Annotated in this window: 114 protein-coding genes, 1 tRNA gene, 1 pseudogene and 1 riboswitch (2 of these 117 running past the window's edge); of the genes and pseudogenes, 54 read left to right on the forward strand and 62 right to left on the reverse strand. The window is 71.6% G+C overall.

All coding sequences use genetic code 11. The features are described from left to right. Nucleotides 1-709 carry the 3' portion of a HelD family protein gene (locus BA175_RS12330; RefSeq protein WP_069171337.1) on the forward strand. Its footprint begins 1,358 nt before the window's first position, so only the last 709 of its 2,067 coding nucleotides appear in the window; its start codon lies off the left edge, out of view; its stop codon occupies nt 707-709. A 471-nt stretch (nt 710-1,180) separates the two neighbouring features. Here the strand turns inward: BA175_RS12330 and BA175_RS12335 are convergent, their stop codons facing one another. Then, nucleotides 1,181-1,870 carry a copper homeostasis protein CutC gene (locus tag BA175_RS12335; protein ID WP_069171338.1) on the reverse strand — a complete coding sequence of 230 codons (690 nt, stop codon included), beginning with the start codon at nt 1,868-1,870 and terminating at the stop codon, nt 1,181-1,183. A 204-nt stretch (nt 1,871-2,074) separates the two neighbouring features. Here BA175_RS12335 and BA175_RS12340 point away from each other — a divergent pair, with 204 nt between their 5' ends. Continuing rightward, nucleotides 2,075-2,719, forward strand: a complete 645-nt coding sequence (locus BA175_RS12340) for an HD domain-containing protein (RefSeq protein ID WP_069171339.1) — start codon at nt 2,075-2,077, stop codon at nt 2,717-2,719. Between the two features lie 391 nt (nt 2,720-3,110). Continuing rightward, entirely contained in the window at nt 3,111-4,343 is a 1,233-nt protein-coding gene (locus tag BA175_RS12345) for a Cmx/CmrA family chloramphenicol efflux MFS transporter (RefSeq protein ID WP_107407583.1), read from the forward strand. 41 nt (nt 4,344-4,384) lie between these two features. Here BA175_RS12345 and BA175_RS12350 read toward each other — a convergent pair whose 3' ends face one another. Together BA175_RS12350 and BA175_RS12355 are read right to left on the reverse strand one after the other, a co-directional pair. After that, the gene (locus BA175_RS12350) at nt 4,385-4,666 is read right to left on the reverse strand and encodes a DUF4031 domain-containing protein (RefSeq protein ID WP_069171341.1); all 282 of its coding nucleotides are present in this window, start codon (nt 4,664-4,666) and stop codon (nt 4,385-4,387) included. Then, on the reverse strand, nt 4,663-5,031 hold the full coding sequence (locus BA175_RS12355) for a hypothetical protein (RefSeq protein ID WP_069171342.1): 369 nt from the start codon (nt 5,029-5,031) through the stop codon (nt 4,663-4,665). The genes BA175_RS12350 and BA175_RS12355 overlap by 4 nt, the downstream gene beginning before the upstream one ends. A 180-nt stretch (nt 5,032-5,211) precedes the next feature. Here BA175_RS12355 and BA175_RS12360 point away from each other — a divergent pair, with 180 nt between their 5' ends. The 5 genes from BA175_RS12360 to BA175_RS12380 all read left to right on the forward strand — a co-directional run bounded on the left by BA175_RS12360 (nt 5,212) and on the right by BA175_RS12380 (nt 9,598). Next, entirely contained in the window at nt 5,212-6,129 is a 918-nt protein-coding gene (locus BA175_RS12360; protein WP_069171343.1) for a MurR/RpiR family transcriptional regulator, read from the forward strand. A gap of 126 nt (nt 6,130-6,255) precedes the next feature. Continuing rightward, entirely contained in the window at nt 6,256-7,227 is a 972-nt protein-coding gene (gene murQ / locus BA175_RS12365; protein WP_069171344.1) for an N-acetylmuramic acid 6-phosphate etherase, read from the forward strand. A gap of 36 nt (nt 7,228-7,263) precedes the next feature. Further along, nucleotides 7,264-8,769, forward strand: coding sequence for a PTS transporter subunit EIIC (locus BA175_RS12370; protein ID WP_069171345.1), 1,506 nt, complete (start codon nt 7,264-7,266; stop codon nt 8,767-8,769). A gap of 144 nt (nt 8,770-8,913) precedes the next feature. Continuing rightward, nucleotides 8,914-9,084: a hydrophobic protein gene (locus BA175_RS12375; RefSeq protein WP_069172072.1), complete on the forward strand. Its 171-nt coding sequence runs from the start codon at nt 8,914-8,916 to the stop codon at nt 9,082-9,084. Nucleotides 9,085-9,244: 160 nt separating this feature from the next. Then, nucleotides 9,245-9,598: a PRC-barrel domain-containing protein gene (locus BA175_RS12380; protein WP_069171346.1), complete on the forward strand. Its 354-nt coding sequence runs from the start codon at nt 9,245-9,247 to the stop codon at nt 9,596-9,598. A 244-nt stretch (nt 9,599-9,842) separates the two neighbouring features. Here the strand turns inward: BA175_RS12380 and BA175_RS31735 are convergent, their stop codons facing one another. Together BA175_RS31735 and BA175_RS12390 are read right to left on the reverse strand one after the other, a co-directional pair. Then, nucleotides 9,843-10,079, reverse strand: a complete 237-nt coding sequence (locus BA175_RS31735; protein ID WP_069171347.1) for a hypothetical protein — start codon at nt 10,077-10,079, stop codon at nt 9,843-9,845. Beyond that, entirely contained in the window at nt 10,069-10,323 is a 255-nt protein-coding gene (locus tag BA175_RS12390; RefSeq protein WP_438947328.1) for a hypothetical protein, read from the reverse strand. The genes BA175_RS31735 and BA175_RS12390 overlap by 11 nt, the downstream gene beginning before the upstream one ends. Before the next feature lie 491 nt (nt 10,324-10,814). On the opposite strand from BA175_RS12390, the gene BA175_RS12395 reads away from it, so the two are divergent. Both BA175_RS12395 and BA175_RS12400 read left to right on the forward strand, forming a co-directional pair. Beyond that, nucleotides 10,815-12,503, forward strand: coding sequence for a sensor histidine kinase (locus tag BA175_RS12395; RefSeq protein ID WP_069172074.1), 1,689 nt, complete (start codon nt 10,815-10,817; stop codon nt 12,501-12,503). Between the two features lie 128 nt (nt 12,504-12,631). Next, entirely contained in the window at nt 12,632-13,285 is a 654-nt protein-coding gene (locus BA175_RS12400; RefSeq protein WP_069171348.1) for a response regulator transcription factor, read from the forward strand. 11 nt (nt 13,286-13,296) lie between these two features. Here BA175_RS12400 and BA175_RS12405 read toward each other — a convergent pair whose 3' ends face one another. Continuing rightward, nucleotides 13,297-14,247 carry an NAD(P)-dependent alcohol dehydrogenase gene (locus BA175_RS12405; RefSeq protein ID WP_069172075.1) on the reverse strand — a complete coding sequence of 317 codons (951 nt, stop codon included), beginning with the start codon at nt 14,245-14,247 and terminating at the stop codon, nt 13,297-13,299. Nucleotides 14,248-14,306: 59 nt separating this feature from the next. On the opposite strand from BA175_RS12405, the gene BA175_RS12410 reads away from it, so the two are divergent. Both BA175_RS12410 and BA175_RS12415 read left to right on the forward strand, forming a co-directional pair. Beyond that, on the forward strand, nt 14,307-14,948 hold the full coding sequence (locus BA175_RS12410; RefSeq protein WP_069171349.1) for a TetR/AcrR family transcriptional regulator: 642 nt from the start codon (nt 14,307-14,309) through the stop codon (nt 14,946-14,948). Between the two features lie 330 nt (nt 14,949-15,278). Beyond that, nucleotides 15,279-16,181, forward strand: a complete 903-nt coding sequence (locus tag BA175_RS12415) for a hypothetical protein (protein WP_069171350.1) — start codon at nt 15,279-15,281, stop codon at nt 16,179-16,181. Nucleotides 16,182-16,719: 538 nt separating this feature from the next. On the opposite strand, the gene groL is transcribed toward BA175_RS12415, so the two are convergent. The 4 genes from groL to thrC all read right to left on the reverse strand — a co-directional run bounded on the left by groL (nt 16,720) and on the right by thrC (nt 21,090). Then, on the reverse strand, nt 16,720-18,342 hold the full coding sequence (groL, locus tag BA175_RS12420; RefSeq protein WP_069171351.1) for a chaperonin GroEL: 1,623 nt from the start codon (nt 18,340-18,342) through the stop codon (nt 16,720-16,722). Between the two features lie 503 nt (nt 18,343-18,845). Beyond that, entirely contained in the window at nt 18,846-19,052 is a 207-nt protein-coding gene (locus BA175_RS12425) for a cold-shock protein (RefSeq protein ID WP_003967346.1), read from the reverse strand. 435 nt (nt 19,053-19,487) lie between these two features. Then, entirely contained in the window at nt 19,488-19,763 is a 276-nt protein-coding gene (locus BA175_RS12430; protein WP_069171352.1) for a MoaD/ThiS family protein, read from the reverse strand. 28 nt (nt 19,764-19,791) lie between these two features. Beyond that, entirely contained in the window at nt 19,792-21,090 is a 1,299-nt protein-coding gene (gene thrC / locus BA175_RS12435) for a threonine synthase (protein WP_069171353.1), read from the reverse strand. 18 nt (nt 21,091-21,108) lie between these two features. Beyond that, nucleotides 21,109-21,236: riboswitch (SAM riboswitch) on the reverse strand. Nucleotides 21,237-21,388: 152 nt separating this feature from the next. On the opposite strand from thrC, the gene BA175_RS12440 reads away from it, so the two are divergent. Further along, entirely contained in the window at nt 21,389-22,339 is a 951-nt protein-coding gene (locus BA175_RS12440) for a glucosyl-3-phosphoglycerate synthase (protein WP_069172076.1), read from the forward strand. A gap of 43 nt (nt 22,340-22,382) precedes the next feature. After that, nucleotides 22,383-23,762 carry an alpha,alpha-trehalose-phosphate synthase (UDP-forming) gene (locus BA175_RS12445; RefSeq protein WP_069171354.1) on the forward strand — a complete coding sequence of 460 codons (1,380 nt, stop codon included), beginning with the start codon at nt 22,383-22,385 and terminating at the stop codon, nt 23,760-23,762. A gap of 58 nt (nt 23,763-23,820) precedes the next feature. Here the strand turns inward: BA175_RS12445 and otsB are convergent, their stop codons facing one another. The 3 genes from otsB to BA175_RS12460 all read right to left on the reverse strand — a co-directional run bounded on the left by otsB (nt 23,821) and on the right by BA175_RS12460 (nt 26,811). Continuing rightward, complete coding sequence (gene otsB, locus BA175_RS12450) at nt 23,821-24,678, reverse strand: trehalose-phosphatase (RefSeq protein ID WP_069171355.1); 858 nt, start codon at nt 24,676-24,678, stop codon at nt 23,821-23,823. Between the two features lie 662 nt (nt 24,679-25,340). Next, on the reverse strand, nt 25,341-25,583 hold the full coding sequence (locus BA175_RS12455) for a DUF3263 domain-containing protein (RefSeq protein WP_069171356.1): 243 nt from the start codon (nt 25,581-25,583) through the stop codon (nt 25,341-25,343). Between the two features lie 10 nt (nt 25,584-25,593). Beyond that, entirely contained in the window at nt 25,594-26,811 is a 1,218-nt protein-coding gene (locus tag BA175_RS12460) for an extracellular solute-binding protein (RefSeq protein ID WP_069172077.1), read from the reverse strand. A 245-nt stretch (nt 26,812-27,056) separates the two neighbouring features. Between BA175_RS12460 and BA175_RS12465 the strand changes: the two genes are divergently transcribed. The 3 genes from BA175_RS12465 (at nt 27,057) to BA175_RS12475 (ending at nt 30,249) form a co-directional block, all read left to right on the forward strand. Beyond that, nucleotides 27,057-27,989: an ROK family protein gene (locus BA175_RS12465; protein ID WP_069171357.1), complete on the forward strand. Its 933-nt coding sequence runs from the start codon at nt 27,057-27,059 to the stop codon at nt 27,987-27,989. After that, nucleotides 27,989-29,146 carry an N-acetylglucosamine-6-phosphate deacetylase gene (gene nagA / locus BA175_RS12470; RefSeq protein WP_069171358.1) on the forward strand — a complete coding sequence of 386 codons (1,158 nt, stop codon included), beginning with the start codon at nt 27,989-27,991 and terminating at the stop codon, nt 29,144-29,146. Before BA175_RS12465 ends, nagA begins: the two co-directional genes overlap by 1 nt. Before the next feature lie 155 nt (nt 29,147-29,301). Then, complete coding sequence (locus BA175_RS12475) at nt 29,302-30,249, forward strand: 1-phosphofructokinase family hexose kinase (RefSeq protein WP_069172078.1); 948 nt, start codon at nt 29,302-29,304, stop codon at nt 30,247-30,249. A gap of 109 nt (nt 30,250-30,358) precedes the next feature. On the opposite strand, the gene BA175_RS12480 is transcribed toward BA175_RS12475, so the two are convergent. Together BA175_RS12480 and cdgB are read right to left on the reverse strand one after the other, a co-directional pair. Next, nucleotides 30,359-31,345, reverse strand: coding sequence for a carbohydrate-binding protein (locus BA175_RS12480; protein ID WP_069171359.1), 987 nt, complete (start codon nt 31,343-31,345; stop codon nt 30,359-30,361). Nucleotides 31,346-31,477: 132 nt separating this feature from the next. Next, the gene (gene cdgB / locus BA175_RS12485; RefSeq protein WP_069171360.1) at nt 31,478-33,136 is read right to left on the reverse strand and encodes a diguanylate cyclase CdgB; all 1,659 of its coding nucleotides are present in this window, start codon (nt 33,134-33,136) and stop codon (nt 31,478-31,480) included. Nucleotides 33,137-33,489: 353 nt separating this feature from the next. On the opposite strand from cdgB, the gene BA175_RS12490 reads away from it, so the two are divergent. Then, nucleotides 33,490-33,996, forward strand: coding sequence for a flavin reductase family protein (locus tag BA175_RS12490; protein ID WP_069171361.1), 507 nt, complete (start codon nt 33,490-33,492; stop codon nt 33,994-33,996). A 397-nt stretch (nt 33,997-34,393) separates the two neighbouring features. Here the strand turns inward: BA175_RS12490 and arfB are convergent, their stop codons facing one another. Next, nucleotides 34,394-34,828: an alternative ribosome rescue aminoacyl-tRNA hydrolase ArfB gene (arfB, locus tag BA175_RS12495; protein ID WP_069171362.1), complete on the reverse strand. Its 435-nt coding sequence runs from the start codon at nt 34,826-34,828 to the stop codon at nt 34,394-34,396. Between the two features lie 172 nt (nt 34,829-35,000). Between arfB and BA175_RS12500 the strand changes: the two genes are divergently transcribed. Beyond that, the gene (locus BA175_RS12500; protein ID WP_069171363.1) at nt 35,001-35,576 is read left to right on the forward strand and encodes a TerD family protein; all 576 of its coding nucleotides are present in this window, start codon (nt 35,001-35,003) and stop codon (nt 35,574-35,576) included. A 253-nt stretch (nt 35,577-35,829) separates the two neighbouring features. Then, nucleotides 35,830-36,327 carry a hypothetical protein gene (locus BA175_RS12505; protein ID WP_069171364.1) on the forward strand — a complete coding sequence of 166 codons (498 nt, stop codon included), beginning with the start codon at nt 35,830-35,832 and terminating at the stop codon, nt 36,325-36,327. A gap of 36 nt (nt 36,328-36,363) precedes the next feature. Here the strand turns inward: BA175_RS12505 and BA175_RS12510 are convergent, their stop codons facing one another. Next, entirely contained in the window at nt 36,364-37,068 is a 705-nt protein-coding gene (locus tag BA175_RS12510) for a pentapeptide repeat-containing protein (RefSeq protein WP_069172079.1), read from the reverse strand. Between the two features lie 108 nt (nt 37,069-37,176). Here BA175_RS12510 and BA175_RS12515 point away from each other — a divergent pair, with 108 nt between their 5' ends. Together BA175_RS12515 and BA175_RS12520 are read left to right on the forward strand one after the other, a co-directional pair. Then, nucleotides 37,177-38,367 (forward strand): NAD(P)-binding protein, encoded by a 1,191-nt coding sequence (locus tag BA175_RS12515; RefSeq protein WP_069171365.1) that lies wholly within the window; start codon nt 37,177-37,179, stop codon nt 38,365-38,367. A gap of 46 nt (nt 38,368-38,413) precedes the next feature. Further along, nucleotides 38,414-39,412 (forward strand): zinc-binding dehydrogenase, encoded by a 999-nt coding sequence (locus BA175_RS12520; RefSeq protein ID WP_069171366.1) that lies wholly within the window; start codon nt 38,414-38,416, stop codon nt 39,410-39,412. A 7-nt stretch (nt 39,413-39,419) separates the two neighbouring features. Here BA175_RS12520 and BA175_RS12525 read toward each other — a convergent pair whose 3' ends face one another. Next, nucleotides 39,420-39,896, reverse strand: coding sequence for a GNAT family N-acetyltransferase (locus BA175_RS12525; RefSeq protein WP_069171367.1), 477 nt, complete (start codon nt 39,894-39,896; stop codon nt 39,420-39,422). Between the two features lie 33 nt (nt 39,897-39,929). Next, a complete protein-coding gene (locus BA175_RS12530) occupies nt 39,930-40,841 on the reverse strand; it encodes an aminoglycoside phosphotransferase family protein (protein WP_079159629.1) in 912 nt (303 codons plus the stop codon). Between the two features lie 93 nt (nt 40,842-40,934). On the opposite strand from BA175_RS12530, the gene BA175_RS12535 reads away from it, so the two are divergent. Beyond that, nucleotides 40,935-42,344: an NAD(P)/FAD-dependent oxidoreductase gene (locus tag BA175_RS12535; RefSeq protein ID WP_069171368.1), complete on the forward strand. Its 1,410-nt coding sequence runs from the start codon at nt 40,935-40,937 to the stop codon at nt 42,342-42,344. Between the two features lie 762 nt (nt 42,345-43,106). On the opposite strand, the gene BA175_RS12540 is transcribed toward BA175_RS12535, so the two are convergent. Then, nucleotides 43,107-43,310 (reverse strand): hypothetical protein, encoded by a 204-nt coding sequence (locus BA175_RS12540; protein WP_069171369.1) that lies wholly within the window; start codon nt 43,308-43,310, stop codon nt 43,107-43,109. A gap of 112 nt (nt 43,311-43,422) precedes the next feature. Between BA175_RS12540 and BA175_RS29525 the strand changes: the two genes are divergently transcribed. Then, the gene (locus BA175_RS29525) at nt 43,423-44,346 is read left to right on the forward strand and encodes an Eco29kI family restriction endonuclease (RefSeq protein WP_079159510.1); all 924 of its coding nucleotides are present in this window, start codon (nt 43,423-43,425) and stop codon (nt 44,344-44,346) included. A 276-nt stretch (nt 44,347-44,622) separates the two neighbouring features. Here the strand turns inward: BA175_RS29525 and BA175_RS12555 are convergent, their stop codons facing one another. Beyond that, nucleotides 44,623-45,282: an Eco29kI family restriction endonuclease gene (locus BA175_RS12555; RefSeq protein ID WP_139131386.1), complete on the reverse strand. Its 660-nt coding sequence runs from the start codon at nt 45,280-45,282 to the stop codon at nt 44,623-44,625. 98 nt (nt 45,283-45,380) lie between these two features. Beyond that, complete coding sequence (locus BA175_RS12560) at nt 45,381-46,220, reverse strand: GIY-YIG nuclease family protein (protein ID WP_069171372.1); 840 nt, start codon at nt 46,218-46,220, stop codon at nt 45,381-45,383. Between the two features lie 116 nt (nt 46,221-46,336). Here BA175_RS12560 and BA175_RS12565 point away from each other — a divergent pair, with 116 nt between their 5' ends. From BA175_RS12565 to BA175_RS12575, 3 genes are all read left to right on the forward strand, one after another. Continuing rightward, nucleotides 46,337-47,653 (forward strand): DNA cytosine methyltransferase, encoded by a 1,317-nt coding sequence (locus BA175_RS12565; RefSeq protein ID WP_069171373.1) that lies wholly within the window; start codon nt 46,337-46,339, stop codon nt 47,651-47,653. Then, nucleotides 47,650-48,438 carry a very short patch repair endonuclease gene (locus BA175_RS31740; protein ID WP_069171374.1) on the forward strand — a complete coding sequence of 263 codons (789 nt, stop codon included), beginning with the start codon at nt 47,650-47,652 and terminating at the stop codon, nt 48,436-48,438. Before BA175_RS12565 ends, BA175_RS31740 begins: the two co-directional genes overlap by 4 nt. Before the next feature lie 67 nt (nt 48,439-48,505). Continuing rightward, nucleotides 48,506-49,069: an HD domain-containing protein gene (locus BA175_RS12575; protein WP_069171375.1), complete on the forward strand. Its 564-nt coding sequence runs from the start codon at nt 48,506-48,508 to the stop codon at nt 49,067-49,069. On the opposite strand, the gene BA175_RS12580 is transcribed toward BA175_RS12575, so the two are convergent. Then, nucleotides 49,057-49,524 (reverse strand): NUDIX hydrolase, encoded by a 468-nt coding sequence (locus BA175_RS12580; protein ID WP_069171376.1) that lies wholly within the window; start codon nt 49,522-49,524, stop codon nt 49,057-49,059. The two genes, BA175_RS12575 and BA175_RS12580, sit on opposite strands and share 13 nt — an antisense overlap. Further along, nucleotides 49,511-50,284 (reverse strand): XRE family transcriptional regulator, encoded by a 774-nt coding sequence (locus tag BA175_RS12585; RefSeq protein WP_079159631.1) that lies wholly within the window; start codon nt 50,282-50,284, stop codon nt 49,511-49,513. The genes BA175_RS12580 and BA175_RS12585 overlap by 14 nt, the downstream gene beginning before the upstream one ends. 97 nt (nt 50,285-50,381) lie before the next feature. Between BA175_RS12585 and BA175_RS12590 the strand changes: the two genes are divergently transcribed. From BA175_RS12590 to BA175_RS29535, 6 genes are all read left to right on the forward strand, one after another. Next, on the forward strand, nt 50,382-51,074 hold the full coding sequence (locus tag BA175_RS12590; protein WP_069171378.1) for an HAD family hydrolase: 693 nt from the start codon (nt 50,382-50,384) through the stop codon (nt 51,072-51,074). Nucleotides 51,075-51,181: 107 nt separating this feature from the next. Beyond that, complete coding sequence (locus BA175_RS12595; protein ID WP_069171379.1) at nt 51,182-52,084, forward strand: radical SAM protein; 903 nt, start codon at nt 51,182-51,184, stop codon at nt 52,082-52,084. Then, nucleotides 52,077-52,718, forward strand: a complete 642-nt coding sequence (locus BA175_RS12600) for a hypothetical protein (protein ID WP_175420810.1) — start codon at nt 52,077-52,079, stop codon at nt 52,716-52,718. Before BA175_RS12595 ends, BA175_RS12600 begins: the two co-directional genes overlap by 8 nt. Next, nucleotides 52,636-53,283, forward strand: a complete 648-nt coding sequence (locus BA175_RS12605) for an SAM-dependent methyltransferase (RefSeq protein ID WP_069171380.1) — start codon at nt 52,636-52,638, stop codon at nt 53,281-53,283. The genes BA175_RS12600 and BA175_RS12605 overlap by 83 nt, the downstream gene beginning before the upstream one ends. Nucleotides 53,284-53,299: 16 nt before the next feature. After that, entirely contained in the window at nt 53,300-53,887 is a 588-nt protein-coding gene (locus BA175_RS12610; protein ID WP_069171381.1) for a class IV adenylate cyclase, read from the forward strand. A 16-nt stretch (nt 53,888-53,903) separates the two neighbouring features. Further along, on the forward strand, nt 53,904-54,275 hold the full coding sequence (locus BA175_RS29535; protein ID WP_107407554.1) for a hypothetical protein: 372 nt from the start codon (nt 53,904-53,906) through the stop codon (nt 54,273-54,275). Between the two features lie 188 nt (nt 54,276-54,463). On the opposite strand, the gene BA175_RS12615 is transcribed toward BA175_RS29535, so the two are convergent. Further along, nucleotides 54,464-54,538 (reverse strand) — tRNA-Thr (locus BA175_RS12615). Nucleotides 54,539-54,714: 176 nt separating this feature from the next. Here BA175_RS12615 and BA175_RS12620 point away from each other — a divergent pair. From BA175_RS12620 to BA175_RS12630, 3 genes are all read left to right on the forward strand, one after another. After that, nucleotides 54,715-55,851 carry an ABC transporter ATP-binding protein gene (locus BA175_RS12620; protein WP_069171382.1) on the forward strand — a complete coding sequence of 379 codons (1,137 nt, stop codon included), beginning with the start codon at nt 54,715-54,717 and terminating at the stop codon, nt 55,849-55,851. Between the two features lie 366 nt (nt 55,852-56,217). Further along, entirely contained in the window at nt 56,218-56,631 is a 414-nt protein-coding gene (locus tag BA175_RS12625; RefSeq protein WP_069171383.1) for a hypothetical protein, read from the forward strand. A gap of 36 nt (nt 56,632-56,667) precedes the next feature. Next, entirely contained in the window at nt 56,668-57,387 is a 720-nt protein-coding gene (locus tag BA175_RS12630; RefSeq protein WP_069171384.1) for a nucleotidyltransferase family protein, read from the forward strand. Between the two features lie 199 nt (nt 57,388-57,586). Here the strand turns inward: BA175_RS12630 and BA175_RS12635 are convergent, their stop codons facing one another. From BA175_RS12635 to BA175_RS12675, 9 genes are all read right to left on the reverse strand, one after another. Continuing rightward, on the reverse strand, nt 57,587-59,254 hold the full coding sequence (locus BA175_RS12635) for a DoxX family membrane protein (RefSeq protein ID WP_079159512.1): 1,668 nt from the start codon (nt 59,252-59,254) through the stop codon (nt 57,587-57,589). 297 nt (nt 59,255-59,551) lie between these two features. Then, nucleotides 59,552-60,508 carry a 23S rRNA (guanosine(2251)-2'-O)-methyltransferase RlmB gene (gene rlmB, locus BA175_RS12640; RefSeq protein ID WP_069171386.1) on the reverse strand — a complete coding sequence of 319 codons (957 nt, stop codon included), beginning with the start codon at nt 60,506-60,508 and terminating at the stop codon, nt 59,552-59,554. 109 nt (nt 60,509-60,617) lie between these two features. Further along, nucleotides 60,618-62,018 (reverse strand): cysteine--tRNA ligase, encoded by a 1,401-nt coding sequence (cysS, locus tag BA175_RS12645; RefSeq protein WP_069171387.1) that lies wholly within the window; start codon nt 62,016-62,018, stop codon nt 60,618-60,620. Between the two features lie 192 nt (nt 62,019-62,210). Beyond that, nucleotides 62,211-64,037 carry an ABC transporter permease subunit gene (locus BA175_RS12650; protein WP_079159513.1) on the reverse strand — a complete coding sequence of 609 codons (1,827 nt, stop codon included), beginning with the start codon at nt 64,035-64,037 and terminating at the stop codon, nt 62,211-62,213. A 4-nt stretch (nt 64,038-64,041) separates the two neighbouring features. Next, entirely contained in the window at nt 64,042-65,559 is a 1,518-nt protein-coding gene (locus tag BA175_RS12655) for an ABC transporter substrate-binding protein (protein WP_069171388.1), read from the reverse strand. A gap of 38 nt (nt 65,560-65,597) precedes the next feature. Then, complete coding sequence (locus tag BA175_RS12660) at nt 65,598-66,194, reverse strand: GNAT family N-acetyltransferase (protein ID WP_069171389.1); 597 nt, start codon at nt 66,192-66,194, stop codon at nt 65,598-65,600. Nucleotides 66,195-66,300: 106 nt separating this feature from the next. Beyond that, nucleotides 66,301-66,813, reverse strand: a complete 513-nt coding sequence (gene ispF, locus BA175_RS12665; RefSeq protein WP_069171390.1) for a 2-C-methyl-D-erythritol 2,4-cyclodiphosphate synthase — start codon at nt 66,811-66,813, stop codon at nt 66,301-66,303. Continuing rightward, complete coding sequence (ispD, locus tag BA175_RS12670) at nt 66,803-67,567, reverse strand: 2-C-methyl-D-erythritol 4-phosphate cytidylyltransferase (protein WP_069171391.1); 765 nt, start codon at nt 67,565-67,567, stop codon at nt 66,803-66,805. Before ispD ends, ispF begins: the two co-directional genes overlap by 11 nt. 493 nt (nt 67,568-68,060) lie before the next feature. After that, complete coding sequence (locus tag BA175_RS12675; protein ID WP_006380568.1) at nt 68,061-68,543, reverse strand: CarD family transcriptional regulator; 483 nt, start codon at nt 68,541-68,543, stop codon at nt 68,061-68,063. A gap of 809 nt (nt 68,544-69,352) precedes the next feature. Here BA175_RS12675 and BA175_RS12680 point away from each other — a divergent pair. Next, nucleotides 69,353-70,012, forward strand: a complete 660-nt coding sequence (locus BA175_RS12680) for a DUF461 domain-containing protein (protein ID WP_069171392.1) — start codon at nt 69,353-69,355, stop codon at nt 70,010-70,012. Nucleotides 70,013-70,080: 68 nt separating this feature from the next. Here the strand turns inward: BA175_RS12680 and BA175_RS12685 are convergent, their stop codons facing one another. Together BA175_RS12685 and BA175_RS12690 are read right to left on the reverse strand one after the other, a co-directional pair. Next, nucleotides 70,081-70,761: a response regulator transcription factor gene (locus BA175_RS12685; protein ID WP_069171393.1), complete on the reverse strand. Its 681-nt coding sequence runs from the start codon at nt 70,759-70,761 to the stop codon at nt 70,081-70,083. Beyond that, a complete protein-coding gene (locus tag BA175_RS12690; protein ID WP_069171394.1) occupies nt 70,758-72,029 on the reverse strand; it encodes a sensor histidine kinase in 1,272 nt (423 codons plus the stop codon). Before BA175_RS12690 ends, BA175_RS12685 begins: the two co-directional genes overlap by 4 nt. 199 nt (nt 72,030-72,228) lie before the next feature. Between BA175_RS12690 and phoU the strand changes: the two genes are divergently transcribed. Continuing rightward, the gene (phoU, locus tag BA175_RS12695; protein WP_069171395.1) at nt 72,229-72,909 is read left to right on the forward strand and encodes a phosphate signaling complex protein PhoU; all 681 of its coding nucleotides are present in this window, start codon (nt 72,229-72,231) and stop codon (nt 72,907-72,909) included. A gap of 164 nt (nt 72,910-73,073) precedes the next feature. Beyond that, complete coding sequence (locus tag BA175_RS31125; protein WP_175420812.1) at nt 73,074-73,223, forward strand: hypothetical protein; 150 nt, start codon at nt 73,074-73,076, stop codon at nt 73,221-73,223. Between the two features lie 292 nt (nt 73,224-73,515). Here the strand turns inward: BA175_RS31125 and BA175_RS12700 are convergent, their stop codons facing one another. Continuing rightward, a complete protein-coding gene (locus BA175_RS12700) occupies nt 73,516-74,952 on the reverse strand; it encodes an MDR family MFS transporter (RefSeq protein ID WP_079159515.1) in 1,437 nt (478 codons plus the stop codon). Between the two features lie 197 nt (nt 74,953-75,149). Between BA175_RS12700 and BA175_RS12705 the strand changes: the two genes are divergently transcribed. Next, nucleotides 75,150-75,911, forward strand: a complete 762-nt coding sequence (locus BA175_RS12705; protein WP_069171396.1) for a phosphoglyceromutase — start codon at nt 75,150-75,152, stop codon at nt 75,909-75,911. Between the two features lie 232 nt (nt 75,912-76,143). Here the strand turns inward: BA175_RS12705 and BA175_RS12710 are convergent, their stop codons facing one another. Together BA175_RS12710 and BA175_RS12715 are read right to left on the reverse strand one after the other, a co-directional pair. After that, nucleotides 76,144-77,799 carry a carboxylesterase/lipase family protein gene (locus BA175_RS12710; protein WP_175420813.1) on the reverse strand — a complete coding sequence of 552 codons (1,656 nt, stop codon included), beginning with the start codon at nt 77,797-77,799 and terminating at the stop codon, nt 76,144-76,146. Between the two features lie 311 nt (nt 77,800-78,110). Continuing rightward, on the reverse strand, nt 78,111-78,455 hold the full coding sequence (locus BA175_RS12715; RefSeq protein ID WP_139131387.1) for a hypothetical protein: 345 nt from the start codon (nt 78,453-78,455) through the stop codon (nt 78,111-78,113). A gap of 477 nt (nt 78,456-78,932) precedes the next feature. Between BA175_RS12715 and BA175_RS12720 the strand changes: the two genes are divergently transcribed. From BA175_RS12720 to BA175_RS12730, 3 genes are all read left to right on the forward strand, one after another. Next, nucleotides 78,933-79,451, forward strand: coding sequence for a DUF3592 domain-containing protein (locus BA175_RS12720; protein WP_254667858.1), 519 nt, complete (start codon nt 78,933-78,935; stop codon nt 79,449-79,451). Nucleotides 79,452-80,062: 611 nt separating this feature from the next. Then, nucleotides 80,063-80,311 carry a hypothetical protein gene (locus tag BA175_RS12725; protein WP_069171399.1) on the forward strand — a complete coding sequence of 83 codons (249 nt, stop codon included), beginning with the start codon at nt 80,063-80,065 and terminating at the stop codon, nt 80,309-80,311. Then, nucleotides 80,308-80,550: a hypothetical protein gene (locus BA175_RS12730; protein ID WP_069171400.1), complete on the forward strand. Its 243-nt coding sequence runs from the start codon at nt 80,308-80,310 to the stop codon at nt 80,548-80,550. Before BA175_RS12725 ends, BA175_RS12730 begins: the two co-directional genes overlap by 4 nt. Before the next feature lie 363 nt (nt 80,551-80,913). Here BA175_RS12730 and BA175_RS12735 read toward each other — a convergent pair whose 3' ends face one another. The 3 genes from BA175_RS12735 to mshA all read right to left on the reverse strand — a co-directional run bounded on the left by BA175_RS12735 (nt 80,914) and on the right by mshA (nt 84,113). Beyond that, the gene (locus BA175_RS12735; protein ID WP_069171401.1) at nt 80,914-81,693 is read right to left on the reverse strand and encodes a hypothetical protein; all 780 of its coding nucleotides are present in this window, start codon (nt 81,691-81,693) and stop codon (nt 80,914-80,916) included. A gap of 445 nt (nt 81,694-82,138) precedes the next feature. Continuing rightward, on the reverse strand, nt 82,139-82,648 hold the full coding sequence (locus BA175_RS12740; protein ID WP_069171402.1) for a YbjN domain-containing protein: 510 nt from the start codon (nt 82,646-82,648) through the stop codon (nt 82,139-82,141). Nucleotides 82,649-82,721: 73 nt separating this feature from the next. Beyond that, nucleotides 82,722-84,113 carry a D-inositol-3-phosphate glycosyltransferase gene (gene mshA, locus BA175_RS12745; RefSeq protein WP_069171403.1) on the reverse strand — a complete coding sequence of 464 codons (1,392 nt, stop codon included), beginning with the start codon at nt 84,111-84,113 and terminating at the stop codon, nt 82,722-82,724. Between the two features lie 226 nt (nt 84,114-84,339). On the opposite strand from mshA, the gene BA175_RS12750 reads away from it, so the two are divergent. The 3 genes from BA175_RS12750 (at nt 84,340) to BA175_RS12760 (ending at nt 88,286) form a co-directional block, all read left to right on the forward strand. Continuing rightward, entirely contained in the window at nt 84,340-85,128 is a 789-nt protein-coding gene (locus BA175_RS12750; protein ID WP_069171404.1) for a class I SAM-dependent methyltransferase, read from the forward strand. 214 nt (nt 85,129-85,342) lie between these two features. Next, entirely contained in the window at nt 85,343-86,416 is a 1,074-nt protein-coding gene (locus tag BA175_RS12755) for a C40 family peptidase (protein WP_069172084.1), read from the forward strand. A gap of 529 nt (nt 86,417-86,945) precedes the next feature. After that, the gene (locus BA175_RS12760) at nt 86,946-88,286 is read left to right on the forward strand and encodes a PP2C family protein-serine/threonine phosphatase (RefSeq protein WP_069171405.1); all 1,341 of its coding nucleotides are present in this window, start codon (nt 86,946-86,948) and stop codon (nt 88,284-88,286) included. Here the strand turns inward: BA175_RS12760 and BA175_RS12765 are convergent. The 3 genes from BA175_RS12765 to BA175_RS12775 all read right to left on the reverse strand — a co-directional run bounded on the left by BA175_RS12765 (nt 88,268) and on the right by BA175_RS12775 (nt 89,914). Continuing rightward, nucleotides 88,268-88,600, reverse strand: coding sequence for a DUF2516 family protein (locus BA175_RS12765; RefSeq protein WP_069172085.1), 333 nt, complete (start codon nt 88,598-88,600; stop codon nt 88,268-88,270). The genes BA175_RS12760 and BA175_RS12765 overlap by 19 nt on opposite strands. 113 nt (nt 88,601-88,713) lie before the next feature. After that, nucleotides 88,714-89,367 (reverse strand): hypothetical protein, encoded by a 654-nt coding sequence (locus BA175_RS12770; RefSeq protein WP_069171406.1) that lies wholly within the window; start codon nt 89,365-89,367, stop codon nt 88,714-88,716. A 28-nt stretch (nt 89,368-89,395) separates the two neighbouring features. After that, entirely contained in the window at nt 89,396-89,914 is a 519-nt protein-coding gene (locus BA175_RS12775) for a helix-turn-helix domain-containing protein (RefSeq protein ID WP_069171407.1), read from the reverse strand. Nucleotides 89,915-90,177: 263 nt separating this feature from the next. On the opposite strand from BA175_RS12775, the gene BA175_RS12780 reads away from it, so the two are divergent. Further along, nucleotides 90,178-91,032 (forward strand): alpha/beta fold hydrolase, encoded by an 855-nt coding sequence (locus BA175_RS12780; protein WP_069171408.1) that lies wholly within the window; start codon nt 90,178-90,180, stop codon nt 91,030-91,032. Nucleotides 91,033-91,224: 192 nt separating this feature from the next. Here the strand turns inward: BA175_RS12780 and BA175_RS12785 are convergent, their stop codons facing one another. The 4 genes from BA175_RS12785 to BA175_RS31130 form a co-directional block, all read right to left on the reverse strand. After that, complete coding sequence (locus BA175_RS12785; protein WP_175420814.1) at nt 91,225-91,887, reverse strand: TetR/AcrR family transcriptional regulator; 663 nt, start codon at nt 91,885-91,887, stop codon at nt 91,225-91,227. Between the two features lie 755 nt (nt 91,888-92,642). Then, nucleotides 92,643-93,896, reverse strand: a complete 1,254-nt coding sequence (locus BA175_RS12795) for a GNAT family N-acetyltransferase (RefSeq protein ID WP_069171411.1) — start codon at nt 93,894-93,896, stop codon at nt 92,643-92,645. A 61-nt stretch (nt 93,897-93,957) separates the two neighbouring features. Continuing rightward, nucleotides 93,958-94,926: an asparaginase gene (locus tag BA175_RS12800; protein WP_069171412.1), complete on the reverse strand. Its 969-nt coding sequence runs from the start codon at nt 94,924-94,926 to the stop codon at nt 93,958-93,960. A gap of 54 nt (nt 94,927-94,980) precedes the next feature. After that, the gene (locus BA175_RS31130; RefSeq protein ID WP_079159517.1) at nt 94,981-95,676 is read right to left on the reverse strand and encodes an RsiG family protein; all 696 of its coding nucleotides are present in this window, start codon (nt 95,674-95,676) and stop codon (nt 94,981-94,983) included. A gap of 115 nt (nt 95,677-95,791) precedes the next feature. On the opposite strand from BA175_RS31130, the gene dtd reads away from it, so the two are divergent. Beyond that, nucleotides 95,792-96,241: a D-aminoacyl-tRNA deacylase gene (dtd, locus tag BA175_RS12810; protein ID WP_079159518.1), complete on the forward strand. Its 450-nt coding sequence runs from the start codon at nt 95,792-95,794 to the stop codon at nt 96,239-96,241. Between the two features lie 194 nt (nt 96,242-96,435). Here the strand turns inward: dtd and ygfZ are convergent, their stop codons facing one another. The 3 genes from ygfZ to BA175_RS12825 are packed head-to-tail and all read right to left on the reverse strand — an operon-like array spanning nt 96,436 to nt 98,556. After that, complete coding sequence (ygfZ, locus tag BA175_RS12815) at nt 96,436-97,401, reverse strand: CAF17-like 4Fe-4S cluster assembly/insertion protein YgfZ (protein WP_069171414.1); 966 nt, start codon at nt 97,399-97,401, stop codon at nt 96,436-96,438. Between the two features lie 22 nt (nt 97,402-97,423). Then, entirely contained in the window at nt 97,424-97,930 is a 507-nt protein-coding gene (locus BA175_RS12820; protein ID WP_069171415.1) for a Fur family transcriptional regulator, read from the reverse strand. Between the two features lie 53 nt (nt 97,931-97,983). Continuing rightward, nucleotides 97,984-98,556, reverse strand: a complete 573-nt coding sequence (locus BA175_RS12825) for an FABP family protein (RefSeq protein ID WP_014047436.1) — start codon at nt 98,554-98,556, stop codon at nt 97,984-97,986. A 360-nt stretch (nt 98,557-98,916) separates the two neighbouring features. On the opposite strand from BA175_RS12825, the gene BA175_RS12830 reads away from it, so the two are divergent. Next, nucleotides 98,917-99,279: a DsrE family protein gene (locus tag BA175_RS12830; RefSeq protein ID WP_069171416.1), complete on the forward strand. Its 363-nt coding sequence runs from the start codon at nt 98,917-98,919 to the stop codon at nt 99,277-99,279. Nucleotides 99,280-99,431: 152 nt separating this feature from the next. Here BA175_RS12830 and BA175_RS12835 read toward each other — a convergent pair. The 9 genes and pseudogenes from BA175_RS12835 to BA175_RS12870 all read right to left on the reverse strand — a co-directional run. Further along, nucleotides 99,432-99,533, reverse strand: a pseudogene (locus BA175_RS12835) (transcriptional regulator); the annotation flags it as partial. A 61-nt stretch (nt 99,534-99,594) separates the two neighbouring features. After that, the gene (locus BA175_RS12840) at nt 99,595-99,984 is read right to left on the reverse strand and encodes a DUF3099 domain-containing protein (RefSeq protein ID WP_069171417.1); all 390 of its coding nucleotides are present in this window, start codon (nt 99,982-99,984) and stop codon (nt 99,595-99,597) included. Between the two features lie 96 nt (nt 99,985-100,080). Further along, a complete protein-coding gene (locus BA175_RS12845; RefSeq protein ID WP_014154938.1) occupies nt 100,081-100,368 on the reverse strand; it encodes a DUF1416 domain-containing protein in 288 nt (95 codons plus the stop codon). A gap of 62 nt (nt 100,369-100,430) precedes the next feature. Beyond that, a complete protein-coding gene (locus BA175_RS12850) occupies nt 100,431-101,270 on the reverse strand; it encodes a sulfurtransferase (protein WP_069171418.1) in 840 nt (279 codons plus the stop codon). Nucleotides 101,271-101,418: 148 nt separating this feature from the next. Continuing rightward, nucleotides 101,419-101,499: a putative leader peptide gene (locus tag BA175_RS32215; protein WP_361019091.1), complete on the reverse strand. Its 81-nt coding sequence runs from the start codon at nt 101,497-101,499 to the stop codon at nt 101,419-101,421. Between the two features lie 284 nt (nt 101,500-101,783). Continuing rightward, nucleotides 101,784-102,479, reverse strand: coding sequence for an LmeA family phospholipid-binding protein (locus tag BA175_RS12855; protein WP_069171419.1), 696 nt, complete (start codon nt 102,477-102,479; stop codon nt 101,784-101,786). A 193-nt stretch (nt 102,480-102,672) separates the two neighbouring features. After that, entirely contained in the window at nt 102,673-104,082 is a 1,410-nt protein-coding gene (locus BA175_RS12860; protein ID WP_069171420.1) for a hypothetical protein, read from the reverse strand. 10 nt (nt 104,083-104,092) lie between these two features. Beyond that, entirely contained in the window at nt 104,093-104,347 is a 255-nt protein-coding gene (locus tag BA175_RS12865; protein WP_069171421.1) for a MoaD/ThiS family protein, read from the reverse strand. 41 nt (nt 104,348-104,388) lie between these two features. Beyond that, complete coding sequence (locus tag BA175_RS12870) at nt 104,389-105,294, reverse strand: alpha/beta hydrolase (protein ID WP_079159519.1); 906 nt, start codon at nt 105,292-105,294, stop codon at nt 104,389-104,391. Between the two features lie 301 nt (nt 105,295-105,595). On the opposite strand from BA175_RS12870, the gene BA175_RS12875 reads away from it, so the two are divergent. The 5 genes from BA175_RS12875 (at nt 105,596) to BA175_RS12895 (ending at nt 111,195) form a co-directional block, all read left to right on the forward strand. Next, a complete protein-coding gene (locus BA175_RS12875; RefSeq protein WP_069171423.1) occupies nt 105,596-106,399 on the forward strand; it encodes a response regulator transcription factor in 804 nt (267 codons plus the stop codon). A 24-nt stretch (nt 106,400-106,423) separates the two neighbouring features. Continuing rightward, the gene (locus BA175_RS12880) at nt 106,424-107,467 is read left to right on the forward strand and encodes a LacI family DNA-binding transcriptional regulator (protein WP_069171424.1); all 1,044 of its coding nucleotides are present in this window, start codon (nt 106,424-106,426) and stop codon (nt 107,465-107,467) included. Nucleotides 107,468-107,759: 292 nt separating this feature from the next. Further along, nucleotides 107,760-108,812 carry a S1C family serine protease gene (locus BA175_RS12885; RefSeq protein WP_069171425.1) on the forward strand — a complete coding sequence of 351 codons (1,053 nt, stop codon included), beginning with the start codon at nt 107,760-107,762 and terminating at the stop codon, nt 108,810-108,812. Between the two features lie 245 nt (nt 108,813-109,057). Then, entirely contained in the window at nt 109,058-109,789 is a 732-nt protein-coding gene (locus BA175_RS12890; RefSeq protein ID WP_069171426.1) for a response regulator transcription factor, read from the forward strand. Continuing rightward, entirely contained in the window at nt 109,786-111,195 is a 1,410-nt protein-coding gene (locus BA175_RS12895; protein WP_069171427.1) for a sensor histidine kinase, read from the forward strand. The genes BA175_RS12890 and BA175_RS12895 overlap by 4 nt, the downstream gene beginning before the upstream one ends. A gap of 10 nt (nt 111,196-111,205) precedes the next feature. On the opposite strand, the gene BA175_RS12900 is transcribed toward BA175_RS12895, so the two are convergent. Then, nucleotides 111,206-111,555 carry the 3' portion of a PIN domain-containing protein gene (locus BA175_RS12900; protein WP_069171428.1) on the reverse strand. The gene runs 193 nt beyond the window's last position, so only the last 350 of its 543 coding nucleotides appear in the window; its start codon lies beyond the right edge, outside the window — the gene reads right to left on this strand; the stop codon is at nt 111,206-111,208.

A 111,555-nucleotide genomic window follows, 5' to 3' on the forward strand; every position in this document is an offset into this window, starting at 1 on the left:
GCGTACGCACTCGCTGGGCCACGTCGTGATCGACGAGGCCCAGGACCTGTCACCGATGCAGTACCGCGCGGTGGGCCGCCGCTGCTCGACCGGCTCGGCGACCGTCCTCGGCGACCTGGCACAGGGGACGACCCCGTGGTCGACGGAGAGCTGGGAGCGGGCGCTGTTCCACCTGGGCAAGGCGGACGCGGTGGTGGAGGAGCTCACCGCCGGGTTCCGTGTGCCGCGCGAGGTGATCGCGTACGCCTCGCGGCTGCTCCCCGCGATCTCCCCGGGTCTGGCCGCCGTGGAGTCCGTACGTGAGACGCCCGGCTCGCTGGACGTGCGGGAGGTGGCGCCGGAGGCCCTGGACGCGGCGGTGGTCGCGGCGTGCGAGGAGTCGCTGCGCCACGAAGGCTCGATCGGCCTGATCGCGGCGGACGCCCGCGTCCCGGTCCTGGCCGGGGCGCTGGCCGCGGCCGGCCACCGCTCCCTCTCACCCGGCGAGGAGACGACGGCCGACTCCCGGCTGACGCTGGTCCCGGCGTCGCTGGCCAAGGGCCTGGAGTACGACTACGTGGTGCTGGACGAACCGGCGGCCGTGGTCGACGGCGAACCCGACGAACGCACGGGGCTGCGCCGCCTCTACGTGGCCCTGACCCGCGCGGTCTCCGGCCTGGTCGTCGTGCACGCGGCGCCCCTCCCGGACCACCTCGCACAGGACGACTGACCCGGACGGCTCCCGGGCCGCGCGGTGGCGCCGCACCCCCGGCCGGACGGCTGCCGGGGAGCCGGGCCCCGCGACCGGCGCACCCCGGGGGCGTCGCGGTGCGGCAGAGCCGGTCGGTCACCCAGTCTCCACCCGGGCGACGCGGCCGACGGCGCGCTGCACTGCGGCAGGATCCGGTCGGATCACCGCGGTGAGCACCCGGCCCCGCGACCGGCACACCCCGGGCGACGCAGTGCGGCAGGGGCCGATCGGTCACCACAGTGACCACCGGGCGGTGCGGCCGGCGGAGCCACGCGGTACGGCGGCAGCCGGTCGGATCACCCGGTGACCACCGGGCGGTGCGTCGCGGCGCGGCAGGGGCCGATCGGTCACCGCAGTGACCACCGGGCGGTGCGGCCGGGGGCGCCACGCGGTGCGGCAGGGGCCGATCGGTCACCGCAGTGACCACCGGGCGGTGCGGCCGGGGGCGTGTCAGCCGTCGAGCGCCGCGCGCCACTCGCGTACGGCCGCCACGTCCACGGGTCCCGACCAGCCTCCGGGACGGGCCGCGCCTCCGATGTGGAACGCGTCGATGCCCGCTTCCAGGAGGCGCGGCAGGTGGTCCAGGCGGAGGCCGCCGCCGACCATGATCTGCGCTCGGTATCCGGGCCGGCCCGAGCGGGCCGCCTCGGCCAGCAGGGTCGGGATGCCGTCGTCGACGCCGGTCGCCGCGCCGGCCGTGAGGTAGGTGTCCAGGCCTGGCATCTCGGCGAGGTGCGTGCGCAGGGCGTCGCGGTCGACGGCCCGGTCGATCGCACGGTGGAAGGTCCACGGGCAGCCCTCCAGTTCGGCCACGAGCCGCTCGACGGCGACCAGGTCCACGTGTCCGTCCCGGTCGAGGAACCCGAGGACGAACTCCTCGGCTCCCGCGGCCCGCATCTCGTGCGCCTTCTCCACCAGGATCCCGATGTCACCGGCCGCGAACCCGTCCGCCACCCTGAGCATCACCCGCAGGGGGATGTCGACGGCGGCCCGGATCCGGGCGAACACCGCCCGGGACGGGGTCAGGCCGTCGGCGGCCATGTCGGTGACCAGTTCGAGGCGGTCCGCACCACCCGCCTGAGCCGCGACCGCGTCCTCCGCGTCGAGAGCGATCACCTCCAGGACTGCACGGTTGCTCATGGGCTTCCCATTCTTCGGAGCGGCTGTTGGTATAGGTCTAGTCCATTGACCAGCCTACGGGGCGTCCCCCCGCACACGCAGCTCCCCGCAGGCACGCGCCCGCGGCATGCGGCCGGCCCGCGCGACCGGGGAGGTACCGGAGACCCGGTCTCCCCCTCTCCCTCCCCCCGTCGGGCGCGCACCAACCGGCTCTACAGTCGCCCTATGACCGACGTGCAGACGCTCCGCACCCGCTGGCAGGACACCCTTCTCGCCGTCCGGGGCCCTGTCCCGGGGCCCGACCCGCTCCCCTACGCCGACCATCTCCTGGCCCGCTGGGCCGAACCCCATCGCAAGTACCACACCACCGCTCATCTGACGCAGGTCCTGGACCATGTGGACACGCTGGCGGCCCACGCCGCCGACCCGGACCTGGTGCGCCTCGCCGTCTGGTTCCACGACGCGGTCTACCGCCCGGACCGCTCGGAGAACGAGGAGCGCAGCGCGGCACTGGCCGAGCGGGCCCTGCCCGAGGCCGGTGTCGCCGACGCGGCGACGGCGGAGGTCGCACGGCTGGTACGCCTGACCGTCACCCACGACCCGGCCGGGGGCGACACCAACGGCGAGGTGCTGTGCGACGCGGACCTGGCCATCCTGGCGGCAGGCCCGAAGGAGTACGCGGCCTACGCGGCCCAGGTCAGGGAGGAGTACGGCTTCGTCCCTGACGAGGCGTTCCGCGAGGGCCGGGCTGCCGTCCTACGGCAGCTGCTGGGCCTGCCCTGCCTGTTCCGTACGCCGCACGGGGCGGCGGAATGGGAGCCACGGGCCCGCCAGAACCTGACGACGGAACTGGAGCTGCTCCCCCGCTGAGCGCTCCCCGCGCGCCGACGCCCCGTGGATCCGAGCCCCGGCCGAACCCCCCGTGGGACGCCGGCCGGACACCGGCCGAGCCGTCCCCCGGAACAGGACCCTCACCACGCCGAACACCCGCCTCACGGGTCACGCGGCCCGCCCGGGACCCGTGACCGCAACTGAGAGCACCCGGCTCTCCCGGACCGCACCCGACCGCCTCCACCCCCGGGCCTCCTCCACCCCGCCGCAGGCGGCGCGCAATCGCCTCGCTTCCCTGCTCACCCACCGGGACAGGGGAATTCCGGGGCGTATCCACCTGTTGCCCACTGTCATGCCCGACTCCGCCCCGGCCGGCTCCGCGGCCTCCGCTCCGTCCGACTCAGCCCCGACCGCTTCCGGCCGTGCCCGTATGCCGTCGGCCGTCTACATCCTGGGCCTTTCGGTCTTCGCTCTCGGTACCAGTGAGTTCATGCTGTCCGGGCTGCTGCCACCCATCGCCGACGACATGAACGTGTCGATCCCCCAGGCCGGTCTCCTCATATCCGCCTTCGCGATCGGCATGGTGATCGGTGCCCCGCTGCTGGCCGTCGCCACGCTCCGGCTGCCCCGCCGGACGACCCTGATCGCGCTCATCTCCGCCTTCGGTCTCGGGCAGGTCGCGGGGGCGCTGGCACCGACGTACGAGGTGCTCTTCGTCTCCCGGGTGGTGAGCGCCCTGGCGTGCGCCGGGTTCTGGGCCGTGGGGGCGGCCGTCGCCATCGCGATGGTTCCGGTCGGCGCGCGGGCCAGGGCGATGGCCGTGATGATCGGCGGGCTCTCGATCGCCAACGTCCTGGGCGTGCCGCTGGGCGCGTTCCTCGGGGAGAGCCTCGGCTGGCGTTCGGCGTTCTGGGCCGTAGGGGCGGCGTCCGCCGTGGCGCTGGCCGGCGTCGTCACCCGCATCCCGCGTATCCCGCTGCCGGACCGGAAGCCGCAGTTGAGGCGCGAGGTCGCCATCTACCGGGACCGCCAGGTCTGGTTGTCCATCGTCATCACCGCGCTCGCCGCGGGCGGTGTCTTCTGCGCGTTCAGCTATCTCGCGCCGCTGCTCACCGATGTCGCCGGCCTGAGCGCGGGCTGGGTGCCGTGGGTGCTCGCGCTGTTCGGTCTCGGCGCGCTGATCGGCACGACGATCGGCGGGCGGGTCGCGGACGCGCACCTCTTCGGCGTCCTCATGAGCGGCATCAGCGCGTCGACGGTCTTCCTGGTGGCGCTGGCTCTCCTCGCCTCGAACCAGGTCGCGGTCGTCATCCTGGCGTTCCTGCTCGGTCTGTCCGCCTTCTACACGGCTCCGGCGCTCAACGCCCGGATGTTCAACGTCGCGGGTGTGGCCCCGACACTGGCGGGCGCGACGACGACCGCGGCGTTCAACCTGGGCAACACGAGCGGCCCCTGGCTGGGCGGCGCGGTGATCGACGCCGACCTGGGCTTCCCGGCGACGGCCTGGGCGGGCGCCGCGATGCTGCTGCTGGGGCTTGCGGCCGTGGCGGTGTCGCTGCGACTGGGCAGCGGCGGTACGCCCTCGCGCCGCGTGGCGGCGGGCGCACCGGCGCATGCCGTCACCGGGCAGCCGACGGACCGGACCGCCGGCGCGCAGGCATGACGGAGCGGCCGTCGCGCGCGACGGCGTGACGGAGCGGGCCGTCAGCGGGACGGCGACGGTGCGGGCCGCCCCTTCGGGCGTCGCAGTCCGGCGGCGGTGAGCCGGCGCACGATCTCCTTCGGCCCGACCTCACGCGCCCCGGCGCGTACGGCGTCGGCATAGCGGGCCTCCGGGATGTCGTAGTGGTCCCGTTCGAACGCCTTCGGCGGGCAGCCGATCGACGCGGCGAAGGCGTGCAGCTCCTCGAACGACACGTCGCTGACCAAGTGCGACCACATGCGCCCGTGCCCCGGCCAGGTGGGCGGGTCGATGTAGACGGTCACCGGCGCATGACCTCGGCGAGCGCCCCCACGGGCGCGACGGACACCATGGACTCGCCGCAGACCCAGTGCGGATCGGGGCCGAGTTCCGGCTCGACCTCCAGCGCGTGGGGTCCGCCTTCCCTGCAGACCGGGCACAACGGCCAGCGGCCGTACCGTTCCAGCAGGGCGTCCTGGACGTCCTGGGCTATCAGACCGGTGACGAAGGCCGCGCCCTCGGGCCACTGCTCGACCCACCACCTGCGATGGGTCACCGCGTCCTCGACCAGCGAGACGATCCCGGCGTCGGCCACGTCTCCCGCGACCAGATCCGCCATCACCAGTGCCCGCGCCGTGTGCAACTCCCGCTCCACCCCGTCCACCTCCATACCCCCATTGTCCCCCGGCGGCCCCGCGAGCCCCCGGTGGCCGACGGGACTGGTCGGTGGGCCGGGCCGGTGGGGAATTACGGACGCCCGAATCGGGCATATCGCTCCCGATTCCACCCTCCACCCCCCGTGGGGCCACGGGGGATTGACGGGAGGACGGGGCGGAAATAACTTTCAGGGGTGACCAATGACGTGAAGGAAAGTTTCAGCGCCGATTCGCCTCCCGCGCCCGCCGCGCTCGCGGCCAAGGTGCGGACCCTGGCACCGTCCATGACCCGCTCCATGCAGCGGGTCGCCGAAGCAGTCGCCGGGGACCCCGCAGGGTGCGCCGCCCTCACCGTCACGGGTCTCGCCGAGCTCACCGGCACCAGCGAGGCCACCGTGGTCCGCACGGCGCGCCTCCTCGGCTACCCCGGGTACCGCGATCTTCGCCTGGCCCTGGCGGGGCTCGCCGCCCACCAGCAGTCCGGGAGGGCGCCGGCCGTCACCGCGGACATCGCGGTCGACGACCCGATCGCCGATGTCGTCACCAAGCTCGCCTACGACGAGCAGCAGACCCTCGCCGACACCGCCGCCGGTCTCGACACCGTCCAGCTCGGCGCCGCGGTCGCCGCCGCGGCGACCGCCCGCCGCATCGACATCTACGGCGTCGGCGCCTCGTCCCTCGTCGGCCAGGACCTGGCGCAGAAGCTCCTGCGCATCGGCCTGATCGCCCACGCCCACACGGATCCGCACCTCGCCGTGACCAACGCCGTGCAGCTCCGCTCCGGCGACGTGGCCATCGCGATCACACACTCCGGTTCGACGGGGGACGCCATAGAGCCGCTCCGGGTCGCCTTCGACCGGGGGGCGACCACGATCGCGATCACCGGCCGCCCGGACGGACCGGTCTCGCAGTACGCCGACCACCTCCTGACCACGTCCACCGCCCGGGAGAGCGAGCTGCGTCCGGCCGCCATGTCGAGCAGGACGAGCCAGCTGCTCGTCGTCGACTGCCTTTTCATAGGCGTCGCCCAGCGCACGTACGAAACGGCCGCACCGGCACTGGCCGCCTCCTACGAGGCGCTCGCCCACCGCCACGCCCCCCGCAGCCGCTGACACCGCCGGACCGCCCGGCCAGGACCCTCACGCACGCCCGCGCCCCGCGCGCACCGCACGCCCGCACCCGCACCCGCACCCGCACCCGCTGAACCGTACGAGCACGAGAAAGCAGAGCCGCTGTCCATGACCTCGACCACCGACCCCAGCGCCGGACCCGGCACCGAACCCGACGGCTACGGCGAGCTGCGCGCCCAGCTCGACACCCTCACCACCGAGGCGTTCCGCCCGGAGCTCGCCGAGATCGACCGGCTGCCGACGCGGGAGATCGCCCGGATCATGAACGGCGAGGACAGCACCGTCCCCGCCGCCGTCGCCGAGAAGCTGCCGGAGATCGCCGCCGCGATCGACGCCACCGCCGAGCGCATGGCGCGCGGTGGCCGGCTGATCTACGCGGGGGCGGGGACGGCGGGCCGCCTCGGTGTCCTCGACGCTAGCGAGTGCCCGCCCACCTTCAACACCGACCCGTCCGAGGTCGTCGGCCTGATCGCGGGCGGCCCCTCCGCCATGGTCAAGGCCGTGGAAGGTGCGGAGGACAGCAAGGAGCTGGCCGCCGCGGACCTGGACGGGCTGGGCCTCACGGCGGACGACACGGTGGTCGGGATCTCCGCCTCCGGCCGCACGCCGTACGCCATCGGGGCGGTGGAGCACGCCCGCCGCCGAGGCGCACTCACCCTCGGCCTGTCCTGCAACGCGGACTCGGCGCTCGCCGCGGCCGCCGAGCACGGCCTGGAGATCGTCGTCGGCCCGGAGCTGCTCACCGGTTCCACCCGGCTCAAGGCCGGCACGGCCCAGAAGCTCGTCCTCAACATGCTGTCGACGATCACGATGATCCGACTCGGCAAGACGTACGGAAACCTCATGGTCGACGTGCGCGCTTCCAACGAGAAGCTGCGCGCCCGCTCCCGCCGGATCGTCTCCCTCGCCACCGGCGCCTCCGACCAGGAGATCGAGGCCGCCCTCGCCGCCACCGACGGCGAGGTGAAGAACGCCATCCTCACCATCCTGGGCGGGGTCGACGGCCCCACCGCCGCCACGCTCCTGGCCGATGCGCACGGCCATCTCCGCGCCGCCCTGGCGGCCGTACGCACCACCTGACGCACTACTCCCCCGCACAGCAAGGCACCACGCACCATGGCTACTGAAGACAAGAACCGCGCCACCGCCGCCGCGATCCTGCCGCTCGTCGGTGGCGCCGCGAACGTCAGCTCGATCGCCCACTGCATGACCCGCCTCCGGCTGGGCCTGCACGACCGCTCCCTCGTCGACGACGAGGCCCTGAAGGCGGTCCCGGCCGTGATGGGCGTGGTCGAGGACGACACGTACCAGATCGTCCTCGGCCCGGGCACGGTCGCCCGGGTCACCCCGGAGTTCGAGCAGCTGGTCGAGGAGGGCCGCGCCTCCGGGGGAACCGCCGCCGGCCCCGCGGAGGACCTCGCGGACAAGGGGGCGGCCCTCAAGGCGCGGCAGAAGGCGAAGAACGCCACCCCGTTCAAACTGTTCCTGCGCAGGATCGCGAACATCTTCGTCCCGCTGATCCCGGCCCTGATCGGTTGCGGCATCATCGCCGGCCTGAACGGCCTCCTGGTGAACCTGGGCCAGCTGACCTCGGTCACCCCGGCCCTGGCGGCGATGGCCTCCGGCTTCATGGCGCTGATCGCGGTCTTCGTCGGCTACAACACGGCGAAGGAGTTCGGCGGCACGCCGATCCTGGGCGGCGCGGTCGCGGCGATCATCGTCTTCCCCGGTGTGGCGAACGTCCACGCCTTCGGCCAGACGCTCTCGCCCGGCCAGGGCGGCGTCCTCGGCGCCCTGGGCGCCGCGGTCCTTGCGGTGTACGTCGAGAAGTGGTGCCGCCGCTGGGTCCCGGAGTCCCTGGACGTCCTGGTCACGCCGACCCTGACGGTGCTGGTCTCCGGCCTGGTCACGATCTTCGGCCTGATGTACGTGGCCGGTGAGGTCTCCTCCGCCATCGGCACCTTCGCCGACTGGCTGCTCTCGACGGGCGGTGCCGGCGCGGGCTTCGTGCTCGGCGGCTTCTTCCTGCCCCTGGTGATGCTGGGCCTGCACCAGGCCCTGATCCCCATCCACACGACCCTGATCGAGCAGCAGGGCTTCACCGTACTGCTCCCGATCCTCGCCATGGCCGGCGCGGGCCAGGTCGGCGCGGCTGCCGCGGTCTACCTCCGTCTCCCCCGTAACGAGTCGATCCGCAGGACCATCAGGTCCGCCCTGCCCGCAGGGCTGCTGGGCGTCGGCGAGCCGCTGATCTACGGCGTCTCGCTGCCCCTGGGCCGCCCGTTCGTCACCGCCTGTGTGGGCGGCGCGTTCGGCGGTGGCTTCGTGGGCCTGTTCAACCAGCTGGGTGACTCGGTCGGCTCCACAGCCATCGGTCCGTCCGGCTGGGCCCTGTTCCCGCTCCTGGACGGCAACCACGGGCTGGGCTCCACCCTCGCGATCTACGCGGGCGGCCTGCTCGTCGGATACGTCGCGGGCTTCGTGACGACGTACTTCTTCGGCTTCAGCAGGTCCCTGCTCGCGGAGTTCGACGTCCCCCAGGGCACGGCCCACGACACGCCGACGGCCACCGGCCCGGCCGCCGAGGGTGGTTCCCCGGCCGAGGAACCCGCCGGGGTCTGACCGGGAAACCCCTGCGCGCGAGGTTCCGCGCGGCAGGACTTCCGGACCTCATGAGGGGAGCCGGGAGCGTGCGGAACAATTTTCCGAGCATCCATGTGTAGGAAATTACTTGCCGGGCATCAGATGTCTCGGAGGTTGATAACCATGGTCCCCTTGCTTCTCGTTCTACTTCTCGCCCTGATCCTTTTCGGTGCCGGTTTCGCCCTCAAGGCGCTGTGGTGGATCGCCGTCATTGTCCTGGTGGTCTGGCTGATCGGGTTCTTCGTCCGCCCGACCGCGAGCGGCGGCCGCCGCGGCCGGTGGTATCGCTGGTAGAACCCACTTTTACCAGCACCGATGGAAGTGGCCCGGACCCCGGTGGTCCGGGCCACTTCCTGTGCCGCGCCCTTTTGGCGAGGCACGAGGTATGACTCCTCGAACAGAGGGCATGCGAACTGATGAACACCGAATAGCGCCGTCGAGAAAGGAGCCGATAATGAGCGACCACCTGTGGGGTTATCAGCCGACAAGCGGTCACACAGCGGGCGCCGAACTGACCGGTTACACGGTCGAAGCGACGGACGGGAGTATCGGAAAGGTCGACAAGCATTCCGACGATGCGGGCGCCGCCTACCTCGTCGTCGACACCGGGGTCTGGATCTTCGGTAAGGACGTGCTGCTTCCGGCGGGTACAGTCCGGGCGATCGACACCGAGAATCGGACGATTCACGTCGACCTGACCAAGGAGCAGATCAAGAACTCCCCGGAGTTCGACAAGCACAAGCACGCGGGTGACCCGGGCTACCACACCCAGGTCAGCAGCTACTACGGCAGCCACCGCCCCGTGTGAGCGTGACGCACCATGATCAGAGGCGGGGCCGGCTCCGAACGCGGAGCGGGCCCCGCCGTCATGTGCGTCAGGACTCCGCAGGCCCTCGCGCACCAGGACGTCGCCCTCGGTGAGTGGACGGCTCACGGGCCGGCAGCACGCAGGCGGGCCGTGCGGAGGCACCCCGTCCCGGCGCACGCTCCTCGCCCCGACGGGCCGGCCCCGCGCGAGGAACACACCGGACCCGCCGCCCCGGCCCGGCCCGTCACCGCGGCAGCTGCCCTTCACGGTTGATCTCCGTCACCCGCGCCCGGAGCACGAGCCCCGGCGGCGCCGGCCGGACGGCCTCCGGCGGGCAGTCCCACTCCGCGCCGCCGCCCGGGGGACGCAGCTGTACGTACGGTCCGACCCGGCCCATCACGCGGCCCACCCGCCCGTCCCGGGCGTCCATGGCGAACGTGCCGGGCTCCGGCGTACACGGTTCAAGCCCTTCAACTGTCATGGGCGGCCTTCGCTTCCAGCTCCGCACTCAGCCGCAGCGCCGTCTCGATCGAGCACCGGCCGAGATCGACCAGCGGCATCGGCTCGTTGCCCGCGCACGAGACCGGGTCGACTCTCAGCGACGGCAGTTTCACCCCGACCCCCGCGAGCCCGGCCCTGAGCCGCGCCACCGCGTCCTCCGCCGCCCGCACTCTGCCCGCTGCTTCTCTGCGCCGTTCCGTAGCCGTCATCATGATCTTCCCCATTTCCACGCTGCGTAGCGGCTATGCCTACTCAGCGTGTCCAATTCCCCGCTCCGGGCCTCACCCACCCCGCCGTCCGGCCGTACCCGGCCGCCGGGCGCACCGACTGCGGTGAACACCGAGCCGCCGCCCCGCCGCACCCCGCAGGGGAACGAGGCCCGGGCCAGGGGACGTTGCCGGAGCCGGCGCTCCGCGGCCGAACGCCCGTGGCCATGGCCCCGGGTGTCGCCCGGCGCTCCGAGGGCGGACCCCGCGCTCGGGTACGCCTGCCGAAACCACCGGTGGGGAGGACAGTTCGGTGCGGGGTGGTGACTTTCGTCGTCGGCCGTCGCGACCAATGGCGACGGCGGGGGCCGGGGGGAGGTCTCTACCGTGGGCGTGTGACTCGTGTGGATTCCATGGCCCCCGCAACACCCACGTCCCAGGCACCGGAGGTGAGGGTGCGACGGGTGCCCTGGCCGGCGGTACCGTGGCACGCCCTCTCCGCGCCGGGGATGTGGCCGGCCGGGCGCATCGTGGGTGAAGCGCTCCTGAGCCTGACCTTGGCGCTGCTGGCGGCGGGCGCCGGCTTCCTGGCCCACGAGGGTGTGGTGCAGTCCGTCGCCGTCGGGCTGGCGGCCGGGGTGCTGTCAGCCTTGCGCCGGGTGTTCCCCGCGTCGGTCCTGCTGGTGACCGCCCTGTGCTTCGTACCGTTCGGCGGCTTCGTGCCGCTCGTCCTCGTCGTCTCCTGGTCGGCCGGACGGCGGATCGACGGTCTCGGACGGGCCCTCGGGATCTTCGGGCTCGCCTACGCCCTGACCCTCGGCCTGACCCTCGCGACGGAGCAGCCGGGCTTCTCCCCGTCGCTCCTGCTCCTGAGCGGTCTGTTCCTCCTGGTCCCGCTGATCGTGCCGGGCCTCGCAGGCCGGTACTGGTCGCAGCGCCGGACCCTGTCCGACACGCTCCAGGAGTACAACGCCCAGCTCCTGCGCGAGCGGTCCATGATCGCCGGGCAGGCCAGGATGCTGGAACGCCAGCGCATCGCCCAGGACATGCACGACAGCCTCGGCCACCAACTCGCGTTGATCGCCGTGCACACGGGCGCACTGGAGGTCGACCGCGAACTGACCGGGCAGCAGCGCGAGGCCGTCGGCGTGCTGCGCGAGGCCTCGGTGGCCGCCATGCACGAACTGCGTGACGTGGTGGGCGTGCTGAGGGACGGCGGTGTGGACTCCGGCCCGCAGGGCACGGACGAGGGGGGTGAGGACCCCGGGACACCCTCGCGCGGGGTGGCCGGCATCGAAAGCCTGGCCGACGCGTCCCGCAGGGCCGGGACGGCCGTGGAACTGCGGCGCTCGGGCGGGGAACGCCCGCTCGCACCGGCCGCCGACCACGCCGCGTACCGCGTGGTCCAGGAGGGCCTGACCAATGCGCACAAGCACGCCCCCGGCGCGACGATCACCATCGGCCTGCGGTACGAGCCCGACTCGCTGGTCGTGGAGATCGCCAACGGCCCGGCGGCGGAGCCCGTGGACCGCGGCGGCGTGGCCAGTGGCGGCCAGGGGCTGACGGGGCTCGAGGAGCGGGCCCGGCTCGTGGGGGGCATGGTGCACGCGGGCCCCACGGCCGACGGCGGCTTCCGGCTGGCGGGCGTACTGCCGTACACCTCGGCGGAGGGTGGTCTCCGCGGCTCGTCCTCCCGCGACGCCATGACGACGTTCGTCGCTCCACCCGACGACTTTCGGGCGCAGAACCCGGCCGGCCTTTCCGGCGAGAGTGATCCCGTCATCGACCGGAACGGTCTCCCGAAGGAGTTGGCCAGAGCAGTGAGCAGGACCAAGAGGGGAAACGGAATAGCCATCGGCTGCGGAGTGGCTGCGGTGGTGGCCGTGGTCGTGGTGGTGGCCGTGGTCGTCGGGGGCGTCTTCCTCGTGCGCGAGGCGGACAAGGCCATGATCGAGCCCAAGCAGTACGACGCCGTGAAGGTGGGCCAGTCCGAGGAGGCCGTACGGAAGCAACTGCCGCGCGGGGACTCGTTCCTGAACACCGAGACCGGTGACGGCACGCCGCCCGAGCCGGACGGGGCGACCTGTCTCACCCTGATGTCCTCGGAGCTCGGAAGCAGCTGGGACAAGGACCCGGTGTTCCGGTTCTGCTTCAAGGACGGCACGCTCGTCGAGAAGAAGTCCTTCGAGACGAGCTGAGGGCGCACCCGCCGTCCGCCCGTGCGCCGGGGGCTGCCGCCCACCCCCCGGCCGGGGATCGGGGATGATGGGCCGGACCGCCCGGGGGCAGGACGGCCCAGGACTGCCGAGGACCGCTCAGGAGAGTCATGATCAGGGTTCTTGTGACGGACGACGAGCCGCTCATCCGGGCAGGGATCAGGATGATCCTCTCCTCGGCCGACGACATCGACGTCGTCGCGGAGGCGTCGAACGGCCGCGAGGCCGTCGACCTCGCCCGGGCCCAGCGGGTCGACGTCGCGCTGCTGGACATCCAGATGCCGGTCATGGACGGGCTGACGGCCCTGGCGGAGCTGCGCAGGTCCGCGCCCCAGGTGCGGGTGCTGATACTGACGACGTTCGGGGAGCGGAACAACGTGCTGCGCGCCCTGACCGAGGGCAGCGCGGGCTTCCTCCTCAAGGACTCGGCGCCCGGGGAGCTGATGCGCGCCGTACGGGCGGCGGCGGCCGGGGAGGCGTACCTGTCGCCGGGGGCCACCCGGCACGTCGTGGACTCGCTGGCCACCGGCGGGACCGCGCAACGGGCGGAGCACGCCCGCCGCCGGCTGGAGAAGCTGACGAGCCGCGAGCGGGACGTCCTGGCCCTGCTGGGCGAGGGCCTGTCCAACGCGGACGCCGGTCAGCGGATCCACATGAGCGAGGCCACGGTGAAGACGTACGTGAGCCGCATACTCGCCAAGCTGGAATGCGAGAACAGGGTGCAGGCCGCCCTGCTGGCGCGGGACGCCGGCCTCGGTGTGTGAGTGCGGGGCGCTCAGACCACCTGGATGACGTGCTTGCCCCGTACGCCGCCCGCCTCCAGGGCACGGTGGGCGGTGGCGATCTCCGCGAGCGGGTGGACGGTGTCCACCACGGGGCGGATCGCACCGCGTTCCACGTATCCGGCCAGTTCGGCGAGCAGGTCGTGCTGCGGGTTGCCGCTGAAGAACCGCACGCGTCCACGGCCATGGACCGTCGAGGCGAGCAGGTAACCGAGGCTCATGGCGATGTGGTCGAGGTCGACGGCGATCGAGACCATGCGGCCGCCGGGCGCCAGGAGCCGCCGGAAGGACCGGAGTTCGGTCCCGACGGTGTCCAGGATGACGTCGAAGCGGCCCAGGTCGGACGGCCCGGTGGTCGCGTAGCTGTGGGCCTCGTCGGCGCCCAGCTCCCGGACGAGGTCGAGGCTCCGGGTGCCCGCGAGGGCCGTGACATGAGCGCCGAGGGCTTTGCCGAGCTGGACGGCGATGCTGCCGACGCCCCCGCTGCCCCCGCGTACGAGCAGCCGTTGTCCCGCGTCGAGGCGCGCCTTGCGGAAGGCCGTGAGGGCGGTGGTGCCCACGGGAAGGGACGCGGCTTCGACGAGACCGAGGTTCTCGGGGGCGTACGAGAGGTTCCGGGGTCGGACCGCCACGAATTCGGCCGCGCTGCCGAAGGTACGGGGCAGAACGCCCCACACCCGGGCGCCGGTCCGCAGGCCGGTGATCGTGGGGTCCACCTCGGCGACTTCACCGGCGAAGTCGATCCCGGTGCGCTTCGGGAAGGTACGGCCGGTCACCAGGCGGGCGCGTCCGGCGCGCGTGTACAGCTCACCGGCGTTGACGCTCGTCGCGTGGACGCGGACCAGGACCTGTCCCCGCTGGAGTTTCGGTACCGGGACCGTGCCGACGTAGAGCACGTCGGGAGGGCCGTAGCTGTCGTGGAGAGCGGCGCGCATGGTGTTCATGTCCTCCACGGTAAGCGGGTAAACGGACGCCCCTCTCCGTTTGAGCTAAAGTGAGAAACATGCCTGCTCAGACGTCTCACAAGCCGCCACAACGCGGTCTGCGGGCCGACGCGCGGGAGAATCGGGACCGGATTCTCAGGGCGGCGCGCGAGGCGTTCGCGACGCAGGGCATCGACGTCCCGGTGGCGGCGATCGCCCGGCGGGCCGGGGTCGGGGTCGCGACGCTGTACCGGCGGTTCCCCACCCGTGACGCACTGGTGACGGAGGCCTTCGCGGAGCAGCTCGGCCACTGCGTGTCCGTGCTGGACGAGGGGCTGGCGGACCCGGACCCCTGGCGCGGGTTCTGCACCGTGGTCGAGAGGGTCTGCCTGATGCAGGCGGCGGACCGGGGCTTCACCCAGGCGTTCCTGACGGAGTTCCCCGACCAGGCCGACTTCGCGCGCGAGCGCTCCCGCGCCGAGGAAGGCCTGGCGCTCCTGATCCGGCGGGCCAAGGAAGCGGGCGCGCTGCGCCAGGACTTCGAGCCGGGCGACGTCACCCTGCTGCTGCTCGCCAACTGCGGGGTCACGAGCGGGGCCGGCGAGGAGGCGGCCACCGCGTCCCGGCGCCTCGCGGCCTATCTGCTGCACGCCTTCCGGGCCGACGCGGCGGCCCCCTTGCCGCGTCCCGCGCGGCTCGGACTGGAGCGCATCCACGCGTAGCCCCTCCCGGCGACGGCACCCAGGCCGCTCCGGGCGGGAGCACCGGCTCCCCGCACCCCTGCGGACACGGGGAGCCGGCCACGGAGGAAACCGCAGCCGGGAGCCGGTCCCGGGCCCGGGGCTCAAGTCCTGGAGTCCGAGCGCTCTTTCAGAGGAATGGGTGGAGGGCCTTTGCCCACCCACCCACCCTCACCGACGGGCTGACGCCCCGTGACCGATTTGCCACGCAGCGTGGCTGCGCTCTAGCGTGCGCCATGGCATAGAACGACCCCCGCCGGTGCGCCAACACCGGACAGGGGTCTGACCACCAAGATCGAAAGCGGCGAACTGATGGCTGTCGAGCAGCTTAGTGCCACCCCCTGCCCCCCGCACGTATCCGCATCCACCGCCGCCCACCCCATGGCCGGTCCCGGTTACGGCAAGCGCTCCGCCCCCGGCCAACGGCCGCGCACAGCGACCGACTTCGCCCACCTGGCGCCCCGCGAGGCGGCCATCGCGTCCTACATCGACCGGCTGCCCGACGGCTCGGACATCTCCGTGAAGACACTGGCCAGGACCCTCCCGTACGGGCAGTGCGCGCTGCGCACCGCGCTCAACAGGCTCCAGGCCGCCGGGCATCTGCGCCGGGGCAGCGAATGCGTCACCACCGACAGGGTCATGCTCTGGGTGACGCGGACCTTCTTCTCCCGTACCGCGCGCGACGACGCCTGGTGGGAGACCTTCGAGCGCGGGGACGTGCCCGTCGAGAGGCGCGAACGGCCCACCCGCTCCCGGGCGTTCGCCCTGCTGGCCGCACTGGGCCGTACCGCGCCCGCGCTGAGCCTGTCGGCGGCGGAGTGCGCGGGCCTGGAGCCCCACGTCGGCGAGTGGTTCGAGCGGGGCGCCACCGAGGCCGAGGTCGTGGGCGCCCTGACCACGGGGCTCCCCACGCCTGTGCACCACGCAGCCTCACTCCTCCGCAGGCGGCTGACGGACAAGATGCCACCGCACCGGCCCGCACCGGTCGAACGGCCTCCACTGATCACCCTGGAATGCGGCGAGTGCCGCGCCCCCGGCAGCTCGGAGGCCCTGCGCGGCGGGCTCTGCGGGCCGTGCCGGGGCGAGGTGGACACCCCACCCACGGGTCCGCCCGGCGCCGTCCCCACCGGCGGGGTGCGGGAGCGGATGGCCTCGGTCCGGGCGGGCCTGGTCCCGCGCCCGGACAGGACGTCCTGGTCCCGCGGCCGCGGCTGAGCCCACGCCCGCCCCACCGCCGTCCGGGGCATGCTCGGGACGTCCCGTATGCCGGCGGCGTCCGGTGGGTGGGCCCGCACGGCGTACATCCACACCAGCGGATCGTGTCCACACCAGCGGATCGTGCATTCCGCATGCGGCGAACGACCGGCGGACGGCCTCCCCGACGTACCAGGCCGCCCCCTGCGCGAACGGGTCACGCCGACGCCGTCGGACCGGCCGTCCGCCCCGGCGCCCACCGACACCCCGTCCGGGCAGACGAGCACCCCCGCCGGGAGTGACAGCCCGGCCCCGCCGCCCGCCCACCACCCGGACGGCGGCCTCGCCGACACGGGTACCGGCACGCCCGTCGGGCTGATCGCGGGCATCGCCGCCGCGCTCGCCGTCGCGGGCGGGGCCCCCACTGGTGGATGCGCCGCCGCAGGTCCGGCACCGGCTGCACCGTCAGCCGGAACGACGTCGGCCCCCCGGGACGAATCCCGGGGGGCCGACGTCGTTCAGGTACTGCGGGTCCTGCGTGGAACTGCTGATCCGGGGATCAGAAGTCCATGTCACCGCCCGGCATGCCGCCCGGAGCGGCCGCGGCGGCCTTCTCCGGCTTGTCGGCGATGACGGCCTCGGTGGTGAGGAAGAGCGCGGCGATGGACGCGGCGTTCTGCAGGGCGGAGCGCGTGACCTTCGCCGGGTCGATGATGCCCTCGGCGATCATGTCGACGTACTCGCCGGTCGCGGCGTTGAGGCCGTGACCGATCGGCAGGTTGCGCACCTTCTCGACGATGACGCCACCCTCGAGACCACCGTTGACGGCGATCTGCTTGAGCGGGGCCTCCAGCGCGAGCTTCACGGCGTTGGCGCCCGTGGCCTCGTCACCGGTCAGGTCGAGCTTCTCGAAGACGGCCGAGGCCTGGAGCAGAGCCACGCCACCACCGGCGACGATGCCCTCCTCGACGGCGGCCTTGGCGTTGCGCACCGCGTCCTCGATGCGGTGCTTGCGCTCCTTGAGCTCCACCTCGGTGGCGGCGCCGGCCTTGATGACGGCCACGCCGCCGGCCAGCTTCGCGAGGCGCTCCTGGAGCTTCTCGCGGTCGTAGTCCGAGTCGGAGTTCTCGATCTCGGCACGGATCTGCTTGACGCGACCCTGAACCTGGTCGCTCTCGCCGCCACCGTCGACGATCGTCGTCTCGTCCTTGGTGATGACGACCTTGCGGGCGGTGCCCAGCAGGTCCAGGCCGGCGTTCTCCAGCTTGAGACCGACCTCCTCGGAGATGACGGTGCCACCGGTGAGGATGGCGATGTCGCCGAGCATGGCCTTGCGGCGGTCACCGAAGCCCGGAGCCTTGACGGCCACGGACTTGAAGGTGCCACGGATCTTGTTGACGACCAGGGTCGACAGGGCCTCGCCCTCGACGTCCTCCGCGATGATCAGCAGGGGCTTGCCCGACTGCATGACCTTCTCGAGCAGCGGAAGGAGGTCCTTCACGTTGCTGATCTTGGAGTTGACGATCAGGATGTACGGGTCGTCGAACGACGTCTCCATACGCTCCATGTCGGTGGCGAAGTACGCCGAGATGTAGCCCTTGTCGAAGCGCATACCCTCGGTGAGCTCCAGCTCCAGACCGAAGGTCTGGGACTCCTCGACGGTGATGACGCCTTCCTTGCCGACCTTGTCCATAGCCTCGGCGATCTTGGCGCCGATCTCGGTGTCAGCAGCGGAGATGGAGGCGGTGGAGGCGATCTGCTCCTTGGTCTCCACGTCCTTCGCCTGCTCCAGCAGAGCGGCGGAGACGGCCTCGACGGCCTTCTCGATGCCACGCTTGAGAGCCATCGGGTTGGCACCCGCGGCGACGTTGCGCAGACCCTCGCGGACGAGAGCCTGGGCGAGAACGGTGGCGGTGGTCGTACCGTCGCCGGCGACGTCGTCCGTCTTCTTGGCGACCTCCTTGACCAGCTCCGCACCGATCTTCTCGTACGGGTCCTCGAGCTCGATCTCCTTGGCGATGGAAACACCATCGTTGGTGATCGTGGGCGCGCCCCACTTCTTCTCGAGGACGACGTTACGGCCCTTGGGGCCGAGGGTGACCTTGACGGCGTCGGCGAGCTGGTTCATCCCGCGCTCGAGACCGCGCCGTGCCTCCTCGTCGAACGCGATGATCTTGGCCATGTGAAGTGGTCCTCCCGGACTGATGGGGTCTCCCCTGCTCGAACGCAGTTGAGAGCTTGGGGAAGGATTTCTCCGGACCGAGAGGCGCCCGCGACGGACGGCCAGCGTGCCCAGTGGTTCCCTGCCCCACCGGACCTGCGGGCCTCACCGGCCCGGTCCACGTTCTGTCACTCTCACCTGGAGAGTGCTAACGCCAATGATTAGCACTCGACCCCTTCGAGTGCAAGCGCCTTCGAGGACGGCTCGCTGAGGGCGAAGGCGCGGACGACGGGTGGGAGCGGGCGTCCGCCCCGGTATCCGCACAGCCCCGAGGCGGCGTGCCGAGGCGCGCGGGGGGCGCCCGCCCGGCCCGTGACGCGCCCGAAGACGCCGCACTCCGCACGCAGGGAGGCGCCCGGCACGCCGCACGCCACGCACGGACGCACGCGGGGCCCGTCCCCCCGAGGAGGTACGGGCCCCGCGTGTGCGAGTAGTGTCAGTGTCGTCGGCCGACCGCGCCGCGCTCAGCCGACGGCGAGCTTGACCATGTCCGCCTGCGGCCCCTTCTGGCCCTGCGAGATCTCGAATTCAACTCGCTGACCCTCTTCGAGGGTGCGGTATCCGTCCATCTGGATCGCGCTGTAGTGGACGAAAACATCCGCACCACCGTCGACCGCGATGAAGCCGTACCCCTTCTCCGCGTTGAACCACTTGACGGTGCCCTGAGCCATGCCTAACTCCCCTATTACTGGCCCTTGCACAGGACCGCACTTCGCGGACCCGGGTCAAACTCACCCCCCGACAGGAGGGGGCGGCGTGCGCCGGAACGCGTCGACCGCGGCCGAATGTATCTGCCCAACTGCCCTCTGCAACAGGTCAATCGGACGAGAATTCTGGGCACACAGGAACGCCCGGACAGGGGTAACTCGCAGGATTCCAGGGCAACTCGGGCCAGACAAAGGCCACTTATGACGCAAGAAGCGCACGCACTTTGGCTGCTTCTGGTCGCGACCGGGCGCATTCTCATATGCGCATGGCATGGGCGGCTGCGGGGACTTCCCCAACTGTACCGCGCTCAACCATGCAGAATGACCCCCTCCGCTTCTCTCGCGGAGGGGGTCGTCATGGTCACATCGCGCAGCCGGCACGGACGTCCGGTGCCCGCCTCAGCCGCCGGCGACGGCCGGGATGATCGAGACGCCGGCACCGTCCGGCGTGGCCGCGTCCAGACCGCCCTCGAAGCGCACGTCGTCATCGTTGACGTACACGTTGACGAAGCGGCGCAGCTTGCCCTGGTCGTCCAGGACGCGGGCACCGATGCCCGGGTGGTTCCGCTCCAGGGACGCGATGACCTCGGAGAGGGTCGCACCCTCGGCCGGGACCTCGGACTGACCGCCCGTGTAGGTGCGGAGGATGGTGGGGATACGGACCTTGACGCTCATGTGGGTGCCTTCCTCGGGTCTCGGGTGGTCAGTTGGCGGCAGCGAGGCCCGCGTCGCGGAACGCGTCCAGGCTGGGCCGGATCGTGGCCGACAGGCCGGTCGTCGGGGCGACCGCGTCGAGCGTCTTCAGGCCGTCGCCGGTGTTCAGGACGACGGTGGTCAGGGACGGGTCGAGCAGACCGGCCTCGATCAGCTTCTTCGTCACGCCGACCGTCACCCCGCCCGCGGTCTCCGCGAAGATCCCCTCGGTGCGGGCCAGCAGCTTGATCGCGTCGACGACCTGCTCGTCGTTCACGTCCTCCACGGCACCGCCGGTGCGGCGGGCGATGTCCAGGACGTACGGGCCGTCGGCCGGATTGCCGATCGCCAGGGACTTGGCGATGGTGTTCGGCTTCTGCGGGCGGACCACGTCGTGGCCGGCCTTGAAGGCGGTGGAGACCGGGGAGCAGCCCTCGGCCTGGGCGCCGAAGATCTTGTACGGCTTGTCCTCGACGAGACCGAGCTTGATCAGCTCCTGGAGACCCTTGTCGATCTTCGTGAGCTGCGAGCCGGAAGCGATGGGGATGACGAGCTGGTCGGGCAGCCGCCAGCCCAGCTGCTCGCAGATCTCGTACGCCAGGGTCTTGGAGCCCTCGCCGTAGTACGGCCGCAGGTTGACGTTGACGAAGCCCCAGCCCTCGCCGAGCGGGTCGCCGATGAGCTCCGAGCAGAAGCGGTTGACGTCGTCGTAGTTGCCGTCGATGCCGACCAGCTCACCGCCGTACACCGCGGCCATGACGACCTTGCCCTGCTCCAGGTCGTGCGGGATGAACACGCAGGACCGGAAGCCGGCACGCGCCGCGGCGGCGCCCACCGCGCCGGCGAGGTTGCCCGTGGAGGAGCAGGAGAGCGTGGTGAACCCGAAGGCGCGGGCGGCCTCGACGGCGATGGCCACGACACGGTCCTTGAAGGAGTGCGTCGGGTTGCCGGAGTCGTCCTTCACGTACAGTCCGCCGGTCACGCCCAGCTCGCGGGCGAGGTTGTCGGCCTTCACCAGCTTCGTGAAGCCGGGGTTGATGTTGGGCTTGTCCGCGACGTCGGAGGGGACCGGCAGCAGCGGCGCGTACCGCCAGATGTTGTCCGGGCCCTCGGCGATGCGCTTCTTCAGCTCTTCGGGGGAGCCGCTCGGCAGGTCGTACGCCACTTCGAGCGGCCCGAAACAGGCCGCGCAGGCGAAGATGGGGCCGAGCTCGAAACGCTCGCCGCATTCGCGACAGGAAAGCGCGGCGGCGGGACCGAGGTCCACGGCGGAAGAATGGGTGTCGGCTGCAACTGTCTGCACGGCCATGATGGCGGAGGCCCTTTCTCCTCATCTTCCTTGCGACGTATTTCGCCACAAGACGGAATTGGCACCTTCCCCACCGTGACCTCGCGGTCGGCAGGAGGGTTGCCGGGACTTCGACGGGCCGTTCCCTCAGTCCCTCTGGATGAGCGCTGTGGCACCGGGTCGTGAACCCGGGCATTTGTTCGCGGACCTACCCCGACGTGCAAGGCTCATCCGCGTTGCTCAGACTGTAACCGACACGTCGGACGGTCGAACCAGTCGTCCGTACCGCGAGATGGATCACACCCAGGGAGAGACGACCGTGCCGGAAGAGATGGAACGCTGGTTGAGCAGGCGTTCCTGGTCAGCCGCCGATCGCCCGCTGGACCGGCTCGTGGCCGCCAGGACACAGGATCCGCACCGTACGACCGTCAGTGTCGTGCTGCCCGCGCTGAACGAGGAGGCGACGGTCGGAACGATCGTCGAGACGATCCGGCGCGAGCTCATGGAACGCGTCGCGCTGGTCGACGAACTCGTGGTGATCGACTCCGGCTCCACCGACCGCACCGCCGCCGTGGCCCGGGAGGCGGGCGCCCGGGTCGTGCACCGCGACGAGATACTGCCGCGCATACCCGCCGTCCCCGGCAAGGGGGAGGTGCTCTGGCGGTCACTCCTGGTGACCGAAGGTGAGATCGTCTGCTTCGTCGACGCCGATCTCAGGGAGTTCTCGCCGGACTTCGTCTCCGGCACCGTAGGCCCCCTCCTCACCGATCCCGGCGTGCACTTCGTCAAGGCGATGTACGACCGTCCGCTCAACGGAACCGCAGGTCAGGGCGGCCGGGTGACCGAGCTCATGGCCCGCCCCCTGCTCAACCTCCACTGGCCCCAGCTGGCCGGCTTCGTCCAGCCCCTGGGCGGCGAGTACGCGGTCCGCCGCTCCCTGCTGGAACAGCTGCCCTTCCCCGTCGGCTACGGGGTGGAGCTGGGCCTGCTCATCGACGCCCTGAACACGGTGGGGCTCGACGCCCTCGCCCAGGTCGACGTGGGCGAACGCAGGCACCGCCACCAGGACGGCCACGCGTTGGGCAGGATGGCGGCCACGATCTACCGCACGGCGCAGCTGCGGCTCGGCCGGGGCACCATCGTCCGGCCCGAGATCACCCAGTTCGAACGGGGCGAGGACGGATTCGTCCCGCGCACGTATCCCGTCGACACGGAGGAACGGCCGCCGATGCTCGGGATCACGGAGTACGCGGCCCGCCGCGCGGCCTGATTCCTCACGTTTATCACCTCCCCGATCGGGCTAGGTTCCGCACATGGTCTCCGAGCACGCAGCACAGGTCCTCGTCGCTTCCAACCGCGGCCCGGTGTCGTACTCGCTGCGCGACGACGGCTCCCTCGACTCCAAGCGCGGCGGGGGCGGCCTCGTCTCCGGGCTCAGTGCCGTCGAGGACAAGCTCTGGGTGTGCGCGGCCCTCAGCGACGGCGACCGCGAGGCGGTCCGGCGAGGACGGTCCGAGCCCGGCGTCCGCATGCTCGACATCGACGCCGAAGTCCATGCCGACGCGTACAACGGCATCGCGAACTCCGTGCTCTGGTTCGTGCACCACATGCTCTACCAGACCCCCGTCGAGCCGGTGTTCGACGCCGAGTTCCGTCGCCGGTGGGCGTCCTACGAGGCGTACAACCGGGCCTTCGCCGAGGCACTCGCCGAGGAGGCGGGCGAGGGCGCCGCCGTGCTGGTGCAGGACTACCACCTCTCGCTGGTGCCCGGCATGCTCCGCGAACTCCGTCCCGACCTGCGGATCGGGCACTTCACGCACACCCCGTGGGCGCCCGTGGACTACTTCCGGCTGCTGCCGGACGACATCGGGGAACAGCTGCTGCGCGGCATCCTGGGCGCCGACCGGGCCGCGTTCCTGACCCGCCGCTGGGCGGACGCGTTCATCGGCTGCTGCACGGAGATCCTCGGCGGGACCGGGCGCACCCGCATCGGGGCCCACGGGCTCGGCGCCGACGCGGAGTTCCTGCGCCGCCGCTCCCACGAGGCCGACGTGGACGCCTGGATGGAGACCCTGCGGGAACAGATCGGCGAGGGCCGTCGGACGATCGTGCGCGTGGACCGCACCGAACTGTCCAAGAACATCGTGCGCGGACTGCACGCCTTCCGGGCCCTGCTGGAGGAGCATCCGGAATGGCGCGAACGCGTGGTGCACGTGGCGTTCGCCTATCCGTCCCGGCAGGACCTCGCGGTGTACCGCGACTACACGGCCGAGGTCGAGCGGGTCGCCCACACCATCAACGCCGAGTACGGCACGGACGGCTGGACCCCGGTCCTGCTCCGCCTCGACGACGACTTCGCGCGCTCGCTGGCGGCCTACCGGCTGGCGGACGTGGCCCTCGTCAACCCCATCCGCGACGGCATGAACCTCGTCGCCAAGGAGGTGCCCGTCGTCTCCGACGACGGCTGCGCGCTGGTGCTCTCGCGGGAGGCCGGGGCCTACGAGGAACTCGGCGAGGACGCGGTCGTGGTCAACCCCTACGACGTCTCCGCCACGGCGGCGGCGCTGCACGAGGCGCTGACGATGGACGACGACGAGCGGGCGGCGCGCACCAAGCGGCTGGCCGCCGCGTCGACTTCGCTGCCGCCGCAGCAGTGGTTCCTCGACCAGCTGGACGCCCTCCGCACGGAGTAGCCCCCCGCCGCCTCCGCCTCCCTCTCCGTCCCCCGCCCCACGACGAGCGGGCGCGGTGTCACGCGCCGATGTGCCGGGCCAGTGAGGCGAGGTACTCGACGACCGCGGCGGGGCCGGGCAGCACCAGGTCGGCACGCTCGGCGAGTTCGGGGACCTCACTGCCGCTGCAGATCAGCAGGCCCTTGACGCCGGACGTCCGGAGCGTCTCGACGGCGGCGTACGCGGCGAGGTCACCGAGGTCGTCCCCCGCGTAGAGGACGGACCCGGCGCCCGTCTCCCGTACGTACTCCGCCAGCGCGACGCCCTTGTCCATGCCCGGGGGGCGCAACTCCAGTACCAGGCGGCCCGGTTCGACGATCAGGCCGTGCCGGGCGGCGAGGGCGGCCAACGGGCCGCGCAGGGCCTCGAAGGCGGCTCGCGGGTCGGTGGCGCGGCGGGTGTGCACGGCGAGCGCGTGACCCTTGTCCTCGACCCGGACGCCGTCCTCGTCCCCGGTCTCCGCCCCGGCCGCGCGCAGCACACCGGGGAGCTCCTCGCGGACGCCGGCGACGCCGGGGTCCGGCGCGGGGGCGTTCACGGTGCCGGTGACGGCGTCCCAGCGCTCGGCCCCGTAGTGCCCGAGGACGACGAGGTGGTCGAGGCCGGGCACGTCGGCGAAGCCCCCGTAGCGGACCGCGGTGCCGGCCGGCCGGCCGGTGATCACGGCGACCGAGCCGACCTTCGGTGCGAGCGCCGAGAGCGCCGGTACGGCGCCGGGGTGGGCGCGGGACTGCTCCGGGTCCGGGACGATCTCGGCGAGCGTGCCGTCGAAATCGAGCGCGACGACCGCGTGCTCGGGGCGGGCCAGCAACGCGGCGAGGCCTTCTCGGCCGGCCTGGGTGGTGGGGGTCGGGAGGGGGTGATCCGGAGTGCCCATGGTCCGAGCGTATCGGGAGGCCGGTCGGTCCTGACGGGGGCCCGCCCGAGGGCGGGCCCGTGCGGGTGGACGGGCCCGGAGCGGACGGGCCCGGAGCGGAGGGGCCCGGTGGGACTGACCTGGCGGGGGCAAGCCCTGTGGGAACGGACCTGACGGGGACGGACCCGGTGGGAACGGGCCTCGCGGGGACGACCCGGAGGGGACGGGGCCGGTGGACACGGGACCGCGGAGGACTCACGGCGGGGGCGGGCCTCGCGGCGACGACCCGGTGGACACGGGACCGCGGGGGGACTCACGGCGGGACCGACAGGGGCGGGCCTCGCGGGGACGGACCCGGAGGGAACGGGCCTCACGGCAGGGACTCAGTGGGGACGGTCCCGTGAGGGGAACGGACCCGATGGGAACAAGCCCTCGCGGGGACGGACCCGGAGAGAACGGGACCCGTGGACACGGGACCGCGGGAGACCCACGGCGGGACCGGCGGGGCGGACCTCGCGGCGACGGACCCGGAGGGAACGGGCCTCACGGCAGGGACCCGGTGGGAAGGACCCCGCGCCTCGAACGCCGGCGGGGCGGAGAGCGTCCCCGTACCGGCGGGCCGTGGGTGTCCCTCCCCAGCAGGCACGCGGGGCGTGCACCCGCCCCGCACGGGGCGGGCCGTCTCAGCGGCGGTTGCGGCGGGCTTCCCGGACCCGGCGGAGGCGGTTGACCGTCACCGGGTCCTCCGCCAGGGCGCGGCGGTCGTCCAGGAGCGCGTTGAGGAGCTGGTAGTAGCGCACCGGCGAGATGCCGAGCTGCTCCCGGATCGCCCTTTCCTTCGCGCCGGGGCCCGGCCAGGAGCGCCGCTCGACGGCGAGGACCGCGCGTTCCTGGTCGGACAGCGGGGCAGCGGGGTCGGCGGTCATATCAACCAACCTACTCCGCGCTCTCCGCCTCCCGCGCCCTGGTCGCGATGGAGTTCAGCACGCTCTCCGGGGTGCCGTTCGGCTCGACCGCGGAGCCGATGTCCCCCTTGATCGCCTCGCTGACCTGCGCCCAGGAGGTCTTGCCGAACGGGTACAGCTGGGAGTTCGGCAGTGCCTGCAGGAACTCGTGCAGCGCCTTGTGCTTGTCGTCGGCCTCCATCGCCGCGGAGGCGCTGCCGGTCACGGGCAGCAGGTCGTACCGGTCGGCGAAGGCCAGCACGTTCTCGTCGTCGTAGGCGAAGTCCAGGAACTTGCCTATCTCCACGCGGTGGCCGTTCTGCTTGAAGCCCATCATCCAGTCGGCGACGCCCATCGAGCCCTCGGTCGGCCCCTCCGGTCCGGGGAGGGGGACCATGCCCACCTCGACACCCTTCTTCTCGGCGTCCTGCATGAGCGTCGGGTGGCCGTTGAGCATGCCCACCTCACCGTCGGTGAACGCCTCGAACGCCTTCGCCCGGTCGAGCTCGCCGGGTGCGACGGGCCCGGTGAGACCCTTCCCGACGAGGTCGTCCCGCAGCCACTCCAAGGTCTCTATGTTGGCCGGGGAGTTGATGTCGTAGTTGCCGACCTCGTCCGTGTAACCGCCACCGCCGCTGAGCAGCCACATCAGGGTCTCGGCCTGGGACTCCTCCTGGCCGAGCGGCAGGGCGAAGGGGTACGTCACTCCGCGCGCCTTGAGCACGGAGGCGTCGCTGCGGATGTCGTCCCAGGTCTGCGGGGCGTCGATCCCCGCCTTCGAGAAGAGGCCCTTGTTGTAGAAGAGGAGCCGGGTGCTGGCGACGAACGGCAGCCCGTACACGGTGCCCTCGACCTTGCCCGCGTCGCTGAGCGAGGGAAGGAAGTTGGACGCGGTGCGGATGGCGAGCATCTCGTCGGCGGAGTAGAGCTTGCCGGCCTTGGCGTAGTCCGCGTAGGCGCCGATCTGGGCGATGTCGGGGGCCTGGCCCGCCTTCACCATCTCCGCGACCTTCCGGTCGACGTCCTTCCAGGAGTAGACGTGGACGTCCACGTCGATCCCCGGGTTGTCCGCCTCGAACTTCTGGGCGAGGCCGTTCCAGTACTTCTCGGAGCTGTTCTCCGCGCCGGTGCCGTAATCGGCCGCGACGAGCTTCAGCGTCACGTCACCCGAACCGCTCTCGGACCCGCACCCCGACAACGTCGCCGTCATGCCGAGTGCGGCCACCACCGCGGTCAGACCTACAAAGCGCCGCTGCACAGCCCTGCCACCCCTACGTTCGTCCCGCGCCGATCACCGCCGTGCGGTGACCCGTGATCCTGTCCGATGACCGACCCGGAGGTCTACACCACCGTGGTACCGATTCCGCAATCTAGCAGGGGCGTTTTGTATGGGTGCTCAACAAACCAGGCTAGTGGACTAGACCTTTTAGGGGTCGTCGGGCGAAACTGTCTCCCGTGAGACACGTCATCGCCCTCGATGTGGGCGGCACAGGAATGAAGGCCGCACTGGTCGGGGAAGACGGCACCCTGCTCCACGAGGCACGCCGGGCCACCGCCAGGGAACGCGGTGCCGAGGCCGTCGTGGACACCATCCTCGGCTTCGTCGCGGACCTGTACGCGTACGGCGGTGACCACCTCGGCGAAGGGGCCGTCGCCGCCGGGGTCGCCGTACCCGGCATCGTCGACGCGGAACGAGGCGTCGCCGTCTACGCCGCCAACCTCGGCTGGCGCGACGTACCACTGCGGAAGCTGATCGGCGAGCGGCTCGGCGGCATACCCGTCGCACTCGGCCACGACGTCAGGACCGGCGGACTGGCCGAAGGCCGGATCGGCGCGGGCAGGGGCGCCGACCGCTTCCTGTTCGTGCCGCTGGGCACCGGGATCGCCGGGGCCATCGGCATCCGCGGCACCATCGAGGCGGGAGCCCACGGGTACGCGGGCGAGATCGGCCACGTCGTCGTCCGGCCGGACGGCCCCGACTGCGGCTGCGGCCAGCGCGGCTGCCTGGAGACGCTCGCCTCCGCGTCCGCGGTCTCCCGCGCCTGGGCCGCCGCGTCCGGCGACCCGGAGGCCGACGCCGCAGACTGCGCGAAGGCCGTGGCGTCGGGTGACCCCGCGGCCCGGCGCGTCTGGCAGAACGCCGTCGACGCGCTCGCCGCCGGGCTGGTCACGGCCCTCACCCTGCTGGACCCCGGCACGCTCATCATCGGTGGCGGTCTCGCCGAGGCCGGGGAAACCTTGTTCACACCACTGCGTGCGGCCGTCGAGGAACGGGTCACGTTCCAGAAACTGCCTCACATCGTCCCGGCGGCCCTCGGGGACACCGCCGGATGCCTGGGCGCAGGGCTGCTCGCCTGGGATCTTCTCTCCACGGAGGTATCCGCCTGATGGCCGGACGCGCAGACAGCACAGTTCTCGCAGGGGCCCGGGTGGTACTGCCCACCGGGACCGTGGAGAACGGCCGGGTGATCGTCGAGGGCACCCGGATCGCCGGCAGTACGCCGGAGGGCGCCCGGACCGTCGACCTCACGGGCCACTGGGTGGTCCCCGGCTTCGTGGACATGCACAACCACGGCGGCGGCGGCGCGTCCTTCGCCACGGGCACCGCCGAGGACGTCCTGACCGGCGTCCGCGCCCACCGCGCGCACGGCACCACGACCGTCGTCGCCTCCACCGTCACCGGCGACATGGACTTCCTCGCCCGGCAGGCCGGCCTGCTCTCGGAACTGGTGGAGCAGGGCGAGCTCGCCGGGGTCCACTTCGAGGGCCCCTTCATCGCACCGTGCCGCAAGGGCGCGCACAGCGAGGCACTCCTCCGCCACCCCGACCCCTCCGAGGTCCGCAAGCTGCTCGACGCGGCACGCGGCACCGCGAAGATGGTCACCCTCGCCACCGAACTGCCGGGCGGCATCGAGTCCGTGCGGCTGCTCGGCGAACACGGGGTGATCGCCGCCGTCGGGCACACCGACGCCACGTACGAACAGACCGTCGAGGCCATCGAGGCGGGCGCGACCGTCGCCACGCACCTCTACAACGCGATGCCCGCGCTCGGCCACCGCGCACCGGGCCCGATCGCCGCCCTCCTGGAGGACGAGCGGGTCACCGTCGAGCTGATCAACGACGGCACGCACCTGCACCCCGCCTCCCTGGAACTGGCCTACCACCACGCGGGCGCCGACCGGGTCGCCCTGATCACGGACGCCATGGACGCGGCCGGTGCCGGCGACGGCCACTACGAACTCGGCCCGCTCGCCGTCGAGGTCAGGGACGGCGTCGCACGCCTGGTGGAAGGCGGCTCGATCGCGGGATCCACCCTGACCCTGGACACCGCGTTCCGCCGGTCCGTGACGCTCGACGGGATCTCCGTCGACGACGTCGTACGGTCCATCTCCGCCACCCCGGCACGCCTGCTCGGCCTGTACGACAGGGTCGGCTCCCTCGACCCGGGCAAGGACGCCGACCTGGTCGTCCTGGACGCGGACTTCACGGTGAAGGGCGTCATGCGCCGCGGGGAGTGGATCATCGAGCCGCAGCCCGGCCGGTGACCGTGACGCCGGTGACGGCGGACTGAACACGTAACGAAGAGACGGCGGTTGTCCGGCAGGCCTGGGACGGCCGCCGCCTCTTTGGCATGATCATCGGGAGGCGCCGCGAGGAGACGGCGCGCAGGGAGCGACCGAGGAACCGGGGGCCGGTGCAGGTGATACTGACCGTCACGCTGAACGCCGCACTCGACCTGACGTACACCGTCCCCGCCCTGGTCCCGCAGACCAGCCACCGGGTCGAGGACACCTGCGAACGCCCCGGCGGCAAGGGCCTCAACGTCGCCCGCGTACTGACCGCACTGGGCCACGACACCGTGGTCACCGGCTTCGCGGGCGGCGCCACCGGAGCCGTCCTGCGCGGGCTGCTCGGCACGCTCCCCCACGGCCCCGCCGGCGCCCGCCTCACCGACGCCCTCGTCCCCGTCGCCGGGAACACCCGCCGCACCCTGGCCGTCGTCGACCGGTCCACCGGCGACACCACCCAGCTCAACGAACCCGGCCCGCACATCGACGCCGGCGAATGGGCCGCCTTCCTCGGCAGGTACGCCGAACTCCTCACCGGCGCCCACGCGGTCGCCCTCTGCGGCAGTCTCCCGCCCGGCATCCACGTCGGCGCCTACGCGGAACTCGTCCGGCTCGCCCGCTCCGCCGGGACACCCGTCCTCCTGGACACCAGCGGCGAACCGCTGCGCCGCGGCATCGCCGCCCGCCCCGACCTCGTCAAGCCGAACGCCGACGAGCTCGCCCAGCTCACCGGGGCACGCGAGCCGCTGCGCGCCACCCGCGACGCCCGCCGCAGAGGCGCGCACAGCGTCGTCGCCTCGCTGGGCGCGGAAGGCCTGCTCGCCGTCACCGCCGACGGCGTCTGGCGGGCCGCGCCGCCGTCCGCGGTCCGGGGCAATCCGACGGGCGCGGGCGACTCCGCGGTGGCCGGACTGCTGTCGGCCCTCGCCGAGGGGCTGGACTGGCCGGACCGGCTGGCGCGGGCGGTGGCCCTCTCCACCGCGACCGTACTGGCGCCCGCGGCAGGCGAGTTCGACCGCGGGGCGTACGAGCAGCTGCTGCCGCGCGTCACCGTCGCAGCCCACGCACCCGCTGCCTGAACCGGCACCCCCGACACCTCGGCCCGGCCGGCCCGGCGCCCCCGGACACGCGCGTGCCCCGGCTCGCGGGGCGAGACCGGGGCACAGCGGCGGCACCGGAGCGGCAAAGCTACTTGGTGTGGCCCGACTTGAGTTCCAGCTGGTCGAGGTTGGCGTCGCACGAGTCGCCCTCACGGCACGACAGCATCAGCGTGTTCGACCCCTTCTTGAGCTGGACCCACGCGTACGTGTTCGTCCAGCCCTTCTCCAGGTCGCCCTCCGCGGCATGCGCGAAGTTCTTCATGTTGATGGAGCGGGGCTCCTCGTCGTTGACCGTCAGGGACGTCTTGGCGTCCCTGCCGGGCACGCCGTACGTCACGAACAGCGTGTACGGGCCGTCCGCCGGCACATCGACCGTCCAGGTCGCCGACCGGCCGACCTCGTTGAGGCTGATGTACTGGCCGTTCGCACCCTTGGCTCCCTCGACCGAGTTGTCCAGGGCCGCCGTGCCTCCCAGCGTCAGCGTCGCCGCGTCCTGCTTGGGCAGCTGGACCGGCTGGTCGGACGGCTTCGTGGACTTCTCCGGCTTCGGGGACTCCTCGACCTCGCCCCCGGGACCGGCCGACGTGCCGGCCTCGTCCTTCTTCTTGTCACCCGTGTCGTCGCCCGTCATCAGCGCGGCGCCGATACCGATGAGCACCACCGCCACCACGGCCACCGCGGCGATCAGCATCGCCTTGGTGTTGGGGCCGCCACGGCCCGGTCCCGCACCACGGCCACCGCCCTGCGGTCCGGACTGCGCCGAGGGCGCACCGCCCGGATAGCTCTCCGGGGCCGCGTACTGCGGATGCGGCTGCCCGTACGCCTGCTGCGGCGGGGGCTGCTGGCCGTAGGCCTGCTGCGGCGGTACCTGTCCGTAGGAGCGCTGACGCTCACCGACGGTACGCACCTGGTTGTACGAGGTTCTGGGCACGCCGGGCTGCGCGGCGGCCGGCCCGGGGTAGCCGTAACCACCCTGGCCGGGCGGCTGCGCGCCTGCCGCCTGCCCGTCCGCGTACAGATAGCCGAACGGATCGTCGTCCTCGGGCTTGCTCGCGCCGTTGTTCCCGGCCGTCATCCCTGGGTCACTCCTCACCATGTCGCCAGCCGTCGCCGACCGGCCGAGCCTACCCCGAACGGAGCACGCGCCGAATTGCCCTCGGGTACCCCGGAAACGGGGTGTGGTACGGGGACAGCGGCGGTGTGAACGTCAGCCGGCTCTGCGGTGAACCTTCGACCTGGACCGCTTCTCCACGTACATCCGCTGGTCGGCGGAGTGCAGGACCTCTTCCTCGGTCATGCCGCACTCGGCCCAGCCGATACCGAAACTCGCCCCGACCCTGACTGCCCGGCCGTCCACCCGGATGGGCGGAATGATGGCGTTACGCAAGCGTACGGCCAGGTCCGCGGCGTCGGCCTCCCCCAGACCGTCCGCGAGGACGACGAATTCGTCACCTCCGAGCCGCGCGACGGTGTCCCCGTCCCGTACACAGGTGGTGAGCCGCCGGGCGACCTCGATGAGAACCGCGTCACCCGCGTGGTGCCCGAAGCGGTCGTTGATCGATTTGAAGCCGTCGAGGTCGCAGAAGAGCACCGCGAGCCCCTTCGTACCGTCGTCCCGCTCCGGATGGGGAGCCACGGTGTGCACGTGGTGGTCGTAGGGGCCGGTGCCCGGCAGGCCGTCCGCCTCGTACCCGTCGGCCCGGTAGCCGTGCGGGGAGGTGGCCTCGATGTCCCCGTAGGCGGCGTCCAGCGCCTCGACCGCCATGGAGGTGCCCGTCGAGTGGGGCCTCTCGCACAGCCGGGCGCTGAGCCGGGCGCGCAGCTCCGCACTGTTGGGCAGGCCGGTGAGCGCGTCGTGCGAGGCGCGGTGCGCGAGGTGCAGTTCGTTGCGCTTGCGCTCCTCGATGTCCTCGACGTGGGTGAGCAGGAACCGCGGGCCGTCGGCCGTGTCGGCGACGACGGAGTTGCGCAGCGACACCCAGAGGTACGTGCCGTCCCTGCGTCCGAGCCGCAGCTCCGCCCGCCCGCCCTCGGCCGACGTGCGCAGCAGGGTCCCGATGTCCTCGGGGTGGACCAGGTCGGCGAAGGAGTAGCGGCGGAGGACGGACGCCGGCCGACCCAGCAGGCGGCAGAGCGCGTCGTTGGTCCGCAGGAGCCGGCCGTGCTGGTCCCCGCCCATCTCGGCGATGGCCATCCCGCTGGGGGCGTATTCGAACGCCTGGCGGAAGGATTCCTCACTGGCCCGCAGCGCCTGCTGCTCGCGCTCCAGCCGGACCAGGGCACGCTGCATGTTTGCTCGGAGACGGGCGTTACTGATCGCAATCGCCGCCTGGGAGGCGTACATCTGGAGCGCCTCACGGCCCCAGGCGCCCGGGCGGCGGCCGTTGCGCGGCCTGTCGACGGAGATGACGCCCAGGAGGTCCTGACCTCCGCCGGACGCGTACATCGGGGCGTAGAGACGGTCCAGGGGGTGCCACTCGTCCTCGAAGCGCGGCTCGGGCCCCTCGGTGTGCCACTGCGGTACGTCGTCGTCGAGGAGGACCCAGCCCTCGGTGTGCGGTATGAACCGGAGCCCGTCCCACGCCTCGCCCATGGAGAGCCGGCGGTCCCACGAATCACGCGAGCCGACACGGCCCGTGATCAGGGCTTCCGCGGCGGAGTTGCCGGCGAAGGCGGCGACGACGAGGTCACCGTCGGGGCGGACCAGGTTGACGCAGCCCAACTCGTAGCCGAGACCGGCGACGATGCCGTCGGCTACGGCCTGCAGCGTGTCCGCCAGACTCCGCGCCGTGTTGAGATCAGCGACGGCCTGGTGCAGCTGCCGCATGGTCGCAAGGCGGACGTACGGCTCCGACTCGGCCTCCATTGCTCGCACTCCCCGAGACCTCGACAGCAACTCCAGGTTTCATATCGACGTACTTGTTGCAGTGTCACGGTCACTGAATCACAGTGCGCTGCGCACCCGGTACACAGGGTCAACAAATACCGCCCTCTGTGACTCAAGTCACAACGCGGAGTACTGGGTTCCGAGATGCCCGCGAGACCGCCATTTTCTTTCTGGATGCAAATCTGCTCTGCATACCGATGGTCCCGGGGTCCTAGGACCTGCCTGGTCCCCTGGCCCGATGCGAGGGCGCCCCACGCGGCACTAGCGTGCCTGGTGTGCTGCAGAAGACGTCCCACGCCCCGCGCCCCGAAGCCGTCCCCCATGCTGAAGGGGTGAGCAACGACCGTTTCCGTGCCGCCCTGTCCCGTCTGGCCGCGGGCGTGGTGCTGATCACCGCCCAGGAATCGCCGCTCGACGAGCACGGCCGCGGCGAGGACGTCGGGATGACCGCGACCGCCTTCGTGTCGGTCTCCCTGGACCCGCCGCTGGTCATGGTGAGCCTGCGCAACGACTCACGGATGGACGACCTGCTCGCCGAGCAGCCCCTGTGGGCGGTCTCCGTACTGGCGGAGAGCCAGCGGCAGATCGCGGGACGGTTCGCCATGAAGGGCAGGATCAGTGACCGGCTGCTGTTCGAGGACCTCCCTTATGTACGCGGCGAGGTCACGGACGCCCCGCTGATCGGCGGCGCACTGGCCACGCTGGAGTGCCGGACGGAGCAGCGGGTGACGGCCGGCGACCACACGTTGGTGATCGGCCGGGTGCTGACGGCGGAGCTGCCCAGCGCGGAGGGCGAACCTCTGACGTACTTCAAGGGGCGCTACCGGCGCCTGGGGTGACGGGCGGGGGGCTCGGGGGCTCACTCCCGCGCCTGCGTGACCTGCCGCCGCACGGCGGCGCCTCCACCGCCGTGCCCGTACGGGAGCGCGTCGGCGCCTGCGCCGCGGCGGCGTACGCATGCGCCCGGACGACGACGGCTGCGAGTGCTCCCCGTACCTCGCGCGCGGACGCCGCCGGCCGCGCGGCACTCCCCGTATCTACCTCGCGCGCTGCCGCCGACGCCGGCACGGCGCTTCCCGTACCCCGCGCACGGACACCGCCGCCTGTGCAGCGCTTTCCGTACCCCGCGCACGGACACCGCCGCCTGTGCAGCGCTTTTCGTACCTCGCGCACGGACACCGACCCTTCACAGCGGTGCCCGAACGCCGGCGCACGGACGGCGCCGCGCGTACGCGCCTACCAGTCGCGGCCGGAGCGTCCGCGTTTGGTGTCGCCACGCTGCTTCTTCTCGCGCAGGCGGCGTTCGTTGATGCCCCGCGGGATCTTCTTCTTGAGGCGCGGCTTGGGCGGCGGGGCGGTCGCCTCCGCCAGAAGCGCGGCGAGCCGGACGGCGGCCGTCTCGCGGTTGCGCCACTGGGAGCGGTGTTCGGAGGCGCGTACGGACACGACCCCGCCCACCAGCCTGCCCGCCAGGCGTTCGAGGGCACGCGCCTTCCAGACCTCGGGCAGCGCCTCGGTCGCGGCGAGGTCGAAACGGAGTTCCACCTGGGAGTCGCTGGTGTTGACGTGCTGCCCGCCGGGCCCGGAGGACCGCGAGAAACGCCACATGAGTTCGGCCTCCGGCAGGGAGACCGAACCGCGGATGACATAGGGCCCGGACATGACACCCATAGTCTCCGGCCCACAGGCCGTTCGTCACCTTGTTTCGCGGTCGTTCGACCAGAAGTTCGGCAAAGAAAGTAAAGCGAGCTGGAACCTCGTGGTCCCCCGCCTGCGTTAGGACGGGTGACGGTAGCTTTCGTGATGGCACGAAGCCCGCACACGACGAGGAAAGGGACTTCCCATGGCAGTAAGCCTGTCCAAGGGCGGCAACGTCTCGCTCACCAAGGAGGCACCGGGCCTGACCGCCGTCACGGTCGGCCTCGGCTGGGACGTCCGCACCACCACCGGCACCGACTTCGACCTCGACGCCTCGGCGATCGCGGTCAACACCGCCGGCAAGGTCCACTCCGACGCACACTTCGTCTTCTTCAACAACAAGTCGACGCCGGACCAGACCATCGTCCACACCGGTGACAACGTCACGGGCCAGGGCGAGGGCGACGACGAGCAGATCAACGTCAACCTGGCGGGCCTCCCGGCGGACATCGACAAGATCGTGTTCCCGGTGTCCATCTACGACGCCGAGTCGCGCGGCCAGAACTTCGGCCAGGTGCGGAACGCCTTCATCCGTATCGTCAACCAGGCCGGCGGCACGGAGATCGCGCGCTACGACCTGAGCGAGGACGCCGCCACCGAGACCGCCATGGTCTTCGGCGAGCTCTACCGCAACGGCGCCGAGTGGAAGTTCCGCGCGGTCGGCCAGGGCTACGCCTCGGGCCTGCGCGGCATCGCCCAGGACTTCGGCGTCAACCTCTGAGGTAACGACCGTCCCACGGAACCCCCGGCCGGCCCCGCCGGCCAGGGGTTCCGCAGGTCCGCCCCTCCCGCAGGTTCGCCCCCTCCTGCCGCGCGCCGCACGCCGCTCCCGGTGCTCCGCACGCCTCCCAGAGCCGCGCGGGCCCGGCTTCCAGGACCGGACCGGCCGTCTCCCGCGCCGACGGAGCCCCGGCCGGGCGGCCTCCGGGACCGGCCCTGCCCGGACCGGTCACCGGGCATGACACCATCTGAGCGTGCTCGACATCGGCTACTCCCTCTCCCGGCGCTTCCCGGACCCCCCGCAGACCGACTACCGCCGCGCGGACGTCCGCGCCCTGCGGCACGACCTGTTCTCCGGGGACGTCTACCTCGCCGACACCACGGCGGACCGCGAAGTATCCACAGCCTGGGGATGGGTGCCCGTACTGGACTTCGCCTGGGCACTCTGCGACATCGTCGAGCAGATCGACCAGGACCCCCGGGGTAACCGGTCCCACCGGCAGCAGTACGCCGAGCTCGACTTCACCGAATCCTCCGACCGCATGCTCTTCGAGCGCCGCTTCGGCTGGGTGGACGTCGAGGCCGACTGGATGCCCGGCGACGAGCCCCCGCTCACCTTCAGCCACTCCGCCCTGCGCCGCGAAGCCCGCGACTTCCTCCACGACCTGATCGCCGACCTGGCCGACATGCACGAAGGCCTCGCCGACAACCCCGTCATCTGGGACCTGCAGGCCCGCTTCCCCCGCCTCTGAACCCCGGCCCCCGCCAACCGCCCCGGCGCCGGGCCGCTACGACTCCACCCGCACCCCGATCTGCGCCGCGAACGCCGGAGCCAGCTCCATCAGCTGGGACGGGCTGATCACCGCCCCCGCCAACCGCTCCACGCCCCGCGCGATGTCCAGCTCGGTGACCGTCCGCAGATCGACCGACTCCATCCGGACAGCGCTGAAATCGGCCCGCCTCAGCACACAGTCACGGAACTCCACGCGGACGAGCTGCGCGCCCCCGAAATCCGGCTCGGCCAGCACACACCCCTCGAACACGACGTCCTTGAGCCGCGCCCTGCGCAGATTCAGGTAGTCGATCTTCCCGCCGCGCACGAGCACCCGCTCCAGCACCGCACCGTGCAGCTGCGTCCCGCCCAGCCGCGCGTCCACGATCTCCACATCCCGCAGTGACGCCCCGGCCAGGTCCGTGCCCACCCCCCGGACGCCCGTCAGCACGGAATCGATGAACCGGGACCGCACCAGCTCCGCCCGGTCCAGCGCGCACCCCCGCAACGCGCAGTCCATGAAGCGCGCACCCGCCCCCGAGGCGTCCGCCAGATCCACCTCCTCGAAGCGCACCCCGTCGTAGTCCCCGTCGGGCTCCAGCCCCTCACCGTCGTACGCCACGAGCGCCGGCAAACGGACCTCCGGCCGCCGGGCCACCGCCACCGCCCCCTTCCCGTCCGCCCTCGCGCCCCCGCGGCCTCCACTGCTTCTCCCTGCCATGCCCTCATCGTGACGCACGCCACTGACAACATCCCCGCCGTCGATGTCACACACCCGCCCCGCCGATCCGTCACAGACGCAGAAGCGCCCACCGCGAGGAGACGAGCCATGCAGCGCATCCACATCGTCGGCGGCGGCCTCGCCGGACTCACCGCGGCCGTCACCGCCGCCGAGTGCCGGGCCCAGGTCACCCTCCACGAAGCCCACCACACCCTCGGCGGACGGGCCAGGACCGCCGAAGGGCCCTACCTCACCAACGAGGGTCCGCACGCGCTGTACCGCGGCGGTCCGCACTGGGCCTGGCTGAAGCAGCGCGGTCTCCTCGGGCCCCTCGCCTCCGCACCGCTCTTCGAGGGCACCCGCTTCCTCTTCCACCGGGACGGCGCCCTGCGCAGGGTTCCGCCCCTCGGCCTGCTCCGTCTCGCCCGCCGCCGCCACGCCCCCGTCGACACGGACTTCCTCAGCTGGGCCACCGGGCAGACGGACGAAGAGACGGCCCGCGCCGCCGCGCACTACATGGGCGTGGCCCTCTTCCACCACGACCCCGGCTCGCTCTCCGCCGCCTTCGTCCAGGAACGCCTCCGCCGCGCCACGGCGCTGCCTCCCGAGGCCCGCTACCCCGTCGGCGGCTGGGCCCAGCTCGTCGACCGGATGGCCGCCCGGGCCTGGAACCTCGGCGTACGCGTCGAGACGACCCGGCGCGTCGACGCCTCCGCCCTGGCCGGGCTCGCCCGCACCGGCCCGGTCATCGTCGCGACCCACCTGGACTCGGCCCGGACGCTGCTCGACGACCCCTCCCTGACGTGGGACAGCGGCCGCACCACCCTCGTCGACCTCGCGGTACGGACCCGGCGCGGCGACCCGTACATCCTCTCCGACCTCGACGCACCCGGCTGGATCGAGCGGTTCACCGCCTCCGACCCCACCCTGGCGCCCCACGGCGAGCAACTCGTCCAGGGCCAGATCCCCCTTGCCCCGGGCACCCCGCGCGCCGAAGCCGTCCGACGCGCCGAGCATCTCCTCGACCTCGGCTTCCCGGGCTGGCGCACCCGCACCACCTGGCGCCGCGAAGCCCTCGCCTCCGGCCGCACCGGCGCCGTCGACCGGCCCGGCACCACCTGGCGCGACCGCCCGGCGATCGACCGCGGCGACGGCATCCTCCTCGCCGGCGACCAGGTGGCCGCCCCCGGACTCCTCAGCGAGGTCTCCTTCACCAGCGGCATCGAGGCGGCCGTCCGGGCGCTGGAACTCCTCGGCACGGCACCCCGGGACACCGGACTTGACCTCAAGCGCAGTTGAGCACCGAGGGTGGGACGACCAACCGCCCAGTAACGGGGAGCACGCCGTGCACGCCATCCGTCTCCACGCCTTCGGCCCCGCCGAGAACCTCACCTACGAACGGACCGACGACCCCGAACCCGCCCCCGGCCAGGTACGTATCACCATCGCGGCGGCCGGTGTGCACCTCCTGGACACCGCCCTGCGCGGAGGAATGACCGGCTCGTTCCCGGTCCCCTGCCTGCCGACGATCCCTGGCCGGGAGGTCGCCGGCACCGTCACCGCACTCGGCAGGGGAACCGACCCCGCCTGGCTCGGGCGCCGCGTCGTCACCCACCTCGGTACGGCCCCCGGGGGCTACGCCGAACTGGCCGTCGCCGACGCCGGAAGACTCCACCTCGTCCCCGACGGACTCGGCGCCGCCGAAGCCGTCGCCATGATCGGCACCGGCCGCACCACTCTGGGCATCCGCCAGTTCACCGACCTCGGCCCCGACTCCGTCGCCGTCGTCCTCGCCGCCGCCGGCGGCATCGGCACGCTCCTCGTCCAGTCCGGGAAGAACGCCGGCGCCACCGTCATCGGCCTGGCCGGGGGCCCGGCCAAGGTCGCCCACGTCACCGCCGACGGAGCCGACCTCGCCGTCGACTACACCCTCCCCGACTGGCCCTGTCGGGTCCGCACCCACCTCGACGCCCTCGGCCGCGACGCCACCGTCGTCTACGACTCCGTCGGTGGCGACATCGCACGCGCCGCGACCGACCTGCTCGGCCGGGGCGGCCGGCACATCGCCTTCGGCTGGTCGGGGACGGGCCTCCGCGGCGGCGGACCCTTCACCCTCACCGACGCCGAACTCGCCGCACGCGGCCTCACCTCGCAGAACGTGCTCGGACCCGCCATGACCGAAAGGGCCGGCGGCCTACGGCCCCTGGAGACCGCGGCGCTCACCGAAGCGGCCTCCGGACGGCTCCGCCCCGCCGTCCAGCGCTACCCCCTCGCCGAAGCGGCCACCGCCCACCGCGCCCTCGAGAACCGCGGCACCATCGGCAAGGTGGTCCTCATCCCCTGACCACCGCTCACCGGCCCCCGAGCTCGGCCAGCGCCCCGTCCGTCAGCCGGTACACCGTCCACTCGTCCTGCGGACGAGCCCCCAGCGACTCGTAGAACGCGATGGACGGGGCGTTCCAGTTCAGCACCGACCACTCCAGGCGCCCGTACCCCCGGTCCACGCAGACCCGTGCCAGCTCCCTCAGCAGGGCCTTGCCGTAACCGCCCCCGCGCCGCTCGGGACGTACGTACAGATCCTCCAGGTACACGCCGTGCACCCCGCGCCACGTCGAGAAGTTGAGGAACCACAGCGCGAACCCGACCACTTCGCCGTCCTCCTCCGACACCGCCACATGCGCGTACGCTGCGGGCCGCTCCCCGAAGAGGGCCTCCCTCAGCTGCTCCTCGGTGGCGTTCGCCTCGTGGAGCGCCTTCTCGTACTCGGCCAGCTCCCGGACCATGGCATGCATGACGGGAACATCTGCGGTGGTAGCGACACGAATCATGAGCGCAGCCTAGACACGCAGGCCATCCGCCTCTCACATCCGCCCCAGCAACCGCCGCGCGATCTCCCCGTGGTCCGCCGGCAGCCGCGACTCCCCGCGCCCGATCCCCCACAGAGCGTTCTGCAGGACCCGACCCAGCGTCCACGCCCGCGCCCGCTCCCGGTCCAGGCCCAGCACGCCCGTCAGCAGATCGAACCGCCACAGGACCTCGGACGCGTCGAACCGGTTGCCCAGCGCCGGGAACAGCTCGAAACCCGGATCCCCCGCCAGGGGCTTCGGGTCGAGCGGCACCCACTCACCGGCCCGCCCCTCCTCCGCACGTCCGGCCAGGACGTTGTCGTGGTGCAGATCCCAGTGCAGCAGCCGGTCCCCCGGCTCCCCCGCCACCTCCCGCACCGCCGCCGCGCAGTCCAGGACCAACCGCCGCTCACTCTCGTCCACCAGCGAACCGGCCGCCCCCGGAGCCGCCTGCAGCATCCGCGCCACCATGTCCCCCAGCCGCCGCATCCCCACCGGAGCAGGTACGGCCACCAGCCGGGCCAGTGACGCCGCCAGTACCCGCACCGCCTCCCGGGCATCCGGTACGCCGGCCAACGACCGCCCCTCGTCGAGCCGTTCCAGCAGCATCGCCCCCGACACCACGTCGTACTCCAGCAACGTCACCGCCCCGGCCCCGGCCACGCCCCAGGCGCGCAGCGCGACCGGCTCGCCCACCGTCTCCTCGTCGACCGCCTGCAGCTTCAGCGCCGCCCGCCGCCCGTCCGCCTCCCGGACCACGGGGAGCACCAGCGCGCACATCCCGCACATCGCGGCCCCGTCCCGCCGCAGCCCCCACTCCTCCAGGAACCGCTCCGCCAGAACCGGCAACACGGCGACGAACTCCCGCCCCCGCTCCCCGTTCAGAGCGGTCTGGCGGGCCACCAACTCCTCCGGGACCTCGATCACGCCCGTAAGCGTAGGGGGCAGCACGACGAAACCCCCGGCCGCGCAGTACCTTCCCTCCAGCGACTCGGCTGCACACGGACAAGCAGGGGACACATGAGCACCGTCAGTACCGTCAACGGCGGCATATCGTTCTGGTACGCGCACGGGGGCACCCCGGTGCCCCGCGAACCCCTGCCCGGCGACACCACGGCCGACGTCTGCATCGTCGGCGGGGGCTACACCGGACTCTGGACGGCGTACTACCTCAAGAAGGCCGTCCCCTTCCTCAACATCACCGTCCTGGAAGCCTCCTTCTGCGGCTACGGCGCCTCCGGCCGCAACGGCGGCTGGCTGTACAACGGCATCGCCGGCCGCGACCGCTACGCCCGGCTCCACGGCCACGACGCCGCCGTCCGCCTCCAGCAGGCCATGAACGACACCGTCGGCGAGGTCGTCCGCGTCGCCGGCGAGGAGAAGATCGACGCCGACATCCACCACGGCGGCGTCCTCGAGATCGCCCGCACCCCCGCGCAACTCGCCCGCCTCAAGGACTTCCACTCCGTCGAGATCGCCTTCGGCGAGACCGGCCGCGTCCTGCGGGGGGCCCGGGAGACGGCCGAGCGCGTCCGGGTCACCGGAGCCGTCGGCTCCAGCTGGACCCCGCACGGCGCGCGCCTGCACCCCGCCAAGCTCGTCACGGGCCTGGCCGAGACCGTCGAAGCCCTCGGCGTCACCCTCCACGAGTCGACGCCCGTCACCGAGATCAGACCGAAGCACGCCATCACGCCGTACGGCACCGTCCGCGCCCCGTACGTCCTGCGCTGCACCGAGGGCTTCACCGCGTCCCTCAAGGGGCAGAAGCGGACCTGGCTCCCCATGAACTCCTCCATGATCGTCACCGAGCCGCTCCCCCAAGCCCTCTGGGACACCATCGGCTGGGACGGCCGCGAGACCCTCGGCGACATGGCCCACGCCTACATGTACGCCCAGCGCACCGCCGACGACCGCATCGCCCTCGGCGGCCGGGGCGTCCCCTACCGCTACGGATCCGCCGCCGCCCACGTCAACGGGACGGACCGCACCCGGCCCGCCACCGTCGACGCCCTGCGCGACCTGCTCGTCCGCTTCTTCCCCAGCGCCGCGGGCGCCCGCATCGACCACGCCTGGTCGGGCGTACTCGGCGTCCCCCGCGACTGGTGCGCCACCGTCACCCTGGACCGCTCCACCGGCCTCGGCTGGGCCGGCGGGTACGTGGGCTCCGGGGTGGCCACCGCCAACCTCGCCGCCCGCACCCTGCGCGACCTCATCCAGCAGGACTCCGGCCAGGCCGGCCCCACCGAGCTGACCACCCTCCCCTGGGTCGGCCACAAGGTCCGCCGCTGGGAACCCGAACCCCTGCGCTGGCTCGGCGTCCACGCCCTCTACGCGGCCTACCGCACCGCCGACCGCCGGGAATCCACGTCCGCGACCTCGGACACCCACCGCCTCGCCAAGCTGGCGAACCGGGTGGCAGGACGGCGCTGAGCGTCGGGCAGCCGGTCACATCGGGTGCGCGACAGCGAAAACCCCAGGTCACGAGCGTGTGACCTGGGGTTTCCACCACGCTTCCGTCGGATGCGAACCGACGGCCCAGAGCGCGGGGCGAGTGAGGGGCGCCGCCTTCCTGCCCGCTCCGGAACCGGCGCCGGCGAGCGCGACCGAGACCGGCACTGAGACCGGCAGCCGCCGCGCGGCCCCCGCCCGCTCACGCCGACGCGTCGAACGAACAGAAATCCCCAGGGCGGACACTGTCCGACCTGGGGATCTCGTCGAGCCCCCTGTCGGATTCGAACCGACGACCTACGCATTACAAGGGCCCGCGAGATCCTCCCGGCTGGTGCCGGACGATGCCATAGAATCTCGTTTCCCCAGGTCAGGGACACCTGACCTTGATCACTATGACGCTGGGTCCACCCTAGTGCTGCCCAGTCCGCTCACGCAGCGCTCACGCAAGCGAGACGTGCGACGACCGAAAAACCGCAGGTCGCTGGCCTTCGAAAGGCGACCGTCCGTACGGGCCCTCACTCCTGGCCCTGCGTGACTCGCCCCCGAGCCGGGGGCCCCAAACCTCACCCCTCGGCTGGAGCCCAGGGGCCCCGGGCGCTTTTTTCCGATCATCGCGCTGACCGCGTCGTAGCGGGTGGCCGGCCCCACCGCTGCTTCAGGGTGAAGCGGTTGCACGCATGCGGTGAGGCAGGGCCCGTCCAGCAAAATCCGGAAGGGCCCTGTCTGGCCTTGCCGGGATCATCAACCCTTGCTGATCACGAGCCCTGCCATCGCGGCGCTCAACGTGAGACAGGCTCCGAACGCCGTGCCAGCCTTCAGCAGGACAGCCGGAAGAGGGTTGCCCCCGAGGTGGTGCAGTACGCCTGTGATCCCTCCGCAGATCACGGCCGTTTCCACGGCTATCACCCCGCTCAACACCCAGATGGCGATGTACTCGTATGACACCTGCAGCCCTCCTTCGTCGTTGTCCGGACCTACCTTCCACCCGTGATCGACACTTTTTGTTCACCATGCACAATGGCGCACAGAGGTGAACAAGGGGATCGGGGGAGGGTGCGTGACGAACGACCCGCTGGCGGAACTGGGCCAGCGCCTCACTGACTTGCGTGTGATGAGCGGCTGGAACGTCAATCAGCTCGTCGCTAGGTGCGGTTCTCTGGGGCGGACAGTGATCAGCAACGCACTGAACGCCCGTAAGGGCCGGAAAATCCCATCTGCGGATACGGTCGTTAGGATCTGCCAGGCTCTCGGCGCGGACTCGACCCCGTTGCTTGAACTGCTCAGGCAAGCCAAGGAGGATCGGCGGACTCCGCCCCCCGGGCCGCGAGCAGAGGACCGGAGCCGGCAGTTCGCCCGAGAACCCAGCTCTGAGGTAGACGATGCCGCCGACACTTCAGGCCGGTTCGACCCGCTACGACGCGAGAACCTGGAACGGTCAGTGCAGTGGGCGCTGGAAAGTGCTCCACCCGTCCCGCTTGCCTCGTTCCCTGCGGCGCCGGTCGAAGGTCTGTACGCCCTGTACTACGTGGGGTCGCACTCGCTCTATCGCCCGGTGTCCTCATCGGCTTGCGCGGTTCCGATCTATGTCGGCAAGTCCCTGCCGAGTGGGAAGTCTCGTAGCGGGATGGTCGTCCGGGGTTCCATGAATCGTCGGCTGCGCACTCATCTGAGATCGCTCGAGGACGTACACGACCTTGATGCCCAGGACTTCCTGGTGCGGTATCTCCCAGTAGACGAAATCTGGACGATCGGCCCTGAGCGGCTCATGATCGGTGATCACCGACCGGTCTGGAACGTCGTCGTAAAAGGCTTCGGGGTCCACAAGCAGGGCAGCTTTCGGGCGGCAACGACCCCTCGGACGTTCTGGGATGAGCTGCATCCGGGAAGGCCGCAGTCCGAGCGCCAGAGGGACGCCGAGTTGAGCCGCGCCGATCTGCAACGGGCGGTGCGGCAGCACTTCGCTCGCATGGCAAGTGACTAAAGCGCATGGCTTCGACCGACGGACCAGGGGCTGGGGGCGCCCCGACTACAGCATGCCCTTCTCCAACAGATCACGGATCGCGTCGTCTCGCCTGCGAACAACGATCCGCCCATCCCCGGCGCTATACACAACGACAGCGGCTCCTGGAGACAGCCCCGCCTCCGCGAGCACCCCCAAGGGAATCTCGATGGCGCCTGCTTCGGAGATGGCGGCCTCGGCTGGTTCCCTGATCATTCCGCCAGTGTGCCACCGCCCACGGGTCGGCTTAGAGCGTGATCAGATCGCTCCGGGGGGCCGCCCGGCCGCGCTCGTCGGAGGCGTTGCATGCAGCTTCAGGTGCTCGCGGACCGCTTCTCGGAGTGGCATGGGCCCCGATGGCTGGGGGCGCATCCCGTCGGCCCACGCCACACCGGTGTGGACCTCATGCCACTTTGGTCGCATCTGTTCGGCCTGGCGGGGCCCTCCCTGAGGGTTCACGCCGAAGCCCTCAAGTATCACGTTCCAGACAGGCTGGAGGTCTTGGATCATCAAGCGCTCGGCCATCGGCGTGAAGAGGTCGTCGGCGGGGAGGTAGCGGACGTAGAAGTCTTCCAGTTCGAAATCAGCGGCCGCTTTGAGCTTCCGCCGATGGGTCGAGAGTCGCTTCCAAAGCGGCGTTCCTGCCCACGCTTCGGCGACCTCAGCGCCCTTGCGGCCGCCCTCAGGATCAGACTTACCCACATAAATGGGCACCTCGAACGATCCGGAGATCGGCGCGTACAGCTCGTGGTCCCCCGCGTAATAGATCGCGTAGATCCCGCAGCCGTTGAACGACCGGACCCTGTCCATCCGAATAGGCTCGCCGGACGTTAGCGCCCAGAGCACACTGCGCCCGAGGTTTTCCCGTCGAAGCGGGTCGTAGATGCTGTCGGCGCCAGCCTTTGGCGGCTCGTCCACGACGCCATCGAAGGGAAGTTGGGCTGACACGGCGGCTTCTCCGTTTCTTGTTCGGAATCGTTGGCTACTGGATGGGATGCTGGTCCGCGCGGGCTGGGTCAGCCCCCTGTTGTTGGCGGATCGACTTCGATGTCCCCTGCCGGCTCGGCCTCGGGCACGGCGTTGACGCGTTGGCCAGCGCGGTAGTACCGCCACGCGCTCTTGTAGTCATTGGGGCTGTCGTCGTACATGATCACGTAGCCCATGAGAGCGGCGACCTGCCATTTAGCCGGTATCTCCGCCGAGACCAGCTGGAAGACCTCGTCGGCGGTCATTGCGGCCGATGGCACGTGAACGCTTCGAGCCTTGAAGTCCGCCGACTTTCCGTACCTGAAGTTGTACGGGAGGCCAGCCTTGATGGTCTCCAGGAGTTCCTGCAGCGTCGTCTCGCCGGGCAACAACCCCTTGATCGGTCGGTCAAGATCGATGGGGAACACGACGTCGAAGTGGTTCTGCTTCAGGACGGTGCTGTCCCGCTGGCGGCCAGGATCCTTGTTGCCGAAGCCGTTGTTGTTCCAGGGGATGTCGCCCATGCCCTTGTGATGGGTGATGAGCAGCTGTTCCGGGGCGAGGGCGGAGAAGTCCTCGGCTACGTACAGGCACGAGAAGGCCATCTCGTCCGGGGAGATGTTGCGGCGCCCCGAAATTTTGCCGAGGTGGTTGCGGAGACGGGCCGGCAGGGACTTGTCGGCCTTGCCGACGTAGACGAACTCGCCGTTCAAGTAGAGCTGGTAGACCCCGGGTTTCTCCTTGAGCCGCGCGATGTTCGGCTCCGTGAGTGGAGCCCTGTCGAGTCCATCGAGGGCGGCGGCCAGCTGGTCACCGAGCGCCTTAGTGATGCTCAACGTGAAGTCCTTGTGGTACTGCGTCCCGTCGTCGGAGCCCACCACCGGCGCCATCGGTCCCACTCCCTTGTCGGCATGATCGCGGGCAGCCTATCGGCGACCTGCACACACTGACGAACCTTCAGCTCGAAGCGGCTTGAAGATCTACAACTCCGCGGTATGCTTTTAAAATGGCTGAACTGCTAGAAGGATCAAAGAAGGACCGCACGGGTGTCGAGCTCTTCGCTGGCGCCGGCGGTCTGGCCATGGCCGTCCACCGTGCGGGATTCCGCCCCCTGCTCTTCAATGAGTTCGCCAAGCGGGCGTGCGAGACCCTGGAGGCCAACGGGGCCCAGCGGCTGCCGGACGGCCAGAAGCCGACGCGGGCTCCCGCACCCGACGAGAAGGTGCCCCTCGTCGCGGGCGATGTCCAAGAACTCGACATGGACTACCTGGCCGGCGAAGTGGACGTCCTCGCTGGCGGCCCTCCCTGCCAGCCGTTCAGCCTCGGCGGCGTCGCCAAGGGCGACGAGGACAAGCGGAACATGTTCCCCCAGATGTTCAAGGCCGTCCGGCAGATCCAGCCGAAGGCCGTGATCTGCGAGAACGTCCGCGGTCTACTCAGGCCCTCATTCCGTCGCTACTTCGACTACATCCAGCGCGAGCTGGAGCTGCCTTTCGAGGAGCGAGTCGACGGCACCAACTGGGAGCAGCACTACGAGTACCTGCTGGAGCGCCGCGAGAAGGAGCTGGACGATCCCGGGAAGCGGTACGACACCGTCATGATGCCGGTGAACGCAGCCGACTACGGGGTCCCGCAGATTCGCAATCGCGTGATCATCGTCGCGTTTCGTCGCGACCTGAACGCCGACCTTGAGCTCTTCAAGGACCTCGTGAGGCCGACGCACTCCGAGACTGCCCTCTTCCGATCCATGGAGGACGGGAGCTACTGGGAGCGGCACGCGAATGTGCCCGACCACGTGCGCGAGTGGGTCATGGCCCGCCTCCCGAAGACCATGCCCATGGACGACGGCCTGCTCCCCTGGCACACCCTGCGTGACGCGATCGTCGGCATCGGTGACAACAAGCCACTGCCAGAGGTACCGGACGAGTGGCTGGACCGCACCGAACACTTCCTCGGCGGGTTCACGGAACACGTCGGTTGGCCCGGTGCCCGCATCTACGACGGGCACACCCCCAACGAACTCGACCGCCCGGCGAAGACCGTCAAGGCCGGCGTGCACGGCGTGCCCGGCGGCGAGTCGGTCATGCTCCTGGACGAGCTGGTGGCCGACAAGGCCGCTCAGGGCGGCGTCCGGTACAAGTACCGGTACATGACGGTTCGCGAAACCGCTCGCGTCATGACCTTCCCCGACACGTGGGAGCTCAAGGGCCCGCGGGGGGAGAAGATGCGCCAGCTCGGCAACGCCGTACCCGTTGCCCTTGGCGAGGTCTTCGCCAAGGCGGTCGCCGCCGTCCTGGACGAGGCGGAGGAGCGCCAGAAGTGACGGCGCCCACCAGCAGAGCGCAGAGCGGCTGGAAGCACGACCCGCCGCCGGACCGGGCGTGGAAGGGGCGGCCCGGCAGGGCACGCTCCGCCATCGCCGCTGAGCAGGACCGGGCGGCCGGCGGTCGTCACAGACGATCTGTGGACCTCGGCGAGGGGCGCTTCGCCCGGGCCTCTGTGGAGCTGAAGGTTCTTCCCGACACACGACGCATTCGCGCGTACCTGCGCTGGTCCGACGGCGGTAAGTCCCCGGCCCGCTACCTCGGACAGGTCGAGCACGAGACCCGGGCCGCGAACCTCGCCGAGGGTTGGAGGATGGCCTGGGAAAAGGGCCTTCTCACCGAGGAACCGCCGGCTGAGGGCTCCTGGGCTTCCTCGCCATCCGTGCGTGCGGTGATGCGGGGCAACAGGAACAAGGACACCCGGCCAGAGCTGCGACTCCGCTCCTTGCTGCACAAGCAGGGCCTCCGCTACCGCGTGGCGGCACGGCCGCTCCCCGAACTGCGACGAACCGCCGACGTGTTGTTCTCCAAGCCAAAGGTTGCGGTCTTCGTTGACGGCTGCTACTGGCACGGATGCCCCGAGCATCTTCGGAAGTCACACAAGAACGCCGAGTTCTGGCGTAGCAAGATCGAGGGCAATCGCGCTCGCGATGCCGAGACCGACCGCCTGCTTGGCGAAGCGGGGTGGACCGTCGTCCGCGTCTGGGAGCACGAAGATCCTGTGGATGCCTGCGCTCGGATCGAGGGCATAGTGCGACAGGCATCAAGGGACTCGACCGGTTAAAGGAAGCATCCAGGAAGTGCGTTCGCGGCTACGTGCTTGACTCCACCATTGAGGCATGAGGCATGGCATGAACGATTCGATCGTTGAGTGGGCGGCACTGGTGGCGGAGGCAGAGCTCCGGAGTCCCCTTCCCCGCCGGTGGGCGCATACGCGAGGTGTGGCTAGTCGTGCGGCCGAGGTTGCGTCCGCTATAGGCAATGACGCCGCCCTACTCGTCGCCGCCGCCACGCTGCACGATGTCGGGTACGCGCCTCGGCTGGCTCTCACAGGGTTCCACCCGCTGGACGGTGCTCGGTTCCTCCGCGACGAGCACGGGGCCGACGAGCGACTGGTGCGGCTGGTGGCTAACCACTCGTTTGCGCTCCTTGAGGCAGAGGAGCGCGGGTTGCGCGAGGAACTTACGACGGAGTTCCCCTTGCTGGAGCAGCCGCTGCTTGTGGACGCCCTCGTGTACTGCGACATGACCACGACGCCCGACGGGGGCCGGACCACCGCGCAGGACCGGGTCGCGGAGATCCTCAGCCGCTACGGGGACGACAGTGTGGTCGGGCGATTCATTCGCCGGGCGGCACCGGAGATCTGCGCCTCCGTGGAGCGAGTGGAAGCCGCTGTTGCGGCTCAGCCTAGGTAGGGGTACGTGCCGTCGAGGTAGTCGCCGATCTGCTGGCGCATGCTGGGGTGGATGTCGTACTCGTCCAGGTCGTTGGGCTGGACGTAGCGGACGCCGTCGGCTTCGTCGTTGATGGTGGGCTCGCCACCCACAGGGCGCCCGATGTAGGTGTTCTCGTACTGCTGGCGGATCTCGCCGTCCGTGTAGGCCACGATGTGGTTCGGGTTCGTGTAGACCCCCAAGAAACCCGTGACCTCGGCGATGATCCCGGTCTCTTCCAGGCACTCACGCACAGCGCACTGGGCCGCTGTCTCGCCGATGTCCTGCGCACCGCCCGGCAGGGCCCACTGGCCGGTGTCCCGGCGGCGCTGGAGGAGTATGGCGCCGTTTTCGTCGACGACGAGGAGGTTGTTGGCGGGGATGAGCGTGTTGGCCTTGGGGGCCTCGGGGTCGTTGTAGTACTCAGTCCTGCCCATGTGACGCGGACCCCTCCTGGTCTGGTGTCCAGGGCCGCGCGGTGGCCCAGACAGCTTCGAAACTCTGAGCGTAGTTGCCGAACCAACCCGCCGTGTCTGCTCTGCGGAGATGCAGGAGAGGGTTGGCGCTGGCCGGCTGGCCCCAGACGTGCGGGTTGACCAAGAGGTTGTTGTCGTAGCGGAACATGGAGGTATAGAGCGTGGTGTCGTGCAGTCTCACCTCGCAGCCTGCCTCGGAGAGTAAAGGCCGGTAATAGGTGAGGGAGGCGCGGATCTTGGCGGCGAGGGTGTCGCCGATGCCCTCCTCCCGGCCCCGGATGGCCGCTGCCTGGCCGCTCGAGTCGCCGAAGCAGAGCCGCACTCGCACCCCGTCCGACGCCCGCTCGGCGAGCATCTTCGCGACGTGGGGATTGGACTGGGCAAAGAAGGTGCCGGAGAACACGAGGACGCTGATCTGCTCCTGCGCGCCTTTGAGCAGCGACAGCCATGTGTCCCGTGGGACGCTCGCTCGGTTCTGGTAGGTCATGACAAGCTCCTGCTCTGACCCGGCGGCTTGCTGTAGGGCCGAGCGTTCCGGCGCCGGCCAGAGGAACAGTTCCTCCACCCGCAGGTGCCGGGCGACGCGGAAGCGGTGGCGGGCGTGGGGAACACGTCCGCCGAGCCATCGGCTCACCGTCTTGGGGTCTACCTCGCAGACTTCGGCGAGGGATTCGGGTGGGATGCCGCGCTGGGCCAGTACGGAGTGCAGTCGCTCGTTCACAGTCGCCATACAAGCTGAAGGGGCCGGGAGCGGCAAGGACGTTCCGGGACGTTCTGCGGGACGTCGACGGCACGACCAGGGTGCTTACGCTGGGCGTATGGAGCTCATCGTCCTGTGGGACATCGACCACACACTGATCGAGAATGCCGGGGTCAGCAAGGAGATCTACGCCGCTGCCTTCACAGCGCTGTCGGGGAGAGAGCCCATGGGACCGGCGCGGACGGAAGGCCGTACGGACCGCCTGATCATGCGCGACATGCTCCGCCGAAACGGTGTGGCCGAGCCGGACTGGACCTCTGTCGAGGAGGCTCTGACTGCCGCGGGGGAGGCGCGTCTGTCCGAGCTAGGGCGGCGCGGAACAGCCTTGCCGGGTGTGCGTGAAATCTTGAAGGAAGCCTCCGTACGCGATGCCTGGGTGTCCTCGGTACTCACCGGCAATATCGCGGCCAACGCCCGAGTGAAGGTATCGGCCTTCGGCCTTGACTCCCTGCTCGATCTGCGAGTTGGCGCCTATGGTGCTGACGCCCTCCAGCGGCCGGACCTGGTTGCTGTCGCCCGTCAGCGTGCCCAACGGCTGCGAGGTGCGCAGGGCGACGTGCCCGTTGTGCTCGTTGGCGATACGCCCAGGGACGTCGAGGCCGCGATCGCCACGGGCTCCGAGATCATCGCGGTCGCCTCCGGCATCCACAGCACCGAGGAACTGGCCGCTGCCGGTGCTCAAAGGGTACTGCCCGACCTGACGGACACCGCTCATGTGCTCGGAATCCTGCAGGCATTTGCGGCGTCCTGAAAACGTCCCAGGACGTCCTTGGAGCGTCCCGATACGCGGTGACGAGGTCCGTACCTTTCCCGCCAATATCAGGTCTCCCACCAGACAAACGCCCGAAGGAGACCCTCGTGATCAGTGAAATCACCGGCATCCGCAGGATCCGGATGCTGTACCTGCAGTTGCTCTACCGCTGCAACTTCGAATGCCTGCACTGCTTCCACGGCCAACGGCTCCAGCACGCCGACGCCTTCACCACGGACGAGGCGGTCAACCTCCTCACGCTGATGCGCGACGAGTACGGCACCGCGGCCGTCACCCTGCTGGGCGGCGAGCCGTTCGTCTACCGAGACCTCGCCCAGGTCGTCCGGTACGCCAAGCGGGACCTGGGCATGCAGGTCGAGATCTGCACCAACGGCTACCGGATCGAGCGCCGGCTGACCGAGATCGCTCCCGACCTGGACCTGCTCCGGGTATCGCTGGAGGGCATCGGCACGACCAACGACAAGATCCGCAAGTTCGGGAGCTACCGGAGCGCCCTGAGCGCCCTCGAAATCGCGCAGCAGCTCGGCGTCCGCGCCGGCGCGACCATGACAGTCACCTCACGCAACATCGACGAGGTCCTGCCGCTCGCCCGCACACTGCAGCACTACGGGGTGGAGCAGCTGAAACTCCACTGTCTCCGGCCGGTCGGCAACGCCGCAGCTCACCCCGAGCTCCTCGTCAACGACGCCACGGCCTACACCCGTCTGCGGGAGCGTCTTGCCTCGGCCGAGCTGGGCATCGAGGTGATCCTCGACGAGGACCTGTCCGAGCTCGGTGCGCCGGACGTCTGCCTCCCCGCCGGGGGCCCTGTGGAGATCGAGCGGATCGAAGCTGACCCGCGCGGCGCGCTCACCATGTCCTGCAAAGCTGTCGGCAAGGACTCGCACGCCTTCTGGTACGACAAGCTCGCAGACCACATCGACCACCGGCCCTCCCCCACCGACGAGCTCACCCTCGCGGTACCGGACGTGGTGTACGCCCGTGCCTGACGGTCCGCTGTTCGAGAGCCTCGAAGGGCTCCGCGGCACCGGAAAGTCGACCATCGCTCCGATGCTCGCAGAGGCCCGCCGCGCCGTCCTGGTCCCGACCGTGCCTTTCTTCTACCAGCCTCTACGCCGCGAGGTGGACCGGCGTGGAAACACCGAGGCCCGGATGTGCTTCTACCTGTCCGCGCTGTTCACCGTGACCGATGAGATCCGGCGCATCCTTGCCGAAGGCACCTCGGTGGTCGTGGAGAGCTACTTCGCCCGCTGCCTGGCCAACCACCAGGCACTCGGCTCCAGCCTCGGCGTCAGCCTCCCGCCCAGCCTGCCCCAGCCCGTGACGTACCAACTGACGTGCGGCAAAGGCGAGCGCGGTCGCCGGCTCACCGAGCGCATCAAGCCGGTCTCCCGCTGGGACGCCCTCGCGGAAGAGATGGCAGACCGCGTTTCCGACGCCTATTCCCAGTTCCCGATGCACCACGTGGACACCACACATCGGGACCCCGACGAGGTCCTCCAGACGATCCTGTCCATCGACACGCAAGGAGCCCACCACCGTGCAAACGCAGAGCCTGTGGGAGCACACCCTCACGTTCTTCCCCCAGTTCCTCGCCGCACTGAAGGAGCGTGCCACTCCTAACGCCACGGTCATGGTCGTGGGGGCGAGCGACGGAAAGTTCGTCCTACCGCTTGCCGCCGCCGGCTATCAGGTAGTCGCGGTAGAGCACGACCCGCTCGCTCTGCATGGGGGCGAGGTCATCCTCCAGGGTGACAACCGGGCCAACGCGATGGGACTCCTCGACCGCCTCAAGCTCGAATCACTCCACGACCGCGTGCAGATCGTGGAGGAGGACTTCCTCCAATGGGAGCCTTCGGGCACGCCCTGCGATGCCATCTGGACGAGCTGCTCCTGGCATTACAGTGCCAACCATCATCGCCCGCTCGCAGATTTCGTCACCCGCATGCAGACCTCTGTCGCCCCGAGCGGCCTGTACGGCGCGGAGTTCATGATGCCCATCACCCAGCGCCAGCACCTGATCGAGCACTACACGTCCCCCGAGAAGCTCAGGCGCCACTTCATCGGCGACTGGGACGTCCTGCTGACCCTGCGCACGAACGAGTTCACCGAGCGAGCCCACATCGGCCAGCTCCAGGACCACACCCACCGAATGGGCCTGCTCCTCGCGACCCGCACCCCCTCCTAGTACGAAGGACAAACCCGTGAAGCACGAGTACGAGGCCAAGTTCCTCGCCATCGACGTCACCGGCCTCCAGACCAAGCTGACCGCCCTGGGCGCCACGCAAGCGTTCCCGCGCACCCTCCTGACCCGCAAGATCTTCGAGAACGACGCACTCGAAGGAGGCGCCTGGGTGCGACTGCGGGACGAGGGCACCCGATCGACGCTCACGCTCAAGCAGGTCACCGACGCCACCACGATCAACGGCACCACCGAGATCGAGACCGAGGTCACCGACCTGCACGCCATGGCCGAGATCCTGCGCAGCCTCGGCATGCGCGAGGTCCGTTACCAGGAGAACTACCGCGAGGAATGGCGCCTCGGAGAGGTCGCCTTCGACTTCGACACCTGGCCGGACCTCCCCACCTTCGTCGAGATCGAGGGCCCCGACGAGGCATCGGTCCGCCAGGCAGCCGCCCTGCTCGAACTCGACTACGCCGAGGCACGATTCGGCAGCGTCGATGAGATCTACAAGAGCGAGTCCGGCAGGGACATCCTGGCCGAACCCACTCTCCTCTTCTCCGACGCCGTCAAGCAGGCTTCGGCCAGGGCAGCTGTACCGAGCGAGTGACCTTGAGGACCGAGCTGTGTTTGTAGAACTGGCCATGACACCTCGGGTCGTACCCGGCATCGCAGAGTTCGCGCATGGCGGTCTGCCCGCCGCAGCAGACACTGACGACGGCAACACGTGGACGGACGGCTTTTGCTGGCTCTACTGCGGCCAGCGATGGACGCGTGTTCTGTGGATCGGTCCGGTGAGTGTGGCCGGTGCCCAGGCGGCGATGTTCGCCTGTGGTCCGTGCATCCGCGCTTTGCAGGAGCAAGTCTGGCAATCCCTCCTCCTTCACGATGAACCGGCTCGTGCGGCCCCGGTGAGCACAGCTTCCGCGGCCGAGCGGCTCGGCGGACGCCGCGTCGGAAGGCATCGCGCACGGGGCGGCATGTTCAGTCGTGAGTGAGGCGGAGGGTAAACCGAAAGACCGGACCGAGAGCAGGAAGAAGACCGGAGACCCGAAGCCCAGTAGGTAGGGCCCCTGAGCGACTCCGCTCACGCAGGACCTCCCGCCACGCTCCGGCATCCGGCACGCCAGCCCCCGAACAGCGGAAAACCCCAGGTCACGCACTATGTGACCTGGGGTTTTCTCCGAGCCCCCTGTCGGATTCGAACCGACGACCTACGCATTACAAGTGCGTTGCTCTGGCCGGACTGAGCTAAGGAGGCATGCCGGAGCAGTCTAACCAACCCGGCGACCGGCAACAGCACCATATCCGGGTCCCAGGACTACTGACAGATCGGAGAACGCCAGGTAGCGTCACTGCAGGTTCACTCCAGTGGACCACCCACTCCCTTACTCGGATCGTCCGGCACGTTCCTGCCGGTGGAGGAGAAGAATCGCCATGGCCAGTGTCACGTTCGACAAGGCGTCCCGCGTCTACCCCGGCTCCACGAAGCCGGCTGTGGACCAGCTCGAGATCGACATCGAGGACGGCGAGTTCCTCGTCCTCGTCGGTCCTTCCGGTTGCGGCAAGTCGACCTCCCTGCGCATGCTCGCGGGTCTCGAGGACGTCAACGGCGGCGCGATCCGCATCGGTGACCGCGACGTCACGCACCTGCCCCCGAAGGACCGGGACATCGCCATGGTGTTCCAGAACTACGCGCTCTACCCGCACATGACCGTCGCGGACAACATGGGCTTCGCGCTCAAGATCGCCGGGGTCAACAAGACGGAGATCCGGGCGAAGGTCGAAGAGGCCGCCAAGATGCTGGACCTCACCGAGTACCTGGACCGCAAGCCGAAGGCGCTCTCCGGTGGTCAGCGCCAGCGTGTGGCGATGGGCCGCGCCATCGTGCGTGAGCCGCAGGTCTTCCTCATGGACGAGCCGCTGTCGAACCTCGACGCCAAGCTCCGTGTGTCGACGCGTACGCAGATCGCCTCCCTGCAGCGCCGCCTCGGCATCACGACCGTGTACGTCACCCACGACCAGGTCGAGGCCCTCACCATGGGCGACCGGGTCGCGGTCCTCAAGGACGGTCTCCTCCAGCAGGTCGACTCGCCGCGCAACATGTACGACCGCCCGGCGAACCTCTTCGTGGCCGGCTTCATCGGCTCCCCGGCGATGAACCTCGTCGAGGTCCCGATCACCGACGGCGGCGTGAAGTTCGGCAACAGCGTCGTCCCGGTCTCCCGCGCGGCGCTCTCCGCCGCCGCGGACCGCGGCGACCGCACGGTCACCGTCGGCATCCGCCCCGAGCACTTCGACATCGTCGAGCACGGTGGCGCCGCCGCGCAGAGTCTCTCCAAGGGCTCGGCCGACGCTCCGGCCGGTCTGGCCGTCTCCGTCAACGTCGTCGAGGAGCTCGGCGCCGACGGGTACGTCTACGGTGCCGCGCAGGTCGGCGGCGAGCACAAGGACCTGGTCGTCCGCGTGGGCGGCCGTGCCGTCCCGGAGAAGGGCACCGAGCTGCACGTCGTGCCGCGTCCGGACGAGCTGCACGTCTTCGCGACGTCGACCGGTGAGCGCCTGACCGTCTGACCGCCTGACCGCAAGACCGTCAGGACGTGATGTCAGGACGTCTCATCGCCTGACCGCCCGGAGGACCGCGCGACGGTGAGCGTCCGGCCGCCTCGCGGTCCGGTCGCCGCCGAGGCCGGCCGTCGGTCCGGTCGCACGGCGTCGTACTCCACGTTCCGCCTCCGGCCCCGCGTCCCCCAGGGACGTGGGGCCGTTCGCGTGGCCGGGGGTGCCCGGGGGTTTCGCGCCGGAGGTGGTCCTATCCCCCGTCACAACGGCCGATTCGCCTGAGCGCGTCAACACGTGATTCGAAAGACGCCCTCGAACCATCCCCCGTAGGGGTGACGAAATGTCGCCATGTCATCACTGAACGCTACGCTCGCCTGCGTGACCCACACCGCGCGCCGAATCGGCCGAACCCTAGCTCTCGTACTGCCCGTCGTCATGGTCCTGTCCGGGACCCTCGCGGTCACCCGCGTGCAGTGGTCGGGGCAGGACACCGAGACCCAGCTGCTGACCGCTGCCTCCGAGACCGTGTCCACGCGCGCCAGGACGCGCGCACCGCAGGACGTCCTGCGCGACAAGCTCCTCCTGGAACTGCGCGAGAAGGACCCGGGTGTGGCGCTGACGCACCTCCAGCGCACCGTGGAGGCCCGGCCGTCGCTGGCGAAGCACTGCATGTCGATCGCGAAGGCCCTGGGCAGGGCGGCCGTCGACCAGTACGGCCCGACGCGTGCGCACCGCTTCTCCCGCCCGGTGTGCGACACGTCGTTCGCCTCCGGCGTCGCGCAGTTCAGCTGAGCGGGGTGTGCGCGGGCACGGCATATCGTGCCTGGCATGCATACGTTTCCGACGCAGGCCGTGATCCTGGCGGGTGGTCAGGGCTCGCGGCTGCGCCCGTACACCGATGACCGTCCCAAGCCGATGGTCGAGATCCCGGGCACCGGGACCCCGATCATCGGCCATCAGCTTTCCTGGCTGGCCGCCGAGGGTGTCACCGACGCCGTGGTCTCGTGCGGCCATCTTGCCGATGTGCTGCAGGAGTGGCTGGCCTCGGCGGTACTTCCGTTGCGTGTCACGACCGTCGTGGAGACCGAGCCCCTGGGCCGGGGCGGCGGTCTGAAGCATGCCGCGGCACGTCTGCCCGACGCGGCGGCGCCGTGGTATGCGACCAACGGCGACATCTGGACCCGCTTCTCGCTGAGGGAGATGGCCTCGTTCCACGCCGAGCGGGACGCCCTCGCGACCCTGGCACTGGCCCGCCCGCGGATTCCGTGGGGCGCGGTCGAGACGGACGCGTTCGGGCACATCACCGACTTCATCGAGTCGCCTCCGTCCCCGTATCTGATCAACGCGGGGGTGTACGTCTTCGCGCCCGCCTTCACGGCCATGCTGCCGGACCGGGGTGACCACGAGCGGACGACGTTCCCCCGGCTGGCGCGGGAGCGCCGGCTGGCCGGGTACCCCCTGCCGCACGGGGCGTACTGGCGGGCGATCGACACGGCGAAGGACCTGACGGAGGCGGCGAAGGAACTGGGTTCCCGGCCGGGCGGCTGAAGCCGCCGAGGCTGTTCCCCGCAGCCGCGAGCGGAAGGCCCTCCGAGGCAACCGGGCGGGCTGCGGGCGGATGCGCGCGAGGGCGGTCACCGGGTGTCCGGCGACCGCCCTCGCGGTAGGAACGAGGCCTCCCCCGCCTTCGGGGCCCGCACGCGCTCGCGCGGTGCCGGCCCCCGCCCCGGCGGGGGAGGCCCGGGGATCAGCCGAGCAGGCCGCCGAGGGGGTTCTGGCCCGCGCCGCCGGTGGAATCGCCGCCGCCGCTGTCCGAACCGCCGGCGTCGGAGCCACCTCCGCCGGTGGTGCCGCCGGATCCGGTACTGCCCGCAGAGGTCGGTCCCGCGCTGCCGGTGGCCGGGGGCTCCTGCGGGCTCGTCTCCTGCGGGGGCTGCTGACCGGTGCCCTGCGTCTCGCTGGGCTGCCCGGTACCCGCCCCCGTGGCCGGAGCGGGCTCACGGGCGGAGTCCTCACCCGCCGGTGTGGATTCCCGGGCCGCCGGGGCGCCGGGGGCGCTGGACGGAGCCGCCTCGGGGCGGCGTTCGGCCGGGGTACGGGAAGGCTTCCCCTTGCCGGTGGTCTCGTCGGGGAGCGGCGAGCCCGGGAGCTGGTTGGTGGGGTTGTCGTCGGGGCCGGGCACGGTGACGACCTCCGTGGAGCGGACGGCCCCGCCCAGCATCGAGCCGATCAGCAGGGTCAGGCCGACGACGACGGTAGCGACCACAGCGCCACGGCGCAGGACGCGGCGGCGCAGGTCCCAGATCTCGGAGCGCGGGCCGAGGGTGCGCCACGCCTCCCCGGCGAGGCGCCCGTCGACGGAGTAGACGGGGGCGCCGGCGATGACCAGAGGGCTCCAGGCCGCCAGGAAGATGATGTCGGGGGCGTCGTACGCCGCCACGCTCCGCCAGCTGACCGTGACGAGGAGCGCCGCGGAGAGCAGGGCGCCGAAGGCCGCGGCGACGCGCTGCCAGAGGCCGAGGACGGTGAGGACGCCGACGACGACCTGGAGGAAGGCGACGCCCAGTCCGGAGCCCACGGGATGGGCGAGTGCGAAGTCCCGCAGCGGTTCGGCGACCGCCCAGGGGTGCATCGACGTCAGCCACTTGACCATGGAGCCGCGGTGGCCGCCGTCGAAGTAGACGGGATCGCAGAGCTTGCCCATGCCGGCGTAGATGGAGAGGAAACCGAGGAAGACGCGCAGCGGCAGGAGGACGACGCCGAGGTTCATCCGGCGTCCGGGGTAGTAGGCGTGCCGGACCTTGTCGCCGTGGCGCCGTTCGCCGGAGGTGGCGGTCTCACGCCCGGTGTCCTCGTCTCCGAGACCGTCGGGCCCGAGGCCGTCCAGCTCGTCGTGCTCCGGGTCTTCCGGGTGGCCGTACGGGCGGTGCGGCCTCGTGTCGACGGGGTCGTAGGCGCCGACGGCCTGACGCATGGGGGGCAGCAGCGGACCGGTCCGGCCGGGCCCCGGCTGGGGGGCGATGAGGACGGGGTTCGGCTGGGTCTCCTCGAGGAGCGGGATGACCTGCGTGCCGCCGCCCGTGTCGTCGTTCCCCGTGCCGAAGTCGCTGCCGAAGCTGCCCGCGGTGGAGTTGCGTACGGCCTGCAGGAGCCCGGTCGCTCCGGGGTCCCCCGGCTCCGACCTGCCGCTCCAGACGACGGGGGCCCGCCTGCGGCCGCCCGCGCCGCTCAAGACGGGGATCCTGGCCTGCCCGGCGGGGCCCGGCGCCCCGCGCAGACGGGTGCGCTGGCCCGGGGCGAGCTGCACCCGGAAGCTGGCGTGGCTGACGATGACCTGGGCGGGGTCACTGTCCACCTTCGTCATGCTCAGGGCGGGTTGGTCGTCGAACCGAGGCGTTCTGGTGTCCACACTCATCTAACCGAGTGATGTGTGATTAGGACACTGCCTTGACGCCTCGGAGTGTCCGAGACCCGTCAACAGCCGTCCCGGGCCCGGATCCGGGCACGCCAGGGCCCCTCGGAGCACGAGGGACGGGCCGTGCGCGAAGCCGAGCCGTACGGCGTGGAAGCGGCCGCGGCGCCGGCCCGGGCGCGGAAGCAGGCGACGAAGCCCGCCGCGCGGGAGCGCACCTGGAAGAACGAGCCGCCCGGACGCTGCCGGGCGGCTCCTGACCGCGTGCGACGCGTACCCCGCGGCCGGAGCGGGCCCGGCTCAGGCGCGGCGGCGGGCCACCTCGTACAGGACGATGCCCGCGGCGACCCCGGCGTTCAGGGACTCGGCGCCACCCGGCATGGAGATGCGGACCCGGTAGTCGCAGGTCTCGCCGACGAGGCGGCCGAGGCCCTTGCCCTCGCTGCCGATGACGATCACGACGGGGCCGGCCAGCTCTTCCAGGTCCTCGACCGTGTGTTCGCCGTCGGCGGCGAGGCCGACGACGGTGAGGCCCGCCTTCTGGTATCCCTCCAGGGCACGGGTGAGGTTGGTGACGCGGGAGACCGGGGTGCGGGCGGCGGTGCCGGCCGACGACTTCCAGGCTCCGGCCGTCATGCCGGCCGCCCGGCGCTCGGGGACGACGACGCCGTGGCCGCCGAACGCGGAGACGGAGCGGACGATCGCGCCGAGGTTGCGGGGGTCGGTGACGCCGTCGAGCGCGACGATCAGCGGGTCCTCGTCGTTGTCGTACGCGGCCGAGGTGAGGTCCTCCGGGTGCGCGTACTCGTACGGCGGGACCTGGAGGACGAGGCCCTGGTGGTTCAGGCCGTTCGTCATCCGGTCGAGCTCCGGGCGCGGGGCCTCCATCAGGTTGATGTTGCCGCGCTCGCCGGCGAGCTGGAGGGCCTCGCGGACCCGCTCGTCGTTGTCGATGTACTGCTGGACGTAGAGGGTGGTGGCCGGGACGCCGTCGCGCAGGGCCTCGTAGACCGGGTTGCGGCCGACGACCATCTCCGACGTGCCCTTGGCGCCGCCGCGGCGCGGTGCGGGGCGGCGGGCGGCGGCCTGCTTGGCCTGGGCGTTCGCCACCCGGTTCTTCTTGTGTCCCTTGCGGGCGGAGGCGGGCGGCGTCGGTCCCTTGCCCTCGAGACCACGGCGTCGGTTACCGCCGCTGCCGACCTGCATGCCCTTCTTGTTGGACGTGCGGCGGTTCCTGCGCTGGCTGTTCCCGGCCATGACCTACCTGTTTCGTTGCTTCAGAAAGACGTCGTCAAGTGAAAGTGTGCCGCCCGGATGGCCGGGCGGCACATTTGTGCTGTTCACGCATGGTGCGTCGGCGGTCCGCTCAGCGCGGGCCGAGGCTCCACCGGGGTCCGCTCGGGCTGTCCTCGATGACGAGGCCGGACTGGTTGAGCTGGTCGCGGATGGCGTCGGCCGCGGTCCAGTCCTTGCGCTCGCGCGCCGCCTGGCGCTGGTCGAGGACGAGTCGTACGAGGGTGTCGACCACGCCGTGCAGGTCCTCGCCGCGGTCGTTCTCGCCCGCCCAGTGCGGGTCGAGCGGATCGAGACCCAGGACGCCGAGCATCGCACGCACCTCGGCGAGACGGGCGACCGCGGCCTCCTTGTCGTCGGCGGCGAGGGCGGAGTTGCCCTGCCGGACGGTGGTGTGGACGATCGCGAGGGCCTGCGGGACCCCGAGGTCGTCGTCCATGGCATCCGCGAACGCGGGCGGCACCTCGGCGGCCGGGGCGACCTCGCGGCCCGCCTTCTCCAGGACGCGCTGGACGAATCCCTCGATCCGCGCGAACGCGGACTCCGCCTCGCGCAGCGCCTCTTCGCTGTACTCGATCATGGAGCGGTAGTGCGGGGTGCCGAGGTAGTAGCGCAGGACGATGGGGCGCCAGTGCTTGACCATCTCGCTGACCAGCACGGAGTTGCCGAGGGACTTCGACATCTTCTCGCCGGACATGGTGACCCAGCCGTTGTGCACCCAGTACGTCGCGAACGCGTCGCCGAAGGCCTTGGCCTGGGCGATCTCGTTCTCGTGGTGGGGGAAGATCAGGTCGATGCCGCCGCCGTGGATGTCGAAGGCGCTGCCGAGGTACTTGTGGGCCATCGCCGAGCACTCCAGGTGCCAGCCGGGCCGGCCGCGGCCCCACGGGGTCTCCCAGCTGGGCTCCCCGGGCTTCGCGGACTTCCACATGGCGAAGTCGCGCTTGTCCCGCTTTCCGGTCTCGTTGTCGCCGGAGGGCTGGCGCAGGTCGTCCAGGTCCTGGTTGGAGAGCTCGAGGTAGTCCCCGTACGAACGCACGTCGAAGTAGACGTTGCCGTCGGCCGCGTAGGCGTGGCCGCGCTCGATGAGGCCGCGCATCATCTCGACCATCTCGGTGATGTGCCCGGTGGCGCGGGGCTCGTACGTGGGCGGGAGGCAGCCCAGGGCGTCGTACCCGGCGTTGAACGCGCGCTCGTTCTCGTAGCCGATGGACCACCAGGGGCGGCCCTGCTCGGCGGACTTCGCGATGATCTTGTCGTCGATGTCGGTGACATTCCGGATGAACGTCACGTCGTAGCCGCGGTGGTCGAACCAGCGGCGCATGATGTCGAAGTTCAGTCCGGACCTGATGTGCCCGATGTGCGGGGCGGCCTGGACAGTCGCGCCACAGAGGTAGATCGAGACGCAGCCCGCTGTGAGCGGGACGAAGTCACGGATCTGCCGGGCGTTGGTGTCGTACAGGCGAATAGTCACCCCTCAAGGGTAGTGGGCCCGCACCAGTGCCCGGCGCACCCTGTGGAAAACCCGTGACGCACGGGTGGAGCCGCTCCCCGAGCCGGCCGGGCAGCCGAGGGGGTGCCGGACACCCGAGCCGTCGTGCGTGCGGGCGCACCTCCGAGGGCGGGCGTACGGACGCGCCTCCACCGGACGTGCTTCCGGCGGCCTTCATGGGCGGGCCGCCGGTGTCCGGTCCGCCCCGGGCCGGGCCGTCACGGCTACGGCGGGCGCGCTCCGGGCCGCCGTCCCGGGCGGTGGGCCGTCCTGTCCGGCCGCAGCCGCCCGGTTCGCCCGTCCGCCCCGTACGGCCGCCGAGGTCAGCACCGCCAGGACGCCGAGGACGGCGAGCGCGGCTGCGGGGGCGAGGACCGGCCAGGCGGCGCGTTCCGCGTACGGCATGTTCTCGGAGAGCATGCGGCCCCACTCGGGAGCCGGGGCCTGGGTCCCGAGGCCGAGGAAGCCGAGGGAGGCGAGCGCCAGGGCGACGCCGGGGACACGGAGTACCGCGTGGCGGACGACGGGCGGCAGGATCCCCGGCAGGAGGTGCCGGCGGAGCAGGTGGAGGCGCCCGGCGCCCAGGGAGACCGCGGCGGCCACGTGCGGGGCGGCCCGTTCCTGGGCGTACAGCGCGGACGTGTGGGCGGCCAGGGGCGCCCAGGCGACGGCGGTGACCGCGGCTGCCGCGCCCCAGGCGCCGGGGCCCGCGATGCCCGCCGCGACCAGGCCCGCCAGCACGGCGGGCAGCGCGTTGGCCGTCTCGGTGAGGGCCCCGGCGCGGGCGGTGCCCGCGAGCAGTCCCAGCGCGAGGGTGGCGGCGCTGATGGCCACAGCGGTGAGTACGGTCCGGGCGGTGCCGTGGCCGAGCCGGGCGAGGACGTCCCGGCCCAGGGAGTCGGTACCCAGGGGGTGAGCCGCCGAGGGGGCGGCGAGCCGGGCGGCGGCGTCGACGTGCAGAGGGTCGCGCAGCAGGCCGGCGAGGGTGACGGCGAGGAGGAGCACCGCCAGGAACACGGCGGCGGGGGCCACCGCGCGACGGGCGGGCAGGTGCGGGGCGACGAGCGGGGGCAGGGCCCCGTCGGCGCGGGCGGGGCCGAGCAGGAGCCGGGCGCCGGTCCGGGCCGCGAGGCCGGCGGCGAGACCGAGCAGGAGCAGGGCGAGCACGCAGGCCTGGAGGACGGGCAGGTCCTGGGCGAGCGCGGCGGCGAGGGCGGTGCCGCCGAGGCCGGGTACGGCGTAGAGCGATTCGACGGCGACGGCACCGCCGGTGAGTCCGACGACGATCAGGCCGAGCTGCGGCAGCAGGGCGGGAAGGACGCGTCGCAGGGCGTGGGCCGCGATGCGCCGGGCGGGCAGGCCGCCCGCCGTGGCGGCGCGGGCCCAGGGCTCGGCGAAGGCGGCGGGCAGCGCGTCGTCCAGCAGCCGCCCGAGCAGCGCGCCCGCCGGTATGCCCATGGCGAGGGCGGGCAGGACGAGCTGGTCGGCCCCACCCCAGCCGAGAGCGGGGAACCAGCCCAGCTGTACGGCGAGGACGGTGGCCAGGACGGCGGCGACCAGGAACTCCGGGAGGGCGGCGAGCGCCGCCGCTGCGGCCCCCGCCCGGGTGGCGACGAGCCTGCGGCGTGCCCCGCGGCGCAGGGTACCGGCGGAGAGGGCGAGGGCGAGAAGGAGCGCGACGCCCGAGGAGGCGCCCATCAGGGCCAGGGAGACACCGAATGCGGAGGTCACGTCGGGTCCGACGGGCTGCCCGGAGACCCAGGACTCCCCCAGGTCGCCGCGGAGCAGCCCGGCGGCCCAGCGGCCGAGGACGTCGAGCGGTCCGCCGTCGAGTCCGGTGCCGGTGCGGATCGCGTCGAGAACGGCGGGCGTCGGCGGCCGGTCCGCGTAGCGGGCGTGCAGGATCGTCAGGGCGGGGTCGGTGCGGGTCAGGCGGGGCAGCAGGCCGATGACGGCGACGACGGCCAGGAGGGTGCCGAGGCGGCTCGCCAGGTACTTCACGCGGTCACCGGACGCGGGTGTCGGCGGTCACGAGGGTGCGCTCCATGGGATCGAGCGCGACCCCTTCGACGCGCGTCCCGTCGTATCCCTGGACGAAGCGCTCATGGACGAGCGGTACGAGGGCGTCGGTGCCGAGGACGGCGGCCTCGGCGGCTGCCGCTGCGCGGTGCCGGCCCTCGGTGGAGGCCTGCGAGGCGGCCCTGCCGACCGCGGCGTCGACGCGTTCGTCGCAGAGCTGGGAGATGTTGAAAGTGCCGTCGCAGGTGAAGTCGGAGGCGAGGTAGGAGACCGGGTCGGCGGTGTCCAGGAGGGTGTTGCGGGCCTGGACGAACGCGTCGTACCTGCCCGCGAGCGCGTCCGCCTCGAGTTGCGCGTAGTCCCGTACGACCTGTTTCACGGTGAAGCCGCGCCCGCGGAGCTGCTGTTGGACGATCGTGGCGACCTCGGGCAGTTCGGGGCGGTTGGTGTAGGTGGCGAGGACGATCTCCTTCGTCCTCGCCACCTCGGCGCGGCCGGCGGCCGCAGCCCGGCCCCTCGGTGCCGTACGGGCGTCCGCGGCCCAGGGGACGCCGGGGCCGAGGAGTCCCTGCCCGGTGTCGGCCCTGCCCTCGTACACACCCTCGACCAGTGACGTGGGGTCGATGGCCTCGCGGGCGGCCGCGCGCATGGCCGGGTCGGCGAAGACGCCGCGCCGGGTGTTGAGGGAGAGGCCGTTGGTCCGTGCGGACGGGAACTCGTGGACGTACGCGTCACCGAGGAGTGACGCCTGGGAGACCGGTACGTATTCGGCGACGTCGACCGCCTTCGTCCGCAGGGCGTTGGCCCGGGCGGTCCCGTCGGCGACGAACGTCACCTCGACGCCCGGCGCCTTCGCCTTGCCGCCCCAGTACGCGGGGTTGCGCTCCAGGGTGGCGCCGACCGCGCCGTTCAGGCGGGTCATGGTGAAGGGCCCGGTGGCGTGTCCCAGGGGATCCACGCCGCTCTTCCCGTACGCCGCGGCGGACAGGACGGCGAGGGAGGGATTGGCGAGCCGCTGGGGCAGGAGCGGGTCGGCCTGCCCGGTGACGATCCGTACGGTGCGCGGGTCCGTGGCGGTGGCGGTGAGCGTCGCCTCGGACAGGACGCGCGGGAGGGGGGACGCCTTCCCCGCCGCGGTGAGGGAGCGTACGACGGCCTCGGCGTCGACCTTCGTGCCGTCCTGGAAGGCGGCGTCGCGGAGGGTGAACGTCCAGGCGGTGGCGCCGGTCCGCCGCCACGACGCGGCGAGCGCGGGCCGGGCGGCGCCGTCGGCGTCGAGCGTGGTGAGGCCTTCGGTGACGGCGAGCCGGCTGAGGGTGATCGCGTCGTCCCCGTAGGGGGACATGGCCTGGGCGGGCGGGAAGGCCATGACGACCCGGAGGGGCCGCCCCCCGCCGGACGCCCCGTCGTCGCCAGGGGCGGAGCAGGCTGCCAGAGGGAGGAGGAGGGCTGCGGTGGCGGCGACGGCCGGCAGCGGTGAGCGGCGGCTTCGAGGCGTAGGCATGACGGAGAGCCTATATGAAAACGATAATCATATGGAGGTCAGGGAGTCCGTCGCCCGGATCCCGGCATGGGCAGCTCGAAGTGCACGATCCCCTGCCCGCCGCCCGGCAGCGCACGTTCGTCGCACACCTCCTCGGCCAGCGACCGCCAGAACGGCTCGGCGCCCGGCACGGCGGGATCGGTGTGGAGGTAGAGCCGGGTGTAACCGCCGGCCCGGTCCGCGAAGTCGGCGAGCGCCCGGACCAGCCGGCGCGCCAATCCGTGCCTGCGGTGCTCGGGGCGTACGTAGATCCGGCACAGCTGGGCCGTGGAGCCGGAGGGGAACCGGTCGGCGACCCACGGGGGATTGGGCGGCGCCTGGGGCCCCCGGTCGCGTACGGCGCCGGTCGCGACGACCTCGTCGCCGTGCCGGACGACCAGCAGCGTGCACCGCCCGGGGCGCAGGTAGGTGCCCTCCAGGTCGATGATGTCGGCGTGCCAGTGCGGGACGTAGCCGGACTTCAGGTCACCGTAGACGGTGTCCAGCATGACGGCCCGGGCGCCGCCCAGATCCTGCGCGGTCGCGGTCCGCAGGGCGTACCCACCCGCGTCCTCCCGCGCATCCTGCGCCCTCGCCCCGGCGGTCGCGCTCACCACTGACGCTCACCCTCGCTCTCGGCCCGTACAGCACATCACCTGCCGCTTCAGCGTAGCTGCAAGTGATGTGCAATACGGTCCGGGGGCCCCGCCGCCGGGTGCTCCTTCAGACGGCGGTCCGGTACACCAGGGCGGTCGCGATGCCCGCGATGCCCTCGCCCCGCCCGGTGAATCCGAGGCCGTCGGAGGTGGCGGCGGAGAGCGACACGGGGGCGCCGACCGCATCGGAGAGCACCTTCTGCGCCTCGCCGCGCCGCTTGCCGATCTTGGGGCGTACCCCGACGACCTGCACGGCGACGTTGCCGATCCCGAAGCCCTCGGCCCGCACGATGCGCGCCGCCTCGGTGAGCAGGGTGACCCCGGAGGCGCCGGCCCACTCCGGGCGGCCGGTACCGAAGTGCTGCCCCAGGTCGCCGAGTCCGGCGGCCGAGAACAGCGCGTTGCACGCGGCGTGCGCCACGACGTCGGCATCGGAGTGGCCGGCCAGGCCGGGACCCTCGCCCTCCCACAGCAGCCCGGCGCACCACAGTTCACGGCCCTCTTCGAAGGCGTGGATGTCGGTCCCGATCCCCACCTGGGGGATCACGGGCAGCGGTTGACCAGGGGTCTCAGAACTCATCGTTGGCCCTCCGGCGCGCGAGAACGGCCTCGGCCAGGATCAGGTCGAGCGGCCGGGTCACCTTGAAGGCCTCCTCGTGCCCGGGCACGACGACGACCGGGGAGCCGAGGCGCTCGACCATGCCCGCGTCGTCGGTCGCGCCGTCGCCGTCGACGGCCACGCCCGCGTGAGCGCGGACGAGCGTGTCGCGGTCGAACCCCTGGGGTGTCTGTACGGCGCGCAGCCGGGCGCGTACGGGCGTCGAGAGGACCGGCTCGGGCTCGCCCGGCGGGCCGGGCTCGACCTCCTTGACGGTGTCGGCGAGCGGGAGCGCGGGCACCACGGCGGGCGCCCCCTCGCGAACGGCCTCGACGACCGCGTCCACGGTGTCGACGGGGACCAGCGGCCGGGCCGCGTCGTGGACGAGCACGACGGAGATGTCCGGCGGCAGCGCGTCGATGCCCAGCTTCACCGACTCCTGGCGGGTCTCACCTCCGGGAACCACCAGGTAGTCGGTGCGCTCGGGCAGGGCGTGTTCGTCGATGAGGTTCTTGACCTCCGGCGCGCCGCCCGGGGGCGCCACCACGACGACGAGGGAGACGGCGCGGGAGGCGGCCATGGCGCGCACGGCGTGGATCAGCATCGGCGTCCCGCCGAGGGTGCGCAGCGCCTTGGGGGCTCCAGGGCCCAGCCGGACGCCCCGGCCGGCTGCGGGGATCACCGCTGCGGTGCGGAACGGGCGTGGATCGGCGGGCGTCGGTGACATCGGTGACATCGGTTGCACTCCGAAGCTTCGGCAGGTTTGTTTCCACGGCACGCGTGGGTATGGCCTGGGCGTGCCCCCCACCGTAGGGTCGGGGGGAGAGCCGGGCGCGACGCCTGACCTGACCGGGAACCCTTCCGTGACCCCCGGTCGGTCGAGCGGCAGCGGCGGCTCGCAGGCAGGGCTCTCGGCCGGGACCGTTCCGGTCGCGACGTCTCGATCGGACAGTTGGCCGATCGGGTTTCCCGGTGTTCGGTCTGTCGTCCTCGGCGGGTTCCGCGTCGTCTTCACCGAGCCGGGGACGGCGTGATCGAGGGGTGGAGCCGAGCGGCATCCTGGATGCCGAGGACCGGACCCGGATCAGGACGTCAGAATCGGGCCGCCCGTCCGCGTGTCGGTCCGAACATGCCGCAGCGCCCGACGACGCACCGTCGAAGAGGACGGTTGGCCAGCGGGCACCGCGGCATTTTCTACGACCGGATCCCTGACCCCGGTGGAACCCGGTTCAGGACGCGAGGACCTCGTCCAGCAGGGCCTCGGCCTTGTCCTCGTTCGTGTTCTCCGCGAGGGCGAGTTCGCTCACCAGGATCTGGCGGGCCTTGGCGAGCATGCGCTTCTCGCCTGCGGAGAGTCCACGCTCGCGCTCACGACGCCACAGGTCGCGGACCACTTCGGCGACCTTGATGACATCGCCGGAGGCGAGCTTCTCGAGATTTGCCTTGTAGCGCCGGGACCAGTTCGTCGGCTCTTCGGCGTACGGTGCGCGCAGCACCTCGAAGACCCGGTCCAGGCCCTCCTGCCCGACCACGTCACGCACACCGACGAACTCCGCGTTGTCCGCCGGCACACGAACCGTCAAGTCGCCCTGGGCGACCTTGAGCACCAAGTAGGTCTTGTCCACGCCTTTGATCTGGCGAGTTTCGATAGCCTCGATCAGCGCGGCCCCGTGATGGGGATAGACCACGGTGTCGCCAACCTTGAACGTCATGTGACAGGTACCCCTTCCGTGGCTATCAAGCGTAACACGAGAACAGCTTCTCCTGAATGGCGTTTTCGCAGGTCAGGGCATATCTCAGGGCTTGACAACAGCAACACGAACGTGCTGCGGAGGGCTCCCGGAAGGCGATATTCGCAGGTCGGAGCGGGCGTGCGGGCGACGGGAAACACGCGCGTCACACGTCCGGGAAGTCACTCAGAAGGGGCCAAACGTCCCGTATTGTCGGGTTCCGTATGGTGAACTTTCCGTACTCCGTTCGGACATCGATCACACGTACGAGCCTAAGAGTCGGTGGTCATTGAAATTGATCACCACCCGGCCGCCGGGTGGATTATGCGCAAGAAATGCGCCACTGCCGGAAAATCGATCACCCATCGGCCGGACGGTGCACACGCGCCTTCCGAGCGGTGCGCCGCGCCTTATCCGAACGCGGCGGGAATGGACACGTTCGGGCCGGCTGTCAGCTCCGACGGCCCTAGGCCGTGTTGCGAAAGTCCCGTCTGCCCGGCGGCGTCTGGCACGCACACTCGCCGCGTCGTCGGGATCATCCCGATACGCCCAGTATCAGGACGACCCTCCGCCTTGCGATTGCACGCACCAGACGCCGCCGGGCCTGCCCTCCGGGCAGACGACGCCACTTTCGCAACACGGCCTAGGGGCGGGTCGGGTGCGGGGCCGGGACGGCGGCTCGGTAACCTGAGCCCGCTGACACACCCTTAGGGCGGCTTTACGTCGCTCGGCCTTCCCGTCCGCAAGAGTCCGAAGTCCGCAGTCCGAACGTTCAAGGAGTTGCCGCCGCCGTGAGCCGCAGCCTTCGACACGGCGCCCTCGCCGCCACTGCCCTCGTGTTCTCGATCGCCTCGCTCTCCGCGTGCAGCGCCGGCAACAACGCGCAGACGCTTCAGGTCAGGCCGGACAACGCAGCCACCGCTGTCGAGAACATCAAGATCCAGAACGCGAACATCGTCACGCAGCCCGAGCACGGCGCCGAAGGACCGGCCGTCGTCATCGCCACGCTGTTCAACGAGGGCCCCAAGGCGCAGGTCCTGGAGTCCGTCAAGCTTCCCGGCACGAACGCCAAGGTCGCTCTGCACGCCGCCAAGGGCAGTGGACCGATCGAGGTCCCGGCCGGCGGGCAGGTCATCCTCGGAGGCAAGGGCAACGCCTCCGCGGTCATCGAGAACGGCCGTCAGGCCGGAAGCGACGGCGACGTGCAGAACGTCGTCTTCACCCTCAGCGAGACGGGGGACGTCGGGCTCGGCGCCCTGATCGTCCCGGCGACCACCTTCTTCGAGGGCTTCGGCCCGAGCACGCTGCCGTCCCCGAAGACCACGCCCTCGGGGAAGACCTCCGAGACGCCGGGCGCCCCGAGCCCGTCGGCGAGCGGGCAGTCCGGCGCCCCGGCGGACGGCGGGAACGGCACCGGCGAGCAGACCGACGAAGAGTCCGCAGGGCACTGACGCGGGTCATGCGCAGGGCGCCGGCCCTCTCGGGGACGGCGCCCTGCGCACAGCCCTACGACACCGGTCTACGGCTCGAACTTGTAGCCCAGTCCCCGCACCGTCACCAGGTAGCGGGGCGCACCCGGGTCAGGCTCGATCTTCGCGCGCAGCCGCTTGACGTGGACGTCCAGCGTCTTCGTGTCGCCGACGTAGTCCGCGCCCCAGACCCGGTCGATCAGCTGCATCCGCGTCAGGACACGGCCGGCGTTGCGCAGCAGCATCTCCAGGAGATCGAACTCCTTCAACGGCAGGTCCACCTTGCCGCCGGACACCGTCACGACGTGGCGGTCGACGTCCATCCGCACGGGGCCGGCCTCCAGAGCGGCCGGGGTGACCTCCTCCGGTTCCCCGCGGCGGCGCAGGACCGCGCGGATGCGGGCCACCAGCTCCCGCGAGGAGAAGGGCTTGGTCACGTAGTCGTCGGCTCCTATTTCCAGGCCGACGACCTTGTCGATCTCGCTGTCCTTGGCGGTCACCATGATCACCGGCACGTTGGAGCGCACGCGCAGCTGACGGCAGACCTCCGTACCGGGCAGGCCGGGGAGCATCAGGTCCAGCAGGACCAGGTCGGCACCGTTGCGCTCGAATTCGTCGAGGCCGTCGGGGCCGGTGGCCGCGACGGCCACCTCGAAGCCCTCCTTGCGGAGCATGTAGGACAGGGCGTCGCTGAAGGATTCCTCATCCTCGACGACAAGCACTCGGGTCACGGAAGAGCCTCCGGGGCAGGAAATGGTTCAAGAGTGTCGGGGCCGTACGGGCCGTCGTCGTCAGCGGAGTGACCGTTGACGATGAGCGGTCCGCCGGTGGTGCGCCCGCGTACCACACCGGACTCGGGCAGTCGAAGAGTGAAGGTGGAGCCCTGTCCCTCGGAGCTCCAGACGGTGACCTCCCCGCCGTGCGAGGCGGCCACGTGCTTGACGATGGCGAGGCCGAGGCCGGTGCCACCGGTGGCCCGTGAGCGGGCCGGATCGACGCGGTAGAACCGCTCGAACACCCGCTCGCGGTCCTTCTCGGAGATGCCGATGCCCTGGTCGGTCACGGCTATCTCGATCAGATCCCCGCCGCTTGCGGCGATCCGCCGGGCCGCGATGCCCACGCGGGTGCGGGCGGGGCTGTAGTTGACGGCATTCTCCACGAGATTGCCGAGAGCGGCGGCGAGCTGGCCGCGGTTTCCCCAGACGAAGAGGTCCGCGGTGCCGCCCGAGGCCATGGTGATCTGCTTGGAGGAGGCCTGCTGGCGGCACCGGTCGACCGCCTCTGCGACCAGCTCCTCCACCCGTACGGGTTCCGCGTCCTCCAGCGGGTCGTCGTTCTGCACCCGGGAGAGGTCGATGAGCTCCTGCACGAGGTTGGTCAGCCGGGTCGCCTCGATCTGCATACGGCCGGCGAACCGCTCCACCGCCTCCGGGTCGTCGGAGGCGTCCATCACGGCTTCGGAGAGCAGCGACAGGGCGCCGGTGGGTGTCTTGAGCTCATGGCTGACGTTGGCCACGAAGTCACGCCGCACCGCTTCGATGCGCCGGGCCTCCGTGAGGTCCTCGACCAGCAGCAGCACCAGCCGCGAACCCAGCGGGGCGACCCGGGCCGAGACGGCCAGTGCCTCCCCCCGCCCCGTCCCCCGCCGGGGGAGGTCCAGCTCGACCTGCCGTATCTCGCCGTCCCGCCGGGTGTCCCTGGCCATGTTGAGCATCGGCTCGACCGACAGCCGGCCGCCCCTGACCAGACCCAGCGCGTACGCGGCGGAGCTGGCCTTGACGACGCTGTCGCTCTCGTCGAGCACCACGGCGGAGGAGCTGAGCACCGAGAGGACCGTGTCCACCCCTGGGGGCAGCGGCGCGTTGCTGTCCGGCCGCAGCGACGTACGCGTGGGACGTCTCTGCTCGCGCTCGCTCCAGCGGAACGCCAGCATGGCGATCACGCCGGTGAGTACACCGGCGATCGCAGCAGCTGCGGCGACCGCCGCGTTCACGTCCATGCTTAAAGGTTATGCGGGTGGGCCGACACTCTCCCAGCCATCCGGGTGCCATCTCGAACACTCGTCGCCCAGAGTTCACCGAGGGGATGGGGTTGGTTCATTTCGGGGGCCGGATCCGGACGCGTTGGGCCCGCACCGTGGGAGCGTGGGGGTCGGCCCAGAGACCCCGGCCTCAGTAAGGATCTGGAGAGGGACTTCCATGCGCGACGCTTATCACGAGGAACTCGACTCGATCGGCGAGGGCCTGGTCGAGATGGCCCGGCTCGTCGGCTCGGCGATCGGCCGGGCGACGACGTCCATGCTCGACGCCGATCTCAAGCTGGCCGAGAGTGTGATCGCCGCGGACCAGAAGGTCGACGACCTGCAGCACGACCTCGAGGCCCGGGCCATCGCCCTGCTGGCCCGCCAGCAGCCGGTCGCCACCGATCTTCGGATCGTGGTGACCTCCCTGCGCATGAGCGCCGATCTGGAGCGCTCGGGCGACCTCGCCCAGCACGTCGCCAAGCTGGCGCGGCTGCGCTTCCCCGCCTCGGCGGTACCGCACGACCTGCACGCCACCATCCTGGAGATGGGGCAGCTGGCGCAGCGGCTGATGGCGAAGGCCGCCGAGGTCATCATCACGAAGGACGTCGACCTGGCGCTGCAGCTGGAACAGGACGACGACGAGATGGACCTGCTGCACCGCACGCTCTTCCAGCACCTGATGGACGACCGCTGGAAGCACGGCATCGAGACGGCCGTCGACGTGACGCTGCTCGGCCGCTACTACGAGCGCTTCGCCGACCACGCGGTGTCGGTCGCCAAGCGTGTCGTCTACCTGGTGACGGGTGAGCACGCGGACGAGATCCAGGCGGCGGCGACGCAGGCGGAGGGAGCGTAGGGGCGCGGACGCCACGGGGGTCGCACGTCTGTTCCCGCGCGTGCGCCGTTGATGCGCCCTCCGGGTTGGGCATGCAATGGGGGCGGGGGCGGCACGCCATGCCGTACGCCCCCGTCGTACGCACATGACGTACGCCGTCGAGTCGTACCCCCTGAGGAGGGACCATGGCCGATTACCCCATGACCGAACCCCAGCAGGAGCCCCCGGCCGAAGTGGTGCGTCTGACCGTGCTCGGCGCCTGCGGCTGCGGCTCGGGCTGCGGGTGCGGCTGCCAGTCCGGCGCTCCGTGCCAGTGCGGTGGCTGCTCCGGCTGACCGGAGCGGTACCGGAGGATCGCAGGGGTGCCCCACGGCGGAGGTGTGTGAGCCGTGGGGCACCCCCGGGCGTCGGGTCGCCGTGCTCAGTACGGTGCCCGGCCGTACAGCGCCGTTCCGTGGCCTGCCTGAGGGTTGTCCCGTACTTCCCGGTGGATCGGCGTGCGGCGTCGGATGCGGTGCCTCGCACGGCGGAGGGACGCCCGCATACGGGATGTACGGGGACGTTCAGACAACGCGGCGAGGTGCCGTAGCTGTCGTCGCGCGCCCGCCGGGACGTGCGGGACAGCCCTCAAGGTCGGGCCGCGGGGCCGGTGCCGGACGCGTTGACGGCCTTCGGCTCCTCGACGGGCGGGGTGGTGGCCGGACCGGCTACGGCTACGGCTACGGCTGCGGGAGTGAGGACACCGGGCTCGACTCCGGTGACGACCGGTTCGGGCGCCGAGCCCCGCTCGCTCTCCGACCGGGCCGGGGGGTGCGACGGCGATTCCGCCCTGCCCGCCTCCGTCCCCGTCCCCTTCTCCGTCTCCAGGCTCCGCATCAGCAGCCAGTAGCCGGTCGCCGCGATCGTGCCGACCGCCGCGCACGCCCCCCAGAGCCAGGCGGCGCCGTAGTGGTCGATGACGAAGCCGGACATCAGCGGGGCGATGAGCGCGGCCACCGACCAGGACATCGTGTACATGCCCTGGTAGCGGCCCCGGCCGTGCGCCGGGGACAGCTGGACGACCAGGCCCGTCTGCGTCGGGGCGTTGACGATCTCGGCCAGGGTCCAGACGCATACGGTCATGGCGTACACCCCGACCGAGCCGGCGAACGCGGTGAGCCCGAACCCGTACCCGGCGAGCAGGGACGAGAGGATCAGAAGCCGACGGGGGTCGCGGTGCTGGATGAACCGCGTCACCGGTATCTGCAGGGCCACGATCAGCACACCGTTGACGGCGATGGCCGTGCCGTAGTCGGAGCTGGAGAGTCCGTCCGTCCCCATGGCCACCGGCAGCCCCACATACCCCTGCTGGAAGATCAGCGCGACGAGGAACGACAGACCGACCACGCCCATGAAACGCCCGTCGCGCAGCACGGTGCCCAGCCGGACGTCGTCCGGCTCACGGACCCCGGCGACGCGGGGCTTCTCCTCCGGGCGGGATTCGGGAACCTTCAGGAAGACGACGACGGCGCAGACCAGTGTCATGGCCGCCTCACCCATGAAGCCGGCCAGGTAGCTGTACTCCGCGATGAAGCCGGCGCCGGCGGAGGAGACGGCGAAACCCAGGTTGATCGCCCAGTAGTTGAGGGAGAAGGCCCGCACCCGGTCCTCGGGCCGCACGATGTCCGCCATCATCGCCTGCACCGCCGGGCGCGACGCGTTGCTGGCCATGCCGACGACGAACGCCACGGCCGCGATCGCCGCCGGATGCACCATGAACCCGAGTACGGCCACGGACACGGCGGTCGAGAGCTGCGCGATCAGCATCGTGGGCCGGCGCCCCAGGCGGTCGGTCATCACCCCGGCCCCGAGCGAGGACACGACCCCGCCGAGCCCGTGGAGGGCGGCGACGAGACCGGCGTACGAAGCCGAGTAGCCCCGGTCCAGGGTCAGATACAGCGCCATGAACGTGGCGACGAACGCCCCGAGACGGTTGACCAGCGTGCTGGTCCACAGCCACCAGAACGCTCCGGGGAGCCCGGACAGCGTCTCGTGGGCCGCCTTTCTGAGACCGGCGACAGACATGGGCTTCCCCCTGGGGACGTACGGAACGGGTGCGGGCCCTGTAAGCGGCCCGACAGCAGTCCGAACATTACGAAGGCCCGTTCCCGGGACACCACTCAATTGACGCCGGGCGTCAAACGTCGGCCCACCGCCGCGCCGCCTGTCCGCCCAGTGACCGGGCGCGCGGAGCCCTCACGGGTTCCATTACGCTCGGACTCATGGCCGACGCACCGTACAAGCTGATCCTCCTCCGCCACGGCGAGAGCGAATGGAACGCGAAGAACCTGTTCACCGGCTGGGTGGACGTAGACCTCACCGACAAGGGCGAGAAGGAGGCGGTCCGCGGCGGTGAGCTGCTCAAGGACGCCGGCCTGCTCCCCGATGTCGTGCACACCTCCCTCCAGAAGCGCGCGATCCGCACGGCCCAGCTCGGGCTGGAGGCCGCGGACCGCCACTGGATCCCCGTTCGCCGCTCCTGGCGGCTGAACGAGCGCCACTACGGCGCTCTCCAGGGCAAGGACAAGGCCCAGACGCTCGCCGAGTTCGGCGAGGAGCAGTTCATGCTGTGGCGCCGCTCGTACGACACCCCGCCGCCCGTCCTCGAGGACGGCACCGAGTTCTCGCAGAGCGACGACGCCCGCTACGCGACGATCCCCTCGGAGCTGCGTCCGCGCACCGAGTGCCTCAAGGACGTCGTCATCCGCATGATGCCGTACTGGTACGACGCCATCGTCCCGGACCTGCTGACCGGCCGCACGGTCCTGGTCGCCGCCCACGGCAACAGCCTGCGCGCCCTGGTCAAGCACCTCGACGGCATCTCCGACGCCGACATCGCGGGCCTCAACATCCCGACCGGTATCCCGCTCGCCTACGACCTGGACGCCGACTTCCGCCCGCTGAAGCCGGGCGGCACGTACCTCGACCCGGAAGCGGCGAAGGCCGCCATCGAGGCCGTGAAGAACCAGGGCAAGAAGAAGTAAGCGCCCACGGACGAGCCCCCTGCCTGCGGTCGCTCCGCGAGCAGGGGGCTCGTTCTGTGCTGAGGTGTTCAGGTGCTGGACAGGTCGCACCGGGCCGTGTCGAAGACGGCGGCGATACCGCCTCGCCGGGGCGTTCCTGCTGGAGGGCACACGCTCGCGTATACGCGGAGCGTCGGGCCCGGGTCTGCGCACCGCACCCGGTCAGCACGTCGCGGAGAGGCGGAAAGAACGCTCAGGGAATGAACTGATCAGGCGGAACGGGCCGGAGTTCCGGGAGCGGTCCCAGATTCACCTTGATGGGATCCTTCCGCAGCCACAGGGGCTCCCAGAAGCCGCACTGGTGCTCCGCCGAGAAGTCACTCTCGGGTCGGACGCCGCGGGCACCCGGGGCCAGGGACTGCACCGAAGGCGCGGCCACGGTGAACCGCGGCCAGTGCGGGGCGTGGTCGCCGTTGGGGGTCCCCGTCGCGGCGAAACGGCTCCAGTAGCCGGCCATGGTGTCGGACAGCACCTGCTGGGCCGCATTGAAAGCCGGTTTCTCCGTGTGCCCTTGACCGAGCTTCCGCTGGAAGACGTAGGGGAGCTCCGAGCCGTGGTACGCGCCCAGGGGACCGTCCGGCCACCAGGGGACATCGCTACTGGCAACCGGATGCCGGTCGTTGAACTCGTAGGCGTAGACCGGCTGCTCGGGCGACAACTGCTTGTTGGACAGGTTGACGGCACATGAGAAGGCACCGTCACCGAGGGCTGCGCTGAGAGCCTTGCGTGGATCACCCTCGTACCTGACCAGCGGGTACCGGTCCATGATGTCCTGAACGACTTGCTCACCGGCTCCGAAGTGGTGAGCGACCGCCTTTCGGTAGAAGTCCGACGGCAGAGGGAGGCCCTCCGGGTACAGGAGGTAGACGAAGAAGGTGCCCTCGTCGTGGGTGGTCCCCGCGATCACCGGTACATGATGGACACGCCCGGCCCGAACGGCTTTCCTGACCGGTTCGGGCAGGAGAGGACCGCCGGAGGCCGGGGACCACCCGTAATTCCCTTGTGTGCTCACGATGGCCTGGGCCGGGAGGGCACGCAGGCAGGCGGCCGCGTTCGCGTGCCGGCATCCGGCCTGACGCGCGAAGTCCGCGCCCTGCAGATCGGCCGTGGCCTGCTCCGGAGTGTCCGTGACACAGACGCTCTGGAGAATCGCCCGCTGGAACAGGCCCGCCGCCGGCGGGGAGGCGAGATGGTCACAGATGCTGCCGCCACCGGCAGACTCTCCGAAGACCGTCACGTTGTCCCGGTCGCCGCCGAACGCTCCTGCGTTCTCGCGTACCCAGCGCAGTGCGGCCTGTTGGTCCATCAGGCCGTACTGTCCGGACACGCCGTCCGGTGACTCCTTCGACAGACTGTGCAGGGCGAGGAAACCGAGCGCCCCGAGCCGGTAGTTGATGGTCACCACCACATTGCCCCGGGCGGCCAGCGCGCTGCCGTCATAGTCATTGCCACTGCCGCTGACCAAGGAACCGCCGTGGATCCACACCATGACCGGTCGGGGGCTGTGTGACGGCCGGGCCGGGGCGTAGACGTTGAGGAACAGGCAGTCCTCGCTCACCCGCAGATCCTCCCCGAACTCCCCCGACTGCGGGCATCGAGAGCCCATAGCCCTGGCCGGCCAGGTCCCGGGCCAGTGGTGGACGGGCTGAGGCGGTCTCCAACGCAGCTCGTCCTTCGGTGGGGCGGCGTAGGGGATCCCGAGGAAGCGGTTGACGCCCCGGTTCTCGACTCCCTGAAGGCGGCCTTGCCTCACCGTCACCACGGGCCCGTCGCCGTCGCCCGCCGTCGCCGTCGCCCTCGCCGTCGCCGGTGACGCGACCGCACCTGCCGCCGCGACGATGACCGCCACGAGGACGGCACCGGCACGTAGTCCCGCCCGGATCCCGCTCCACGCCAAGTACGGGGAAAGGAAACCAGGAACACCGAGCCCGGCTTCGGTGGATGGTCGTCTGCATCTCATGCCCAGCACCATTACAGCCGGGAAGCGGCATGACTTATCAAACTGCCCTTTCCTACGACATGTTCACCATCTCGGACGCATGGTAGGGCGGGCCGGGTGCCGTCAGGCCACCGAGGCGGCCACAGAGGCCGGGCGGCACGGGGACCCCGGTGCGTCCAGCGCGCCCTCCTGGCTCCGCTCCCGCACCCAGGGGCTCCTCCTCACCGCACCTCTTGCCCGTATCGGCAGCGCTTCCGCTTCTCGGCTCCGGGACAGCTCCTCGGCCTGCGGGGTCTCGATCGAGATGCGCAGGGGGACAGTTCCTCGGCCTGCGGGGTCTCGGCCGCGATCGCGGTGCGCAGCGTGATCGTGTAGCCGCAGCGCTGCTCTGAGATGCCGTCGAATGGCTCGACGTCCGGGTTGGCGCGCATCAGGCCACGCCAGGAACTGGGCAGCAGCGACTGGTCCCGTTCCCTCGCTGCGACATTCGTACGGCCGACCAGGTGCGGCAGCCGCTTGAGCGCTTCCACCCCCGGCGCCCCGGTCTCGACGGCGCCCAAGTCCACGGTGCCGGCCGGTAACCGCGTGAAGCCGAGCACACTGCCGCACCGGGAGGCAAGCGTGGCCTGCAGTTGCCCCCCTCCCTGGACCGGGGTTGCTCACGCCGTGGGCGTGCAGTCGTACTTCAGCCTCGCTCGGGTCTCGAGCCCGGGGTCACACCGCTCCCGGAGCGGGTTCCCCTGGTCGGAAGACGTCGAGGGGGCGCCGGTGGCAGAGGCCTGCGGGTGCCGGGACGACGTCCGGACGGGATGAGCGGATGGTGCGTGTCGAGAAGGAGGAAAGGACGCTGCGGCACGGTTGTCACCAGGGCACGACAGCCGGAAGCGGGACATCGGTGACCTTGTGGATGGACCGTCCGATGCTGCCCGCCAGGCGCTGGTGACGGTCACTCAGAATGAGACGGCCAGCGCCACCACCTGTGAAGATCGAAGCACCGGGATTCCCGGCACGACCCTGAAGAACTGATGCGGACGGTGAGGGATATGGGCGGCATAGCGGGCGCGGGCACCCCGGGCGCGCGGCAGAACAAGGGGAACGAGAGGAAGGTGCGGCCAGTTGCGGCCACGCTGGCGTTCCTGGGTATCGCAGCGGTGTCAGCCGCGTTCGCGGTGCTGGTAACGCTCCCGGCGGCCCAGCATCTGCGCTCCTTCCAGGACGGCGAGCGTGCTCCCGCGACTCTGTACAGGGGCGGCTCCTGCATGGTGGGCCATTGCCAGGTCGAGTTCGAGGCCGACGGCCGGACGGTAGTGGCGGATCTGCCTGCGGGCAGCGGCGGCGGCAAGAGCTCGGTCGGCACGCATCTCACCGTCCGATACCGGGCTGACGACCCGCAGGTGGCTGTCCGCGAAGACGACCTCGGAGGCGGCGGGGCAGCCGTGCTGGCGGTGGTGTCGGCCGGGACGGCCCTGTTCGCCCTGGTGATGTCGGTCGTGGCGCTGGTCTACGCGGTGAGGCAACGGCGCGCGGACCCGGCTCCCGGCAGTGCGTCCGAGGATCGCTGACACCCCTCCCTATCTGCGACGACGGACGCAGGCGGCTCGCGGCGCTGCCCGTGGAAACGACCTCCCCGTGCGCCGCGAGAACCCGTGCTGTGACCGGCGCTGTCCGCATCAAGAGGAGCCTCACCCGGTGCGTGCGGTCGCACCACGGCCAGGAGGAGGCCTCCTGCGAGCGCTCGGCGACCCGGACGTTGCATGACCACGGCGGTGACCGCATAGAGGGGGCACGTGAACGAGGTTCGCCTCACCGAGGCGTGGCGGCCCGCGCCACCTGTCCCCAGCTGACGGTCCGCCGCATTCCGGTCCGAAAGCCCACGTAGTCACGTCGTTCCGGGTGCAGTTGGGACCGATGAGAGCGCTCCTCCGCCTCGTCGCGTCCTGTGGGGGGCTCGCTCTGCCGTTGTGTCACGGCCGGCGGACGCCCCCTACTGCCCCGCCGGGTGCCCAGGGCACACTGAGTCGAACCGGCGGGCAGTACAGTGCATGCTCCGCCGTACCCTTCCCTCGGTGCCGCGAGGGAACGTGCCCACTGCGCCCGGCTGTTGGCACCGCACCGTGCGTCGCGCGGCGGGTACACACCGGGGCAGAGCGCGAGGAGACCGGGGAGAGCGATCATGGGTGAGGCTCTGAAAACCTTCGTCGGCGGCGCCGAGGTCGAGGTGCCGAACAGCATCCCGGCGATCCGTGCCGCCTTGCCCGAGGAGAGACGCGAGGAATTCGACCAGGCGATCAACGACGCCGGCGTCCATGAGATCCAGGCCGTCATGCGGCACTGGATGCTCGAGTCCGTGCCCGATCCGGAGGCCGAGCAGATCCTGGACCGGCTGGCGCAGGACGAGGCCGAGAGGCGGAGCGTCGCTTGAGCTTCCGCATCTCCTACGCCCCGCCCGCGGACGACACCCTGGCCAAGATGCGGGACGGCGACTCGTTCCGCGACGAGATGGCGCGCACCCTTGGCCGGGACCCGTACGGTCACGCCTCGTCCGCCGTCAAGCGCGAACGCGACCGGCGCGAGGCGACGGTCTACGGGGCGATCGTCCTCTACTACGTCTCCGGATCCGTGCTGACGGTCACCGTGGTCAGACTCGTCCCCCTGCCCTGAGCCGCCGGCAGCCCTCCGGCCCCGCGCAGTTCCGCTGTCGGTGAGGGTCGGTGGTGGCCCCGAGGTCCCGGAAAGCTGCGCGGATCGCCGCGTTCCGCTCGCCCTGTTCGCCTCCGTGATGTGGTTCCGTGGCACGGAAGGGCCGTCCGCACCGGCCGTCTCCGTCCCCGGACGGCGTCACCGCTCGCCGCGACCGTTCTCGGCTGCTTCGTGCGGGGCGACGCGCGGGCCCCGTCACAGCCGGCGGGCCCAGTGGCGGTCGTCCCCCCGTCATGCTCGCCGGCCCTGGGCGGACAGGCGAAAGGGGGCGGGGAAGGCAACGGCCGTCCGCCCCGCCCCCGCCTGCTCGCCCCGCCCGGAAGGTCAGCCGAGCTTCTCGACCTGAGCCGCGACCACCTCGGACGGCATGTCGAAGTCGGCCTTCCCGCTGGCCACGACACCGAGGTTCAGAGCGAAGAACGTCGCGACCGTGCCGCCCTGACGGAGGCTCACCAGCTTGAGAGGCGTCTTGGTGCCGTCCTGCTCAGCCGTCACCGTCCAGGCCACCGTCTCCTCACCGCCCGTCACCTTCTCCTCGGCCAGCTTGAGGATCTTCGTCTTGTCGCCCTTGATCGTCACGGTGAAACCGCCGGCGGCGCACGCGGCCGCCGAGTCACGGAGCTCGGCCACGCTCTTCGCGGCACCGTCGCCTTCGTAGGAGGCGAGCGTGACCAGGGTCGACGTCACGTCGAAGGCGGCCTTCATGACGTCCGCGGGGTCCTTGCCCGCACCCTTCTTGGGCTCCTGCACGACCTCGCGGCCCGCGGTGGCGACCGGGGTGCCCCGCTTCGCTCCGGCGTAGGCGAGCCCGAACGGTTCGCACTCCTTCTTGTCCACGGAGACCTCGTCAGGCCCCACGAGGTTCTTGGCACCGGTCTTCGCGACCTTGTGGCCCGCCACGTCACCCTGCTCCAGCGACGCCTTCTCCAGCTCCGCCGCGGTCAGCGCCTTGACCACCGGCTTCGGCGAGCCGCCCGACGCGGCACCGTCGCCCTTGTCACCGGAGCCGGTGTCGGCGTCGGAACCCCCGCAGGCGGTGGCCAGCAGGGCCAGGGAAGCCGCGGAGGCGGCAAGGGCGGTACGGCGTACGGCAGTGGCGCGCATGGTTCATCTCTCCATCCGGAAGGAGCAACAGCCCGTCACCGTGACGGAGTTGCTTCGTCCAGGGAGTGCTGTCGCAGTGGACGACACTCTACGAGCGGACGCGTGTCGGACGGTCACCGTGAACGGTCACGGGATGTGATCGTGACTCCTCCGTGATGACCTCACGGGATGTCTGCGGGCGCCTACATCGGAGCTCAGCCGGAGAAGTACCGCCCGTGGATGCGGAGGTGGACGTGGATGCGGAGGTGGACGTGCCAGGCTCCGCGGACGTACCGGCGGACGGCCCGCCCCCGGGACCGCCTCCGGGTCTCCGCAGGCCTCGGAACGGGTGTTACCGGGCTTCACCGAGGCCCGGACACCGATCCGCCAGGACCCCCGTCCGCGCCGCTGCCGGCAGTCGCGCCGTAGGGTGCCGCCCCGTCGGCGCATGCGGGGAAGCCGGGGATCAGGTGGTGGGACGCTGCGTCAGGTGGGTGAACGCGTCGAGGTTCCGGGTCGACTCGCCGCGCTCCACCCGCCAGGCGTACTCCTTGCGGATCGCGCTCGCGAAGCCCAGTTCGAGGAGCGGGTTGAAGGCCCCGTCCGCCGCCTCCAGAACCGTGCCGAGCAGCCGGTCCAGCTCCTTCGGGGTGACCACGGACAGCGGGAGCTTTCCGACGAGGTAGATGTCGCCGAGGCTGTCGATCGCGTAACTCAGCCCGAAAAGCCGCAGATTGCGCTCGAGGAGCCAGCGGTGCACCGCCGCGTCGTTCTCGTCCGGGTGGCGGATGACGAAGGCGTTCACGGAGAGGGAGTGCTTGCCGACGAGCAAGGAGCACGTGGTGGAGAGCTTCCGGGTGCCGGGCAGCGTGACGACGTAGTTGCCCGGGCCGGGGCTCTCCCAGGCGAGCTCCGCCTCGTCCAGCACTGCCTCGATGACCTGCGCCGCTGCGATTTCCTCGGATACGTCAGCCATGGTCCGAGCGTACGACACGGGCCCGGGGCCGCGGCCGGGAACGGCCCTGCGGCATCGACGGCGGCAACGGGCGTCAGCCGCGGTGCGACCGTGCGCGGCGCCGGTGGTCGCACATCGCCGCCGTGTACACGTCGGCCGTAGCGGAAGCCGCAGTGTCCCAGCCGAACGACTGGGCGTGCTCGGCGGCCGCCGCCCCCATCCGGTCGACCAGCTCCGGGCTGTCCGCGAACCGGCTGAGCGCGCGGGCGTACGCCTCCGGCTCGTGGCCGGGGATCAGGAAGCCGCTGACCCCGTCCCGCACCGCCACCGGCAGGCCGCCGACCGCCGCGGCCACCACCGGTGTGCCTGCTGCCTGGGCCTCTATGGCGACGAGCCCGAAGGACTCGTTGTACGACGGCATCACCAGCACGGACGCGGCCCTGAACCAGTCGGCGAGCAGGTCCTGGCCGACCGGCGGCTGGAACCGTACGACATCGGCTATGCCCAGCCGTGCGGCCAGCTTCTGCAGACCCTCCGGCTTGGCCAGCCCGCTTCCGCTGGGGCCGCCGACCACCGGCACGAGGATGCGCGAGCGCAGCGACGGGTCCCGTTCCAGAAGTACGGCGACGGCGCGCAGCAGCACGTCGGGGGCCTTCAGCGGCTGGATCCGGCCGGCGAAGAGGGGGATCAGGGCGTCCTGCGGCAGTCCGAGGCGGGCCCGGGCTGCCGCGCGGGCGGTCGCGGCCCCGCCGGGGTGGAGCGGGCCGGAACCCCGGGGGACGGGGCGGAAGCGGTCCAGGTTGACGCCGGGGTGGACGACGGCGACGGCGGCCGGGTCGGCCTCGTAGAAGCGGACGAGTTCGTCCGCCTCCCCTGCGGTGTTGGCGATGAGCCGGTCGGCGGCGTGCACGATCTGCGTCTCGCCGATGACCCGGGCCGCGGGCTCCGGGGTGTCGCCCTGGGCCAGGGCGGCGTTCTTGACCTTGGCCATGGTGTGCATGGCGTGGACGAGCGGGACACCCCAGCGCTGGGCGGCGAGCCAGCCGACCTGGCCGGACAGCCAGTAGTGGGAGTGGACGAGGTCGTAGTAGCCGGGACGCTGACCGGCCCAGGCCTGCATCACGCCGTGCGTGAAGGCGCAGAGCTGGGCGGGCAGCTCCTCCTTGGCCAGGCCCTCGTACGGACCCGCGTCGACATGGCGTACGAGGACACCGGGCGCCAGTTCCACCACCGGAGGCAGGGCACCGGTGGTCGCGCGGGTGAAGATCTCCACCTCGATGCCGATCGCGGCGAGGCGCTCGGCCAGCTCCACGATGTAGACGTTCATGCCGCCCGCGTCACCGGTGCCCGGCTGGTGCAGCGGAGAGGTGTGGACGGAGAGCATCGCGACACGACGCGGCTTGCGGTGACCGCCCGCGAGACCACTCGGGAACCGGAGGCGGGGCGCCACACGGCCGCTGCCGAGCCGAGAGACGTACTGGCTCATGTGGTCCGCTCCTCCTCGCTCGGGGCATGACAGGCAGGGGGCGCACACGACCCCGTCCAAGGGTCCGAACAGCGGAACCCGGCCTTTCATTTCCGTTTTGCCAAATCATTACGGTATGACCGGGGTGCCCCGGACATCCTCCTGCCCCGCCGCCCGGCCCGCCCGCTCCGTCCTCCCCGTCCGCCCCGCCCGCTCCCCCTGCCGCGCTTCGCCTACGCTCGCAGTCATGCACCCGCGCCCCATCGGCACCGCGACCCGCGGGACGACGAATCCCAACCGGCTGCGCCGCATGGACCGCTGGATCGCCGCCACCCACGGCTCCGCCCTGCGCCGCAGCGACTCCCCCCTCGCGGTGGACCTCGGCTACGGCGCGGCACCCTGGACCGCCGTCGAACTGCTGGCACGGCTGCGTACCGTCGAGCCGCGCACGGCCGTCGTGGGCGTCGAGATCGATCCGGCGCGGGTCGCCGCCGCGAAGCCGTACGAGCGTGCGGGCCTCACCTTCGTCCACGGCGGCTTCGAGATCCCGCTGCCCGGTCGCCCGGACCTGATCCGGGCCGCGAACGTGCTGCGCCAGTACGACGAGGACGAGGTGGACGCCGTCTGGCAGCGGCTGTGTGCACGGCTCGCCCCGGGCGGTCTGCTCGTCGAGGGCACCTGCGACGAGATCGGGCGCCGGCACGTCTGGGTGGCACTGGGACCGGAGGGGCCGCGCACGGTCACCTTCGCGACCCGGCTCGGTTCGCTGGAGCGCCCCTCCGACCTCGCGGAGCGCCTCCCCAAGGCCCTGATCCACCGCAATGTGCCGGGCGAACCCGTCCACGCCTTCCTGCGCGACCTCGACCGGGCCTGGGCGGCCGCGTCCCCGTACGCCTCGCTGGGTGCGCGTCAGCGGTGGATCACGGCGGTCCGGTCCGTCTCCGCCGACTGGCCCCTGACGGACGACGTACGGCGGTGGCGGCAGGGCGAACTGACGGTGCGGTGGGCAGCGCTGCGGCCCGGTCCGCCCCTCTGAACGGACGGCCGGCGAAGGCCGTGCGGAAAACCGGCCCGATCCGGGAACACCGGTGCGGCACCGTTCGTCCCCCTGTATGACGTGCCGGGTGGCCCGGGCCTCTGTCGCTTTACGGGACGACATGACACGATCGCGTCGTCACCTGAACGTTACTGAAGGTAAGTCGGATGGCCGTGCTCAGGCTTTCGTCGCCTTGCGCCCGGAGGGGGAGTTCGTGAACCGACGCCACTGTGCCGCCGCCGCGGTCACTCTGGTCTGTGCACTGGCTGTGCTGACCGCTCCGGTCCAGGCCATGGCGGCCCCGGTCCCCGAGCCGGTCCCGACCGCTCCGTCCGCCCCTGCCGCGCCGGGCAGGAAGAGCCTGGAGGAAGTGCGCGAGGAGATCGACACCCTCTATCGCAAGGCGGGTGCGGCCACGGACGCGTACAACCTCGCCGAGGAGCAGTCCAGGAAGCAGTCCGGCGAAATCGTCCGCCTGACCAAGGCGATCGCCGACGGGCAGGCGAAGATCGACGAATTGAGGAGCAGGGCCGGAGCCCAGGCCCGCGAGCAGTACCGCAGCGGCGGACTGCCCGCGGGCGCCCAGCTGGTGCTGAGCGGGAACCCGAACCTCTTCCTGGACGGGGTGAACCAGGTCAGGCAGAGTCAGCAGGCGACCAAGGGCCTCCTGGCCGAACTGACCCAGTCACAGGAGGACTTGGAGACCTACACCAAGGACGCGCAGCTCAACCGGAAGAAGCTCGAGTCCCACCGCATCGAGCAGGCCGAGGCGAAGAAGAGCATCAACGCGCAGATAGCGGCGGCGAAGAAGATCGAATCGCAGCTCGCGAAGGACGAGCGGGCCCGGCTCCTGCGCATGGAGCAGGACGCGGCCTCCACCGCGCAGTCCGCCTGGCTCTCCTCCGGGGCGCTCTCCGACATCAACCGCGAGGCGAGCCCGGCGGGCAGGCAGGCGGTGGCCTTCGCGACCGCCCAGATCGGCAAGCCCTACGTATGGGGAGCCGAGGGCCCGGGCTCGTACGACTGCTCCGGGCTGACCTCGCAGGCCTGGGCCGCGGCGAAGAGCCCCATCCCCCGGACCTCGCAGGAGCAGTGGCGGCAGCTGCCGCGCATACCCGTCCAGGACATGCGGCCCGGCGACCTGATCATCTACCACGGCGACGCGAGCCACGTCGGCATGTACGTCGGCGACGGCTTCATCGTGCACGCGCCACGGCCCGGCCGGAACGTCACGCTGGCGGGCGCGGGCTCCATGAAGATCCTCGGTGTGGTCCGCCCGGACCGGTGACCGCCCGGCCCCGAGCGGGGCGGGCAGCCCCGGGCGGGTAGCGGGGGGCGGGCAGTCTCCGGCCAGTAGCAGCGGGGCGGGCAGTCTCCGGCGGGTAGCGGACGTACGGCCGACGCGGCGCGGCGGCGGCCGTCGGGGCGGCGCCCGGCCGAGGCGGTACGACGGCGGCGCTGCGAGGCCCCGGTCGAGTCGGCACCGCGGCCGGCCGGTGCACGACAGCCCGTGTCGAGGCGGCGCCCGGCCGTGGCCGCACCGGCCGAGGCGGTACGACGGCGGCGCTGCGGGCCGCCGTCGAGGCGGCACGGAGGCCGGGCGGGGCGTGATGTTTGTCATGGCCTGCCCACCCGCTCGGGGACCGCGGATCGCGCCGGATCCGTGGCAGGAAGCGGCTTATGGCCGCGCACGTGTCCGCTGCGGATCTTCGTACACCATTCCGTTCCCCTGCCGGGGACCGCTATCGTCCCCGTCTGGCGGGTCGTCGATCGTCGTCCCGCCGCACCCTCGGGGGGAGGGAAGGAAACCCGAACCGATGCCCGTACCCGTACCGCAGCAACGTGCCGCTTCCGCTGCGGAGACCGCTCATGGCACCGACCTCACCGTCCTGGTGATCGAGGACGACCCTGCGGGCACCTTCACCGTTCCCGAGCTCCCGTCCGCCGCCGGTTCCAGGATCCGCGTCCGGACGGCCCGCAACCTCACCGAGGCGACCCGGCTCCTCACGGACGACGTGGACTGCATCCTGCTCGACCTCGACCTGGCACCGCCCTCCGGCGTACGTGCCGAGGGCGGGGAGGACGGGGCGGGGCGTCCGGACGAACTGGCCACCCTCCAGTACGTCCTGCGCATCGCTCCGCGCCACGCCGTCCTCGCCCTGACCGCCGCCGACGACGTCGAGCGAGCCGCGGACGCCGTACGGGTGGGGGCCCAGGACTACCTCTTCCGGGGGGAACTCGACGGGCGCCTCCTCAGCCGCGCCATCCGGTACGCGGTCGAACGCAAGCGCGCGGACACCGCCCAGCACCAGCTCACCGAGTCCCGCCTGCGCGCCGAGGAGAACGCACGACTGGAACGGGGCCTGCTGCCCACCCCCCTCCTCGACGGCTCCGACCTGGGCTTCGCCGCTCTCTACCGGCCCGGCCGCAGCCGGGCCCTGCTCGGCGGGGACTTCTACGACACGGTCCGCACGCCTGACGGAACGGTCCACGCGATGATCGGCGACGTCTGCGGTCACGGGCCGGACGAGGCGGCGCTCGGCGTCGAGCTGCGCATCGCCTGGCGGGCCCTGACCCTGGCCGGGCTCTGCGGCGACGAGCTCCTCTGCACCCTGCAGCAGGTCCTGGAGCACGAACGGCAGAGCGAGGAGATCTTCGCGACGCTCTGCACCGTGGACATCGCCCCCGACGGCCGGCGGGCCGGGCTCTGCCTCGCGGGCCACCCCGCCCCCCTCATCGCCCGCCGGGGCCGGGCCGCCCATCTGCTTCCGAACGACGACGGCGGCCCGGCTCTCGGCCTGCTGCCGCGCGCCCGGTGGCCGCGCCGCCAGGTGGAGCTGGGCGGGTCGTGGAGCCTGATGATGTACACCGACGGGCTCATCGAGGGACGCGTCGGAGCGACGGGGACCCAGCGGCTCGGCCAGGACGGCATGGTGGCGCTGGTCGACGGCCGGCTGGACCAGGGACTCGGCGGCGAAGCGCTGCTGGCGGCCGCGGTCACGCAGGTGCAGGAGCTGAACGGCGGCGAGCTGACCGACGACGTGGCGGTCCTGCTGCTGGAACGCGACGAGTCCCGCATACGCCGACGGGGCGGGAACGCCGTGCGCTCCCGCCCCGTCCCGGCCTCACCCGCGAGCGCTCAGCGCCCGCCGTTGTAGGGGCCGTAGGGCCCGTCACTGCTGGAACCCCCGCGTCGGCCGCCGCCCGACACCGCCTTGAGCGCCGGTCGCACGTCCACCATGAAGACGATGGACGCGATCACGCCCGCGATCTGCAGGAACAGGATCGGGATGACGAGGTTCACGAAGACGGTGATCCCGAGGATGATCAGCCAGAAGGACTTCTTCTGCTTGTCCGCCGCCCGGTAGGCGTCCTCACGCGCCGTCACCGCGAAGACGAGCGCGACCACGGCCAGAACGAGCATGGCCAGGTACAGCAGCTGGAGGATCGAGCCGAATGCTTCGAGCAACACGGTGAACACCGCCTAGTCAGTGGATGAGCGCCTCGCGGCCAAGGTACCGGGACAACGATCCGGCACACCCGAAGGTGCCCGGACCGTCTGCGTTCACGCCCGTACCGCTCGGACTACTTCGCGGACGGCGGGGTGGTCTTCTTCGCCACGGGCTTGCGGGCCGGCGCCGGCTTGGCGGGAGTCGACCTCCGCGCGGGCGAGGCGGGCGCGGCCTTGGACTCGGCGGCCTTCGGCGCCGGCTTACCGGCCGACGGGGAGCCCGCCGGCGCCGACTTGGCCACCACGTCGGACTTCTGCTTCGGCACGGGCTTCGGCTCCGCCTCGATGACGGTGGCGATCTCGACGATCTCGTCGGCGGTCTCGCCCCGCCAGGTCCGCACGGACTGCTCACCGCGCTCGGCGACCTTCTCGTACGTCTCCCGGGCACGCACCGCGTACTCGGCGGCGACGCCCACGCTCCGCAGGGCCAGGTCCTGAGCGGTCTCGCCCAGCTTCTTCAGGTCCGTGTCCAGCGACCCGAATACCTCGGTCACCTTCGCCTGGACGGTGGCCTGGGCCTCCCGGGCCTGCGAGGCGACCCGCTCCTGCACGGCCTTGGGGTCGGTGTTGCGCACCGCCTCGATGCGCTCGGGCGCCTCGGCCCGCAGCTGCTCGATCAGCGCCGGGACCTTGCGCGCCTGCTCCACGGCGAGACCGGCGGTGCCGGCGGCGAAGTAGAGGGGGGTGGGGTCGGTGAGGGTCTTACGCAGGTCATCGGTGATGGCCATGACTGTGGTCCTCCCGGATCATCAGAAGTCAGTTATGAGGCGTGCCTGGCGTGTCTGCATCACTGCCGCCGGCCGTGCGGGGGCCGCGGGGTTCCGTACCGGCGCCGCGCTCGTCGCCGGCACCGCCTTCCGCGCCGGGGTCGATTCTGCTCCCCGCGCCCGTCACGCCGGGGACCTCCGCGCCGGTGTCGGGCACGACGTCGAACCCGTTCTCCTTGCGGAAGGAGTCGTAGATCTGGAGCAGTACGTTCTTCTGCCGCTCGTTGATCGACGGATCGGCCAATATGACCGCTCGCGTCTCCAGCTCCTCCCGCTCCCGCTCGTCGAGGATCCCGGCCCGCACGTAGAGCGTCTCGGCCGAGATCCGCAGGGCCTTGGCGACCTGCTGCAACACCTCGGCGCTCGGCTTGCGCAGCCCGCGTTCGATCTGGCTGAGGTACGGATTGGACACTCCCGCGGCGTCGGCGAGCTGCCGCAGGGAGAGCTGCGCGGTACGCCGCTGCTCACGCAGGTACTCGCCGAGATTGCCGACGTTGAGTGATGCCATACCCCGATGGTGCCCCGCGTTGCTAACTTTTGCAAGCGCCCGCTTGCAAAAGTGTTCCGCGCCACTCGCGCCACGGGGGATGACGGCGAGGCCCGTCGCCCGCGCACGACGGGACGGGCGCGGCCGCACGTGGTGACCGACCCGGGGAGCGCCCGGGGCCAGGGCACGCTCCGGGGACCGAGCGCCGGGCCGGAGACGAAGTGATCGAAGCCCTCCTTAACGCTTGATCTTGTCTGAGGAATCGTTCTGTTGGAGGCTGAGGCATGCAGAATCCGCCGACATTCGTTCTGGTCCATGGTGCCTTCGCGAACTCGTTCTCGTTCGCGCCGCTGCAGGCCGAGCTGGCCCTCCTCGGGCACCGCTCGGCCGCCGTGGACCTTCCCGGGCACGGGTTCGAAGCGACCTTCCCCGCGACCTACCAGGCCCCCCAGGTCCTCGACGCACTCGCCCAAGAACCGGGAGGCATCAAGGGGGTCACGCTCGCCGACAACGCCGCCCGCGTGATCGAGGTCCTGGAACGGGCCAAGAGGAACGGACCCGCCATCCTTGTCGCCCACAGCAGGGGCGGCATCACCGCCACCGCCGTCGCCAACGCCCGGCCCGAGCTGATCGACCGGATCGTCTACGTCTCCGCCTGGTGCCCCGTCGATCTGGAAGTGAGCGGCTACTACGCCCAGCCGGAGATGGCGGACGTCGACGCGGGGGCCTTCGCTGCCACGCTCGTCGGGAACCCGGCCGAACTCGGTCTGCTCCGGACCAACTTCCGCACCGCCGAGCCGACGGCGCTCGCCGCGTTCAAGCGGGCGTTCGCCGCCGATCTGACCGACGACGAGTTCCGGGCCTTCCTGAACACCTTCCAGCCCGACGAGAACCTCGACGCCGGTACGTCCGCCGACCGGGCACAGGCACCGACCTGGGGCCGGGTTCCCAGGACCTATGTGCGCCTGGCCGCCGACGCCAGCGTTCCGCCCGCCGTGCAGGACCGCATGATCCGCGAAGCCGACGCGCTCACACCCGGCAACCCCTTCGATGTCCGGACCCTCGAGGGGAGTCACCTGCGCTGGCTCGTCCACCCGAAGCCCGCCGCCGAGCTGCTCGCCGCTCTCGCGGCGCACTGACCCGCCACCAGGCGCTCGTCGCTGCCGCGGCGCGGGGACGGGCACCGGGCCCGGCACACGCCCGTGGTGTTCCGGGCGTCGGGTCGACGGGAAGGCAGGGACCGCAGGCCCAGGCGCCACCTGGGTCTGCGGCCGGGCGCAGCCCGCGGCCTCCCCACGGCCACGCGTGCCGGCCTCCGCCGTCGGGGAGGCTCATCCCACGCGGCCCAGTCCGTTCCGGAGCTGTGCGAAGGCGAGTCCGGCCGCAGCCACGGCATCGCCGTACACCTGCGCCGCGGTCTCGCCCTCCTCGATACGGCGCCAGTTCTCCTCGGCCAGGATGCGCAGGACCGCGACGATCTGCCCTGCGGCCAAGCGCGCCGGGACTGCGGCGGCGGGATCCAGTGCGCGGGCGAGAGCGGCCTCCGAGCGGCTCTGGTACGCGTACAGCCGGGCGACGAGTGACGGGGTCCCGTAGAGCAGGCCGAGGAAGGCGAGCGCCGCCGGGTCGTCGCATACGCCCGTCACCGGGTCGCGCCGCTCCAGGCCGTCCAGGAAGTGGCGATGCAGCGCGTCCAGCGGAGAGGTGTTCTCCGCCCGGCCCGTCACGACCCGCGCCGACTCGTCCTCGTGGTCGGCGAACCGGTGCAGCACCAGGTCCTCCTTGGTGGGGAAGTACCGGAACAGCGTCGGCTTGGAGATCTCGGCCGCCGCCGCCACCTCGGCCACCGAGACCTTGTCGAAACCCCGCTCCAGGAAGAGGGAGACGGCGGTGTCGGAGACCGCCTGATAGGTCCGCTGCTTCTTGCGCTCGCGCAGCCCGCCCGGCGCCTCGCGCCGTTCCCCGCCCGTGTCCCCGCTCATGTCCCCGCTCATGCCACCCGGCCTTCCGTACAAGCACGTCGATGCCGTCGGGTACCCGCTCGAACCCGAACACGAACTCATGATCGACCTGCTCGTGGCCGGAGCCGTCCGGCTCGCCCGTCCGCTCGGCGCCCGGAAGCCGTGTCGGCGCCGGGTGCCGCACGGGGCCGGCCGGCCGCCGCACCGTGCTCCTCCCCCGCGCCATCACCCCCACGGTGACCCGCACTCCGCCTCGACGGCCGCCCTGGGATCGCGCGGGAGCAGTCAGCCGAAGCCGCCTGTCCCGGCACCGACGTGACCACCATCCTAAGGAGACGTCATCCCGTACGTCGTACGGCGTACGGATGCGCGGAAGGCGCACGTCGTGGCCGTCCTCGCGGCCGGGGCGCACGGCCTCCCCCACGGGCCCGGGGGAAGATCCTCGGCCTGGAGTCACGGGCTCCGCGCCCCGGCTCCCGGTTCCCCCTCGGCTTCATCGGTCTCATGGACCGGACGGCACCGGCCACACCGGACACCCGCCACACCGAGCTCACCGGACGCCCGGCCACACCGGACACCCGGATGCGCACGGGTGCAGGTGCCGGTCGGAGCGCGCCGCCGGGCCGCTCCGGCGCCGGAGCCCCGGACCACGACACTGTGCGCTGCCCGTGCCGGTCCGGACACCGGCAGCAGCGCCAGGCCCGCACCACCGCCGGCCCCGCCGTTCGGTCGCCCCGCCGTCAAGAACACGTCCGGTCGCCCCGGTGTCAGAACACGTCGCCCCGGCGTCAGAACACGTCCGGGCACCACGCCCGCCGTGCCGTCCGGAACACCGCCTCCGCCGTGGCCGCCGCCTCCGGGCGGTGCTCCTCGATCCGCCCCAGCGCCGCCAGCCGGAGGGCCGACTCGTCGCCCAGGTACAGCGTGCCCAGCTCCCGCACGTCCAGCGCCAGGTCGGGGGTCCGGGTGGTCGGGGTGCAGGAGGCGCCTGACGGTGAGGTCTCCAGCAGGTAGCGGCCGCCGGCCAGGCCCGTCGCGTCGTGGACGTCCAGGACCAGGGTGGCCGCGGCCGTGTACGTGCGTGCCTCCAGGGCCCGGGGGACGTCCAGGATCCGCAGCCACAGCCAGTCCGCCTGCGTCACGACGCGGGCGGCACGCGGATCCGGGAGGAGCAGGGGGAGCAGGTCGTCGGGGGCGCGGTAGCCGGTACGGACCGTGGTGATCCAGTCGATGGAGCAGACGAACCGCCACAGCGCGCGTTCCGCGGCCGGGGTGACCGCGATCAGGCCGGCCACCGTCGCCTTGTTCTGCGGCTGCTTCCGATCGCCCCAGTTGTCGTCGGCACGGTAGGTGACCAGCCCGTCCGTCTCCCCGTCGGCCGACCGGTGCACCGCGTGGAAGGGCTCCTTCCACCCCTCGAACGCCGGGACGTCCACCCCCGTGTTCCGCTGCCACCAGCGCTCGTCCCGGGAGACCACGCCGTGCTGCCGGGCCGCGAGACGACCGTGAAGTTCCGGGCCCAGCTTGCGTACGTCGGCGCCGTCGACCAGTTCGATCCGGCCGCCGTCCTCCTCGGACGGGACCCGCTCGCGCGGATCGAGACCCGCCCGGGGCACGTCGATCTCCCACTCGGTGGTCCAGGACGCCGGACCGAACCCGTACCGCCCGTAGATCGGGTACTCCGCCGCGATCAGCGAGGCGACCACGTCGCCCCGCTCCTTCGCCGCCGCCAGGTCCGCCGCCATCATCCGCCCGAGCAGCCCCCGCCGGCGGTGCGTGGGCGTCACCGTCACCGCGGTGATCGCGTCGGCCGGCACGGTGGCGCCACCGACGACGGTCAGTTCCTGCGCGAACGACCGGAAGGTGGCCACACAGCGCCCGGCGTCGAACACCCCCTGCACCCGGCTGAGATCGAGGGTGGCCAGGCGCACCGCGACCTCCTCGTCCGGCGCCGGGATCGACGAGCGCAGGAATCCGATCCCCACGGCGCGGTACCAGTCGGGGAACTCGGCGGCGGACACGGCACGGGGATCGAGGCTCATGCGCTCACGCTAGGCACACGCCGTACGCGGTGTCGCGCGCTTTTCCGGCCGCCCGCAGGCCTCAGAACGCCGCTCGGACCGCACCGACCTCCGCGCCGCCGCCCAGCAGCGGCGCCCTGCCGATGCGGGAGACCACCGGGGCGTCGACGCCGAGCAGTTCGAGTGACCGGGCCAGCACCGGCCCCAGGGCACGCGTCGAGCCGTCGTCGACCTTGAAGGCCAGCGCCCTGCCGTCCGCGAGCGCCACCGCCTGGACCGCCTCGGCCCCCATCTTGGAGAGCGTGCCCGGCACCTCCCGCATCAGCCAGGTGTCCGGCCGCCGCGTGCCCGCCACGTACTCCGGGTGCGCACGCATCGCGTCGGCGACCCGCCGCTCCGCGCTGCCCGGCTCCGCCAGCACGAAGGTACGGAAGGCGTGGGCCAGCCCCACCAGCCCGATCGCCATCAGCGGAGCACCGCAGCCGTCCGTGCCGACCGCCGCGACGGGCTCCCTCGCCGCCTCCGCCACGACCTGGCCGACCAGCACCTGCAGCGGATGCGCGGGGTCGAGGTACGTCGCCGTGTCCCAGCCGTTGCGCACGCAGACCGCGAGCATCGCCGCGTGCTTGCCGGAGCAGTTCATGGTGAGCGGCTCCCGCACCCGCCCGGCGGCGAGGTACGCCTCCGCCTCCACCGGGTCGAGCGGCAGGTCCGGCGGGGTCTGCAGGTCGTCCGGCTTCAGCCCGTGCTCACCGAGCATCGTGCGCACGAGGTCGAGATGGAAGTCCTCCCCCGAGTGGCTCGCCGCGGCCAGCGCCAGGCGCTCGCCGGACAGGTCGAGACCGGCCCGCAGGATCGCGGCCGCCTGCATCGGCTTGTTCGACGAGCGCGGGAAGACCGGGGCCGCCGGATCACCGAGCGCGAACTCCACGCTTCCGTCGGCTGCCAGCAGGACCAGCGATCCCCGGTGGTGCCCCTCGGTGAAGCCGGACCGTACGACCTCGGCCAGGACCGGGAGCGTGGAGGGCGTGGAGGGAGATGTGGAGGTCATGGTGGCTGGTGGCCTTCCGGGGGCGGGCGGGGACCCGCTCCCGGAAGGATCGCCTCAGGTGAGCAGGTCGTCTACTTGTGCTTCCCCGTCACGGTACCTGCGGGCGATCTCCGCGCTGCAATCGTCGACGGTCTGCTGGAGCCGGTGACGGCGCCGGGAGACCTGCCGCTCGTAGCGCACGAGCCGCCCCATGGCGGTCAGCAGCTCTTCGTCCGTCCGGGCGCCGAGGTCCGAGAGCCCGATCTCGGCAAGCGTGTCGGCCGCCAGTTGCCGGTACTCGTCGGTACGTGGCGTGGTGAGGGTGACGTGCCGTGCCGAGGAGCGGTGGACGGACGGAGTGTCCAGGAGGATCTCCGGGAGCCGGTCCACCACCGGCGACTCCGGGCCCGCCCGCCGGGCCAGTTCGGCCCGCAGGATGTCGATCCGGCCCTGCACCAGCCGGCGTACGTAACTGAGGTCCGCCTCGTCGCGCTGGGCGTCCCGCCGCAGGCTGCGCAGTTCCGGCAGGCCCAGCCCGCGGAATCCGGCCTGCGGCCGGGCGGCGGCCGGACCTTTCCCGTCCCCGGCCCCGGTCTGCCCGGGCACGGACACCGGCGCGGGCAGCGGCCCGGACAGGGGCCCCGGCAGTGGTGCGGGCAGCGGGCCCTGTGCGGATGCGGTACCGGTCCGCTGCACAGGTGGCCGCACGGCACCGGCCGTACGTGTCACCGGTACGGCACCGGGTGATGGCCCGGTTCCATGTGTACTCATGCTGTTCCGTCCCCTCGACCGGTGCGTCGGCACACCGACATCGTGCATGGTGCCACTACGCAGGGTGTTCACGCAGGTACTCTGTACCCGTTCGGCCCAAGATAGGTTGGTCTGTATGCGTGCACTGATACAGAGAGTGGACGGCGCGACCGTCACCGTCACGGACCCCTCGGACGATCAGCAGGGGGCCGGAACCGTCGGCGAGATCATCGGCGAGGGGTTGTGTGTGCTGGTCGGGGTCACCCACGGGGACACCGTCCAGAAGGCGGCACAGCTCGCCCGCAAGCTGTGGACCCTGCGGATCCTGGAAGGCGAGAAGTCCTGCTCGGACGTGAACGCCCCGCTCCTGGTGATCTCGCAGTTCACGCTCTACGGCGACGCCAGGAAGGGCCGCAGGCCCACCTGGAACGCGGCCGCTCCGGGCGAGGTCGCCGAACCCCTCGTCGACGAGGTGGTGGCGCACCTGCGCGCCCTGGGCGCCCGGGTGGAGACGGGCAGGTTCGGAGCGCAGATGCGTGTCTCGCTCACGAACCAGGGCCCGTTCACCGTACTCGTGGAGGTCTGAGGGACGGCCCGCGGACCGGCGCCCGAGGGGTGTCCCGCGATGCCCGGGGGATCGGCGCGCGGCGTCGGACGCGGGGCCTCGCACGGCGGAGGGCGTCCGCACGCGGGATGTACGGGGGCGTGCCGACACCGCGGCGAGGTGCCGTACCCGTCGTCGCGCGCCCGCCGTGCATCGCGGGACAGGCCTTACGCGGGCTACGGCTCGACGACCGTCTCCTGGGCCGCGGCGGTGTCCCCGGCGATCAGCTCCGCGTCCACGGCCACGTTCCGCTTGACCAGGGCCAGGGCGATCGGTCCCAGCTCGTGGTGGCGGGCCGAGGTGGTGACGAAGCCGAGCTGACGGCCCTCCTCACCGTCCGCGGCGAGCCGGACCGGCGTGCCGTGGCCGGGCAGGTGCACCTCGCTGCCGTCCAGGTGCAGGAAGACCAGCCGACGCGGCGGCTTCCCCAGGTTGTGGACACGGGCGACCGTCTCCTGCCCCCGGTAGCAGCCCTTCTGGAGGTGGACCGCGGTACCGATCCAGCCCAGCTCGTGCGGGATGGTCCGGTGGTCCGTCTCGAATCCGAGCCGCGGGCGGTGCGCCTCGACCCGCAGCGCCTCGTAGGCCAGGATGCCGGCCACCGGGCCGTGCCCGGACGCGTACTCCTCCAGAGCGCCGCGCTCCAGGAAGAGGTCCCGGCCGTGTGCCGTCTCCCGGACCACGGTGCCCTCCGGGGCCTCCGCGATGGATCCGGCCGGCAGGTGCACGACGGCGAAGTCCTCGGTGCGGTCGGCGACTTCGACCCGGTAGAAGAACTTCATCGACTCCAGGTAAGCGACCAGGTCGCCCTGGGTCCCCGGCTCGACGTGCATCCACACCGTCGTCCCGTCGTCCACGAGGTAGACGGCGTGCTCGATGTGACCGTTGGCGGAGAGGATCAGTGCCTCGGTCGCCCGGTGGGGGGCGAGGTCGCTGACGTGCTGGGTGAGCAGCAGGTGCAGCCAGGTCAGCCGGTCGTCGCCGGAGACGGTGACGACTCCGCGGTGCGAGAGGTCGACCAGGCCGTTGCCGTCGGCCAGGGCACGTTGCTCGCGGAACAGGTCGCCGTAGTGCGCGGCGACGCCTTCGTCGCGCCCCTCGGCGGGGACGGCGCCGGGCAGGGACAGCAAGGGGCTCTTCATGCGACCAAGCGTACGACTCGCCTCACAGCGTGTCCGACCGGCTCCGCCGCCCCTCACCGGGCTCCTCCCCGGGCCCGGGACCGGGTGCCTCCGCGCCGGCGGACCGGGCCGCCTTCGCCGTGCAGCCGGCGCAGCGCCCGAAGATCGCGAAGTGCTTCATGTCGGTCTCGAAGCCGAACGTGCCGCGGAGCTTCGCGGTGAAGTCGGCGACCACGCCGACATCCGCCTCGATGACGTCCGAGCAGTCACGGCAGACCAGGTGGATGTGGTCGTGGCGGTCGGCCAGGTGGTACGTCGGCGCGCCGTGTCCCAGATGGGCGTGGCTGACGAGCCCGAGCTCCTCCAGGAGCTCCAGGGTGCGGTAGACCGTGGAGATGTTGACGCCCGACGCGGTCCTGCGCACCTCGCAGAGGATGTCGTCGGGGGTCGCGTGCTCCAGCGTGTCGACGGCCTCCAGGACAAGCTGGCGCTGAGGCGTCAGCCGGTAGCCACGCCGGCGAAGATCGGTCTTCCAGTCGGTGCTCACCACGGGCCCAGTGTAGGGCGGAGGGCGCCCCTGCCGGGGCGCCGCGGAAGGAGCCCCTACTTGAAGAACGCGATGCCGTCGTCGGGCATGTCACCGAGGCTCTTCGCCATCGCGGCGACCTCCTCGGGGGTGACGACCTTCTTGAGGTGCGCCGACATGTACGGACGCAGCTCGACGTCGGGGGTGGCCTTCTCGCCGACCCACATCAGGTCGCTGTTCACGTAGCCGTAGAGCCGCTTGCCACCGCTGTACGGGCCGGAGGCCGCGGTGCGGGCCACCGCGTCGGTGACCACGTCGATCTGCGGCTTCTGCTTCGCCAGCTCGCCGTACCAGACCTCGACGACGCCCTGGTCGCGCACCATGACGATCTCGACCTTGCGGTCCTTGTCGACGCGCCAGTAGCCGGACTCGGACTCCAGCGGCCTGACCTGGTTCCCTTCGGCGTCCAGCACCCAGGAGTGCGAGACGTACTCGAGGAAGTCCCGGCCGTCGTGGCTGAAGGTGACCTCCTGGCCGAAGTTGCACTTCTCGGCCCCGGGGAAGTCGGAGACGCCCGCACCCGCCCAGTTGCCGAGGAGGAAGGCCAGCGGTACGAGGTCCGGGTGGAGGTCGGACGGAATCTCGATCATGAGCGGCTCAGACGATCTGTGAGGGTGTACGGGAGGTGTTCGGCGAGGGTCAGCGCTGGCCCTGGTACAGCTTCTTCACGGTCAGGCCGGCGAAGGCGAGCACGCCGACGCAGACCAGGACCAGCAGGGCGGAGAAGAAAGCCTCAAGCACGGGAGCTCCTCGATACGAACGACGTGACGGCAGTACGCGGCCGGCCCCCAGCCTAATGGGTGGAGGCCCGGGGCGGCGGCCCGGGGCTTCCCGGGCGCGGTCCGGCCGGCCCTGCGGCCCCCGGGCACCGGAAGGCGGCAGCGGTGGCGCACGCGGCCGGTCCACCGTGTCCCGGGGAGGGGGTCCGGCCGGCGATTACAGTTCCGTACATGTCCAAGAAGCTCGTCATCAAGGTGACCGCCGGGGCCGATTCCGCCGAGCGCTGCTCGCAGGCCTTCACCGTGGCGGCCGTGGCCGTCGCCAGCGGGGTCGAGGTCTCGCTCTGGCTGACCGGCGAATCCGCCTGGTTCGCCCTGCCCGGGCGGGCCGCCGAGTTCGAACTCCCGCACTCCGCGCCGCTGCCCGACCTCATCGAGTCGATCCAGGCAGGCGGACGGATCACGGTCTGCACCCAGTGCGCCGCGCGGCGCGACATCACGGAGAAGGACGTCCTGAAGGACGTACGGATCGCCGGCGCCCAGGTGTTCGTGCAGGAGGCCATGGCTCAGGACACACAGGCGCTCGTCTACTGACCGGCGTCCCGGCCGGCGGGACCGTCCCGGAGCCTGCCGGGTGACCTGGGATCGGGAAGCGACGCGGTCCGGTGCGTGCGATTCCCGGCTGCGGCTCCCTCCGCGGGCCTCCGCAGGCCGGGCGCCGGGCCTGCGGAGGCCAGCTCCGCGGCTCAGGTGCGGAGCTGGCGGGCGATCGCCTTCGTCGCCTCCTCGACCTCGGCGTCGATCTCGCCGCCTCCCTGGGCGTCGGCATCGGCGACACAGGGGCGGAGAAGGCGCCGGAAGTGCCGGGGCGGGCCGCTGGGCCGGAGGTCGGAGGTCACCGACACGCTCTCAGGGGCGGCGGCGGCGTTTCCTGCCGTCGAGCTCGTCCCACCACTCGTCCGACACGGGGTCACCGGTGGGTGCGAGACCCTCCTCGCCGGGTCCGGTGCCGCTCGGGCGGGACTCCGCGCCGCCGGGGCGGCGGTCCGCGGTGCCGGGGCGGCGGTCCGCTGTGCCCGCCCGCGGCAGGGGGTCCTGCGGGGGATCGTCCCACCAGCGGTCGTCCGGGCCCCGGCGGTTGGCCACGATCGCCGCGACGGGCGGAATGACCATGGCGACCACACACATCGCCACGGCCGCGGGAATCGACCACAGACGCACGAAAGCCCAGGCGGAGACGAAGAGGGCGAGGCATCCGCCCATCATCAGGAAGTAGGCACGTCGGCGCCGGGCGTACATGCTTCCAGGGTAGGACCGGAGCACGGAGGGCCGCACCCCGATCAGGTGGCGTCCAACCCCCTGGGGTGCGGCCCTCCGGCCGTATGCGCGCCGGCACTACACGGCGATGGCCACCTCGGCGAGGCCGCCGGTCTGCGCCACGACCGTACGGTCGGCGGTGCCGCCCGGCACCAGGGCGCGGAGCGTCCAGGTGCCCTCGGCCGCGTAGAAGCGGAACTGTCCGGTCGCCGAGGTCGGGACCTCCGCGGTGAACTCGCCGGTCGAGTCCAGCAGACGCACGTAACCGGTGACGGGCTCGCCGTCACGGGTCACGCTGCCCTGGATCGTCGTCTCGCCGGGCTTGATCGTCGAAGCGTCCGGGCCGCCGGCCTGTGCTCCACACATGGTGTTCTGTCCTTCTGGTCGGGGTCCTGCGGTACGGATCCTGCGGTACGGGTCCTGGGGGACTACTTGGCGGCGCCGAGCTCGATCGGCACGCCCACGAGGGAGCCGTACTCGGTCCACGAACCGTCGTAGTTCTTGACGTTCTCCTGGCCGAGCAGCTCGTGCAGGACGAACCAGGTGAGGGCGGAGCGCTCACCGATGCGGCAGTAGGCGATGGTGTCCTTGGACAGGTCGACCTGCTCGGCCTCGTACAGGGCCTTGAGCTCGTCGTCCGACTTGAAGGTGCCGTCGTCGTTGGCGTTCTTCGACCACGGGATGTTGCGGGCGCTCGGCACGTGGCCGGGGCGCTGCGACTGCTCCTGCGGGAGGTGGGCCGGCGCGAGCAGCTTGCCGCTGAACTCGTCGGGCGAGCGCACGTCGACGAGGTTCAGGCTGCCGATGGCCTGGACGACGTCGTCGCGGTAGGCGCGGATCGACGCGTCCTGCGGCTTGGCCTTGTACTGGGTGGCCGGACGCGTCGGGACGGCGTCGGTCAGGTCGCGGGAGTCGAGCTCCCACTTCTTGCGGCCGCCGTCGAGGAGCTTGACGTTCTCGTGGCCGTACAGCTTGAAGTACCAGTACGCGTACGAGGCGAACCAGTTGTTGTTGCCGCCGTAGAGGACGACGAGGGTGTCGTTGCCGATGCCCTTCTCGCTCAGGAGCTTCTCGAAGCCGGCCTGGTCGACGAAGTCACGGCGGACCGGGTCCTGGAGGTCCTTGGTCCAGTCGATCCGGATCGCGTTCCTGATGTGGTTCTTCTCGTACGCCGAGGTGTCCTCGTCGACCTCGACGAGGGCCACCTGCGGGTCGTCGAGGTGGGCCTCGACCCAGTCGGCGTCGACGAGAACGTCTGCGCGGCTCATGTGTTTCTCCTCCGGGGCAGTCTGCGGCGGGGCGGTGCGGTGTGCGGGTGCGAGGTGTACGCGCAGGTGCGTCGAGCGGGACGCGTACGGGAGGCACGAGTGGCCCTGACATCGTCGAAGGGCCGGGGGAAACGGGAGAGGGTCCCGCTCAGAAGGTGCGACAGAGCATGGCGGCGACGCGGCACAGGTCTACTGCCCGCCGCTTCGTGAGGTCCGCCTGTCGCTCCATGCGTCCGATCGTAGGGAGGTACGGGTGGAGATGTCACCGTCGTGTCGCATGATGAGACGCGATCGTCCGAGATGCAAGACACGACGGCCCCGGATTCACCGCGTCCGCGCGGCCCGCCCCCCGCGCGTGGAGGAGCCATCTGCGGGTCGGACGAGGACGTCTCATCATCTGGATCCCCGACCGTCCTCCGCACGGCCGTCCGCCCGGCGCACGGCCGTCCGCCCGGAGCCGGGGCCGGCCCCGGCTCCGGGTCCGGTTACCGGCTCCGCTTCCGTCGTCGGCCGTCAGCCGACGAGTTCGACGTCCGCCCCCGTCACCGAGATCTCCAGGCCCCCGGGGGTCACCTCGATCTTCTCCAGCTTCAGCCCGTCGGGCAGCCCGCCGATCTCCCGTTCGAAGTCGGTCTTCTTCCGGACCAGCCCCTCCAGGCCCGGAATGCCCTCGCCGGGCACCGCGTCCGCGTGCACCTTGACGGTGCCGCCGTCGACCAGCGTGACGGTGGAGAGCACGCTCCGCGAGACGGGGCGGTCCAGCAGCGGGATCCGGATCGTGCCGGTGACCTTGACCTTTCCGTCGCCCCCGTAGGCGACCGTGACGCCCTCGTCGGCAGCCGCGGTGAGGTCCGCGTACGAGACGACGGCCGTCCCGGTGGCCCGGGCGGCCGTCGCGCTGCGGTATCCCGCCCCCAGCGTCACGTCGTGCAGCCGCGCCCGGATCTCGCTGATGCGGATCGACCGGCCCGCCGCGCTGGTCCGGAGGTCCGTCACCCTGACGTCGACCCGTTCCAGCCGGCTGTCGGCGACCTGGGTGAGAAAGGGGAACCCCTTGACGGAGACGTCGGTGGATCCGGCCTCGGCATCGCTGAAGCGGACCCGGCCCTCCGCCTCCGACTCCGCGACGTACACGGCGGCCCGGTCGACGGCGACGAAGACGCCCCCCAGCACCACAGCGACGATCAGCAGTATTCGCAGTGCGCGCATACCCGTTGCTCCCCCACTCCGACCGGCCGGGCCCCTGCGGCCCGCGAGCCCGCTGCCGCGATCCGGCACGCCCGGAATGACCGACGAGGAACAGGCCCGGCCGGTTCCGTACCCTTCCCACGCGATCACATGCGCCGACGTGCGAGCGCGCGGAGGGACCGGAACCGGCCGGGGACACGGCGGGGCGGCGCGGTCAGGTGAGGGCGCGGCCGATCAGATAGACCGCGGGGGCCGCGGCGGTGAGCGGCAGGGCCACACCGGCCGTCATGTGCACGAACCGGGAGGGGTAGTCGTAGCTCGCCACCCGCAGGCCGATCAGGGCGCAGCCACCGGCCGCGAAGCCGAGCAGAGCGGCCTGCGCACCGAAGTCCGTGAACCCGCCGAGGAGGGCGCCGGCCGCCGCGGGGGCGAGCAGCGCCACGACCACCGAGACGGGCCCCGGAAGCGGCAGGGCCCGGACCACCACGGCCGCGGCGACCGCGATCCCTCCGACCGTGACCGCGTCCGGTACGGCGGCCAGGTGCCCGGCGGCCAGCACGGCGAGCGCGGCCGAGGCGACGGTGGCCGTCAGGCCGTACATCCGTTCGTCGGCCCCGGCGTGGCTGCGCAGCTGGAGCACGAGGGTGAGCAGCACCCAGACGCCCAGCGTGCCGAGGAGGGCCGCAGGCGCGTCGTCGCGGCCCGCCACGAGCAGGACGACGTCGGCGACGAGACCGCCCGCGAAGGCGAGAGCGATGCCCTGCCTGGCCGGCCACATGCCGTTGAGCCGGAACCAGCCGGCCGCCGTCACGGCCTGGAGCAGGACCAGCGGCACGAGCAGCGCGTACGGGCCGATCGCCGCACCGAGCGCGAGGAGGAGGCCGAGGCCGGCCGTGAGGGCGGCGGGTTGCATCCCGGGCGCGATGATCGGTGAACGCCCTTCGGCGCGGGCGCGCTGGGCGTCGGTGATCCTGCTGTTCCCGAGGGTGGTGGGAGCGCTGTACCCCGGGTCGTCCCCGGTCGGTACCGTCCCCGTCCCGGCGCCGGCGTGGGCTTCCGGTGCGGGCGGGGTGACCGGTGCTTCCGGCGGCAGCGGGTAGGCGGCCGGGGCCCCGCCCCGCACGGCTGCGGGATGCGGGGCCGGGTCGTACGCGGCGTCCTGGGGCCGCGGCTCGGGCTGGTGGTACGGCTGCGGCTCCTCCACCGGCCGGTAGGCGGCCTGCGGGGCCTGCGGGGCCTGCGGCTGGATCGTCGGCTGGTACTGGGTGTCCCAGGTCTGCCCCTGCCACGTCTGGGACGCGCCCTGATCCGCGGCGCCGTGGACGTCGTTCCCGGCGTGGCCCTGCCAGGGGTGCCCGGCGGGCTCCTGCGGTGCCTGCCCCGGCGGCCGGCCGTCCTGGCCGGAGGGGTGCGCGTACGGGGCCGCGTAGGCGTCCTGGGAGGGCACGGGCGGAGCACCGTACGCGCCCTGCTGTCCCTGCTGCGGGTACGGCTGTCCCTGCTGGGCGTACCCCTGCCCCTGCGGGTACCGGTCGTACCGCGGGTCGTACCGCGGGTACGGCTGTTCCTGCTGGTCGTGTCCCGGGTCGTGCGGATACGGATACTGCTGATCGCTGTCGCTCATGGTCTGCGGTTCACCCTCCTGCGAACGGCGGGAGCACCTCGACCGTGCCGCCCTCGGCAAGCCGTACGGTCTCATGCCCGCGCGTCCCCACGGGGTTCCCGTCGATCAGGAACGAGCAGCGGAGCAGGACGCGTGCCAGCTCACCGGGGTGCCGTTCGCGCATCCCGTCGAGCGCCTCGGCCAGCGTCTGCGCCGCGTACGGCTCCTCGGCGGTCCCTGCGGCGGCCTTGGCCGCGGCCCAGTAGCGGATCGTCCCCGCTGCCATGGCGGCACCCCTTTCCTTGTACGTCAGCTGTCCATCATGAATCACGCCGGCGCCGCCCAGTGGGCGATACGCGTGAGCAAGGCCTCGTCCGCCGCGTTCTCGGCGTGCCCCATCCCCCGCTCGATCCAGAGCTCCGCGCGTCCCCCGGCGGCGGCGGCCAGCATCCGGGGATGGTCCAGGGGGAAGTACGGGTCCCGGTCGCCGTGCACGATCAGCAGGGGAGCCGTGATCAGCGGAACCGCCTCGGCCGGGGAGAGCGGGACCGGGTCCCAGTCCTCCCGGTGGATCCTGGTGCGGAAGCCGTAGCGGCCGACGAACCGGCCGGCGGGGCGGGTGACCACCCAGTGCAGGCGCCGCATGGGGGCCGTGCCCCGGTAGTACCAGCGGGCGGGAGCGCTCACCGCGACCACCGCGTCCGTATGCGCCCCCAAGCGCTCCCGATGCGCCGCTACGCGCCCGACCACCCGTTCGGCCCCCGGGAGAGAGTCCGTTCCGGCGGCCCCGGGCGCCGCGTACAGCGCGGCGTGCCGCAGCACCACGGAGCCGCCCATGGAGAAGCCGGCCGTGACGACGCGCCGGTGCCCCAGCGAGCGCGCCCAGGCGACCGCCGCGGCCAGATCCAGCACCTCGCGATCACCCACGGTCGACCGGCCACCCGACCTCCCGTGCCCCCGGAAGGAGAACGTGATCACGGCCGCACGCCGGGCGAACACCTTCGCGGCCCGCCGCACGGCAGGCCGGTCGACGGCGCCGGTGAAGCCGTGGGCGAGGACCACGGCCGTCCGGCCGGCCGCGCCGCCGTCCCCGGGCGCGGAACCCGCCGTACACGGGGTGTACACCGCCTCGATACGGACGCCGTCACCGGTCAGCAATGTGGTGCGGCGAGGGCCCGGCGTGATCGAGGGAACAGAAGAACTCGGGAAACGACCCTCGGACACAGAACTCATGTGGGCTATTCTGCTGCGAAGAGGATCCGGGCAATGCAGCCCCCGGGTCCTTTTGTGCTTTCCGAGTGGTGTTACGGAGACGTTTCAGCAACCTCAGCGGTCCTTGGACGGAGGGGCCGCAGCAGAAAAGCCGTAGGCAGGTCGCCCCAGGGCGAACGGCCGTACGGGAGTACGAAGCAGTGCCGCATACTCCCCCGGGTCCGACCCGGGAGTGCCCCTCTCGCAGGGAAACGAGGAGGACCGACGTAATGGGCGAGCGAACCGTGCACGATCGACCGACGACCCAGGCAGGTGGGCGGCGATGAGTTCACTGCTGCTTCTGACGAATGCCCTTCAACCGTCGACGGAGGTGCTCCCCGCCCTCGGCCTCCTGCTCCACAGCGTGCGGGTGGCTCCCGCCGAGGGACCCGCGCTCGTCGACACCCCGGGTGCCGACGTCATTCTCGTCGACGGCCGGCGCGACCTCCCCCAGGTGCGGTCGCTGTGCCAGCTGCTGCGGTCCACCGGACCGGGCTGTCCGCTGATCCTCGTGGTCACGGAGGGCGGTCTCGCGGCCGTCACCGCCGACTGGGGCATCGACGACGTCCTGCTGGACACGGCGGGCCCCGCCGAGGTCGAGGCCCGGCTGCGGCTGGCGACCGGCCGCCGGCAGATCACCGCCGACGACTCCCCCATGGAGATCCGCAACGGTGACCTCTCCGTGGACGAGGCGACGTACAGCGCCAAACTGAAGGGCCGGGTCCTGGACCTCACCTTCAAGGAGTTCGAGCTCCTGAAGTACCTCGCCCAGCACCCCGGCCGGGTCTTCACCCGCGCCCAGCTGCTGCAGGAGGTGTGGGGCTACGACTACTTCGGCGGTACGCGCACGGTCGACGTCCACGTCCGGCGGCTGCGCGCCAAGCTCGGCCCCGAGCACGAGTCGCTGATCGGCACCGTCCGCAACGTCGGCTACCGCTTCGTCACCCCCGAGAAGGGGGAGCGCGCGGCCGACGAGGGCAGGGCCGAGGCGGCCCCGGGGACGGGCGCGGGAGCAGTTCCCCGTACGGAGCAGTCCGCGGAGGACGAGATCGTGGAAGAAGCCCCGGCACGACCCGCCAAGAGGTAGGTCGATCCGCGTAGACTGCCGCGCGTGGCCAAGGTGACGCGGGACGATGTGGCGAGACTGGCGGGGACCTCGACAGCGGTCGTCAGCTACGTCATCAACAACGGACCCCGGCCGGTCGCCCCGGCCACGCGCGAGCGGGTGCTCGCCGCGATCAAGGAACTGGGGTACCGGCCCGACCGGGTCGCCCAGGCGATGGCCTCGCGGCGCACCGACCTCATAGGGATGATCGTGCCGGACGCGCGGCAGCCCTTCTTCGCGGAGATGGCGCACGCGGTCGAACAGGCCGCCGCCGAGCGCGGGAAAATGGTGCTCGTCGGCAATTCCGATTACCGCGACGAGCGCGAGGTCCACTATCTGCGCGCCTTTCTCGGCATGCGCGTCTCCGGGCTGATCCTGGTCAGCCAGGGCCCCAGCGAACGGGCCGCGGCCGAGATCGAGGCCTGGGACGCCCGCGTCGTCCTGCTGCACGAGCGCCCGGAGGCCATCGACGACGTCGCGGTCGTCACGGACGACGTCGGCGGCGCCCAGCTCGCCACCCGCCACCTGCTGGAGCACGGCAACGACTACGTCGCCTGCCTCGGCGGTACGGAGTCGACGCCGGTGGTCGGTGACCCGGTCGCCGACCACATCGAGGGCTGGCGCCGCGCCATGCAGGAAGCCGGGCTGACGACGGAGGGGCGGCTCTTCCACGCCCCGTACAACCGTTACGACGCCTACCGCGTGGCCCTGGGGCTGCTGGCGGGACCCGACAGGCCCCCGGCGATCTTCTGCTCGACCGACGACCAGGCCATCGGGGTGCTGCGGGCGGCGCGCGAACTGCGGATCGACGTGCCCGGGGAACTCGCGGTCGCCGGATTCGACGACGTGAAGGAGGCGGGTCTGACCGATCCGCCCCTGACGACGGTCTTCTCGGACCGCCCGGCCATGGCACGGGCCGCCGTCGACCTCGTCCTGGACGACTCGCTGCGGGTCTCGGGATCACGGCGCGAGCGCCTGAAGCAGTTCCCGTCCGCGCTGGTGGTGCGGCGGTCGTGCGGTTGCGGGGAGCCGCCGGCCACCGCCCGCTGAGGGGTGTCCCGCACGTCCCGGTGGATCGGCGCGCGGCGTCGGATGCGGTGCATCGCACGACGGGGAGACGTCCGCGTACCGGATGTACGGGGACGTCCCGGCGACGCGGCGAGGCGCCGCAGCTGCCTCGCGCGCCCGCCGTGCGGGGCGGGCCCGCCCCGCACGGCGACGGCGGGCTCCCCGGATCCGGCGTCCACGGTTCTGCCGGGCTTTTCAGGACCGTCCACGGTTCTGCCCGGCTTCTCAGGACGCACTCAGGCTGCTCTCATGTTCGCTGGCCACTCTCGTAGACATGACAGACAGCCACCGCCCGAGCGGCGAGTTCCCGACATACCCGGCGTACCCCCCGTACGGCAACGGTGAGGCGGCCTACCCGCCGCCGCCCGCCTACGGCCCCGGCCCGCAGCAGCACTCGGCGGTACCCGGCGCTCCCGCCCCGCACGCCCCGGCACCGGAGCGCCGCGTCAAGCGGCCCTTCGCCCTGCTGGCCGCGGTGGCGATCGCCGCGGCGGCGGTGGGCGGCGGCACCGCCACCCTCATCGGCGAGCTCGCCGGAGGCGGACCGGGCACCACCACCTCCGCCGGCGCCGTCCGCGGCACCACGGTCTCGCAGAGCAGCGCGGGCACCGTGTCCGGGGTGGCGGCAGCCGTGTCGCCGGCCATCGTCGAGATCAGCGCGGCCTCCTCGTCGGGCGACGCCACCGGCTCCGGTGTCGTCATCACCTCGGACGGCGAGATCGTCACCAACAACCACGTCATCTCCGGCGCCTCCCAGATCAAGGTCACCCTGAGCACCGGCAGGTCGTACACCGCCGACGTCGTCGGCACCGACCCGGCCAAGGACCTGGCGCTCGTCAAGCTCCAGGGCGCGAGCGGGCTCAAGACCGCGACCCTGGGCGACTCCTCGTCGGTCGCGGTCGGCGACCAGGTCGTGGCGATCGGCTCCCCCGAGGGCCTCACCGGCACGGTCACCAGCGGCATCGTCTCCGCGCTGGACCGCGACGTCACGGTCGCCAAGGACGACCAGCAGAACCGCCAGCAGCAACAGGGCGGCACGAACTGGCCGTTCGAGTTCGGCGGACAGCAGTTCAACGGCGACACGGGGACGTCCCGGACGACGTACAAGGCCATCCAGACGGACGCCTCCCTCAACCCCGGCAACTCCGGTGGCGCGCTCATCAACATGAACGGCCAGATCATCGGTATCAACTCCGCCATGTACTCGCCCAGTTCGGCTGGCTCCTCCGACAGCTCGGCGGCGGGCAGCGTCGGTCTCGGCTTCGCCATCCCGGTCGACACCGTCAAGGCCGACCTGTCCGCCCTGCGCGCCGGCGACGGATCCTGACCGGGAGGCTCCGACGGACACCGGCACCGGCCCGCCCGCCCCGCATCCGCGCCGGCCACAGGAACGGCCGCCCGGCCCCCGGCCCCCGGCCCCCGGCCCCCGGCTCCCGCCGCCCGCCACCGGGCCGAGGCCGGCACCACCGGCACCGGCCGGGCACGCCGTGCCGCGGGACGCCGTACGGCGGCCGTGCGAGGCTGAGGGAACAGCACGCCGCACCCGGACCGAAGGAAGAGGACGAAGAAGCGATGAGCCCTGCCGAAGACGATCCCCAGCGCGTCCTGATCGTCGACGACGAGCCCGCCGTGCGCGAGGCCCTGCAGCGCAGCCTCGCCTTCGAGGGATACGGCACCGAGGTCGCCGTGGACGGCTACGACGCCCTCGCCAAGGCCGATGCGTACGCCCCCGACCTCATCGTCCTGGACATCCAGATGCCCCGCATGGACGGCCTCACCGCCGCCCGGCGCATCAGGTCCACCGGCTCCACCACACCCATCCTGATGCTCACCGCCCGCGACACGGTGGGCGACCGGGTCACCGGGCTGGACGCGGGTGCCGACGACTACCTGGTCAAACCCTTCGAGCTGGACGAGCTCTTCGCCCGCATCCGGGCCCTGCTGCGCCGCAGCTCGTACGCGGGCCCGGCAGGCGGCGCGGCCCCGGACGAGGACGTCCTCTCCTTCGCCGACCTCCGCATGGACCTGAACACCCGCGAGGTCACCCGCGGCACCCGCCGGGTCGAACTGACCCGTACCGAGTTCACGCTGCTGGAGATGTTCCTCACCCACCCGCGGCAGGTGCTGACCCGTGAACAGATCCTCAAGGCCGTCTGGGGTTTCGACTTCGAGCCCAGCTCCAACTCCCTGGACGTGTACGTGATGTACCTGCGCCGCAAGACCGAGGCCGGCGGCGAGCCACGCCTCGTCCACACCGTGCGGGGCGTCGGCTACGCCCTGCGGTCCGGCGGCGGTGAGGGGTGAGCGGTCCGGCCCACCGCCTGCGCGCGCTGCCGCTCCGGTCCCGCCTCGCGCTGCTCGTCACCGTGGCCGTGGCGGCGGCCGTCGCGGCGGTGGCCGCCGCCTGCTGGTTCGTGACGCGCGAGCAGCTGGAGCACCAGCTGGACGAGTCGCTGCGCAACTCCCGGACCGTGGACCGGTCCTACGTCTCCGACCTGCTGGCCAGCTGCCGCGGCACGGGGGGCGGCCCGGTGCAGTCACCCGGCGCGTACTCCCTGCAGATCATCGACGCGGCCGGCACCGTCTGCGCCCGGCCGGGGACCCCGCGCATCGCGCCGACGGCCGAGGACCTGGCCGTGGCCGCCGGCAAACGCGCGGACGTGCTGCGCTCCGCGACCGCCGCCGACGGCAAGAAGATGCGGGTCTTCACCTACGGCGTGGAGCTGCGCCCCTCCCAGGAGGTCTACGCGGTGTCCGTGGCCCGGCCCGAGGCCGAGGTGACCCGCCCGCTCTCCACCCTCGCCTGGGTCCTCGTCCTCGTCTCGGGCATCGGGGTCGTCGGCGCCGGGGCGGCCGGGCTGTGGGTCGCCCGTACCGGCCTGCGCCCCGTGGACCGGCTGACCGAAGCGGTGGAGCACGTGGCCCGCACCGAGGACCTCACCGTCCGCATCCCGGTCGAGGGGGAGGACGAGATCGCCCGGCTCTCCCGCTCCTTCAACTCCATGACGAGTTCCCTCGCCACCTCCCGCGACCGTCAGTCCCAGCTCATCGCGGACGCCGGGCACGAGCTGCGCACCCCGCTCACCTCGCTCCGCACGAACATCGAACTGCTCGCCCGCAGCGACGACACGGGCCGGGCCATCCCACCCGACGACCGCAGGGCCCTGATGGTCTCCGTCAAGGCCCAGATGACGGAGCTCGCGGCGCTCATCGGCGACCTCCAGGAGCTCTCCCGCCCCGACGCCGCCCAGCCGGGCCCGCTCCAGGTGGTCGCCCTGCACGACATCACCCGCACCGCACTGCGGCGGGCCCGGCTGCGCGGGCCCGAGCTGACCGTCACCGCCGACCTGGCCCCCTGGTACGTACGGGCCGAACCGGCGGCGCTGGAGCGGGCGGTCGTCAACGTCCTGGACAACGCGGTGAAGTTCAGCCCGCCCGGCGGGACGATCGACGTCGTACTGCACCGGGGCGAGCTGACCGTGCGCGACCACGGCCCCGGTATCCCCGCCGAGGATCTCCCGCACGTCTTCGAACGCTTCTGGCGCTCCCCGTCGGCCCGCCAGCTCCCCGGCTCCGGCCTGGGCCTGTCCATCGTGGCCCGTACGGTCCAGCAGGCGGGCGGGGAGATCACCCTGCACCCGGCGGACGGGGAGGGCACGGTGGCCACGATCCGGCTGCCGGGGGCACCGACGCCGCCGCCGGGGGTGTGAGGGCGGGGGTTCAGAGCCGGCGACGGAATTCTGCGGCGAACTGCGGGGCACCGCCGGCATCCAGCCTGTCCAGCAGCCCGTGCAGGTCGCGCGGCTCGCGCCGGTAACCGCTGACCTGTGCCCTCAGGACGCGGTTCACCTCCGCCGGCGCGAGATCGAGCAGATCCAGCAGGAAGTCGTCGGGACGCAGCACCTCGATCTCGTAGGGGTCTGCGGCCTCGGCCGGAAAGTCCTTGACGTTGAGTGTGACGACGGCGTGGGCCTGGCCGCGCACCGCCGCCGCCAGGACGTGCCGGTCCTTGGGATCGTTGGCCATCGCGGGCACGAGCGCCGCATAGCCCGTCACCAGGCTCTCCGGAA

It is taken from the genome of Streptomyces griseus (genome assembly GCF_001715295.1).
In the GTDB taxonomy this organism is placed as follows: Bacteria; Actinomycetota; Actinomycetes; order Streptomycetales; family Streptomycetaceae; genus Streptomyces; species Streptomyces griseus_G.

Coding starts and splice junctions, on each gene's coding strand:
- BA175_RS12335 (WP_069171338.1), bottom strand. CDS start 1,870: ATGAGCAACCGTGCAGTCCTGGAGGTGATCGCTCTCGACGCGGAGGAC.
- BA175_RS12340 (WP_069171339.1), top strand. CDS start 2,075: ATGACCGACGTGCAGACGCTCCGCACCCGCTGGCAGGACACCCTTCTC.
- BA175_RS12345 (WP_107407583.1), top strand. CDS start 3,111: ATGCCGTCGGCCGTCTACATCCTGGGCCTTTCGGTCTTCGCTCTCGGT.
- BA175_RS12355 (WP_069171342.1), bottom strand. CDS start 5,031: ATGGAGGTGGACGGGGTGGAGCGGGAGTTGCACACGGCGCGGGCACTG.
- murQ (WP_069171344.1), top strand. CDS start 6,256: ATGACCTCGACCACCGACCCCAGCGCCGGACCCGGCACCGAACCCGAC.
- BA175_RS12370 (WP_069171345.1), top strand. CDS start 7,264: ATGGCTACTGAAGACAAGAACCGCGCCACCGCCGCCGCGATCCTGCCG.
- BA175_RS12375 (WP_069172072.1), top strand. CDS start 8,914: ATGGTCCCCTTGCTTCTCGTTCTACTTCTCGCCCTGATCCTTTTCGGT.
- BA175_RS12380 (WP_069171346.1), top strand. CDS start 9,245: ATGAGCGACCACCTGTGGGGTTATCAGCCGACAAGCGGTCACACAGCG.
- BA175_RS31735 (WP_069171347.1), bottom strand. CDS start 10,079: ATGACAGTTGAAGGGCTTGAACCGTGTACGCCGGAGCCCGGCACGTTC.
- BA175_RS12390 (WP_438947328.1), bottom strand. CDS start 10,323: ATGGGGAAGATCATGATGACGGCTACGGAACGGCGCAGAGAAGCAGCG.
- BA175_RS12395 (WP_069172074.1), top strand. CDS start 10,815: ATGTGGCCGGCCGGGCGCATCGTGGGTGAAGCGCTCCTGAGCCTGACC.
- BA175_RS12400 (WP_069171348.1), top strand. CDS start 12,632: ATGATCAGGGTTCTTGTGACGGACGACGAGCCGCTCATCCGGGCAGGG.
- BA175_RS12405 (WP_069172075.1), bottom strand. CDS start 14,247: ATGAACACCATGCGCGCCGCTCTCCACGACAGCTACGGCCCTCCCGAC.
- BA175_RS12410 (WP_069171349.1), top strand. CDS start 14,307: ATGCCTGCTCAGACGTCTCACAAGCCGCCACAACGCGGTCTGCGGGCC.
- BA175_RS12415 (WP_069171350.1), top strand. CDS start 15,279: ATGGCTGTCGAGCAGCTTAGTGCCACCCCCTGCCCCCCGCACGTATCC.
- groL (WP_069171351.1), bottom strand. CDS start 18,342: ATGGCCAAGATCATCGCGTTCGACGAGGAGGCACGGCGCGGTCTCGAG.
- BA175_RS12425 (WP_003967346.1), bottom strand. CDS start 19,052: ATGGCTCAGGGCACCGTCAAGTGGTTCAACGCGGAGAAGGGGTACGGC.
- BA175_RS12430 (WP_069171352.1), bottom strand. CDS start 19,763: ATGAGCGTCAAGGTCCGTATCCCCACCATCCTCCGCACCTACACGGGC.
- thrC (WP_069171353.1), bottom strand. CDS start 21,090: ATGGCCGTGCAGACAGTTGCAGCCGACACCCATTCTTCCGCCGTGGAC.
- BA175_RS12445 (WP_069171354.1), top strand. CDS start 22,383: ATGGTCTCCGAGCACGCAGCACAGGTCCTCGTCGCTTCCAACCGCGGC.
- otsB (WP_069171355.1), bottom strand. CDS start 24,678: ATGGGCACTCCGGATCACCCCCTCCCGACCCCCACCACCCAGGCCGGC.
- BA175_RS12455 (WP_069171356.1), bottom strand. CDS start 25,583: ATGACCGCCGACCCCGCTGCCCCGCTGTCCGACCAGGAACGCGCGGTC.
- BA175_RS12460 (WP_069172077.1), bottom strand. CDS start 26,811: ATGACGGCGACGTTGTCGGGGTGCGGGTCCGAGAGCGGTTCGGGTGAC.
- nagA (WP_069171358.1), top strand. CDS start 27,989: ATGGCCGGACGCGCAGACAGCACAGTTCTCGCAGGGGCCCGGGTGGTA.
- BA175_RS12480 (WP_069171359.1), bottom strand. CDS start 31,345: ATGACGGCCGGGAACAACGGCGCGAGCAAGCCCGAGGACGACGATCCG.
- cdgB (WP_069171360.1), bottom strand. CDS start 33,136: ATGGAGGCCGAGTCGGAGCCGTACGTCCGCCTTGCGACCATGCGGCAG.
- arfB (WP_069171362.1), bottom strand. CDS start 34,828: ATGGGTGTCATGTCCGGGCCCTATGTCATCCGCGGTTCGGTCTCCCTG.
- BA175_RS12500 (WP_069171363.1), top strand. CDS start 35,001: ATGGCAGTAAGCCTGTCCAAGGGCGGCAACGTCTCGCTCACCAAGGAG.
- BA175_RS12510 (WP_069172079.1), bottom strand. CDS start 37,068: ATGGCAGGGAGAAGCAGTGGAGGCCGCGGGGGCGCGAGGGCGGACGGG.
- BA175_RS12515 (WP_069171365.1), top strand. CDS start 37,177: ATGCAGCGCATCCACATCGTCGGCGGCGGCCTCGCCGGACTCACCGCG.
- BA175_RS12525 (WP_069171367.1), bottom strand. CDS start 39,896: ATGATTCGTGTCGCTACCACCGCAGATGTTCCCGTCATGCATGCCATG.
- BA175_RS12535 (WP_069171368.1), top strand. CDS start 40,935: ATGAGCACCGTCAGTACCGTCAACGGCGGCATATCGTTCTGGTACGCG.
- BA175_RS12560 (WP_069171372.1), bottom strand. CDS start 46,220: ATGGCGCCGGTGGTGGGCTCCGACGACGGGACGCAGTACCACAAGGAC.
- BA175_RS12565 (WP_069171373.1), top strand. CDS start 46,337: ATGGCTGAACTGCTAGAAGGATCAAAGAAGGACCGCACGGGTGTCGAG.
- BA175_RS12575 (WP_069171375.1), top strand. CDS start 48,506: ATGAACGATTCGATCGTTGAGTGGGCGGCACTGGTGGCGGAGGCAGAG.
- BA175_RS12580 (WP_069171376.1), bottom strand. CDS start 49,524: ATGGGCAGGACTGAGTACTACAACGACCCCGAGGCCCCCAAGGCCAAC.
- BA175_RS12590 (WP_069171378.1), top strand. CDS start 50,382: ATGGAGCTCATCGTCCTGTGGGACATCGACCACACACTGATCGAGAAT.
- BA175_RS12620 (WP_069171382.1), top strand. CDS start 54,715: ATGGCCAGTGTCACGTTCGACAAGGCGTCCCGCGTCTACCCCGGCTCC.
- BA175_RS12630 (WP_069171384.1), top strand. CDS start 56,668: ATGCATACGTTTCCGACGCAGGCCGTGATCCTGGCGGGTGGTCAGGGC.
- BA175_RS12635 (WP_079159512.1), bottom strand. CDS start 59,254: ATGAGTGTGGACACCAGAACGCCTCGGTTCGACGACCAACCCGCCCTG.
- rlmB (WP_069171386.1), bottom strand. CDS start 60,508: ATGGCCGGGAACAGCCAGCGCAGGAACCGCCGCACGTCCAACAAGAAG.
- BA175_RS12655 (WP_069171388.1), bottom strand. CDS start 65,559: ATGCCTACGCCTCGAAGCCGCCGCTCACCGCTGCCGGCCGTCGCCGCC.
- ispF (WP_069171390.1), bottom strand. CDS start 66,813: ATGAGTTCTGAGACCCCTGGTCAACCGCTGCCCGTGATCCCCCAGGTG.
- ispD (WP_069171391.1), bottom strand. CDS start 67,567: ATGTCACCGATGTCACCGACGCCCGCCGATCCACGCCCGTTCCGCACC.
- BA175_RS12675 (WP_006380568.1), bottom strand. CDS start 68,543: ATGACGTTCAAGGTTGGCGACACCGTGGTCTATCCCCATCACGGGGCC.
- BA175_RS12690 (WP_069171394.1), bottom strand. CDS start 72,029: ATGGACGTGAACGCGGCGGTCGCCGCAGCTGCTGCGATCGCCGGTGTA.
- phoU (WP_069171395.1), top strand. CDS start 72,229: ATGCGCGACGCTTATCACGAGGAACTCGACTCGATCGGCGAGGGCCTG.
- BA175_RS31125 (WP_175420812.1), top strand. CDS start 73,074: ATGGCCGATTACCCCATGACCGAACCCCAGCAGGAGCCCCCGGCCGAA.
- BA175_RS12700 (WP_079159515.1), bottom strand. CDS start 74,952: ATGTCTGTCGCCGGTCTCAGAAAGGCGGCCCACGAGACGCTGTCCGGG.
- BA175_RS12705 (WP_069171396.1), top strand. CDS start 75,150: ATGGCCGACGCACCGTACAAGCTGATCCTCCTCCGCCACGGCGAGAGC.
- BA175_RS12720 (WP_254667858.1), top strand. CDS start 78,933: ATGGGCGGCATAGCGGGCGCGGGCACCCCGGGCGCGCGGCAGAACAAG.
- BA175_RS12725 (WP_069171399.1), top strand. CDS start 80,063: ATGGGTGAGGCTCTGAAAACCTTCGTCGGCGGCGCCGAGGTCGAGGTG.
- BA175_RS12735 (WP_069171401.1), bottom strand. CDS start 81,693: ATGCGCGCCACTGCCGTACGCCGTACCGCCCTTGCCGCCTCCGCGGCT.
- BA175_RS12740 (WP_069171402.1), bottom strand. CDS start 82,648: ATGGCTGACGTATCCGAGGAAATCGCAGCGGCGCAGGTCATCGAGGCA.
- mshA (WP_069171403.1), bottom strand. CDS start 84,113: ATGAGCCAGTACGTCTCTCGGCTCGGCAGCGGCCGTGTGGCGCCCCGC.
- BA175_RS12750 (WP_069171404.1), top strand. CDS start 84,340: ATGCACCCGCGCCCCATCGGCACCGCGACCCGCGGGACGACGAATCCC.
- BA175_RS12760 (WP_069171405.1), top strand. CDS start 86,946: ATGCCCGTACCCGTACCGCAGCAACGTGCCGCTTCCGCTGCGGAGACC.
- BA175_RS12770 (WP_069171406.1), bottom strand. CDS start 89,367: ATGGCCATCACCGATGACCTGCGTAAGACCCTCACCGACCCCACCCCC.
- BA175_RS12775 (WP_069171407.1), bottom strand. CDS start 89,914: ATGGCATCACTCAACGTCGGCAATCTCGGCGAGTACCTGCGTGAGCAG.
- BA175_RS12780 (WP_069171408.1), top strand. CDS start 90,178: ATGCAGAATCCGCCGACATTCGTTCTGGTCCATGGTGCCTTCGCGAAC.
- BA175_RS12785 (WP_175420814.1), bottom strand. CDS start 91,887: ATGAGCGGGGACATGAGCGGGGACACGGGCGGGGAACGGCGCGAGGCG.
- BA175_RS12795 (WP_069171411.1), bottom strand. CDS start 93,896: ATGAGCCTCGATCCCCGTGCCGTGTCCGCCGCCGAGTTCCCCGACTGG.
- BA175_RS12800 (WP_069171412.1), bottom strand. CDS start 94,926: ATGACCTCCACATCTCCCTCCACGCCCTCCACGCTCCCGGTCCTGGCC.
- BA175_RS31130 (WP_079159517.1), bottom strand. CDS start 95,676: ATGAGTACACATGGAACCGGGCCATCACCCGGTGCCGTACCGGTGACA.
- dtd (WP_079159518.1), top strand. CDS start 95,792: ATGCGTGCACTGATACAGAGAGTGGACGGCGCGACCGTCACCGTCACG.
- ygfZ (WP_069171414.1), bottom strand. CDS start 97,401: ATGAAGAGCCCCTTGCTGTCCCTGCCCGGCGCCGTCCCCGCCGAGGGG.
- BA175_RS12825 (WP_014047436.1), bottom strand. CDS start 98,556: ATGATCGAGATTCCGTCCGACCTCCACCCGGACCTCGTACCGCTGGCC.
- BA175_RS12830 (WP_069171416.1), top strand. CDS start 98,917: ATGTCCAAGAAGCTCGTCATCAAGGTGACCGCCGGGGCCGATTCCGCC.
- BA175_RS12840 (WP_069171417.1), bottom strand. CDS start 99,984: ATGTACGCCCGGCGCCGACGTGCCTACTTCCTGATGATGGGCGGATGC.
- BA175_RS12845 (WP_014154938.1), bottom strand. CDS start 100,368: ATGTGTGGAGCACAGGCCGGCGGCCCGGACGCTTCGACGATCAAGCCC.
- BA175_RS12850 (WP_069171418.1), bottom strand. CDS start 101,270: ATGAGCCGCGCAGACGTTCTCGTCGACGCCGACTGGGTCGAGGCCCAC.
- BA175_RS32215 (WP_361019091.1), bottom strand. CDS start 101,499: ATGGAGCGACAGGCGGACCTCACGAAGCGGCGGGCAGTAGACCTGTGC.
- BA175_RS12855 (WP_069171419.1), bottom strand. CDS start 102,479: ATGCGCGCACTGCGAATACTGCTGATCGTCGCTGTGGTGCTGGGGGGC.
- BA175_RS12860 (WP_069171420.1), bottom strand. CDS start 104,082: ATGAGCGACAGCGATCAGCAGTATCCGTATCCGCACGACCCGGGACAC.
- BA175_RS12865 (WP_069171421.1), bottom strand. CDS start 104,347: ATGGCAGCGGGGACGATCCGCTACTGGGCCGCGGCCAAGGCCGCCGCA.
- BA175_RS12870 (WP_079159519.1), bottom strand. CDS start 105,294: ATGAGTTCTGTGTCCGAGGGTCGTTTCCCGAGTTCTTCTGTTCCCTCG.
- BA175_RS12875 (WP_069171423.1), top strand. CDS start 105,596: ATGAGTTCACTGCTGCTTCTGACGAATGCCCTTCAACCGTCGACGGAG.
- BA175_RS12885 (WP_069171425.1), top strand. CDS start 107,760: ATGACAGACAGCCACCGCCCGAGCGGCGAGTTCCCGACATACCCGGCG.
- BA175_RS12890 (WP_069171426.1), top strand. CDS start 109,058: ATGAGCCCTGCCGAAGACGATCCCCAGCGCGTCCTGATCGTCGACGAC.